The 115,343-nt window shown below is 49.6% G+C and carries 109 protein-coding genes and 6 pseudogenes (1 of these 115 running past the window's edge); 24 read left to right on the plus strand and 91 right to left on the minus strand.

Annotation, left to right across the window (positions count from 1 at the left end):
* Positions 1 to 59 precede the first annotated feature (59 nt).
* Both ACFPQ4_RS00005 and ACFPQ4_RS00010 read right to left on the minus strand, forming a co-directional pair.
* A complete protein-coding gene (locus tag ACFPQ4_RS00005; protein ID WP_378109649.1) occupies positions 60 to 1,484 on the minus strand; it encodes a Spaf_1101 family AAA-like ATPase in 1,425 nt (474 codons plus the stop codon).
* Positions 1,485 to 1,819: 335 nt separating this feature from the next.
* Positions 1,820 to 2,233 carry a DUF3888 domain-containing protein gene (locus ACFPQ4_RS00010; RefSeq protein WP_378109650.1) on the minus strand — a complete coding sequence of 138 codons (414 nt, stop codon included), beginning with the start codon at positions 2,231 to 2,233 and terminating at the stop codon, positions 1,820 to 1,822.
* Between the two features lie 482 nt (positions 2,234 to 2,715).
* Between ACFPQ4_RS00010 and ACFPQ4_RS00015 the strand changes: the two genes are divergently transcribed.
* Positions 2,716 to 2,961: a hypothetical protein gene (locus tag ACFPQ4_RS00015; RefSeq protein WP_378109651.1), complete on the plus strand. Its 246-nt coding sequence runs from the start codon at positions 2,716 to 2,718 to the stop codon at positions 2,959 to 2,961.
* 124 nt (positions 2,962 to 3,085) lie between these two features.
* Here the strand turns inward: ACFPQ4_RS00015 and ACFPQ4_RS00020 are convergent, their stop codons facing one another.
* The 6 genes from ACFPQ4_RS00020 to ACFPQ4_RS00045 all read right to left on the minus strand — a co-directional run bounded on the left by ACFPQ4_RS00020 (position 3,086) and on the right by ACFPQ4_RS00045 (position 7,384).
* Positions 3,086 to 3,427, minus strand: coding sequence for a hypothetical protein (locus ACFPQ4_RS00020; protein WP_378109652.1), 342 nt, complete (start codon positions 3,425 to 3,427; stop codon positions 3,086 to 3,088).
* A 36-nt stretch (positions 3,428 to 3,463) separates the two neighbouring features.
* A complete protein-coding gene (splB, locus tag ACFPQ4_RS00025; RefSeq protein WP_378109653.1) occupies positions 3,464 to 4,531 on the minus strand; it encodes a spore photoproduct lyase in 1,068 nt (355 codons plus the stop codon).
* Positions 4,532 to 4,546: 15 nt separating this feature from the next.
* Positions 4,547 to 4,726, minus strand: a complete 180-nt coding sequence (locus tag ACFPQ4_RS00030) for a hypothetical protein (RefSeq protein ID WP_378109654.1) — start codon at positions 4,724 to 4,726, stop codon at positions 4,547 to 4,549.
* Positions 4,727 to 4,776: 50 nt separating this feature from the next.
* Positions 4,777 to 5,619: an RMD1 family protein gene (locus ACFPQ4_RS00035; RefSeq protein WP_378109655.1), complete on the minus strand. Its 843-nt coding sequence runs from the start codon at positions 5,617 to 5,619 to the stop codon at positions 4,777 to 4,779.
* A 31-nt stretch (positions 5,620 to 5,650) separates the two neighbouring features.
* The gene (locus tag ACFPQ4_RS00040; RefSeq protein ID WP_378109656.1) at positions 5,651 to 6,079 is read right to left on the minus strand and encodes an MBL fold metallo-hydrolase; all 429 of its coding nucleotides are present in this window, start codon (positions 6,077 to 6,079) and stop codon (positions 5,651 to 5,653) included.
* 138 nt (positions 6,080 to 6,217) lie between these two features.
* A complete protein-coding gene (locus tag ACFPQ4_RS00045) occupies positions 6,218 to 7,384 on the minus strand; it encodes a hypothetical protein (protein WP_378109657.1) in 1,167 nt (388 codons plus the stop codon).
* 67 nt (positions 7,385 to 7,451) lie between these two features.
* On the opposite strand from ACFPQ4_RS00045, the gene ACFPQ4_RS00050 reads away from it, so the two are divergent.
* The 5 genes from ACFPQ4_RS00050 to ACFPQ4_RS00070 all read left to right on the plus strand — a co-directional run bounded on the left by ACFPQ4_RS00050 (position 7,452) and on the right by ACFPQ4_RS00070 (position 12,102).
* The gene (locus ACFPQ4_RS00050) at positions 7,452 to 8,375 is read left to right on the plus strand and encodes a VanW family protein (RefSeq protein ID WP_378109658.1); all 924 of its coding nucleotides are present in this window, start codon (positions 7,452 to 7,454) and stop codon (positions 8,373 to 8,375) included.
* Positions 8,376 to 9,065: 690 nt separating this feature from the next.
* Positions 9,066 to 9,731, plus strand: coding sequence for a hypothetical protein (locus ACFPQ4_RS00055; protein WP_378109659.1), 666 nt, complete (start codon positions 9,066 to 9,068; stop codon positions 9,729 to 9,731).
* The gene (locus ACFPQ4_RS00060; protein ID WP_378109660.1) at positions 9,688 to 10,668 is read left to right on the plus strand and encodes a hypothetical protein; all 981 of its coding nucleotides are present in this window, start codon (positions 9,688 to 9,690) and stop codon (positions 10,666 to 10,668) included. Before ACFPQ4_RS00055 ends, ACFPQ4_RS00060 begins: the two co-directional genes overlap by 44 nt.
* 44 nt (positions 10,669 to 10,712) lie before the next feature.
* Positions 10,713 to 11,183 carry a M67 family metallopeptidase gene (locus tag ACFPQ4_RS00065; RefSeq protein ID WP_378109661.1) on the plus strand — a complete coding sequence of 157 codons (471 nt, stop codon included), beginning with the start codon at positions 10,713 to 10,715 and terminating at the stop codon, positions 11,181 to 11,183.
* Positions 11,184 to 11,607: 424 nt separating this feature from the next.
* The gene (locus tag ACFPQ4_RS00070) at positions 11,608 to 12,102 is read left to right on the plus strand and encodes a chitobiase/beta-hexosaminidase C-terminal domain-containing protein (protein WP_378109662.1); all 495 of its coding nucleotides are present in this window, start codon (positions 11,608 to 11,610) and stop codon (positions 12,100 to 12,102) included.
* A 46-nt stretch (positions 12,103 to 12,148) separates the two neighbouring features.
* Here ACFPQ4_RS00070 and ACFPQ4_RS00075 read toward each other — a convergent pair whose 3' ends face one another.
* The 8 genes from ACFPQ4_RS00075 to ACFPQ4_RS00110 form a co-directional block, all read right to left on the minus strand.
* Positions 12,149 to 12,286, minus strand: coding sequence for a hypothetical protein (locus tag ACFPQ4_RS00075; RefSeq protein ID WP_378109663.1), 138 nt, complete (start codon positions 12,284 to 12,286; stop codon positions 12,149 to 12,151).
* Between the two features lie 178 nt (positions 12,287 to 12,464).
* Positions 12,465 to 14,078, minus strand: a complete 1,614-nt coding sequence (locus tag ACFPQ4_RS00080; protein WP_378109664.1) for a glycoside hydrolase family 13 protein — start codon at positions 14,076 to 14,078, stop codon at positions 12,465 to 12,467.
* Positions 14,079 to 14,091: 13 nt separating this feature from the next.
* A complete protein-coding gene (locus ACFPQ4_RS00085; RefSeq protein WP_378109665.1) occupies positions 14,092 to 16,185 on the minus strand; it encodes an amylo-alpha-1,6-glucosidase in 2,094 nt (697 codons plus the stop codon).
* A gap of 31 nt (positions 16,186 to 16,216) precedes the next feature.
* Positions 16,217 to 17,041 carry a carbohydrate ABC transporter permease gene (locus ACFPQ4_RS00090; RefSeq protein WP_378109666.1) on the minus strand — a complete coding sequence of 275 codons (825 nt, stop codon included), beginning with the start codon at positions 17,039 to 17,041 and terminating at the stop codon, positions 16,217 to 16,219.
* 5 nt (positions 17,042 to 17,046) lie between these two features.
* Positions 17,047 to 17,937, minus strand: coding sequence for a carbohydrate ABC transporter permease (locus ACFPQ4_RS00095; protein WP_378109667.1), 891 nt, complete (start codon positions 17,935 to 17,937; stop codon positions 17,047 to 17,049).
* A gap of 94 nt (positions 17,938 to 18,031) precedes the next feature.
* Entirely contained in the window at positions 18,032 to 19,288 is a 1,257-nt protein-coding gene (locus tag ACFPQ4_RS00100) for an ABC transporter substrate-binding protein (RefSeq protein ID WP_378109668.1), read from the minus strand.
* A gap of 172 nt (positions 19,289 to 19,460) precedes the next feature.
* Positions 19,461 to 20,999, minus strand: a complete 1,539-nt coding sequence (locus ACFPQ4_RS00105; RefSeq protein WP_378109670.1) for a response regulator transcription factor — start codon at positions 20,997 to 20,999, stop codon at positions 19,461 to 19,463.
* The gene (locus ACFPQ4_RS00110; RefSeq protein WP_378109671.1) at positions 20,996 to 22,837 is read right to left on the minus strand and encodes a sensor histidine kinase; all 1,842 of its coding nucleotides are present in this window, start codon (positions 22,835 to 22,837) and stop codon (positions 20,996 to 20,998) included. The genes ACFPQ4_RS00105 and ACFPQ4_RS00110 overlap by 4 nt, the downstream gene beginning before the upstream one ends.
* Before the next feature lie 141 nt (positions 22,838 to 22,978).
* Between ACFPQ4_RS00110 and ACFPQ4_RS00115 the strand changes: the two genes are divergently transcribed.
* Positions 22,979 to 23,248 (plus strand): hypothetical protein, encoded by a 270-nt coding sequence (locus ACFPQ4_RS00115; RefSeq protein WP_378109672.1) that lies wholly within the window; start codon positions 22,979 to 22,981, stop codon positions 23,246 to 23,248.
* A gap of 374 nt (positions 23,249 to 23,622) precedes the next feature.
* Here the strand turns inward: ACFPQ4_RS00115 and ACFPQ4_RS00120 are convergent, their stop codons facing one another.
* From ACFPQ4_RS00120 to ACFPQ4_RS00250, 27 genes and pseudogenes are all read right to left on the minus strand, one after another.
* Positions 23,623 to 24,672 (minus strand): NAD(P)-dependent alcohol dehydrogenase, encoded by a 1,050-nt coding sequence (locus ACFPQ4_RS00120; protein WP_378109673.1) that lies wholly within the window; start codon positions 24,670 to 24,672, stop codon positions 23,623 to 23,625.
* A 45-nt stretch (positions 24,673 to 24,717) separates the two neighbouring features.
* Positions 24,718 to 24,930: a hypothetical protein gene (locus ACFPQ4_RS00125; RefSeq protein ID WP_378109674.1), complete on the minus strand. Its 213-nt coding sequence runs from the start codon at positions 24,928 to 24,930 to the stop codon at positions 24,718 to 24,720.
* 213 nt (positions 24,931 to 25,143) lie between these two features.
* Complete coding sequence (locus ACFPQ4_RS00130; protein WP_378109675.1) at positions 25,144 to 26,709, minus strand: amino acid permease; 1,566 nt, start codon at positions 26,707 to 26,709, stop codon at positions 25,144 to 25,146.
* A 64-nt stretch (positions 26,710 to 26,773) separates the two neighbouring features.
* Positions 26,774 to 26,902 (minus strand): hypothetical protein, encoded by a 129-nt coding sequence (locus ACFPQ4_RS00135; protein WP_378109676.1) that lies wholly within the window; start codon positions 26,900 to 26,902, stop codon positions 26,774 to 26,776.
* A gap of 31 nt (positions 26,903 to 26,933) precedes the next feature.
* Positions 26,934 to 27,833: an ethanolamine ammonia-lyase subunit EutC gene (gene eutC, locus ACFPQ4_RS00140; protein WP_378109677.1), complete on the minus strand. Its 900-nt coding sequence runs from the start codon at positions 27,831 to 27,833 to the stop codon at positions 26,934 to 26,936.
* 16 nt (positions 27,834 to 27,849) lie between these two features.
* Positions 27,850 to 29,211: an ethanolamine ammonia-lyase subunit EutB gene (locus ACFPQ4_RS00145; protein ID WP_378109678.1), complete on the minus strand. Its 1,362-nt coding sequence runs from the start codon at positions 29,209 to 29,211 to the stop codon at positions 27,850 to 27,852.
* Entirely contained in the window at positions 29,208 to 30,707 is a 1,500-nt protein-coding gene (locus ACFPQ4_RS00150; protein WP_378109679.1) for an ethanolamine ammonia-lyase reactivating factor EutA, read from the minus strand. The genes ACFPQ4_RS00145 and ACFPQ4_RS00150 overlap by 4 nt, the downstream gene beginning before the upstream one ends.
* Entirely contained in the window at positions 30,704 to 31,303 is a 600-nt protein-coding gene (locus tag ACFPQ4_RS00155) for an ANTAR domain-containing response regulator (protein WP_378109680.1), read from the minus strand. The genes ACFPQ4_RS00150 and ACFPQ4_RS00155 overlap by 4 nt, the downstream gene beginning before the upstream one ends.
* Positions 31,300 to 32,751 carry a sensor histidine kinase gene (locus tag ACFPQ4_RS00160; RefSeq protein ID WP_378109682.1) on the minus strand — a complete coding sequence of 484 codons (1,452 nt, stop codon included), beginning with the start codon at positions 32,749 to 32,751 and terminating at the stop codon, positions 31,300 to 31,302. The genes ACFPQ4_RS00155 and ACFPQ4_RS00160 overlap by 4 nt, the downstream gene beginning before the upstream one ends.
* An 80-nt stretch (positions 32,752 to 32,831) precedes the next feature.
* Positions 32,832 to 33,290, minus strand: coding sequence for a EutP/PduV family microcompartment system protein (locus ACFPQ4_RS00165; RefSeq protein WP_378109683.1), 459 nt, complete (start codon positions 33,288 to 33,290; stop codon positions 32,832 to 32,834).
* A 3-nt stretch (positions 33,291 to 33,293) separates the two neighbouring features.
* Positions 33,294 to 33,635 carry a BMC domain-containing protein gene (locus ACFPQ4_RS00170; RefSeq protein ID WP_378109684.1) on the minus strand — a complete coding sequence of 114 codons (342 nt, stop codon included), beginning with the start codon at positions 33,633 to 33,635 and terminating at the stop codon, positions 33,294 to 33,296.
* A gap of 4 nt (positions 33,636 to 33,639) precedes the next feature.
* Positions 33,640 to 33,924, minus strand: coding sequence for a EutN/CcmL family microcompartment protein (locus ACFPQ4_RS00175; protein WP_378109685.1), 285 nt, complete (start codon positions 33,922 to 33,924; stop codon positions 33,640 to 33,642).
* A gap of 8 nt (positions 33,925 to 33,932) precedes the next feature.
* Positions 33,933 to 34,757 (minus strand): hypothetical protein, encoded by an 825-nt coding sequence (locus ACFPQ4_RS00180; RefSeq protein ID WP_378109686.1) that lies wholly within the window; start codon positions 34,755 to 34,757, stop codon positions 33,933 to 33,935.
* 14 nt (positions 34,758 to 34,771) lie between these two features.
* Positions 34,772 to 35,536: a phosphate propanoyltransferase gene (gene pduL / locus ACFPQ4_RS00185; protein ID WP_378109687.1), complete on the minus strand. Its 765-nt coding sequence runs from the start codon at positions 35,534 to 35,536 to the stop codon at positions 34,772 to 34,774.
* 8 nt (positions 35,537 to 35,544) lie between these two features.
* On the minus strand, positions 35,545 to 35,832 hold the full coding sequence (gene eutM, locus ACFPQ4_RS00190; protein WP_378109688.1) for an ethanolamine utilization microcompartment protein EutM: 288 nt from the start codon (positions 35,830 to 35,832) through the stop codon (positions 35,545 to 35,547).
* Between the two features lie 25 nt (positions 35,833 to 35,857).
* Positions 35,858 to 37,366 (minus strand): acetaldehyde dehydrogenase (acetylating), encoded by a 1,509-nt coding sequence (locus ACFPQ4_RS00195; protein ID WP_378109690.1) that lies wholly within the window; start codon positions 37,364 to 37,366, stop codon positions 35,858 to 35,860.
* Positions 37,363 to 37,899, minus strand: coding sequence for a BMC domain-containing protein (locus ACFPQ4_RS00200; RefSeq protein WP_378109691.1), 537 nt, complete (start codon positions 37,897 to 37,899; stop codon positions 37,363 to 37,365). The genes ACFPQ4_RS00195 and ACFPQ4_RS00200 overlap by 4 nt, the downstream gene beginning before the upstream one ends.
* A 22-nt stretch (positions 37,900 to 37,921) precedes the next feature.
* Positions 37,922 to 38,572: an ethanolamine utilization microcompartment protein EutL gene (gene eutL, locus ACFPQ4_RS00205; RefSeq protein WP_378109692.1), complete on the minus strand. Its 651-nt coding sequence runs from the start codon at positions 38,570 to 38,572 to the stop codon at positions 37,922 to 37,924.
* Between the two features lie 801 nt (positions 38,573 to 39,373).
* The gene (locus ACFPQ4_RS00210; RefSeq protein ID WP_378109693.1) at positions 39,374 to 39,577 is read right to left on the minus strand and encodes a DUF1272 domain-containing protein; all 204 of its coding nucleotides are present in this window, start codon (positions 39,575 to 39,577) and stop codon (positions 39,374 to 39,376) included.
* Between the two features lie 100 nt (positions 39,578 to 39,677).
* Positions 39,678 to 40,391 (minus strand): metal-dependent hydrolase, encoded by a 714-nt coding sequence (locus tag ACFPQ4_RS00215; RefSeq protein ID WP_378109695.1) that lies wholly within the window; start codon positions 40,389 to 40,391, stop codon positions 39,678 to 39,680.
* Positions 40,392 to 40,409: 18 nt separating this feature from the next.
* A complete protein-coding gene (locus ACFPQ4_RS00220; protein ID WP_378109696.1) occupies positions 40,410 to 40,787 on the minus strand; it encodes a carboxymuconolactone decarboxylase family protein in 378 nt (125 codons plus the stop codon).
* A complete protein-coding gene (locus ACFPQ4_RS00225; RefSeq protein ID WP_378109697.1) occupies positions 40,774 to 41,199 on the minus strand; it encodes a MerR family transcriptional regulator in 426 nt (141 codons plus the stop codon). Before ACFPQ4_RS00225 ends, ACFPQ4_RS00220 begins: the two co-directional genes overlap by 14 nt.
* A gap of 176 nt (positions 41,200 to 41,375) precedes the next feature.
* On the minus strand, positions 41,376 to 41,597 hold the full coding sequence (locus ACFPQ4_RS00230; protein WP_378109698.1) for a hypothetical protein: 222 nt from the start codon (positions 41,595 to 41,597) through the stop codon (positions 41,376 to 41,378).
* Positions 41,598 to 41,656: 59 nt separating this feature from the next.
* Positions 41,657 to 41,869: a hypothetical protein gene (locus ACFPQ4_RS00235; RefSeq protein ID WP_378109699.1), complete on the minus strand. Its 213-nt coding sequence runs from the start codon at positions 41,867 to 41,869 to the stop codon at positions 41,657 to 41,659.
* A gap of 95 nt (positions 41,870 to 41,964) precedes the next feature.
* Positions 41,965 to 42,432, minus strand: coding sequence for a VOC family protein (locus tag ACFPQ4_RS00240; protein ID WP_378109700.1), 468 nt, complete (start codon positions 42,430 to 42,432; stop codon positions 41,965 to 41,967).
* 42 nt (positions 42,433 to 42,474) lie between these two features.
* Positions 42,475 to 43,526: pseudogene (locus ACFPQ4_RS00245) on the minus strand (IS1595 family transposase).
* Positions 43,527 to 43,604: 78 nt separating this feature from the next.
* The gene (locus ACFPQ4_RS00250) at positions 43,605 to 44,177 is read right to left on the minus strand and encodes a hypothetical protein (protein ID WP_378109701.1); all 573 of its coding nucleotides are present in this window, start codon (positions 44,175 to 44,177) and stop codon (positions 43,605 to 43,607) included.
* Between the two features lie 565 nt (positions 44,178 to 44,742).
* On the opposite strand from ACFPQ4_RS00250, the pseudogene tnpA (ACFPQ4_RS24770) reads away from it, so the two are divergent.
* Positions 44,743 to 45,021 (plus strand): annotated as a pseudogene (tnpA, locus tag ACFPQ4_RS24770) (IS66 family insertion sequence element accessory protein TnpA); the annotation flags it as partial.
* 44 nt (positions 45,022 to 45,065) lie between these two features.
* Here tnpA (ACFPQ4_RS24770) and ACFPQ4_RS00255 read toward each other — a convergent pair.
* From ACFPQ4_RS00255 to ACFPQ4_RS00270, 4 genes are all read right to left on the minus strand, one after another.
* Positions 45,066 to 48,077, minus strand: coding sequence for an efflux RND transporter permease subunit (locus tag ACFPQ4_RS00255; RefSeq protein ID WP_378109702.1), 3,012 nt, complete (start codon positions 48,075 to 48,077; stop codon positions 45,066 to 45,068).
* A gap of 481 nt (positions 48,078 to 48,558) precedes the next feature.
* Positions 48,559 to 50,514 carry a DUF4077 domain-containing protein gene (locus tag ACFPQ4_RS00260; RefSeq protein WP_378109703.1) on the minus strand — a complete coding sequence of 652 codons (1,956 nt, stop codon included), beginning with the start codon at positions 50,512 to 50,514 and terminating at the stop codon, positions 48,559 to 48,561.
* A gap of 1,234 nt (positions 50,515 to 51,748) precedes the next feature.
* Complete coding sequence (locus ACFPQ4_RS00265) at positions 51,749 to 52,024, minus strand: ATP-binding protein (protein ID WP_378109704.1); 276 nt, start codon at positions 52,022 to 52,024, stop codon at positions 51,749 to 51,751.
* Entirely contained in the window at positions 51,969 to 52,415 is a 447-nt protein-coding gene (locus tag ACFPQ4_RS00270; RefSeq protein ID WP_378109705.1) for an ATP-binding protein, read from the minus strand. Before ACFPQ4_RS00270 ends, ACFPQ4_RS00265 begins: the two co-directional genes overlap by 56 nt.
* Before the next feature lie 372 nt (positions 52,416 to 52,787).
* Between ACFPQ4_RS00270 and ACFPQ4_RS00275 the strand changes: the two genes are divergently transcribed.
* From ACFPQ4_RS00275 to ACFPQ4_RS00285, 3 genes are all read left to right on the plus strand, one after another.
* Positions 52,788 to 52,982 carry a DUF2642 domain-containing protein gene (locus tag ACFPQ4_RS00275; RefSeq protein ID WP_378109762.1) on the plus strand — a complete coding sequence of 65 codons (195 nt, stop codon included), beginning with the start codon at positions 52,788 to 52,790 and terminating at the stop codon, positions 52,980 to 52,982.
* Between the two features lie 225 nt (positions 52,983 to 53,207).
* On the plus strand, positions 53,208 to 53,435 hold the full coding sequence (gene tnpA, locus ACFPQ4_RS00280; protein ID WP_378109706.1) for an IS66 family insertion sequence element accessory protein TnpA: 228 nt from the start codon (positions 53,208 to 53,210) through the stop codon (positions 53,433 to 53,435).
* Positions 53,436 to 53,660: 225 nt separating this feature from the next.
* Entirely contained in the window at positions 53,661 to 54,398 is a 738-nt protein-coding gene (locus ACFPQ4_RS00285; protein WP_378109707.1) for an adenylate/guanylate cyclase domain-containing protein, read from the plus strand.
* A 314-nt stretch (positions 54,399 to 54,712) separates the two neighbouring features.
* On the opposite strand, the gene ACFPQ4_RS00290 is transcribed toward ACFPQ4_RS00285, so the two are convergent.
* Together ACFPQ4_RS00290 and ACFPQ4_RS00295 are read right to left on the minus strand one after the other, a co-directional pair.
* Entirely contained in the window at positions 54,713 to 55,099 is a 387-nt protein-coding gene (locus ACFPQ4_RS00290) for a hypothetical protein (protein WP_378109708.1), read from the minus strand.
* 189 nt (positions 55,100 to 55,288) lie between these two features.
* A complete protein-coding gene (locus ACFPQ4_RS00295; protein ID WP_378109709.1) occupies positions 55,289 to 56,206 on the minus strand; it encodes an efflux RND transporter permease subunit in 918 nt (305 codons plus the stop codon).
* 297 nt (positions 56,207 to 56,503) lie between these two features.
* Here ACFPQ4_RS00295 and mprF point away from each other — a divergent pair, with 297 nt between their 5' ends.
* On the plus strand, positions 56,504 to 59,185 hold the full coding sequence (gene mprF / locus ACFPQ4_RS00300; protein ID WP_378109710.1) for a bifunctional lysylphosphatidylglycerol flippase/synthetase MprF: 2,682 nt from the start codon (positions 56,504 to 56,506) through the stop codon (positions 59,183 to 59,185).
* 18 nt (positions 59,186 to 59,203) lie between these two features.
* On the opposite strand, the pseudogene ACFPQ4_RS00305 reads toward mprF, so the two are convergent.
* From ACFPQ4_RS00305 to ACFPQ4_RS00320, 4 genes and pseudogenes are all read right to left on the minus strand, one after another.
* Positions 59,204 to 59,899 (minus strand): annotated as a pseudogene (locus ACFPQ4_RS00305) (chromate transporter); the annotation flags it as partial.
* A gap of 84 nt (positions 59,900 to 59,983) precedes the next feature.
* Positions 59,984 to 60,346, minus strand: coding sequence for a hypothetical protein (locus ACFPQ4_RS00310; protein ID WP_378109711.1), 363 nt, complete (start codon positions 60,344 to 60,346; stop codon positions 59,984 to 59,986).
* 114 nt (positions 60,347 to 60,460) lie between these two features.
* On the minus strand, positions 60,461 to 60,613 hold the full coding sequence (locus ACFPQ4_RS00315; protein WP_378109763.1) for a His/Gly/Thr/Pro-type tRNA ligase C-terminal domain-containing protein: 153 nt from the start codon (positions 60,611 to 60,613) through the stop codon (positions 60,461 to 60,463).
* Positions 60,614 to 60,728: 115 nt separating this feature from the next.
* A pseudogene (locus ACFPQ4_RS00320) lies at positions 60,729 to 60,845 on the minus strand (prolipoprotein diacylglyceryl transferase family protein); the annotation flags it as partial.
* 139 nt (positions 60,846 to 60,984) lie between these two features.
* On the opposite strand from ACFPQ4_RS00320, the gene ACFPQ4_RS00325 reads away from it, so the two are divergent.
* The 4 genes from ACFPQ4_RS00325 to ACFPQ4_RS00340 all read left to right on the plus strand — a co-directional run bounded on the left by ACFPQ4_RS00325 (position 60,985) and on the right by ACFPQ4_RS00340 (position 63,272).
* A complete protein-coding gene (locus ACFPQ4_RS00325; protein WP_378109712.1) occupies positions 60,985 to 61,416 on the plus strand; it encodes a BlaI/MecI/CopY family transcriptional regulator in 432 nt (143 codons plus the stop codon).
* Positions 61,413 to 62,264 (plus strand): M56 family metallopeptidase, encoded by an 852-nt coding sequence (locus ACFPQ4_RS00330; protein WP_378109713.1) that lies wholly within the window; start codon positions 61,413 to 61,415, stop codon positions 62,262 to 62,264. The genes ACFPQ4_RS00325 and ACFPQ4_RS00330 overlap by 4 nt, the downstream gene beginning before the upstream one ends.
* Positions 62,265 to 62,600: 336 nt before the next feature.
* Positions 62,601 to 62,837, plus strand: coding sequence for a hypothetical protein (locus ACFPQ4_RS00335; protein ID WP_378109714.1), 237 nt, complete (start codon positions 62,601 to 62,603; stop codon positions 62,835 to 62,837).
* 24 nt (positions 62,838 to 62,861) lie between these two features.
* Positions 62,862 to 63,272 carry a DoxX family protein gene (locus ACFPQ4_RS00340; RefSeq protein WP_378109715.1) on the plus strand — a complete coding sequence of 137 codons (411 nt, stop codon included), beginning with the start codon at positions 62,862 to 62,864 and terminating at the stop codon, positions 63,270 to 63,272.
* 837 nt (positions 63,273 to 64,109) lie between these two features.
* Here ACFPQ4_RS00340 and ACFPQ4_RS00345 read toward each other — a convergent pair.
* From ACFPQ4_RS00345 to ACFPQ4_RS00370, 6 genes are all read right to left on the minus strand, one after another.
* Positions 64,110 to 65,627 (minus strand): FAD-dependent oxidoreductase, encoded by a 1,518-nt coding sequence (locus tag ACFPQ4_RS00345; protein WP_378109716.1) that lies wholly within the window; start codon positions 65,625 to 65,627, stop codon positions 64,110 to 64,112.
* A 32-nt stretch (positions 65,628 to 65,659) separates the two neighbouring features.
* Positions 65,660 to 67,594, minus strand: coding sequence for an MMPL family transporter (locus ACFPQ4_RS00350; RefSeq protein WP_378109717.1), 1,935 nt, complete (start codon positions 67,592 to 67,594; stop codon positions 65,660 to 65,662).
* Between the two features lie 82 nt (positions 67,595 to 67,676).
* Positions 67,677 to 68,954 (minus strand): beta-ketoacyl-ACP synthase II, encoded by a 1,278-nt coding sequence (gene fabF / locus ACFPQ4_RS00355; protein WP_378109718.1) that lies wholly within the window; start codon positions 68,952 to 68,954, stop codon positions 67,677 to 67,679.
* 18 nt (positions 68,955 to 68,972) lie between these two features.
* Complete coding sequence (locus ACFPQ4_RS00360; protein WP_378109719.1) at positions 68,973 to 70,112, minus strand: NAD(P)/FAD-dependent oxidoreductase; 1,140 nt, start codon at positions 70,110 to 70,112, stop codon at positions 68,973 to 68,975.
* Entirely contained in the window at positions 70,096 to 70,791 is a 696-nt protein-coding gene (locus ACFPQ4_RS00365) for a methyltransferase domain-containing protein (RefSeq protein WP_378109720.1), read from the minus strand. Before ACFPQ4_RS00365 ends, ACFPQ4_RS00360 begins: the two co-directional genes overlap by 17 nt.
* A 38-nt stretch (positions 70,792 to 70,829) precedes the next feature.
* Positions 70,830 to 72,176, minus strand: coding sequence for a type III polyketide synthase (locus ACFPQ4_RS00370; protein ID WP_378109721.1), 1,347 nt, complete (start codon positions 72,174 to 72,176; stop codon positions 70,830 to 70,832).
* Between the two features lie 136 nt (positions 72,177 to 72,312).
* On the opposite strand from ACFPQ4_RS00370, the gene ACFPQ4_RS00375 reads away from it, so the two are divergent.
* From ACFPQ4_RS00375 to ACFPQ4_RS00385, 3 genes are read left to right on the plus strand one after another with little or no spacing between them, the layout of a single operon-like run.
* Positions 72,313 to 73,734, plus strand: a complete 1,422-nt coding sequence (locus ACFPQ4_RS00375; RefSeq protein WP_378109722.1) for a spore germination protein — start codon at positions 72,313 to 72,315, stop codon at positions 73,732 to 73,734.
* An 8-nt stretch (positions 73,735 to 73,742) separates the two neighbouring features.
* Entirely contained in the window at positions 73,743 to 74,864 is a 1,122-nt protein-coding gene (locus ACFPQ4_RS00380; RefSeq protein ID WP_378109723.1) for a GerAB/ArcD/ProY family transporter, read from the plus strand.
* Positions 74,865 to 74,905: 41 nt separating this feature from the next.
* Entirely contained in the window at positions 74,906 to 75,952 is a 1,047-nt protein-coding gene (locus tag ACFPQ4_RS00385) for a Ger(x)C family spore germination protein (RefSeq protein ID WP_378109764.1), read from the plus strand.
* Between the two features lie 33 nt (positions 75,953 to 75,985).
* Here ACFPQ4_RS00385 and ACFPQ4_RS00390 read toward each other — a convergent pair whose 3' ends face one another.
* The 9 genes from ACFPQ4_RS00390 to ACFPQ4_RS00430 all read right to left on the minus strand — a co-directional run bounded on the left by ACFPQ4_RS00390 (position 75,986) and on the right by ACFPQ4_RS00430 (position 83,037).
* Entirely contained in the window at positions 75,986 to 77,095 is a 1,110-nt protein-coding gene (locus tag ACFPQ4_RS00390; RefSeq protein WP_378109724.1) for a GerAB/ArcD/ProY family transporter, read from the minus strand.
* Positions 77,096 to 77,111: 16 nt separating this feature from the next.
* Positions 77,112 to 77,333: a hypothetical protein gene (locus tag ACFPQ4_RS00395; RefSeq protein ID WP_378109725.1), complete on the minus strand. Its 222-nt coding sequence runs from the start codon at positions 77,331 to 77,333 to the stop codon at positions 77,112 to 77,114.
* Positions 77,330 to 78,532 carry a Ger(x)C family spore germination protein gene (locus ACFPQ4_RS00400; RefSeq protein WP_378109726.1) on the minus strand — a complete coding sequence of 401 codons (1,203 nt, stop codon included), beginning with the start codon at positions 78,530 to 78,532 and terminating at the stop codon, positions 77,330 to 77,332. Before ACFPQ4_RS00400 ends, ACFPQ4_RS00395 begins: the two co-directional genes overlap by 4 nt.
* Positions 78,533 to 78,537: 5 nt before the next feature.
* Entirely contained in the window at positions 78,538 to 80,148 is a 1,611-nt protein-coding gene (locus ACFPQ4_RS00405; protein WP_378109727.1) for a spore germination protein, read from the minus strand.
* A 140-nt stretch (positions 80,149 to 80,288) separates the two neighbouring features.
* Complete coding sequence (locus tag ACFPQ4_RS00410) at positions 80,289 to 80,645, minus strand: hypothetical protein (RefSeq protein WP_378109728.1); 357 nt, start codon at positions 80,643 to 80,645, stop codon at positions 80,289 to 80,291.
* Between the two features lie 34 nt (positions 80,646 to 80,679).
* On the minus strand, positions 80,680 to 81,063 hold the full coding sequence (locus ACFPQ4_RS00415; protein ID WP_378109729.1) for a hypothetical protein: 384 nt from the start codon (positions 81,061 to 81,063) through the stop codon (positions 80,680 to 80,682).
* Between the two features lie 4 nt (positions 81,064 to 81,067).
* Complete coding sequence (locus ACFPQ4_RS00420) at positions 81,068 to 81,409, minus strand: hypothetical protein (protein WP_378109730.1); 342 nt, start codon at positions 81,407 to 81,409, stop codon at positions 81,068 to 81,070.
* Between the two features lie 145 nt (positions 81,410 to 81,554).
* Positions 81,555 to 82,088 carry a dihydrofolate reductase family protein gene (locus ACFPQ4_RS00425; RefSeq protein WP_378109731.1) on the minus strand — a complete coding sequence of 178 codons (534 nt, stop codon included), beginning with the start codon at positions 82,086 to 82,088 and terminating at the stop codon, positions 81,555 to 81,557.
* A 430-nt stretch (positions 82,089 to 82,518) separates the two neighbouring features.
* Positions 82,519 to 83,037, minus strand: coding sequence for a hypothetical protein (locus ACFPQ4_RS00430; protein ID WP_378109732.1), 519 nt, complete (start codon positions 83,035 to 83,037; stop codon positions 82,519 to 82,521).
* 24 nt (positions 83,038 to 83,061) lie between these two features.
* On the opposite strand from ACFPQ4_RS00430, the gene ACFPQ4_RS00435 reads away from it, so the two are divergent.
* The gene (locus tag ACFPQ4_RS00435; RefSeq protein ID WP_378109733.1) at positions 83,062 to 83,199 is read left to right on the plus strand and encodes a DUF2642 domain-containing protein; all 138 of its coding nucleotides are present in this window, start codon (positions 83,062 to 83,064) and stop codon (positions 83,197 to 83,199) included.
* Between the two features lie 460 nt (positions 83,200 to 83,659).
* On the opposite strand, the gene ACFPQ4_RS00440 is transcribed toward ACFPQ4_RS00435, so the two are convergent.
* The 16 genes and pseudogenes from ACFPQ4_RS00440 to ACFPQ4_RS00515 form a co-directional block, all read right to left on the minus strand.
* Positions 83,660 to 84,157 (minus strand): hypothetical protein, encoded by a 498-nt coding sequence (locus ACFPQ4_RS00440; RefSeq protein ID WP_378109734.1) that lies wholly within the window; start codon positions 84,155 to 84,157, stop codon positions 83,660 to 83,662.
* Between the two features lie 117 nt (positions 84,158 to 84,274).
* Positions 84,275 to 84,490, minus strand: a complete 216-nt coding sequence (locus ACFPQ4_RS00445) for a hypothetical protein (RefSeq protein WP_378109735.1) — start codon at positions 84,488 to 84,490, stop codon at positions 84,275 to 84,277.
* Positions 84,491 to 84,646: 156 nt separating this feature from the next.
* A complete protein-coding gene (locus ACFPQ4_RS00450; protein ID WP_378109736.1) occupies positions 84,647 to 87,115 on the minus strand; it encodes an alpha-L-fucosidase in 2,469 nt (822 codons plus the stop codon).
* 223 nt (positions 87,116 to 87,338) lie between these two features.
* Positions 87,339 to 87,629 (minus strand): DUF1048 domain-containing protein, encoded by a 291-nt coding sequence (locus ACFPQ4_RS00455; protein WP_378109737.1) that lies wholly within the window; start codon positions 87,627 to 87,629, stop codon positions 87,339 to 87,341.
* Positions 87,626 to 87,841 (minus strand): annotated as a pseudogene (locus ACFPQ4_RS00460) (PadR family transcriptional regulator); the annotation flags it as partial. The pseudogene ACFPQ4_RS00460 and the gene ACFPQ4_RS00455, both read right to left, overlap by 4 nt.
* 72 nt (positions 87,842 to 87,913) lie before the next feature.
* Positions 87,914 to 88,357, minus strand: a complete 444-nt coding sequence (locus tag ACFPQ4_RS00465; protein ID WP_378109738.1) for a cell wall hydrolase — start codon at positions 88,355 to 88,357, stop codon at positions 87,914 to 87,916.
* A gap of 53 nt (positions 88,358 to 88,410) precedes the next feature.
* Positions 88,411 to 88,809 (minus strand): VanZ family protein, encoded by a 399-nt coding sequence (locus ACFPQ4_RS00470; RefSeq protein WP_378109739.1) that lies wholly within the window; start codon positions 88,807 to 88,809, stop codon positions 88,411 to 88,413.
* A 39-nt stretch (positions 88,810 to 88,848) separates the two neighbouring features.
* On the minus strand, positions 88,849 to 89,766 hold the full coding sequence (locus tag ACFPQ4_RS00475; protein WP_378109740.1) for a M15 family metallopeptidase: 918 nt from the start codon (positions 89,764 to 89,766) through the stop codon (positions 88,849 to 88,851).
* Between the two features lie 221 nt (positions 89,767 to 89,987).
* Positions 89,988 to 98,783, minus strand: a complete 8,796-nt coding sequence (locus tag ACFPQ4_RS00480) for a fibronectin type III domain-containing protein (protein WP_378109741.1) — start codon at positions 98,781 to 98,783, stop codon at positions 89,988 to 89,990.
* A 170-nt stretch (positions 98,784 to 98,953) separates the two neighbouring features.
* Entirely contained in the window at positions 98,954 to 99,529 is a 576-nt protein-coding gene (locus ACFPQ4_RS00485; protein WP_378109742.1) for a response regulator, read from the minus strand.
* Positions 99,530 to 99,541: 12 nt separating this feature from the next.
* A complete protein-coding gene (locus ACFPQ4_RS00490; RefSeq protein WP_378109743.1) occupies positions 99,542 to 101,005 on the minus strand; it encodes an ATP-binding protein in 1,464 nt (487 codons plus the stop codon).
* A 597-nt stretch (positions 101,006 to 101,602) separates the two neighbouring features.
* Positions 101,603 to 101,908: pseudogene (locus tag ACFPQ4_RS00495) on the minus strand (glycosyl hydrolase family 18 protein); the annotation flags it as partial.
* 415 nt (positions 101,909 to 102,323) lie between these two features.
* Complete coding sequence (locus tag ACFPQ4_RS00500; protein WP_378109744.1) at positions 102,324 to 103,142, minus strand: alpha/beta fold hydrolase; 819 nt, start codon at positions 103,140 to 103,142, stop codon at positions 102,324 to 102,326.
* Positions 103,143 to 103,227: 85 nt separating this feature from the next.
* Positions 103,228 to 104,418 carry an oxalate decarboxylase family bicupin gene (locus ACFPQ4_RS00505; protein ID WP_378109745.1) on the minus strand — a complete coding sequence of 397 codons (1,191 nt, stop codon included), beginning with the start codon at positions 104,416 to 104,418 and terminating at the stop codon, positions 103,228 to 103,230.
* 224 nt (positions 104,419 to 104,642) lie between these two features.
* Complete coding sequence (locus ACFPQ4_RS00510) at positions 104,643 to 105,455, minus strand: hypothetical protein (protein ID WP_378109746.1); 813 nt, start codon at positions 105,453 to 105,455, stop codon at positions 104,643 to 104,645.
* A 306-nt stretch (positions 105,456 to 105,761) separates the two neighbouring features.
* A complete protein-coding gene (locus ACFPQ4_RS00515; RefSeq protein ID WP_378109747.1) occupies positions 105,762 to 106,664 on the minus strand; it encodes a TetR/AcrR family transcriptional regulator in 903 nt (300 codons plus the stop codon).
* A gap of 138 nt (positions 106,665 to 106,802) precedes the next feature.
* Here ACFPQ4_RS00515 and ACFPQ4_RS00520 point away from each other — a divergent pair, with 138 nt between their 5' ends.
* Positions 106,803 to 108,302 (plus strand): DHA2 family efflux MFS transporter permease subunit, encoded by a 1,500-nt coding sequence (locus tag ACFPQ4_RS00520; protein ID WP_378109748.1) that lies wholly within the window; start codon positions 106,803 to 106,805, stop codon positions 108,300 to 108,302.
* Between the two features lie 139 nt (positions 108,303 to 108,441).
* Positions 108,442 to 109,167 carry a polysaccharide deacetylase family protein gene (locus ACFPQ4_RS00525; protein WP_378109749.1) on the plus strand — a complete coding sequence of 242 codons (726 nt, stop codon included), beginning with the start codon at positions 108,442 to 108,444 and terminating at the stop codon, positions 109,165 to 109,167.
* A gap of 71 nt (positions 109,168 to 109,238) precedes the next feature.
* Here the strand turns inward: ACFPQ4_RS00525 and ACFPQ4_RS00530 are convergent, their stop codons facing one another.
* The 5 genes from ACFPQ4_RS00530 to ACFPQ4_RS00550 form a co-directional block, all read right to left on the minus strand.
* A complete protein-coding gene (locus ACFPQ4_RS00530) occupies positions 109,239 to 109,832 on the minus strand; it encodes a YdeI/OmpD-associated family protein (RefSeq protein ID WP_378109750.1) in 594 nt (197 codons plus the stop codon).
* A 28-nt stretch (positions 109,833 to 109,860) separates the two neighbouring features.
* Complete coding sequence (locus tag ACFPQ4_RS00535) at positions 109,861 to 110,232, minus strand: iron chaperone (RefSeq protein ID WP_378109751.1); 372 nt, start codon at positions 110,230 to 110,232, stop codon at positions 109,861 to 109,863.
* A 20-nt stretch (positions 110,233 to 110,252) separates the two neighbouring features.
* Positions 110,253 to 112,508 (minus strand): ATP-binding cassette domain-containing protein, encoded by a 2,256-nt coding sequence (locus ACFPQ4_RS00540; RefSeq protein ID WP_378109752.1) that lies wholly within the window; start codon positions 112,506 to 112,508, stop codon positions 110,253 to 110,255.
* 117 nt (positions 112,509 to 112,625) lie between these two features.
* Complete coding sequence (locus ACFPQ4_RS00545; protein WP_378109753.1) at positions 112,626 to 113,024, minus strand: SRPBCC family protein; 399 nt, start codon at positions 113,022 to 113,024, stop codon at positions 112,626 to 112,628.
* Entirely contained in the window at positions 113,021 to 113,350 is a 330-nt protein-coding gene (locus tag ACFPQ4_RS00550) for an ArsR/SmtB family transcription factor (RefSeq protein WP_378109754.1), read from the minus strand. The genes ACFPQ4_RS00545 and ACFPQ4_RS00550 overlap by 4 nt, the downstream gene beginning before the upstream one ends.
* A gap of 421 nt (positions 113,351 to 113,771) precedes the next feature.
* On the opposite strand from ACFPQ4_RS00550, the gene ACFPQ4_RS00555 reads away from it, so the two are divergent.
* Together ACFPQ4_RS00555 and ACFPQ4_RS00560 are read left to right on the plus strand one after the other, a co-directional pair.
* On the plus strand, positions 113,772 to 114,050 hold the full coding sequence (locus ACFPQ4_RS00555; RefSeq protein WP_378109755.1) for a hypothetical protein: 279 nt from the start codon (positions 113,772 to 113,774) through the stop codon (positions 114,048 to 114,050).
* Between the two features lie 137 nt (positions 114,051 to 114,187).
* On the plus strand, positions 114,188 to 114,730 hold the full coding sequence (locus ACFPQ4_RS00560; protein ID WP_378109756.1) for a class F sortase: 543 nt from the start codon (positions 114,188 to 114,190) through the stop codon (positions 114,728 to 114,730).
* A 118-nt stretch (positions 114,731 to 114,848) separates the two neighbouring features.
* Here ACFPQ4_RS00560 and ACFPQ4_RS00565 read toward each other — a convergent pair whose 3' ends face one another.
* Together ACFPQ4_RS00565 and katG are read right to left on the minus strand one after the other, a co-directional pair.
* Positions 114,849 to 115,262: a Fur family transcriptional regulator gene (locus ACFPQ4_RS00565; protein ID WP_378109757.1), complete on the minus strand. Its 414-nt coding sequence runs from the start codon at positions 115,260 to 115,262 to the stop codon at positions 114,849 to 114,851.
* Between the two features lie 32 nt (positions 115,263 to 115,294).
* On the minus strand, positions 115,295 to 115,343 hold the 3' portion of the coding sequence (katG, locus tag ACFPQ4_RS00570) for a catalase/peroxidase HPI (RefSeq protein ID WP_378109758.1). The gene runs 2,135 nt beyond the window's last position; 49 of the gene's 2,184 nt are visible here — the last part of the coding sequence; the start codon falls outside the window, past its right edge; the stop codon is at positions 115,295 to 115,297.

The raw sequence follows: 115,343 nt of genomic DNA on the forward strand, positions 1-115,343 counted from the left end.
TTTTCCCGTCAATTCGTGGACAACTAACACCGTCTAGTGCTGGACGAATTACGCTAGCTCTAACAATTATTCGTTATTGTTATAAAATCAATATTATTTGAACCTGACTTTTGTACTTTGTACAATTCAACCCAGTGGTCTTGCAAAACAATTTTCCCTTGACTTGGTTTGTATTCAATGAACGCTTTTGGTGAAAAGAATGACCTTCCTGTTGAATATGAATTCTCTTCGACTTGGGGGATAAATCTCAAGAGATATTCATTTCCATTGAAAACAAAAAGCACAATGATATATTTGTTTTTAGATATAAATCGTAATTTGTCTTCTGAGTCTGTTTCCAAAGTGAAGAGCAGTTCAAGAATGTTTAAGAGAGTGCTCTTTCCGGTGCCCCGCCCTCCTATGATGCAATTAAGGTCACGTGAAAAATTCACATTAAAATTGTTATCATTACTATCGTGTTGCTTTCTCAAATAACCGTAAGTTCCTGGATCAATTAATATTCCTTTTATGTACTTGTTAGTCTTTTTTGGTTTCTCTAAGTATACGCAGAATTTATGATTAACAAATGCTCTTTTTAGAGCAAAAAAACCTGGATTACTGATCTTTATCCAAGTATTGTTTACTCCTATTTGAGATAATTCGTGAGCATCACCTTCATTTATGAAACAAAATTTATTTTCAGGATCGTTCACACCATATACGATTAATTTATTTTTTTCCCGTTCAATTACGTCGCTAGTAGTTAGTCCTAATATATATAAGTTTTTATCATTGAAAAGTGTAGATTTATAAAGCCCTGTCGTCTTAAGCGAGAGTGAATTGATGTGTGCTATATACCCGATACCACCCATAGCACTTATTTTATTCAGGATCGAATATGAGGTTTCATATGTCCCTTCATGAGAAGGTATATAATAATTAATAAGTTCGCGGACACTATTAATCATACTTGTATCAAACATGCCAACCAGATGAACCTGTTCTGAACAAGAAATTTCTATCCCAAGAATTAAAGAGATCTTCCCTGGAGCCCCTTCTTTGCCTTTATAACGCTCGATATAATACTCAATTAATGCATATTTTAATTTATCGTAACCGTCGATTGTATTGTGATCAGTAACAACGACAAGTTGAATATTTTCTTGGAATAATCTATGGGCGATTAGTTTATAGGACATATATTCTTTTAACGATGAGAAGGGTTTTCCATCGGATTCAAGATTTAATTTGTATTCTTTGCTCGCGTATAAACCTTGACGTATTTCATCTAAAAAATGATCTTTTTGAATTGTATTTATATAGCCATTATTGAACGCAATATTAATAACTTCCTCGTCTGATAAGTCCACATATTTCATGTCCTTTTCTAACCTATAATCATGTGAAGCTGGTGTGTGTAGATGAAATTCGCATTTAATAATTTCTCCATACTTATTTCTTGCTTTATTTATATCGTTGTATTTTTTTAACAGAGGATTAGACACGCTAACACCCCTTCTTTGTCGCATTTTAGTTATATTTTTACATATTAGAACCATCCTGTCGACACAATATTACCTTTAAGTAATCAACGGTTTCACACTTTATGACTATGCAAGTTCTTCTCCTTACAAAAAAAAAAAGAACTTGCAGCCATAAAACAAAAACTCCGCACTACACGTCGGAGTTTAAGCTTTGTATGTTCTCTTTCTTGTTCTTCAGGTCAATGTTCTTGACATCACCAAATGACAAGAACTTGATCTGATAAATACAAAAGTCCGCATTTTTCGCGGACTTTAATCGGTCTATGTTCTTGTCAGCCGACCAGTCTCACTATCGTTTAGCCTACACCTTTCCCTTTCTTAATAATGTGTTCCCAATTTGGGGGTAGCTCAAAATCTTTAAGATGTTCAAACCTTATGACTTCTACCCCTCCCAAGTTGTCAATCTTGAAGGAAATAAAATCAGATCCAACATCAAGATGAGGACCGATATAAGGTGTTACCGTCACATTAACGACGATATAGGAATCATGATACTCAATCAATACGTTTAATGGATTAAGGAATGGAGCAAAAGTAGGCAATTCTTTCAGTTTATCCTTGTAATAAAGATCTAATTGTTCTTGTATTTTGGGCCTTAACAAGGTAAGTATAACCCTATTTGGGTCTGCATCCGTTTTAGCGTCAGTAGTCTGTAGTGATGCTAATATACACATTATGATCAGAACATATGCCATTACACCGCGTTGCATGAAGAGTGCTCCTCAGTTTTTGGTTATATTGCCCATTTGACTTCTAAATTATCCAGCACGTTAGCTCATAAGACTTCTCCATCTCCACTTGCCATGGATCCACGTTCGAAGCCTTTCGATAAACAATGCAGGTTCTTGTCTTCAATCGAGATTCGATGTAAGTTCTTGTCCATACCCAAGGACAAGAACTTACATCGATAAAATAAAAAAGCCGCGCTGAGCGCGGATCTGTATGATTGTATGTTTTTGTCCTTGTACAGCAGCCGATTGACTGGTCGACTGCATGTATGTTGCTACGAATGATCAACAGAAGCATAAATAACAGTGAAAAACTCCATACTACCTCCGATTATCATTTCCATTTCGATGCTTTGGAGGAGATCGCTTGAAGTTTTTCATTGTGTTGTCCGTAATATCTTGCCTAGGGCTATCGCCTAGCCACTCCGTATTACCGTATTCGTCCCAGGTTTTCGAAGTTCAAAATGAGATCAATGCATCTCCTTCACCAGAAGAAAATGATACCGTTAAGCCGTATGCATTTCGATCCGGCCGTCGAACATATCGCCCTCCCCAACGCAGGTACACGGGTGAATCGCCGGGAACGAATCGAACCGGCCAGCGACCTGGCGTTAATGAGCCTGTCGGTCGATCTCCTGCTGCAAGACCGAGCCCGTTCGGCGGCTTCTTTGGCGGATTGTTCGCCGGCACCTTGTTCAGCAGCTTACTGAACCCGTTCGGTTACGGAGGCTTCGGCGGGAGTAATCTGATCGGAATATTGTTCTGGGGAGCAATCATATACATGGCTTTCCGTTTCATTCGTCGGGTCATAGGGAAACAGAGATAAACAAAGCTTCAATCGATGTACATCGTATATTCGGCTATGTTCGTTCTCATAATCATGCGGGTATCTAACAATTCCATCAGCGTCAACCCGTCAACTGGGATCACGTAAGCGTTTTGCGACAGCGGCAGCGATTGTCCGTCGTTCAGGACGGTGCCTTCACCATGGAGTCTCAGCGCGCTCTCGTCTGTGTATCCATCAATCGATGCCGTCTCGGGTTTGAAATCGACACCGCTCAAATTAATTCGAACATGGTCGGAATCGTCTTGCTCATGCTTATGAATGAGCAGCGATTGGTCGCGATGATCTTCAAGCCAGTTCATAAGCGTGTGTACGGCAGCGTTCAATGCCATCAAAATCCCGCCTCTCGGTTGAAACAAGTTCTAACCTTAAGTAAAATACTCAATCTTAGCCTCCGGAAAATGCGCTTCTATCTGTTCGTACATAAAGGCCTTGAGCAGGTTTGCCTGGTCGTCAGGATAGACGTATTTGCCTTGCCCCCAACGTCCCCACTTGTATTTACGTTTTTCTTCATCCATCTCCAACTTAGTTTTAGGATAGCGTTGCTGGATAATGTTCTTGGCCGTTTTCGTAAACCGGTGCTGAATCAGCTCGAAAGTGAGATCGGATCTTGCTTCTGCCGGTAGCGCTTCCCGAATACGGCGTATAAGGTCTGCATAACCGTCTTCCCAGCCTTCATGCCAAATAATCGGAGCAATAATAAATCCAAGCGGATACCCGGCATGAGCGACCTTGCCGGCTGCCGTAATTCGTTCGTAAAAGTTCGAAGTAGCCGGCTCGAAGTTTTTGATGACGTACTCGGCATTGACGCTAAAGCGAAAGCGGGTATGTTTATTATGTTCCGCGTCGAGAAGCGGCTCGACATGGTGATATTTTGTAACGAATCGTAACCTTCCCAGCGGCTGTTGTCCCATGAATTCTATATATTCCTTCAGCGAACCCGAAATATGCTCCAGGCCTACTGGATCGGAAGTGCAAGCAGCCTCGAACCGGGTTATTTCCGGTGCTCGTTCTTGGATGTATTGTTCAGCTTGCCGCAGGATATCGTCGGTGTTCACGTAAACGCGGATATAAGGCTTGGCCCCGAGCGTGGTCTGAAGATAACAATAGTGGCAATGCGCCATGCATCCGGTTGCAATCGGAATGGCGTATTCGGCAGAGGGCTTGGATTGGTCGAATTTTAATGTCTTACGAATACCGACTACTAACGTTCTTTTGGCTATCCGGTATTTATCGAGATCGCTCTCTCCGGGTAAATCGGTAATTCGGTTATGAGACGTAGTCGTACGGATCGGGAGTCCTTGCGCCTTCGCCCACTCCTGTATCTTTTGGCCTTTGGGATAGTTCAGCGCGTCCGGCTCGAAATACACGAGCTCCGGCACGAATACTTTGGTATCGCGTGCTGGCGGAGTCAATAATTCCGTTGAATGAAGCATTGCGAAACCTCCATACTATGCGCTTTGGGTCGGTTTTTTGCGAATGGTCGTCAGCTCGAAGGCTTCCTTTGGAATTCCGAGTTCTATGGCTTTCTTCTTTTTAATGACCATTGCTTGCTGCAAGCTGGTCGCTTGAAATTCAATTGTCGTTCCGGACGGATCCTCGAAAGCGTAGTAGCTCTTTTTATTAGCCATTAATTAAGCCCTCTCCATCTTAAGATCATTTAACCAAACTCATTATGTCTTCAATGCGAGGGAATTAACCCTGTAATCTGCAGCACAGTTAATGCCACCTCAATAACGATAAGTATTACAACAATCCACTCCACGAATAATCCTCTAATGGAATGACTGATATCCGAGAAACCTTCCATGATGTGATATAAAATATCGGTTTTGCTCTTCAAGATCTTATAGCGATCATTTAACTCAAAAAAGTTCATCATCTCATCGTAAAATTGGTTTGCTGATTGATGGATCCATGTGACTTCAGGTTTATCCAAAATCATGATATAGGCAAGCGTATTAAACTCGTGACGAACGATTTTGGCGGTTGTTCTGGCCAGTTCCTTATTACTTACCCGAAGCTTACCTTTCTCTATCCTTTCAATCATAAGCTCCAGATGATCTTGTATTTTACTTAATTGTTCTTCTGCTTTCTCGAGTGCAACCGATTTGGCGAGGATTGTTGAGATCAATTCCGGTAGAAAGAATTCATATTCAGCAACGATTACAACTTCGTCCGTCATTTCCATTCGATTACTCTCATCGATTCGAAGATTGTAGTCATCAGTGAAATAATTCGATTGCAAGAGATCAATTTCAGGTTCAAACGTTTGAATAAACTTCAAGAAGAACGTCATTTGTTCAGCGCTAGTGTGATTAACGAAAACGATGCTTCCGAAAGAAAACACCATGACTTGCTGAAACTCGTCTACGGTCGATTGATAGATTGATTTAAGTATATTGTTTCTAATAATTAAAGGTTGTTCCCACGTGTATTTCTTAGGAATACCACAGTGAATCGCAATCTTATTTAAATCAATCTCATTTGTCATAGCTAATGCCTTAAATGTAATATTGGTCACAGATCACTTTCCCCTTTTTCCCCATACCTTATCAGAAACCAATATTAGGATAGGCTTCCCGCAATCGAGGAAATGAATACTCCCAGCAATCAGCCTGTAGAACGGCAATATCACGATTTTCCAGCACTTTCTGAAGACCAATCGTTAACGCTTCTCCTTGGACCGGCTTTCCATGTCCGGTTAACGCTAGAAGGGGACTTAATTTGGCTAATTTAAGTACCGATGCTTTGGCTGCAGGCCAGTCCAACGTGAAATATTTCGGTGGACCGTTAATCTCGAGCTCTTGCATGAACACTTTATAGATCGATTCCTGTTTCACAGTTACGAATGCATCGCCTGCCACAAGAGCACGGGAGCTCTCATGGAATAATGAAACATGCCCGGGGATATGCCCATCGGTTAGCAGCCAATTCCAATCAGTCAGATACGGAATTGACCCGTCACGAGGCAAGATGCGCACCCGTCCGCCGAGCTGAATCGGATCAATTTCTTGTCACCCGACATTTATATGGGTGTCACTATTAGGGCTTTAATAAAAAAGCCCGCGAAAACGCGGACTTGATTCGGCCAACATGACTTATTCCCAGTGCTACTTATGCTATCGAGCGCGCACGTTTTCAGGTTCAAACAAGATATCGATCGATTGCCACGGAGAGAAAAACGATGTTCGGATGTACCGCATGTTCCACGTTGCGTTTCGTCTTTCTCCTTCGGAAGGATACAATTCGACGCTCCACGTGAGTGGGATCACAAGGGCATCCACCGCATCGACCGCATCCTGCCGCCTCGGTGCTGCAGATCGAACCGCTGCGAGCGCGCCCATTTTCCGCAAAACCTCATCCTGCTTGATGAGCTCCACGCCTTCCGTCAGCAGCCTCACCCATTCCGGATCCCGCTCGTTCATCGCGTGAACCAAGCTTTCCGCCAGCCGCTCCGGCGCCGCGGTGCTAGTAAAGGCCCGGGATTGTCCTGCGGCTTTGTACACCATCATCTGATGAGCCACGTCTGGCACCGTGGACTTGTGCGTCGTACTTTCCAAGAAATGAATACAAAAATGGCCCGAGAAATCGTTGTCCGGAATTCCATCCCCACCATGCGGCTTCCCGTTCATGGAAGCAGCGACTCGCTCTTCTCCCAACCGTACGACGATCGCTCTACGTTTCCAGCTCCACTGCCCGCCGTAAATGAGATTCATCACCTTCGTATCCTCGCGTGTCAACGGCTGGACATCCGCATGATCGCGTCCCGCCCGCCGCTGTACTTGGAAGGATAGTCCCGTCTCTAAGTCCTGTACGGTAAAGACGCAATTCCGATAAAAAATTCGATCGGCTTCCTGCCAACGAAGCAGACGTCCGTAATGACGCTCCCTCAGCACTTCTCCTTCTTGAAGCAGACGCGCCGACGCTTTCCAAGGGAGAACAATTTGCTCTCCCGTATTCTCCTCCCATAAACGGCCGGAACGCGTCATTCGGAACGTCCGATTCTCCATCGCAGGGCCGGCCACACGGACGTACAAATCCGTTAGCTCCGGTGCGAATTCGGTCATCTTCCCCCGCTCGGCCCGAAGCACCCAATCGAGATTAAGTCGGGGCATATCGTGCAGGCTTTCGAACGTGGCATCTGCGCTTGAACGAACGATGAGAGTGGCCGTATTCTCCGATTGCTCGCTCGGCGCCGCAAAGGCGGCGTTTGGGCCGAATAGGGCCGCGAGCAGTGTCGTTGACGCTATCCACTTCGCCGTCAGCATGAATAATGGTTTTTGCAATTGGTTTCCTCCGCCCATATTTCGGATGACGTCTGGGAATCGTAACTGCTTGAAGGAAGGTGTACGCATGCGAGGAATATGGGCGCTTGGCCTTTCGATTTGGCTCAGCCAAGCCGCGGCTCCCGATGATATGACGATCGAACATGAAGGACGTACCATAATTCGCGTAAACCGCGCTGATTATACGTTGTCCGTATTTCCGCTCATCCATCCGACTAAGCTGCAAGCACTGTTAGATTCCGTTGCCCGTCAAACCGATCATCCGCCCGTCAATGCTCGCATCGGCGTAGATGGCGCAATCGAAGCCGAGCGCCTCGGCGTAAAGCTCGATCGCCGTAAGTTCGAAGAGCGCTGCTACGAATACTTTTATGGGAACGGCCCCTTTTCGCTCCCGACGCCGCAGACCGTCGTCTATCCGAGAGTCGATGGTGAGCTGCTGTCTTTGATCCGGGAAAAGCCGATTGGCAGCTATGCCACGTATTTCCGCGCCAGCAATAAGAACCGTTCGAACAACATCACGCTTGCAGTCCAAGCAATCAATAACACGGTCATCTTTCCAAATGAAACGTTCTCGTTCAACAAGGTTGTCGGAGTGCGAAACCAGCAAAAAGGCTACCGTCGCGCCAAAGTGATTGTTCGGGGCGAGCTTGCGGAGGACATCGGCGGCGGCATCTGCCAAGTGTCCTCCACGCTGTTCAACGCAGTCGATCGGGCGGGTCTCACTATATTGGAGCGCTATTCGCACAGCCGCCAAGTCCCTTATGTCCTGCCAGGCCGCGATGCGACGGTCAGCTGGAACGGACCAGATTTCGCGTTCCAAAACCAATACGACCAGCCGATTCTCATTCGCGCTTTCGCAGGGAGCGGAAGTTTGTACGTTTCGGTATATTCATCCGAATTTATCAACTTTCATCCCCGTAACGTGCCCGGCATGTCCGAACGGCTCCCCGAGGAAGTGCCGATCGACCGGGGCGTCCACTCCATGAAATAAGCGCCGCCCCCTAAAGTCGGCGCTTATTGCCGTACCAACTTGATTGCGATTACTCGTTTCCAGCGAATTCGTTCCAACGACTTCCCCCGTAAATGACCGTGGACCCCGTCGAACCAGCGACTTGGCGGGCGCGTTCTGGAACATCGGCAATCGGATATTGTTCTTGTCTCCAATCGGCAATCGGATCAAGTTCTTGACATCGCCATGTGACAGGAACTTTATCCGATAAATAAAAAAGCCCGCGATTTACGCGGACTGCAATCGGACTATGTTCTTGTCAGCCGACAGCTAATGTCGAAGGACAAGAACATACATCGTTAAAGGACAAGAACTTACATTGATTGGCTCCTCTTTGCTCTTTCCTGTTCAGAGTTAATTTTCAATTGAGGCCCGTTAAACATGTTTAAATTTTATGGTGACGCCAATATTGTTTTTTGATGGACTTCAATTAATAACTTGCCGGAGGCCAACAATGCATATTGACGAACGAAAGCGGCTTTTTCAAAAGCTAGACCACATTATTGTTGATCTACCCTATTACGTCAAAGAATTCATCGAACAAAATATGCATAAATCTCCACACACGCTCATTAATTAATCGCTTGTATATATAGCTTTCTGGTAACCTCTGCACCAAGTGAAAGCGAGGTTGAATTTTTCCATTCTAACTCTATTCAAACAAATATCTCATTGGAGGATGCTCAAGATTGGCGGCTTGTTAAATCTTGGGTTGAACCAAACAAACGAGCTACATATGCAAATCAGCATTCTTTTGAGGTATCCAAGCAACAAGAGGAGTGGAAACTGTCTCCACTCTACATCCCAGATCGAGAAGCAAAAGAATGGAAAACTACTCACCCTCTTGAACAAATCAGAAAGACCCAGCAAAAAAATGCAGCTACAAACACACACTTTATTAATGTAGTTAAAGTTATCAAGTGGTGGAAGAGATTCAATTACCCTGAAGCTGGACAACCCAAAAGTTATCCGTTAGAGCATCTAATTTGGCATGCTTGTCCTGATGATATAAAAAGTGTTGCCCAAGGTGTAACATTTACATTTGAAACAATCGTGTCTAAATACCCTCCCAAGCCTTATTTGCCTGATCATGGTGTTGTCGAACACAATGTTATGGGACGAGTTGAATGGAAAGAGTATGAAGAGTTTTATCAACAGATTATCAAAGCTGCGAGTTTAGCAAGAATAGCTCTTGATTCGACAGATTTTACTACATGTCATTCTGCATGGACTTCATTATTTGGTGATCAATTCCCTCCTGCTCCTGAACATACTCCTGGAGGTTTCACTCCTCGTGGACAAACTATCACACAGCCGAGCGGTGGACGATTTGCATAAAATATCAGATGAGTTAGCTCTAGGAAGAAGAGCTTTAGAAAGTATCTCGGGCGTCCGACTTATCAAGGACTTATTTTGGTTAGAAGATACGAAAAAATGGGCTTTACATCTTGAAATCAGTATAAAATCTTCTAATAAAGATCTTATACCATCATTGACTGAATGGTATGTGCTTGTTGATGAGTACTACCCACGTGGTCAAATTAAAGTATACCCTTCAGCTATTAATGGCATTGACAATACTTTCCCACATCAAAGTATAAACACATATAAAAAAGGTCAGCTTTTTCGGGATGGATCACTTTGTCTAGATGAAACAACAAAAATCTTTAATAAGGAATTCGGACTGATCGAAACTTTTCAAGCAGTCAGCCGGATGGCATGGCATATAGAAAGAGCGAAAAAATGGTTACAACTGGCATCTGAGGATTCTCTATTCCTTCAAGGGGATCCTTTTGAATTGCCAGAATTTCCGTGTGCCCAAAACACATTAATTGCCTATAGCGAAAGTCCGAACAGTTATTCAAAATGGGAACAATCAGGGAAAACTTTTGGTATTTCTACGATTATTAAAATAAAAAAATCACCTGAAGCGTACTTAATATATGATTTCAAAACGTTGAACGGTGAACCAATCCATGAAAATGAATGGGGACAATTTTCAAAAGTACTTGCGCATTCGAAATTAACCGCGATATGGATACGGACTTCTTCTTTTATCCAAAGACCATGGACAGTACCGATTAAGTGGTCAGATCTGTATCGGTTATTTGATGAACAAGGATATAATTTTGATGAGTTCCTTATTAAAGTTCACAACGCTTTCCCAAAAAGAAAACCTTATGACAGCAACTGCTATTCGATCAATAGAAGGCTTTATGAAGTCTCCTCCTCGAGGAAATACTTTTCTAGTCTGGGAACAGATCGAAAGAAATAACCATCTGTCTTCCGTTAATTTGGTTTCCATGGAGGAACAACCCTATGAACACTGAATTTTATAGTAAGGACAGGAAATTTGGCCTTCTATTGCCTGAAGATTTAGTAAGTAATCTAATGAACAACGCCACTCATTCCTATCCAAATGAAACTGGTGGCATTTTGATTGGTCGATATTCTAATAATTTAACTATCGCAGAAGTTAGCCATATATCAACTGGATCAATTGATTCTAAGAAGTATCCCACCCAGTTTTATCGAGGCACCGCTGGGTTACAAAAACTTTTGTCGGATGCATGGGAAAAGGATCGTTCTTATTATTTAGGAGAATGGCATACTCATCCTAATGGTTTTCCTATTCCAAGTGATCCTGACAAAAGACAAATGACTGAAATCTCAAAAAGCAAAAAATATGTATGCCCGGAACCAGTATTATTGATTCTCGGTGAGATACCAATAAAATGGACTTTCGGTGCGTTTGTTTTTCCGAATGGAAAAATGATACAGATGAAATGATTTTTTTGGTTTTTGCCAATAAGGACCTATTCCAGAAGTCGCAAGCGTTGTTGTTTACAGACGGGAATGGGACAATGTTCTTGTCTCAAAACGGGAATGGGATCAAGTCCTTGACACCGGCTAATGACAAGATCTTGATCCCATAAATCAAAAAAGCCGCGATTTACGCGGCTTGTAATGGGACAATGTTTTTGACTTCCGACAACATTAAGTGATTGTGGAGCGACGGTTTCTTACACGACGAATGGGTCTGAGCCCGGGACCGGAAGCCCGACCGGCAACAGCGTGACGATCACCGGCTCGCCGGGCGATACGGTAACGGTCAAAGCCATAGCCGCCAAAGCGGACATTTTTAAGAGCACGGAGGCCGTCTTCCAGTATCATCGTAGCCTCTCCTTCAGCTTATCCGCTAAGCGGCTCGGTCGTGCCGATCAACTCCACCATTGCCTTGAACACCTCAACGCCGGGCGCGACCATTTACTATACGACGGACGGTTCCATCCCCACCTCGATCAGAGCGCATGGCAGAGGAGTCGTCGTCCATGGCTTCCCCCTTCAGACGCTGATAATCCGGGCGATCGCCGTGGTACCCGGCAAAGGGGCAAGCGCAGTGTCCACCTTCCTGTATACCAAAGGCTTGCCGACCCAAGTGCCTTACCCAACGGCCAATGTGGCGACCGGAGCCCTCGTGAGTAACAAAACCAAAATCACGTTGAAATCCAAATCGCCTAAAGCGGACATCTATTACACGACGGACGGCTCGACGCCGACCGTGAAAAGCACGAAAGGCACCTCCGTCCTGGTGACCGGTTCCCCAGGGTCTGTAGTGACGGTGCAGGCCATCGCCGTGGAATCGGGCATCCCCAGCCCGGTCGCCGCTTTCTCCTACAAAATCCGAAGTACGGTTGTTCAGAAATAAAATCATGCAAAGAGGAGGGCATCTGCCCTCCTCTTTGCATTGCGGATTATATTTTAAATGCAGACACGGCCGTATTCAATTCTTCCGCCAGCTGTGCCAGCGATTGCGAGGAGGCCGCGGTCTCCTCGGAGGCCGCCGCCGATTCCTCGCTTGCGGTCGCGATCGTTCCGATCGATTGCATCACTTCCGCGGTCTGCGCTGCCTGTTCTTCGCATTAGAAGCCAGGACGAGACTGTCTTCGGTAACGCCAAAACGCCGAATCCGCTGAGCAAGACAGTTCAGCGCAGACGCAAAAAAGGCCGCCCGTAAGCAACAAATTTGCTTAAAGGACGGCCTCACGCTTATCGTCCAAATTACACGTGTTATACCCTGTAAACGCGAGCCTCGTACGGCTTGAGCACAAGCTCCTCTGCCTGATCGGCCCGCACCGGATAATTGCGGACGATCGTTTCGCCCAGTCTGGACGTGACCTCTTCCGGCAGCTCCGCTTGTACTTCCTGCTCGGAAATGTTCAGCAGCACGAACCACTGCTTGTCTCCCAGCGTGCGGAAGTAAGCATACAGATGAGGGTGATCTTCCAGAATCGGCTCGTAGCTGCCGTACACCATTACTTCGTTCTCTTTCCGCAGCCGGATGAGGTTTTGATAGTAATAGAAAACAGAATCCCGATCCGCCAGCGCCTGCTCGACGTTGATTTCGCGGTAGTTCGGGTTGACCTTCAGCCACGGTGCGCCTTCGCTGAACCCGGAGTTCTCGGACCCATCCCACTGCATCGGCGTTCTCGAGTTGTCCCGCGCCAGATGGAGCAGGCTGTCGAACACTTCTTGCGGTTCCCTTCCCTTGGCCACTTCTTCCTTATACTTGTTCTTCAGGGCAATATCGTTGTAATCGTCGATCGACGGGAAACGCACGCCGGTCATGCCGATTTCTTCACCTTGGTACACGTACGGCATTCCGGGAAGCGTGTGGGTCAGCGTCGCAAAGCATTTGGCGGATTCCACGCGGTATTCGCGGTCGTTCCCGAAGCGGGTAACGACGCGGGTGTGGTCGTGGTTGTTCATGAACTGTGAGTTCCAGCCTTTGCCCCACATCCCGTCGTACCAACGTTTTTGGATTTCCTTGAATTTCTTGATGTCCCAATGCGCCATGTAATCCAGCACTTCGAAATGGAACAGCGTGTTCAGCTCGCCCCGGTCCTCTCCCACGTACAGCACGCCGTCTTCCGGCGTAACGAAGGGGATCTCTCCAACGGTAAAGACGTCGTAATGCTTCAGGACGCGATCGTGCATCTCTTGCAGGTACTCGTGAATGCCCGGGTTGTTGCCCAAATAGGAGATGTCGTCCGGGTTTTGCGCGTCCGGGAACCCTTCCTGCTTGGCCAGCAGGTTGATGACGTCCATGCGGAAGCCGTCGATTCCTTTATCCAGCCAGAAGCGCATCATGTCGTAGATTTCTTCCCTCACCTGTGGGTTGGCCCAGTTCAAATCGGGCTGCTCGACGGCGAACGAGTGGAAATAATACTCTTCGGTCGCCTCGTCGTACTCCCAAGTAGAAGGCGTGAAGTAGGAGCGCCAGTTGTTCGCTTCCTTCCGCCAAATGTAGTAATCCCGCTTCGGATTTTCCTTGGACGACTGGGATTCGAGGAACCATGGGTGCTTGTCCGATGTATGGTTCACGACCAAGTCCATGATCAGCTTCATGCCGCGGGCATGGACTTCCTTCAGCAGCCGTTCGAACGTGTCCATCGTGCCGGCCTTCGGCATGACGGACCGGTAATCGGAAATGTCGTAGCCGTTATCGACGTCCGGCGAACCGTAGCACGGATTCAGCCAGACGACGTCGGCGCCGAGCTCCTTGATGTAATCCAGCTTGCGGATGACGCCCTCGAGGTCGCCGTATCCGTCACCGTCCGTATCGAGAAAGCTCCGCCAATAAACCTGGTAAACGACGGCTTCTTTCCACCATGTTTTCTTCATCGCGGAGGCTCCTTTACTCTTGGATTTGCAGCTCGCAGCCGGTCGTATTCTCGACGACTTCGATGCGGGCCTTGCCGTAGCCGTCTTGGCCGGGCGTCCGGACCACCTTCACGGTAAGATGCCCTTGCCCGACGGGCAAGCGGCTTACCGTCAGCTCGCCGAATCCTTCCGGCAAGAACGGATTGAGCGCGATCTTCCGCTCCGGCACGTTCGGGTCGATGCCGAGCATTGCCTGCACGAAGGCGAAAGAAGTCGCGGCCGCCCATGCCTGCGGCGAACAGGTCGTCGGATACGGCACCGGGCCGTCCGACTCGGCAGAAGCGTAGCCGCAGAACAGCTCCGGCAGCCGCCGGTATTCGAAATGGGAGGAAGCGTCCAGCATGCCGGTAATGACCCGGCCCGCTTCCTGCTTGAGCCCGAGCTTGCCGAGGCCGAGCAGGATCATGCCGTTGTCATGCGGCCATACGCTTCCGTTGTGGTAGCTCATCGGGTAATAGCCCGTCGCTTGGGTACTCATCGTACGGACGCCGTAACCGTTGAACATGTCCTCGGACACGAGCCGCCGGGCAACGGACTCCGCGCGGGAACGCTCGGGAAGGCCCGACATCAGCAGATGTCCCGGATTCGAAGAGACGGAGCGCACCTGCCGGGCATCCTGGTCGAGCGCGATCGCGTAAAACCGCTCGTCTTCCATCCAGAACGCTTCTTCGAACCGAGCTTGCAGCGCGGCGGCTTCTTGTTCCAGCCGGTCCGCCAGTTCAACGTCCCCAAGCTGCCGGAAGATCGGCGCGAGGGTTTTCTTCGCTTGATATGCATAACCCTGCACCTCGGAAAGCGCGATCGGGGAAGACGCATACTCGCCGGTCTCATGGACGATGGAGTTAGCCGAGTCTTTCCAGCCCTGGTTAGGGAACCCCTTCTCGGCTTCCTGCCGATAGCTCAGAAACCCGCTCTCCGTGCGGCCGGCGTTCTCGTCGATCCAAGCCAACGCACGCAGCACGTTCGGCTTCAGTTCTTTCGCGAGCGCAGCGTCTCCCGTCCAACGGACGTATTCCCCGAGCACGGCAAGGAACAGCGGCGTAGCGTCAACCGTCCCGTAATAAGGGCCGAAAGGAGATTGTCCCGTATGGACCAGCTCGCCGAAGCGAATTTCGTGCATGATCTTGCCCGGCGTCTCATCCCGCCACGGATCGGTCTTCCCGCCTTGGTAAGCGGCAAGCGTCCGAAGCGTTCCCCTCACTTTGCCCGCGTTCAGCGGAAGCATGAACAGCGAAGTGATCAGGCTGTCGCGGCCGAACGGCACCGCGAACCACGGAAGGCCCGCGACGGGTACTTCTCCGTATCCGATGTCGGTCATGAGCATCCGCAAATCCGTGACGCCGCGGCGGTATATTTCGTCGAACGCCGGCACGTCGGAAGCGACGCCTGTCGTTTCCGACCGCCAGCCGTCATACGACTGCTCGAGCAGCGCAAGCCCCTCTTCGAAGGAGCGGGCTTCCGGCACCTTTCCTGCAATGACCGGCGTCACCGTAAAGCAAATCCGCTTCGTCTCCTTCGGCGCCAGCGACAACGCGAAGTGGAAGCAGCCGTCGGGACCGACTTGGGCGGCCTCGGCACAATCCCATGCGACATAAGTCTCCCGCTCGATCTCGTCCTTGCCGCGGTACCGAATGGACATGCCGTTCGGCCCGAAGTCGCGCCCGACGATTTCCCCGACGTCGCCGGTCCGGTATTTGCGGACGATGAACATGTCCTGGAAGTCCGCGTCGAAAGCGGCCGCGAAATCGAACCGGACCTCTCCGGGGAAGAAGTTCGTCAGCGATACGCGTTCATGCAGAACGCCGCCTTGAATGAAGCGCTCGCGCAGCATCTCAATGGCGCCTTCGTCTTTGCTGACCTTCATCGACCGGATGGACGCGAAATAACCCTTCGTCCCTTCCGAGGCGAGAAGAGTCGGCTTCTCCCCATCAATAAGCATCTCCATCCGGCTCAGAAACCGGGTATCCTGCGTATACAAACCATGGCCGGCTTCGTCGTTGCCGGTCACGTCCCCATGCACGTCCGTCAGGAAAAACAAATCCCCTTCTTTAATCACGCGGTAATCCATCCGTTAACGCCTCTTCCCGTGAATGATCTCGTTAGCCTTTGACGCCGGAACCGGATACGCCTTCGATATACTGCCGCTGGAAGATGAAGAAGAACACCAGGATCGGCAGGGTGGCCAGCACGACGCCCGCCATGATGAGCGGCGTGTTCTCGAAGAACATGTCCTTCACGCTGTTCAAACCGACGACCAGCACGTACTTGGTCGGGTCGCTCGTGAACGTACTTGGAATCAGATAGCTGTTCCACGTACCGGAGAACGCGAGGATCGACATCGTGATGAGCGAAGATCTCGCGAGCGGATAGACGATCCGCCAGAACGCCCCCATTTTCGTGAGCCCGTCCAGCCGAGCAGCCTCGATGAACTCGCCCGGAATGCTGATGAAAAACTGGCGAAGCATGAAAATGTACAAGCTCTGGTACAGGAACGGTATCGTGAGCCCGAGAACCGAGTTCAGCCAGCCGAGATGGGCTACGTTCACGTATACCGGGATCAGGATCATTTGGTACGGCACCATCATGGTGGCGACGACGATCCAGTAAATCCACTTCTTGCCCGCGAAATCCAGCTTCGCCAGCGCAAATCCCGCCATCGGGTTGATGATCAGGTTGCCGACGATGACGATCGCCGTCATGGCCACGGTATTCCATAGCCATTGGGGCACGTTGTAGGCATCGTTAGTGAAGAACAATTTATAGTTCGACAGGGTCCATTTCGAAAATCCCGCCAAATGGTTCACGTCCTGCATGGTCACGAGGGACGTATACAGCGTGTACAAGAAGGGAAGGGCGAAAATAACCCCAAGGACGATCAGCAGCACATAATTGCCGGTCAGTGCCAACCCCTTTTTGGTTTTCATACCCCTCACTCCTTTTCGTCCAACAGTTTTTTCTGAAGGAACGTAATGATCATGATGATGATGAAGAACAGGACGACCGCGGCGCTGCCGTAGCCAATGTTCATGTACCGGATCCCGTTCTGGTAGAAGTACGTCACGACCGTGCCGGTCGCGCCTGCCGGGGATCCCAGCGCGCCGTAGCGGGAAATCGCGGCGATCTGGTCGAAAATCTGGAAGCCCAGAATGGTCGCGACGGACACGACAAAAAAGGTGATCGGTTTCATGAACGGAACGGTAATGTAGCGGAATTGCTGGTAGCCGGAGGCTCCGTCGATCTGACCCGCTTCGTAAAGGTCCTTCGGAACTTCCTGCAGGCCGGACAAATAGACGATCATGCTGAAACCGACTTGCTGGAAAATGAACAATATGGCGACGAACAACAGCGCGTAATGCGTGTTCGCAAACCAAGTGACGTTGCCGAAACCGAATAATCCGAAGAAGTTGGTCACGAACGTCCCTTGCTTGAACAGCATCATGAACACCGTCGTTACGGCTATGGTCGAAGTAATGTAGGGAATGAAAAACAAGGTGCGGAACAAGCCTTTGCCCTTGATTTTCCGATTGACGAGGATCGCCATGAGCAAGCCGAGCAGGGTCTGCACGGGCACGGCGATCAGGACGATTTCAAGCGAGTGAAGAATGGCCCGGTAGAAGGCCTGATCGTGAAGGATCTTCGCGTAGTTCTGAAAACCGATGAATTTAGCCGCGCCCAGGTCTGCGAAGTTGGCATCCTGGAAGCTGCGGATGAACGATTGCACGAACGGGTAGAAGAACCACCACGCCCATAGAATCAGGAATGGCAAGCTGAAAAGCCAGCCCACGAAAAAATCGGAATCCCTCGCTTTGCGGAACATCATAACCCTCCTCCTGCTATCGGGCTGAGATCACCTCACCCGGAGATAAGAAACCCGTCCCCGTTTCTTGCGGAAACGAGAACGGGATTCGGATCGCTTACTTGAATTGTGCTTGGATGGCGTCGAGGATCTGCTGAGGCGTCTGCTTCGCGCCGCCGAGCAGCGTATTCTCCAGCTGGGTAACCAGCTCGTCTTTAAACTTCCTCGTTTCGGCCGGATAGGCGAAGTCGGTGGCCGTTTTCAGCGCCGGTTCAACCGGCTTAAATTCCGGGTTCAATTCGAAATACTTCGGCGACAGGGAAGCTACCGCGGAGTTCAGCCCGTTCTCCATGAATTCCGTTTGCGTAGCGTCGTTCGTCATGTAGTAAGCCGCTTGGGCTGCCGCCAGCTTGTCCTTCGCGTCCTTCAGCACGACATAACCGTCGGAGATCATCGTGCTTCCTTCCGTCGTGCCTTTCGGTACCGGCAGCGCAACGTATTTCAGATTCGGAGCCGCGCCCTTCAGGAAGCTCTTGTACCAGTAGCCGCCCGTCGTCATCACAGCCTTGCCGTTGGCGAACACTTCGCCGTCCCAGCCGTAGCCCAGCGATTTCGGAGTCACCGCGACGCCTGCGCTGTACATGTCGAAGATCGTTTGCAGCGCCTTGACGTTCTCCGGCGAATTGATCGACTTGCCGTAGTTCCAGCCGCCGCCGTAGGTCTTGATGTAGTTCGTGATGTGGAAGGGATCGATGTTGATGACGATCCCCTTGACGTCTTTGGTGGTCAGCTTCTGCGCTGCGGCTTTCACTTCATCCCAAGTCGTCGGGTAAGCGCCGAGGCCGGCTTTCTTCCACATGTCTTCGTTGATGAAGAACATGCCCGGCATGACGCTGTTCGGGATGCCGTACTGCTTGCCGTCCACTTTCCATACGTCCAGAGAAGTTTTCGTGAAGCGGCTCATATCCAGCTTGCCTTGCGCAGCCAAATCGTCCAGTTGAGCGAACATGCCCTTCTGGATGTACTCGTACGAGCCTTCGTTCGTCAGCTTGATGAAGTCCGGCGCGACGCCGGCCGCGATCTCGCCGGGCAGCTGGTTCCAGAATTGATCGCTGCTCGGGTACTGCTTGATTTTCAGCGTGATGTTCGGGTAGGTCTTGGAGATGTTGTCCGCTGCGGTCTGATACGTCTTCAAGTCTTGCGCCGTACCCCAGAAGCCCATCGTGATGGTCGCTTTCTGGCCGGTCGCGGCGGATGCGCTGGCGGATGGCTGCGCGGTTCCCGCGTTGTTGTTCTTGCCGCCGCATGCCGTAAGCACGAGTGCCAGGCACAGGGCCAGCAGGAGCGGAGCCGAGTATTTCCACTTTCTTTTCATTTGTCTAATCCCCCTCGATGATGTGTTTCCTCTTGCTTCTTCATCCTATAGGTTTGGGGAGTTCATTCAAATTATTCAAACCGCGTTTCCTTTAATCTGATTAACTTGTTTTCGGCGGCCGCTACGTGCGTTCTGGCAAGCTTTTAACGAAATTGACTTTTCTTTAACCGAATCATCCTAACTCCTTGCGGTAGTCGGTCGGCGACATCCCTTCGTACTTGTTGAACACGATCGCGAAATGGACCTGGCTGTGGAAACCGACCATTTCCGCGACTTCGTAAATTTTGTGCTTGTAGTCCTTGAGCAGCTCCTTTGCCTGGCCGATCCGGACCAGGTTCAGGTAATCGAACAGGCCCCTGCCCGTCTCCTGCTTGAACAGCCGGCTGATGTAATTCGGACTGGCGTGGAACGTGTCCCCAAGCAGCGTCAGCGAAATATCCTCGCGGTAATGGCTGTCGATATACTGGACCACGTTGCGGATGAGCGGGCTGTAGTCCTTGTTTTTCCCGGCGATCCGCGTTTTCAGCATGTCGTTGAACAGCGCGTGGTAAAAAGCCGAGCATTCGGTGAAGTCGTCCAATCCGTCCGCCCTTCCGCGTCCATCCCCGAAGTCGTCTTCGTCGGCCATCATGAAGAGCAGCCCTTCGTACACCTTTTTCACGTCGATTTCGGCCATGCATTCGCAGCTTTGGACATAATCTTCCCATTCCGCCAGCGATGATGCAAATCCTTCGTACTTTTCTTCCTTCAAGCCGTTCTTCATCGCCGCGATCAGCGTCTGGATCTTGGTCTGCGCGGCTTCGTCGTCCAGGTTGCGGTTCCGGTAATAGAATAAGGGATTGTTCGGGTGATAAAACTTCATCTCAAGCGCCTGCAGGGCCTGCTCCACGGCTTGGGGCAGCTGGGAGAACGCATGGCAAGCCTCACTGATGCCGAATACGGTCTCGATGTTCACGTAACGCTTCAGCGAGCTGTGCACCAAATAGACGAGATCGTTGACGTGCGCGAACGACGCTTGTCCGCTCTTGGATTCGCCGTGCGACGTCAGGATGGCGAACAAATTGTCCTGAAGCTGCACGCACTCCGTTTCCTGCTCCTTGGACAGCAGCTCGCCGAGCAGATTGGCTATCGTCCCTTGCAGGAAACCCGCGTTTTCACCCGAGTAACGTTGGAGCGTCTGGCCCAGCTTCTTAACCGAAAACAGCACCGCATACAGGTTGTTTTCTCTGAGGCGGGTTTCCGAGGCAAACTGAGCATTCCCGTACATCATGTCGCGAAGGATCGATTCCCGCGAGGGCGCGCCGGCTCCGGCATTCATCCCTCCCGAAGTCCGGTTCTCATCGATGACGCTTTGCAGCTTTTGCAGCACGCCGACGATCTCCTGCACGTTCATGCTCGGTTTGTGGAAATAGTCCACGGCGCCGAGCTTCATCGCTTTCTTGACGTGAAGGAAGTCGTCGAAGCTGCTTAAAATAATGACTTTCGTGTGCATGCCGCGGTGCCGCATTTCCGTCAGGACGTCGATGCCGTCTTTTTTGGGCATTTTGATATCGAGTATAAGAACATCCGGCCGCAGCTGCTCCATCAGCCTTAGCGTTTCCTCTCCGTCCGCCGCCTCGCCGACGATCTCCATGCCGGCTTCGTTCCAATTGTAAGAGGACTTCAGTCCGATCCTTACGAGGGGTTCGTCGTCCGCGATCAAAATTCTCACAACGGATCACCTGCTTCCTGTTCCGGTTTATCGATCACGGGCACGACGATTTTCGCGGTCGTTCCGTGGTTGAGTTCGCTGTGCAAAGACAAGCCGTAGCCTTGACCGAAATGCAGCTCGATACGCTTATGGATGTTGCCGAGGCCGATGGAGTTTAGCTTTTCCGGGGCTTCGCTGCGATCTGCGGCGATACGCTCCTCCGGTGTCATGCCACGTCCGTTGTCGGTGACCGTCATGACGATGTCGCCGGCTTCCTCCGCAATCCGAATGGCCACTTTGCCTTTATAGGAGATCTCATCGAACCCATGGAAGATGGCGTTCTCCACAAGCGGCTGGAGCATAAATTTAAGGATGCGGTATTCCAGGATATTCGGATCCACGTCGAATTCGATCTCGAACCGGTTCAAATACCGGAAGCTCAGGATCTTCGCATAGTCACGAATGAAGTTGATCTCTTCCTTCACGGTGACGAAATCGCTCTTGGTCGTCGCCGTGAACCGGATCACCGAGGAGAACGCCGTCAGCGCCTCTTCGATGCCGGAGGCTCCCTGGATTTTGGCCATCCATTTCATGGCGTTTAACGTGTTGTACATAAAATGGGGCCGGATTTGCGACTGCAGCGCGAGGATCTCCATTTGGCGCTTCTCCTGCTCCTCGTCGTAGATGGTTCGGATGAGCCGGCGGATTTCCTTCAACATCCGGTCGATCGCCGTACCGATTCTGCCGACTTCGCCCGGCGCCGCGTCTATCGTCACGTCCAGGTTGCCCTCGGTCACGAGTTTCATTTTCCGCTCCAGATTGAGCAGCGGCCTCGTGATGCCGGTCGCGATGAATACCGATGCCGCGATGGACAGCGCCAACAGCACGACGAGGGAAATCGCCACCGTCTCCACGATCGTGTATACGAAGCCGAACAGCTCCCTTTTCGGGATCACCGTTACCGTCGACCAGCCCGTCAGCTGCGAGGCGGAAGTAATGTAATAATGGCCTGCGTCCTTCTGCGGTCCGAGAATATCGTTTGCCGGACGGCCGATTTCCGCGGCGTCCTGACTGTAGATGAGATTGCCTTGCTCGTCCACCAAGTAAAATCTCGTGTTATCGGTGATGTGGATGTCGCTCCAAAGCGACTTCAAATTGGCCACGTGAATATTAAAAAGGATGAAGCCGTAAGGCTCTTTGGTGAACGGATCGACGATCGCGCGGCCGAGCGAAACGACGGGAATGGGCGGGTTGGACAGCAGCTTCTCGTCATGGATGCCGACGGGGACGTATATGCCTTTCTTGGCCATAATGCTCTGCACGAAAGGCTCTTGAGGGAACTGGTTTTCCAGATAGGAGCGGTTCAAGTAATCGAGCGAGCTTCGGCCCAGCACGAGATGGTTCGTCAGTTGGTAGATAACCGTCGAGTCGATCAGGTCCGAGTACAGCATGATGCTGTCGCGGATGATCGTGTTCACTTCGTCGAAGTCCTCCTGTCTCTCAAGCAGAGGATAAGGGACCGCGAAGTAGTCCTTCTTCATCAGGCGGAATAGGGCCGGATTCTGGACCGGAAACATGGATAAGCGGAGGAGCGGACTCATCGAGGTATCGATGTTTCGGACGACTTGCCGATTGTTCTCTTTCGCCGCGTCGAGCAGCATGCTGCGGTTGGACTCCACGTACAGCCACGATAAAGTGCCGCCGACAAGGAGAAGGGGGAGCAAAATGAAACAGGCAAAAGTCAGGATCAACTTTTGCCTGAGGCCCATATGACGGAATAATGGCCGGACATGCCTCATGGTCGGTACCACTCTTTTCGGTTGATCGGCTGCATCGGTCGGCTGGGAATCTTGGAACATTCTGCCCGTTGCGCCAACAAAATATGCTACAGCGATCGGACGGTTTTGTAAATCGGGGCTTATTTTGTGTAAGGAAGGATTCTCAAGCAACTTACAGAAATAAGAATAAATGGACCTGATCGGAAAACGGAGGTCTCCAAAGTGGACGGATGCAGCTTTCAACTCATGGGCGGTTGGAAACTGTCCATTGGCGGCGAGGATTGCACAGGTTCGGTTCCCGGCGGAAGAGCCAGGCTGCTGCTGGCTTATTTGGCGCTGGCTTACGGCGAGCACCCCGGAAGAAGGCAGATCGCGTTCGCCTTCTGGCCGGATTCCTCCGAGAAGCAAGCGTTGTCCAACCTGCGGAAGCACCCGACAACTCTAGCTGTTTCCGGTCCCTGTCCAAATATGAGCTTCCGCCGAATAATTTAGAGGATGTAAAGCCACAGTAATAGACATTTCCGTCCAAATGCATCGGGAAGTCGTCCATCGCTTCAACCGCCGCACCTTTCCCCTCGCTTACAATCGCTGTAGTGGAGCAAGCAAGCAGCGCCTGTAATGAGGTTCTTCGCTCTTCCTCAGACTCTGGCTGCTTCGTCACAGCTGAGTAGCCCGCCACGTGACTGAATACAGTCGAGGACAGTTGACAGCCTCCTATGCTGGCTCATGAACTCGCGACCTCCGTTTTTTGATTCTAGTAAGCATCTTCCTTCTTCCTATGGGATTTTATATTTGTGATTTTTTGCTCTACGTCAATAAAAGAGGCACACCTGTATGCGTGCCCCCAGACTTTAGCTAGGAAAACTTTATTCATTCTCCATCGTGCTGATGTCGATCACAAAGCGATAGCGAACATCCGAAGTTAATACACGCTCCCAAGCTTCATCAATCAGCTTGGCAGAAATGACCTCGATCTCTGGAGCGATGTTGTGTTCAGCGCAAAAATCAAGCATTTCCTGCGTTTCCCGTATGCCGCCGATCATTGATCCGGCAAACGATCGACGCTGAGGGATCAGTGAAAATACTTGAACAGACAATGGTTCAGGTGGCGCACCGACATTGACCAATGTACCATCCAATGCCAGTAAAGAAAGGTAGGCATTAATATCGATTTGCGCGCTTACTGTATTCACGATGAGGTCGAACGAACCAGCCAGTTTCTTAAACGTTTCTGGATCGCTCGTGGCATAATAATGGTCCGCGCCCAGCTTCAACCCGTCTTCTTTCTTCTTCAAAGTTTGGGATAGAACCGTAACCTCCGCCCCCATGGCATGCGCGAGCTTCACGGCCATATGTCCAAGGCCGCCAAGACCAACAACAGCCACCTTCTTGCCCGGTGCTGCCCCCCAATGGCGCAACGGCGAAAACGTTGTGATACCGGCACACAAGAGCGGAGCGGCGACGTCAAGCTCGAGACCGTCAGGAATTCTTACCACAAAGTCTTCCGTGACAACGATATGAGTGGAATAACCGCCTTGCGTATATTGTCCATATCGGTCGATGGCCGCATAGGTACCTACGTTCCCCTCAAGACAATACTGCTCTTCTCCTTTGCGACAGTTCACGCATTCTCCGCAGGAGTCAACCATGCAACCTACTCCTACTCGGTCGTCAACGGCGAACTTTGTAACTTCCGAACCAATATCAGTAACAATTCCGGCGATCTCATGTCCAGGAACAAGCGGATATTGAACCGGCCCCCAATCACCGCGAGCGGTATGAATATCCGAGTGGCAAATGCCTGCGTACTTGATCTCAATGAGAACATCGTGTGGCTTAAGATCCCTGCGTTCTATCGTGGTAAGTTTGAATGACCCTTCCGGACTGAATGTTGCGCGTGCATGAACATTTATCATAGTGCAGCCTCCTTGAATCCGTTGCATCCCATGATTCGAAATAAATTAGTCTTGCTCAGCATGCGCTTGAATGAGCATCTGTTGATTGGGTTCATTGCTTTGATAAGACTGCTCTGCAGTTAATGTATCGCCCGATTGCAGCTGAGCGTAACGGATCAACTCATTACACTCTTGAATAACCTCATTCCAGTTACGATTGGAACAAGCATTATGGATTTCTTGCCAAAGTTGCTGCCATCTATGATCTGTTGCCGTCATGTTGGCCCCCTCTTTTCTTATGACTGTCATATTCACCCATTGAATAGATTGAGCCATACGAGCATGTTTTATTCGGTTAATGCCCAGAAAGTTGTCGGGTTGGGGTCATCATGTAGTTTCTTAATAAAATCTCCCGAAACCGCAAAAACAGCCGCTTCCTCCGGAAACGGCTGTTTCTTCAGCGCATCGTTACGTACTTTCGATTTGCTGCAATTACGCCTGATGAGACTTGCCTCCGGGTCCGGACGCAGCCGGATTTTCCAACGCATTCTCCCTGCGCAATATTTCGTCCATGGAATTGTTCAACGCCGCCTGCGGGCCCTGGAAGTTTCGGCGGTAGTAGGCGAAGTCCATAATGACCAGCAGCACCATCATTCCCGCGAGCGCATAGCCGGCATTCTCATTCGGCGGAATAACCATGATGACCGATATAAACAAGATCCAGAGCAGCGCTAGAATGCCGATGGCGTCGCTGTATTTGCCGAGGTGCCAAGGTCCGAGATGCTTCGCCTGGAACCGGCCTTGCCGCTTGGCGATGATTTTCAACAAAATCGGAATGCCGTAGGCGACGTACAGCCCGACGACGCTAACCGCCGTGAGGAACGCGATCGTCGTGTAGGTCGCATCCGGATTGTTGGATTTGATGATGTAGTCCACCAGCGCTAAGACGAACGATAAGATGACGGCCAGCCAAATCGCTTTGGCAGGCGTGCGGAACTTGCGGGAAATTTGCGCCCATTGCTTGCTGAACGGCATGCCTTTGTCGCGGGAAAACGCGTACATCATCCGAGAGAACGATGTGATCGACGACAGGCCGCAGAACCACATCGCCGCGGTCACAAGCCATAGGATGACGTCGCCGAACGTGCCTCCAAGCGCTTGGCCGATGACGTAGATGAATGCGTTGTCGGCTTCGGTTGCGGCTCCGGCGTCTTTGATCGAAAGCGTGACGAACGCCAGCATGATGAAGCCGAACACGAACGAATAAGCGACGGAGTTGAAAATACCCCAAGACGCGCGAACGCGGGGATTGACCGTTTCCTCGATCGTGTGGGCCGACGCGTCGAAGCCCGTGAACGTCCACTGCGCCTGCAATAGGCCGATCAGAAACGCGAACATATACGGCTTGTCGGAGTACGTATCGCCGACTTGGTACAAGTAGTCGACCGCGTTGAGTCCACCTTTGGTGAAGAAGGCCAGCGAGAAGACGAGCACGAGAACGACGCCGATATGATACCATGCGGAAAAGTCGTTCAGTCTGGACACGATCCGAATGCCGATATGGTTAAAAATGCCGTGACTCAGTAAAATGACGGCGAACGTGATCAGAATCGTCGTCTCGGTAGAGGTGTAACCGAAGACGTCCGCGATCAGCGGATCGGCGAATAGCGCGACGGAGTAGTCGATGCCCGCCACGATGCCGATTTGGCCGATCAGGTTGATCCACGCCGTGTACCAGCCCCAGCGTTTGTTCTTGAGAATCGCCGCCCAGTGGTACAAGGCGCCCGCGGTCGGAATCGCCGAAGCGAGCTCCGCCATCGGAGCCGCGACGATCATGACGAATAAGGCGACGAGCGGCCAGCCGAAGCCCATCATGCCCGGTCCGCCGTACAACAGCCCGTGCCCGTACAAGGACACCGCGCCGGTCAGGATGGAGATGATCGAGAACGAAATCGCGAAGTTGGAAAATCCGCCCATGCTGCGAAGAAGCTCCTGCGCGTAGCCGAACTTGTGCAAGTCCTGTTTGTCTTTGTCGTGAGGTTGGGAGTGAGCGCTCATTTAAAATCCCCTCTCAACTAATATCCAACTTTGACATGCCATCGAGCGGATCTTCGCTGCCGGATCACTTTCCGGTGAAGCTCTCGTGCTTGCTTTCATCGAAATTGCGAACGTTGTTGCCCGCCAATCGAATGATCCAAATCGCGAAAAGGCACGTCACGACGAACAATGCGATTCCGATTCCCAGCTCCATCCTCCCACCTCCTTATCTCCCACAAGGATGTTTAAATCTCCAACCGGATTCCGCTCGCGCGTTGCTGCAGCATTTTATCGATGACGGTGCCGATGTATGCTCCCGCCTCCAAAGGAGGCGTTCCGCGGGGATGAATGTTAGAGATGACGGTGCGGTCGCTTTCGACCGTTCCGGATCTAGGCCGATAGCACATATAAGCGCTCATCGACTTCGAAGAAACCAAGCCGGGCCTCTCTCCGATGAGCAGCACGAGCGCCTCCGGCTGCAGCATCTCCCCGATTTGATCCATGACCGCTACGCGTCCGCCCCTTACGAAGAATGGCGTACCCACGGATAATCCGTACGATTCCAGAGAATCCAAGAGCGCAGGATACACTTCCGGCAAATTCGCGTCAACCGCATTGGCGCTTAAGCCGTCCGATACTACTATTTGCACTTGCGGGGCATGGCGGCAACGCTCGCGCAGCAACGCCAAGCCATCGTCCGCGATGATCCGGCCCATGTCCGGGCGCTTCAAGTAATTGTCCGTGTTGCCGAACCGGGTCGTCACCGAGAATAAACCGAACTCTCGCAAAAGCGCAGGATCGACTTCGCCGTAGATCGAATCGATGGCCGCCGCGTGGTCGCATCGGAATTTGAGCATCTCTTTGGTAAGCGGACGCGTTCCGGCGCGCCAGACACCGATGCGACTGGGAGTGCTGGCGATCAGCTCGTCAAGGCCTTCCGCCCATTTCGGTTTAGGCACTTTGGCGGTGAGAATTGTTTCTTGGGCGGAAGGCTCATCCGCAGGCTCGGGTGCAAAAGGCTGCGTTGACGGCTGGGCGGAGAACACAGCGGTATGGGCGGCTAGCTTCTTCTCCAGCTCCGCCATCACGCGATCGACGAATTCGTCCAAAGGTCCTGCCGTGTTCAAATCGGAAATCAAGCTCATCGCAGGTAGGCCTCCCTCACATGAATATCGTCGGATCGCCCGCTATCGGCGTCAGTCGGCCGTTCTCCATAATGCCCATGCGCGTCAGCCACGCTTCGAAGGCAGGCGCCGGCCGCAAGCGCATCGTTTCGCGCAATGTCGCAATATCGTGAAAGCTCGTCGATTGATAGTTCAGCATGCAATCGTCAGCCATGGCGACGCCGATCAAATAATTGACGCCTGCGGCGCCTAGAAGGACGGCCAAATTGTCCATATCGTTCTGGTCCGCCTTCATATGGTTCGTGTAGCAGACGTCGACGCCCATCGGCAGCTGCTGCAGCTTGCCCATGAAATGGTCCTCTAGCCCGGCGCGGATGACCTGCTTGCTATCGTACAAATACTCCGGTCCGATGAAGCCGACGACCGTATTCACGATGAAAGGCTTGTATTTGCGCGCCAATCCGTAGCACCGCGATTCCAAGGTCACTTGATCGATGCCGTGATGCGCCTCCGCGGACAATTCCGAGCCTTGCCCGGTCTCGAAGTACCATAAGTTCGGCCCCGTTCCCGTACCCTCGCGCCTCACGAGATCGTCGGCTTCGTCCAGCAAAGCGACGTCGATGCCGAAAGCCCGGTTGCCCGCTTCCGTGCCCGCCAAGCTTTGGAACACGAGATCCGCCGGCGCTCCCTGGCGGATCGCCCGCATCTGCGTCTTGATATGCGCGAGGACGCAGTTTTGCGTTGGAATATCCCAACGGGCCATTACTTCCTTGGTCGCGACTAACATGTTTTTGACGCTGTCGGCGGAGTCGATGACCGGGTTAATGCCGATGACCGCATCGCCGATTCCGTAGCTCAGCGCTTCATATAACGCTGCCTTTATCCCTGGGATACTGTCCGTAGGATGGTTCGGCTGGGCTCGCCCGGAGAGCACTCCCTTTTGCCCGATCGTGATGTTGCAGTGGGACGTCACTTCGATTTTCGACGCCGCCTGCACCAGATCGAGATTGCCCATCAGCTTCGTAACCGCTGCGACCATCTCGCTGGTGAGTCCGCGGGACAAACGGCGGATGCGGTCTCCCCCGGTTTCCGGTCGAAGCAAATGCTCCCTTAGCTCCGCGACCGTCCAATTGCGGATTTCCGCGAAGATCGGCTCGCTGACCGACTCCTCGATGACCCGCGACACTTCGTCTTTATCCGGCGGCAGCAGCGGTTCGTTCCGAATGTCGGCTAGCGTCAAATCGGCCAGCACGAGCTTGGCGGCCATCCGCTCTTTGGCGTCTTCGGCGGCGATGCCCGCGAGCTGGTCACCGGATTTCTCCTCGTTCGCCTTGGCGAACACTTCCTTCAAATCCCGGTATCGATAAGTACGGCCAAGAACCGTGGCACTCATCTTCATCCGCTTCCATTCCCCTCCGTTCGGCCAGGCCAGGCGAGCGTCTTCACCACGACCGGTATCATCATGCCGGAGATCGGCTCTCCCAAATCGATATAGTCGCCGTGCTCTACGCGGATTTGATCGATGCACATGACTTTCGGGCGGCCTCCCGTACGTTTGCGCAAAGCCTGGCCCATCGCCTGCGCGACGTCCCCGTCGCAGATGACGACAGCAGCCCCATTTTTCGGAAAAAATCGCGTATACGACGAACAAAATGCATCTGCGAATGACTGCATGGCTGCGTAAGAGATATCCGAGATCCCTGACATGGCAAGCGCGAACGGCGGAGAGGCATCGCTTCCGTATAGACCCGCACCGAGCCGCATCGTTTCCTCCAATGTCTCCGCTAACCGAACGGGCGACTCCAGCATGCCGGCAGTCGCTGCTAGCTTCAACACGGGCAAATTTCGAAGCGGAAGCAGTGAGGATTCCAGCCATACGGTCGCCCCGCTGATTTCCGAGCTTTGCATGCCCGCGCCGATGACCGTTGCCCGTACCGTTTGGACCGCGGGCACGAGCCGAAGGCCCCGTTCGATAAAAACTCGTTTGAGAGAATGAGCCAGCAGCGGTCCGATGTCCCCGTAAGCCGCGGTTTCCGCCATATTCGCGGGATGCTTCATCTCCATCAGGCTACCGATGCCTCCCGAAACCATCCACTCTTCAATGGGGATCGCCTTTTGTAATGGCTTGCCTAGCAAGAGCGCTCGGGTGCGTTCATCGTTTTCAGCGACTCCTATTCCTATCAAATCATCTATCATTGCGCAGGCGAGTGATTTACACAACGCTTCGCACTCCGCGAAAGAAATCGTATCCTCTTGCTTCAGCCGATACCGGGAAGCTTGAAGCCATGGCATCAGCGAGGGAGAAATTGCCGAAATCCTGCCGGTTGGATCGAGCCGAATGAGGCTTCCTCCTACGCGGTAAGTCACCGTACCGACCGGTTTTCCGCGATGGAAAATCGCGACGTTTGCCGTCCCACCGCCGACATCGATATTGGCCACGGCGCCTTTTACCGCTAAGGATCGCTCGTCTGCGCCGGCCCCTTTGCCCGCCAGCATCCCTTCCAAATCCGCCCCGGCCGTCGCCACGACGAAATCGCCGGCTTGCTCCGCGAGCAGGTGAATCATTCGGCTCGCATTCGCTTTCGTTGCCGTTTCTCCGGTAATGATGATCGCTCCGGACTTCAAATCCTGTTTGCGAATGCCCGCTTTGGCGAACTCCTTGGAGAGGATGGACTCGATGCGCGGAACGTCGATCTCGTCCTCGCCTAGCAACGGCGTCGAATAGATCGGGCTCGCATACAGCAGTTCCCTTGCAGCTATGCCGTACCGGGGCAAGCTGAGGGCGCCGGACGTTCTGGCGAGCTTCAAGCGGCTGACGATTAGCTTCGTCGTGCTCGTACCGATGTCGATACCCGCGCTCGTCAGCCACTCCGCCCGCTCCAAGCCCCGGCTCAACCTCCCCGCGCGAATCCGGCCAACCGCTCCGCGCCGCCTTCCGCGATTTGCTCCGCCAGCTTGTTCATGGGCAGCCGGCTCTCCATACTGACATCGCGCAGAGTCCGATAGGCATCCTCTTCGTTCAACTGCAGGGAGGCCATGAGGATGCCTTTCGCTTTCTCGATCGTTTTGCGCTCCTTGGCTGTTTGCTTCAACCGGTCTATCTCTTGCTTAAGCCCGTATAGCCTCGCCTTCTGTCCGAGGGCGATTTCCACCGCCGGCAACAGGTTCCGCTCCGTAATCGGCTTGACCAAAAAAGCGGTGACGCCGGCTTCTCGCGCCTCCTGGACCATATCCTTCTGGCTGTAGGCGGTCAGCAGCAACACGGCCGTATCCTGCAGCCTTTGGATGAGACGCGTCGCCTTAATTCCGTTCATAATCGGCATTTTCATATCCATGATAATCAAATCGGGCTTAAGCCGGGCCGCGAGCTCCACTGCTTCCTCGCCGTTTTTGGCTTCGCCGGCCACTTGATAGCCTTCGGCTTCGAGCATTTCGCGAATGTCCATCCGGATAATCGGATCGTCATCCGCGATGACGACGGTTCCGTTCATTGCGCGCTCACTCCCTCCGATGGAATCAAGCAGGACGGAAAAACGATGCATGCTTCCGTCCCCCGATCGCTCGATTGCAACACGAAAACGCCGTCCAGATGCTCCTCCACAAGCGTACGGATGAGCCTTAGTCCTAGCCTTCCGCCGTTGTTTTCGAGCGTTTCCTCAGCCATTCCGCGGCCGTTGTCCGCCACCTGCAAGCTGAACATGCGTCCGCCATACTGATACGTAATGCCGATTTCCCCATCCGCCATTCCCGCGAAAGCGTGATTGACGCAGTTCTGCACGAGCTCGTTCACGACGAGCGCCAGCGACACCGTCGTTTCCGAGGGAAGGAGCAGCTCCGCCCCCTCTATCCGCGTATGAATCGAGCAACCGGAGTCCGTCATCGACGAGACGACGTTACGCGCGATCCGTTCCGCGACTTCGCGGAACGGCACGGCCTCGATGCCCTCATAGGCGAGCATTTCGTGCACGACGGCAATGCTTTGGATCCGGTTGATGCTGTCGCGGAACACTTGGCCGACTTCATCGTGCTGCGTCCGGCGCATTTGCAGCCGCAGCAGGCTCGTAACGGTTTGCAAATTGTTTTTGACCCGATGATGGATTTCCTTAATGACCGCTGACTGGATATGCAGCTGCTTTTCTTTGTCTTTCAGCTCCGAGATGTCGCGAATGAGCATCAATCCGCCAACGATCCGCAGCCCTCTGTAAATGGATAGGGCCTTCAGCTCGTAAACGATTTTGCCGAACTGAAGCTCCTTCGTAATGACGCCGGTTTGTCCGAATACCGCTCGCCAGGAAATCGATTCATAAAACCACTGTCCGCCGGCGCAGCCTTCCTTCGCATCGGGATGCCCGATAGCCGCGAGCATCGCCTTCGCCCGGGGATTCAAGTACGTCACCCGTTCCTCTTCGTCGAAAAGGACGATCCCCTCGTGCATAAGCGATTGCATGCTGCCCTCGGACAGCGCGACCGAGAGCAACGTCTCGCTGAGCTGTTCGTTCGTTTCCTTGAGACGCTCCACGTCCCGCTCTTGCCGCACTTTCTCGGAAATGTCCTGCTCCTGAATGAGGGCTCCGATGACGCGGTTGTTCGTGCCGCGGATCGGGACGACGTTCTGCTGCATCGCGACTTGCTCTTGCGAAATGCCCCTGGAGCCGGTAACCGGCTGACCGGACAGAAGGCAATACATGACCGCCGGTTCGTTGTGCGCGTATGCTAGCTGGCCGACGACCGATGTTTTATAGAGCGACTGCGCCGTGGAAGGATGCGCCTGAGCGACGACTAATGCGGTACCCGGATCGGCCAGCGGACAGTCGATGAAGACGTCGGACTGCGACAGGTCCGCGATGAGCTGCAAGCCTCGCGCAAGCTCCTCGATCGTTGCGGTATCTTTCTCGTTCAACGCGGCACGACGCCCGCAAAGCTCGCGAATGGACTCCATTGGCACGTCCCCCCTCTATAAAGCCTATTGTGTCATAAAGATTCCAGGCTTTGGGCGGTATTTAACGGACGAAAATTAATTTAATTTTCGGCGGGCGGCGGTGCCTTGGCATGCTTCTTCAATTGCTCTCTAAGTCCCTGGATGCCTATGCCGGCGATCGCGGATACGCGAACGATGGCCCCTTGAGGCAATGCTTGTCGGAGCAGGGATTCCGCCCGATCCGGCTCCGCTCCGGGATGATCCAATTTGGTAATCGCGCCGATGCAGGGTACCGGAAAACCGCCGGCGAACAGTGGCGGGAATGTGCATCGGCCCTGCGTTGCGTCCTGTACGAGCAGGACGGCCGAGGCTTGGTGGGAGGTCGCCATGAGGGAACGGTAGAACAACGGGTTTTCCGTATATTCGCCCGGCGTGTCGATGAGCCAGTCGAGAAAATGCAAGCTTTGCGTTTTGGAGGCGGGAAGCTTATCGTTCAGAAGTGCCAAGATTAATGTCGATTTGCCCGAACCGACCGCGCCGATCACCATGATCCTGCGCATCGGTCAAGACCTCGTGACGGCCGCGATCGAGAATTGAAGCTTTTCTTCGAGAAAAGCATTCACCGCCGACATCGCCATTTCCACCGCGGACACTTCGCCAGTGATGACGAGGGAGCCCGTAAACCGGTCCAAATATCCGATTCCGACATTCGCCGCTTTCGTCGCCACATCCGCCGCGATGATCGCCGTCTCGGTCGGCGTGAGCGTCAGAATGCCTATCGCCTGGCGTTCCTCGATGCCGAGCTTAGAGTAGAGCATGGGGTCCGGATTCGCGATCACATGGCATAGCGTCAACTGCTTGCCGGGAACGTATTCTTGGATGACCCGTTGCTTTGGCGGCTCCATGCGGCTATTCCCCCTCGTCCGGGCTGGCGACTTCGTAGCTGTCGACGATTCCGACGATCATCGCGTCGATGGGCACCTTCAGGCCCTCGAACAACATTCTCGCGGGACTGCCTCTGGACACGATCACTTTGTCGCCCACGCCCGCCCCGATTCGGTCCGCCGCGATAACTGTCGCTCCTGCGTCGCGGTCCTGGAAGTCGGTAGGCTGTACGACCATCAGCTTCAAGTTGTCCATGCCTTCTTCTTTTTGCGTCGCCCATACGCTTCCGATCACTTTGCCCAGGAACATGAGAAGCTTCACCCCTTGCCGGTTATCTCAAGTTCGATTTGGTTTTCTTTCAAAATGTCTCTCGCAAGAGGGGACAACAGCGTTCCATTCGGCACAGTCAATTTCGAGTATGTGTGCGGTTTGCGCAAATGCCCGGTCAGCCAGTCCGCGGAGACGAGCTTGCCTTCGAAGGTTAACATGTTGCCGGTGTTGTCGGGTTGGATCGGCTCCGTAATCACGTGCGGCGAATCGGGCTTGATCCCGCATCTCTCAATCGCCATTTGCGCCAAGCTCCTTTGAGGTCCGAACGCGACGCCGTACATGCGGAGTTCCTGTTTATAGTAATCGAATAAATTACGGTAGGGCTGCGGGAGAGATATCGTTCGGAGCGTCCTGCGGTCCGCTCTTTTAAGACCACTGCTTTCATCTCCGACTAGCACGAATTTGCCGGTGGCCAGCGCCGCGAACGCGATTTCGGATTTGATCGTCCCTTTCATCCCCAGCGCAATCCGCGCCGCGTTGTCGAGGTCGATCTCCGGGATGACGATGCCGTCATATTCGTGCGGGACCTCAAGCGGAGCCGGGGCGAATTCGTCGGAAGCGATGATCCGTCCGGGTCCGCCGCACTCGAGCTTGTGCATGCCAAGCCAAGAGGACGTTTCCCCGTCGAGGAATAGGATGTCATGGCAAATGCCGGCGTTCTTGAGCGTAATGAAATGATCCGTATACGCCTCGTGTGCCGTGCTGTCGCAAAAGATGTACAGTACTTTCCGAGGTTTGGCCGATTCTCGCTTAATCCGCTCCAATAATTCCTTAACGATCGTCTCGATTACCGGTTTCATGTCTGCGTCCAACTTTTCACCCCCTCCTACGCACCCGTAAGCTTACCATTTATGCCGATCAGACGAACGAAGCTGCCGGTGTCGAGCCGAGCCGCGTTCGCTTCATCCAAGTCGATGTGAAAATCGAGCGAAAAGTTTGGCGCGATCCTAGCGACAGCATCTGCAAAAATCATTGGCCGATCGCCTTCCGCCTGCAGCATCAGGCGGTCGCCTGACGAGACGTGAAGCTTGTGCGCCTCCTCAGGCGACAGATGCACGTGATTGCGAGCTAGGATAAGTCCTTCTTGCAGTTGTATCGCGCCTGATGGCCCGATGAGCTCGATTCCCGGAGTCCCCTCAATATCGCCGGACAGGCGAACGGGAGGATGGATGCCGAGCGCGAAACCGTCCGTCCGGGAAATCTCGACTTGCGTTTTGCCGCGCGCGGGACCGAGAACTCTCACGTTCGCCAAGCTCCCTTTCAGACCGATCAGAGCGACTGTTTCCCGCGCGGCGAATTGCCCTTTTTGCGAGAGCTCGCGCATGGAGGTAAGCCGTACGCCCGCGCCGAAGAGTGCTTCGACATGCTGTGGCGACAAATGAACGTGCCGATTGGACACTCCGACGGGGATAAGGGGAAACCGCGGGTCTTCTTTGTCGGCATCTTGATCGATACGCCTTAAAGCGATCCCCCTGTCCTTCAGGAAATCCGCGGCGGCCGGCGTCAGCTTATCCCCTTCCCGAATCAGAAAAGGATCGGGAATTCCCGCGCGGAGCATCGCCCTCAGGCTCGTCTCCGTGATCAGCGCCACGACCGCGCTCAGCCTTCGAGCTTAGGCAAAATATACTCGATATCCGAATGCGGACGCGGAATCACGTGAACGGATACGAGTTCGCCGATTTTGGAGGCGGCCGCCGCACCAGCGTCCGTCGCCGCTTTTACCGCGCCTACGTCTCCCCGGACCATAACCGTCACAAGCCCCCCGCCGACATGCACTTTTCCGATCAGCTTCACGTTCGCCGCCTTAACCATCGCGTCCGCTGCTTCGATCGAACCGACCAAGCCTTTCGTTTCCACCATGCCAAGCGCACTCATTTCTCCTGCCATAGGAACTCCTCCTCAAATTTGGTGTCTACCGGACTTGCATTTCCGCCAGCACGCTTTGAACGATCCTCGCAACCTCTTCACGGTTAATGCCGAGTTTTTCGAGTCCGCCAATGCTTTGAGCCGCTCGCTCCGCAAGGCTTGCGACGTTCGCCGTCGCTTCAGACTTCGGTGTTTCCGAAGGCGGCATTTCCCGGATTCCGAAAGCGACTCGCTTGATATTGAGCAAATGCATCGGACCGATGTTATCGGACGTTATGTTGTTGCCGAACGAGCCGCAGCCGAGCGTCATCGACGGCAAAATGCCCGTCGTCGCGCCGATGCCCCCGAAGGTCGTGCCCGAATTGACGACGATTCGCGAAGCGGGTTTTTCGAGACCGAACGCCTCGATCACGGCCGTGTCCTCGCAATGAATGCCCAGCGTGTGTCCCAAACCGCCAAGTTCCAGCAGCTCGATGCACTTGCGACAACCTTCCCGCCAATCGTTCACCGTGTAAAGCGCAAGCAGTGGACTGAGCTTCTCGATCGACCAGGGGAAGGCGAGACCGACTTCCGATTCCTCCGCGACGAGAACGGCAGCGTCGGCCGGCACCTCGATTCCGGCTAGCGCGGCGATCGCTTGCGGCGACTTGCCGACGATTTGCGGGTTCAGCCCTTTGCCCGTAGCGATAATACCGGCGATGCGTCTCTTCTGATCTTCGTTCAGGAAGAAGGCGCCTTGTTTGGTCAATTCGCGTTGCAATTGCGCTTTCACTTCTTGGTCCACTACTAATGCTTGTTCAGAAGCGCAGATCGTCCCGTAGTCGAATGATTTACTTTGGACGATCCATCGCGCAGCTTGAGCGAGATTCGCGCTTCGGTGAATGTATACCGGCACGTTGCCGGGACCGACTCCGTACGCGGGCTTGCCCGAGCTGTAAGCCGCTTTGACCATACCGGTGCCGCCCGTGGCGAGAATGACGTCGGTCAATTTGTGCCGCATGAGTTCACCCGTCGCTTCCATCGAGGGCGAGGATAAACAACGAATGACTCCTGCCGGAGCGCCAGCCTGTTCGGCCGCTCTGCGCATAACGTCCGCAGCCTGAATGGAACATCTGATCGCGGAAGGATGGGGACTGATGACGATCGCATTGCGTGATTTTAGCGCGATCAAACATTTGAACAGCACCGTTGAAGTCGGATTCGTAGAGGGGATGATCGCGGCGACGACTCCCATCGGCTGCGCGACTTCCCACACTTGCTTTGCCTCGTCCCGACGGATGATGCCGACTGTCTTCATGTCTTTGATCGCTTCGTGGACGTCCCTTGCGACGAACAGGTTTTTGGCCTTTTTGTCGAGCGGCTTGCCGAAACCCGTTTCCTCCGTCGCGAGGGCTCCCAGCCGCGCGGCGTCCGCTTCGGCCGCTTGCGCCATTCGCCGGACAATGTCGTCGATTTGCTGTTGCGGCATCGCCTCGAGCAACTTCTGGGCAGCTTTCGCCTCCACAAGCGCATCGCGAACTTCTTGGATCGCCTGCAAGTCCTCGTCTAGCTTCATGGTGCTCGGCCGCCCCCTTCATCCGCAAGCTTCGCGAGCAGCATCGCTAATTGGGCTTTCGGAGCGCTTCCGATTTGTTCCATAGTAAGCGGGAAGTCGGGTAGCAGCGCCATTGCGCGTTCTCGCAATTGTTTGACTGACAGCTTGCTCCAATCGGCCGGTGCAAGTATACGTGTTGCGTCGGGCGATTCAGCTTGCGACGAAGTGGCAGGTGCAATCTCCGTTGCCGCAGCTTCCTCGCGCGGAAGCCAGCTTTTCATCATCGCGTAAAGAGAGGCGTCCGGTCTCGGAATGACGTGCGAGGCGAGCAGCTTACCCACTCTTTTCGCGGCTTCACTTCCGGCATCCACCGCCGTTTTGACCGAAGCGACGTCGCCGAGCACATAAATCGTGACGATACCCGCATCCGCTTTTTCGTAGGTCGCGATTCTCACGTCCGCGGTTTTGGCCGCCGCATCGGCTGCGGCAATCAATGCGGGAACGCCCCATGTTTCGATCATACCGAGCGCTTGCGTATGCATTGCGCTTTCCATTTTCGTTCACCTCGTTCCCTCTTCATTTCTTAGGCACCGCCGCGACTTCGCTGACTGCCGCGGCGAAAGCTTCGGCTGCCGCGCTGCACGCGGATTGGCTCCCGGTAAGGAGTCCACCCGCGAAGTTCGTCTCCGTCGGCGGTCCGTAAAATTGACACAACCGCACGTCCGCGGCCTTCAGCGCCGCATCCAAACCGACGATCGCCTCGAGCGGCGGGGCGATCAAATAAGCAAGCGGCTCCCCCTCGGGGATGCCAGCCACTTGAGACAAATACGAGCCCGTCCGGGAGATGACCTGAGCGTAATAGGCATGCGTTCCTTCTTCATTGAGCGAATAGAAGCAAGCGCCGCTCTCCATGAGCGCGAGCGCCGCATCAAGTCCGCTTCGGACTTCCGCCGGCGTCTCCCCGCCGATCATCGCGATGAATTCGCCAGACAGCGGACCCGACGCATGGCCGGAGCCGGCGTAGAACGAGCGAGCGTATACGACTTCGACCGCTGCCTTTTTGGTCGCTTCGTCAGCCGCGGTGTACCCGACGTCATCGATCGTTGAAGTGAACAAACCCAAGCTGCGGATGCCCGGTTTCAGCTTCAATTGCTTCGACAACGCTTCGTCCACGTTAGGGATAATCCTCACGGCAAGCGCTTTTGCGCGTACCGGTCGTCGATTCACGGGCTTCACCTCTTTTTCGATGAGATGGAACGCAAACAACGCAAAAAAACGCCAAGGTCCAAAGCACGGATTTCGACGATCCGTTCTTGAACCGCAGGCGCCATTGCCTGATCTATTCTTTTTTTGTGAATATTCAGTTATATTGTAAGGCAAGAATCGGGATTCTGACAAGACGATTTTTTCGCGCTAGAGCTTCCCTAAGTTGCCGCGCAAATCAGCATGTCACGCCGAGGCAAAATTGTATAGACAATGCCTCGATGGAGGGCTACACGAGAAAATAATCGCTCGTCAATGAATTCGAGCATGCGGAAACTGAGGCTTCATCGACGCTGCCCTCTCCGAATACGATAGTCCAATAGTGTTTTGCAGTCGAGACACGGGACATATTAGCCGATTCCTCCTTCACGTAAAGCTTTTCTATTTCCAACACATAGCTCTATTGTATCGCAAGAATACTCCATTTGGATTACGGCAGCTTCGTGTTTTTGTTTATTAAGCCCACTTCCCCATAAATTCGAACTATACTACCTCCACATTCCCGCCTTATTGTTCAGAGATGAAAAAAAGCGATGGATCTCACCCCCCACTCTGTCACAAATGGGACAATGTTCTTGTCTTAAAACGGGAACGGGATCAAGTTCTTGACATCGGCCAATGACAAGAACTTGATCCCATAAAAATAAAAAGCCACGATTTACGCGACATTTATGGGACTATGTTTTGACTTCCGACAGATATTGGTATTGGCACCAGAATTGCAGCAACAATTCTGGCTGAAGTCGGGGAAATCGATCGATTTGATCATTGCGAATTTATCGGACAACTTGACGATTCCCTACTTATAGGCCTCTTCACAAGTTCTCCTCGACAATTAGGACATACATAATTCGTACTTTCCGCACATTCATGACAAAATGTACATTCATGTGTACAAATATAAGCTACCGAATTTTTATGAAGTTCTTTTGTACAGTTTTCACAGTTACCTCTCATTTCTAAAGCCATTAATAATTCCTCCCCTTTACTACTACTTTGTTATTTTGTACATCAGTAACCAGATAACACTCGTCTACAACTTCAATGATGCCAACATCTTCAATTACAATTAATAACAAATGGTATCGCCCGGCATAATATCATGCACAATAAGATCATGTATATCGGATAGTAAACTTAAAAGTTCGCTAGGTCTACCAGTTAAAAAATCTAGCACTCCAAAGTGCGTCGGTATTACTTTCTTTACGTTCAAAAGCCGTACAGCTTTGGCAGCTTCACGAGGAGACATTGTATAAGCATCGCCAATTGGTATTAAAGCGATCTCAGGCTCATAGAGTTCGGCAATTAAAGCCATATCACCAAATACGTTGGTGTCCCCAGCATGATAAATTGTTCTTCCATTCTCGAATTTAATAATATAACCCATTGCTTCTCCGCCATAAAGTAGCTGATCTCCGTCAATGAAGGAAGAAGAATGATCCGCATGTACCGCTGTAACTGTAATATCTCCGAATTTTCTAGTTCCTCCTTTATTTATCGCAACTACATTTTGAACCCCTCGCCTCTGCAGAATAAAGGCCAGTTCCCAACCAGCCAATATTACTGCTCCGGTCTTCTGGGCAAGCCACACCGCATCCTCAGCGTGATCACGGTGCGCATGTGTTAAAAAGATGAAGTCAACTTTTTCAATGTTTCTTACAAATTCAGGGCAAACTGGATTGTTCTTAACCCATGGATCGATTAAAATCTCCCTACCTGTCGACGTTTTTATATAAAATCCACCGAATCCAATCCATGTAAAAGAGATGCTCTGGATTGTCATACTAACCGTCCCCTTAGCTTATAAATTTCTTGCATTAAAAACTTCCCTTGCAGTAGTTAGACCATTGAGTGCTGCCGGGAACCCAGCATAAACTCCCATTTGCATCATTATCTCTACTATTTCTTTTTTAGTACACCCTACATTTAGTGCGCCGTTAATATGAACCTTCAGTTGAGGAGTAGCGTTTCCCAGAGCGGTTAATGCTGCAACAGTTGCGATTTCACGTGACTTTAGATCTAATCCTGGACGGCTATAAATGTCCCCAAACGGAAATTCTACTAACATTTCTTCGAATTCGGGGGCAATCTCCTTCAAAGACTCACGCGTATGACTGCCCAATTCCCCAACTACCTTATTCATAATATCTAAGCCGACTTCATACCTATTCTTGCACATTTTGTTCACTCTCCTCCGCGATTTCATCTTTAGACTCCATGTAATGCTCGTAAAATGAGATTTTTTTATTAACGGAATGAAGCAATAACTCAATTTCACGCTGTTGCTCCACTATGTGGTTCCGATGATTCTTTAAGATGCGAAGTCGGTCTTTTAACGGTGCCTTCGGCATTTCTCCCGACTCTATTCTTTCGAGAATACATCCATCTTTCGTGAAGTCTGCGATATCGTCCAAAGACATACCCGTTTTTTTTAGTACAGTCAAGAACATTAAAAAACTAATGTCAGTGTCTGTAAATTCACGAATTCCGCTTTTGGATCTCTTTATCTTTGGGAATAAGCCACTTTTTTCATAAAATCTAAGGGTATGTGCAGATATCCCGGTTTTCTCCGCTGCTTCTTTGATATTCATAATTATTCGGAGCTCCTTCTATTGTCGACTGGGTACATCTTACACCTTAGATTCAACTTTAAGTCAAGTCCATTTTAAGAAAAATAGCATAAGGAGAAGACGAAATTATTCCGAAGGCCGAACGTTCATAAAATACAAAATCTATAAAAAATTCCAATAATGTTAGAATTTATTAGTCATCTTAGCTTTTCTTCTTTGAAATCCGCTTTCTTGACCATTTTAGCCCCATCAAAATGTCGACCGTAAGTTTTTACTTGAGTAGTGATTTCCTCAGCAGGAGGTAGATACCCCTCAAGCTCCCGCGTTAAAAAATAGGACTGTACTTTTCCACTATAAAAAACCCAGCTAAAAAATCTTCGTGTAATATTGTGGAAGCCTTTAGTCCTGAATTTATTCATACGTTTGCCATCTTTCCAGACTGTCGTCGTTTGACCAATGCCTCCCTGCATTTGACCAGTCAATCAGCATATAGTAGGTCTCCATTTTTGGTCATTGCTTTCATAATGAATTGATTTAACACTCTGTTTATCATCAATCGTGGAATATTGAAAAGTTCTCCTCTTGTTACAGAAATCACGGCACCTGGTGGCAACTCGACATTTCTATCTCCCAAGTTAAATGTGGCTCCGTGCTTATTAGTAGGGTCTTCATGTTTCGTCCATGTTTTCATTAGGTCTCCTTATTTTTTGGCTATGTTTAATTTTAATGTTGATTATGGATGGGTTAAAAAAATGAACCACCTTTTCTAGGAAGGCGGTTCTAATCTCATTTCAAATAACTATCCATAAGTTTTTCCCATTCCTCAAAAGACAACTTATCAGTAATTCTCCTTAAGTCATCTGGAACCTGAACAAAACACATTAATTCCAAACTATTACCATCTGGGTCATTAAAATAAACTGAAGCGTTACCTTGATTCGGACGAATAAATGGTTCAACAGATGTTCTTCTGCCAAACGGTACAGCTACAACTTGAATTGTTTCCAACCATTTTAAAGATTTTTTCAAATCCTCATAAGTTACTCTAAAAGCAATGTGTCGTAATGAAGGATGGTAAGGGGTCTGATATTCATCTCCTTGCCATAAACCTAACCAACTTTTTCCTTCTTCTATCCAAAAGAAAGCAGTGTCATCATTACGCCAAGCAAAACCCAAACCCAATTGTTTATAAAATTCTATCGAAGCTTCTAAATTTCTCACTGGTAAATGTGCCTCATATAATCCTTTTATCATTTCACACACACCTTTGGTATTAATTTTCCTCCTGCTCGTCCCTTAACAAGAATATGCAGACAGCCGAAGCTTTTTATTCGTGTTGTTCACAGTAAACAGGCACGATTTGACCAACATATTCTTCTTATTCGAAGCCGTATTCTCATATTCCTTGCTATCTATATAACGGAACCAAGCCAAATAATGTTGTAGATATTTGGTTGCAACACCATTGAAGCGGTCTATCCATTTCTTCAAGCGGCTGTGGTAGCTGTTTACGGTTTGGATATGGTAAACGCCCTTAACGCGCTGTTTTCCATCGGATTTGAATCGGTAATGAGCCAAACCTTTTCTTTTGAGTTCGCATAAGAGCTGAATGCCCTCCACGAATCCGTGCAAAGCACGTTCGAGTCGGATAGATGTCCACCAATCGCTTCATCCAACTTCGTTGTCTTAATACGCCCACGTCCAAGAACGCCAGAGTAGGTCATCTTCTGACGGTCACGGGCTACGAGAACGCAAACCTGGTCGTTGCTGATGCCACGATATTTGGATTTTCCGCCGCGTTTTCTTGGCTTGCGTTCAGCGATGCTCCGCTTGCCTTTTTCAGAGAACAGGAAATAAGTTTCGTCCATTTCGACGATACCTTGGAACGCTTCAGTTGGAATCTGTTTCAAGGCAGCAAGAATCTTATGCCGCCAATAAAACAATGTGACATGTGTAACTTCACCAAGCAGCTCCTCAGCACATTTCCGCAGTGAATAACCCTCAATCATGAATTCAATGAAACGAACCCACAGATGAGGTCTACGTGTGCGCTGAAGTGGGGTGTTTGTGAGGTCGTTAAACGTCTGTAAACAGGATTTACAACGGTAACGCTGCCGTTTTACCATTTCAGTACGTGTTTGAACAGTATATTTTCCAAACCGTACGACAGCATGGACTGTGCAATGTGGACAAACAAGCCCATCTTTGTGCTTCTGCTCTTGGATTTCATCAATTGCTCGAACTTGAGCCGACATGCCCTTGGTTCGGGACTGCAAGAAGTAGATAAGCTCTCGCTTACTATTATCGTCCAACGTTTCAGCAAGCTTCTTCAATTCCTTTAAATCCATGGGCACACCACCTCCGAACAATGATATAACCCTATTGTAGAACGTTAGTTCCCATTTATCAAATGTCAACATTGAGATTTAACATAGCCTATTTTTTAATGAACTCATTCCCAACCAAACAAAGCCAGCGCCCGTAAAGGCTGCACCGAGCGTAGAGATAAAAGCTTCTGCATCACCTGCTAACCCCCCGCTCGCAAAGACCATTGTTCCCACGATCAAAAGTAAACCACCACCACGCGGAAATGCCTTTAGCCGAAGAAATGAGAGCCCGAAGAGGATCATTCCGAGTACAAATAGCAATGGACCAAAGGTATGTAGGTTCCTGGTTATACTCGTCTCGAAAACCGCGTCTACTTGCTTTCCGGATGCACTTGCAACTTCCACAAAAACAATTACCGTAACAAGAATGGTACCCACAATGCCTGAAATCATGCCTAACACTCCGAGTAACCCGATTTGACTTCCGTACGCCGCGTACAACCAAAAGAATGCAAAGACAAGTAGTAAATGAGCGGATAAAACTAAAGTCTGCCCCAATACTGTCCCTGGACCGCTACTTGCCCCAAGGTTGAGTACATGCGCAAGAAAAAGCAGTACCCCCGATACGACACATGATAATACGCCTAGACGTTCCAACAATGTAGTTTTCATTTTACAGCTCCCGATTGATTTGCCTTTAGTAGCCTAATTTTTTCGATTTAAATTGTAGAGCTTAAAGTGTTCTATCGTAAAGCTTAAATAAGGCTTCCTTGACTCGGTTTTTATTCCTGTAAATCGCCTTTATTGTATTCGAGCGACATGAAGGATGCAGAATGGATCGCTAAACTTCTCCGTTGCGGACTCATCGAAGATAGCTTCTTCAGTTGATTGTTGATGGTGAAGTGATCACTATGAGCTTCCTTGAATCTCAAATGAATGGCTCTTTAAAACACAAGTCACCGAAACTACTTCAATCGCTCTACAGCCGACTTCGTGGACACCATCGTGCGATGATTCGACTTTCCTGGGAACATCTTCACTTCCTGGAAGACGCTATCTCAGGCGTTGAAAAGCAAATTCGAGGGCACTTGTCCGACAAGCAAGAAGCGTTTGAACGTAAGCGTCAAATCTTAGATACCTTCAAGCTCTAGTAGACATGTGAGAAGATGAGGGCAACCGAAAATACAGGAGTTGCCATATGACTAGCAAAGAAAAACGCCGCTAAGAATGGGCTGCGAGAATCGCAGACAACAGAGCCAGTAATCAAACCACGGCTGCATGGTGCAGCGCCAATGGGCTCAGCATCGAGCAACTCAAGTACTGGCTCCGCAGGCTTAAGAACGCTCCCACCTCAGATGCTGTATCCGTCCCTATCCGCTTCACGCCACTCAACAGATCTCTAATCAAGAAACGACCCGAGCGGATGGCACTACGACATCCTTTTCAATGCTGCGACTGCAGTCAGGCCAGTAAGATGAAGTACGAGCCTATATTCGGTAAATTCAATTGTACGTGACATGATTATTAACCTCCTTATGATTGATGACTATCTAGTTATTATTATGCGGCCTGGGTATTATCACGCTGCACATTCTGCTTGCGTTGCTTAGCTGACTTGCGGAAGAAAAATAGCTCATATATCGCAGGGATTACAATTAGAGTTAGAATGGTAGCAGCAGTTAGACCGCCGATAACCACGATAGCCAAACTTTTCGATACGATGTTACCTTGCTCCGAATGCGCGAAAACTAAAGGCAGCATGGCACAGATCGTGGCAATCGCGGTCATGATAATCGGACGCATCCGGGTAGCCGCAGCTTCAATGATGGCTTCACGAATAGACATGCGTTCTTCGTTTTGTCTGATGCGGTCGACAAGTACGATCGCATTCGTTACGACGATACCGATCAACATCAGAGCACCGAACATGGCGGTGAAATCAGGATGAATACCGGAAATAATAAGCCCGAGCACCGCGCCGATTGCAGCTAATGGCAAGGAGAACATGATAGCTAGTGGCGCACGAAGCGTTTTGAAGGTAAGCACCATGATCAAGTACACTAACCCGATGGAGATCAGCGCAGTCAAACCAAGGTCGGCAAAATCATCTCCCTGGCTAGCGGACGCTCCGCCCGCGAATAACTCCACGCCGGTAGGTAGCTTAATTTTATCCGTTTCTTTCTTAATATTTGCACCGATCGTCGAAACCTTCTTCGGATCAACCTCTGCCGTCACGCGCACATACGTTTTTCCTTCTTTATGATAGAGCATGGTCGGTTCGCGGCGAATTTCGAATTTGGCCACGGAAGAGATCGGGAGTGCGCCTTTTGAAGTCATAACCGTCATTCCGGTCAAATCCTGCTCCGATTTCGGCTGCACCAAGGAATCCAACACTACGCTGGCTTTGGCGCCGTCTAATTCCATTTCGCCAATCGGCATAGGGTTAAGCATCATACTTAGCTGTGCGGTAATTTCTTGGGCATTCGCTAAAGTCGGATCCACTTGGAAGGCAAATACCGGCTTGGTGTCATCCATGTTGCTGCTTACCTTTTGAATACCGTCTACCGTTTTCACCTTGGCTGTCACTTCTTCCACAACCGTGCGAAGGGCAGTTACGTCTTCACCAACGATATCGACGTATTCCGTAGCGGAGCTTCCTCCGAAGATACTTGTTTTATTAGCGGTCATCGTGGCGCCCGAATAGTTTTCTTTTTGCGCCAGAACATGATCGATAAACTCTTGGGCATTAACGTCTTTCTTCATTTCAACCGTGTAATCAATCTGCGTCGCGGAAGAAACATTCCCCCACTTCGCGCCGTCTGCGCTGTTACCGGACTGCATGAGCACTCTTGCCGCTTGCGGTTGCTTCATGAGATCTTGTTCAAGCTGTTTTCCTTTATTAAGGACTTCATCAACCGACATATCGTTCGGATATTTCAACTGAACCGCAACATAACCTGCATCGGATGCATCAAGCGCAGCCTTGGGCAGTGAGACATAAGCGACAATCGAGCCGACGAAGATGATTAAAACAACAGGTAGCGTCACCCATTTGCGACTCAAGTTCCAATTCAAGAAACGGGAAAACCGCTTGGAGGGTTCGTGTTCTTTCATCTGCGTGTTACGTAGCAGCCAAGAGCTAAGTACCGGAACGACGGTTAAGGCTACGATAAGCGAAGTGATCAAGGAATAGGTAACCGTAAGCGCGAAAGGAAGCAAGAATGCCTGCAATCCGCCACGCAATAGACCCATCGGCAAGAATACCGCTACGGTACTCACCGTTGAAGACGTAATCGCTCTGGACACTTCTTTGGTCGCACTGATGACCATCTCGCGGGAGAACGGTTCTTTTTGCAGCCTGCGGTATATATTTTCAATGACGACGATACTATCGTCGACCAGTCGTCCGACGGCTACGGCAACACCGCCCAGCGTGACTATGTTTAAGGTGATGCCCGATAATTTCAACAGGTACAAGGTAACTGCTAACGATAACGGAATGGAAATAATCGTAACCAGCGTCGCTCGCAAATTCCGCAGGAATAACAGAATAACGATTGTCGCGAATAACGCACCCAACAATACTTCCCGCATCATGCTGTTGACCGAAGTCACCACCATATCCGATGTGCTGAATACCACGTTGATATCTACATTATTAATCGTTTTATTCAACCGCTCAACGGCATCTTTCACTTCTTTACCGACTTTGACCGCATTGGCATCGGACTCCTTGGTCACGATCGCGAACAAGACGTCCTTCCCGTTGGAACGGCTGATGCTTTCTTGATCTTGCTTCTGCTCCACTGTGGCGACGTCTTGCAAGGTTATGCCTTGCGCCAATGGAAGCTTCTTCAACGTATCGATACTGTCGATCTTCGAGCTAATATTAACGTTACCGATCTGCTTATCGATGGATTGTTCGCCGATCGAAGCCGAAACGTTATGGCCTTGAAGCACGCCCATCAATACCTGAGCTGGAATGCCTTTGGCCGCAAGCTTATCGGGATCCGCTTTTATCATTACCGTCGGTGAAGTTTTGCCGTACAATCCGACATTTGCTACGCCCTTTAGCTTTTGCATTTCCTTGATGATATCTTTTTCCGCGATTTCGATATTTTTCTCGGTAAGTCCGTCTTTGAAAGAGATCGTGACCTCGGATACCGGAATCATCGAAGTATTTAATTGCAGGATGAATGGCTTCATTACCCCCTGCGGGAATTGCAGCTGGTCAATCGCCTTCTGCACCTCTTGCGTGGCTTCCTTCATATTCGTTTTACCATCAAAGTACAACTCCACTTTCATGTACCCATCACCCGAGGTGGAGAACATTTCTTTCTTCCCTTTAACAAGACCTACCGCTTCCTCGATGGGTTTGGTGACACTCGTCTCCATGGCATGAGTATCCTGTCCAGGCCCAAGCGCAGTAACCGTGATCTGCGGTTGATCCGCCGCCGGCATGAATTCCATCGGTAGCGATGTGTAGCTAATCCCTCCGATAACGAGCGCCATGACGATTAGTAATCCAACCGCGGCTTTGTTCGTGAACGACCATTTGGTTAACCAAGTCATTTGTTTTTGTTCCCCTTCTAATCACATTATTGTAAGTTATGATTCAGATTGTATCTAATAAATGGCGTTTAACTATAGTGCGATTAGTCATTAGATCGAGATGACCTTCGTCATTTCCCGCTCTATTTGGGAACTTTCCGCCAAAGAATGCCCATCACAACTGCCCCGAACACCCAAATAAAATAAGGATTTGTAAGGTGAGTGTACTTCAGAATCAGCGAGTAAATAAACCATGTACTCCCTAAGACAATCATCAATATAGCTGCCAAACGTCTAGCCCGGAACATCTCCATACCTCCTCTTCCCCATACTCGTCCTTGTTCTCAATGTCACAATAAAGAATCCATGCCGATCAGCCTAGTGACGAACGTCAATGACTTTCAGTTAAAGTTTTGTAAATACAGAAAAGCGCCATTTGCCTATAATCGGCTAATGACGCAATTGGGAGAGGGATGGGTATTAGATGGGTATTAGATTTCTATTAGATTGCTTTAGATTCCTGTGCTTTTTTCACGGCCTGCATGCGGTTCTCCACACTCAATTTGGTATAGATGACCGAAACATAGTTTTTGACGGTACCTTCCGAATAATGCATCCTTGTAGCGATTTCTTTATATTTCAACCCTTCCGCTAGGTAGCGGAGAATTTCAATTTCCCTATCGCTTAAATTATCAGTCGAAGCATCATAGTGTTTATCGGTTATCTCGCTGGGAACCTCTATCGCCTGCAAGTGAACAGAATCCATAGTCGGTACTGCTGTCTTCCGTTCATTAACAAGCAACTTGGCCGTTTCCATGGAGATTAACGTACCCCCAGCATACACAATCCGCATTGTTTCGGCCAAATGCTTGGGTTGCACGCTTTTGAGCAGATAACCTTCAGCCCCATACGAAATCGCTTCCGCCGCATTTTCAACATCCTGAAAGGTCGTTAGTATGACAATCTTAACCTGCGGCCATCGCTCCTTGATGATTCGCGTCGCTTCCGTTCCTTTCATGATGGGCATATGAATATCCATTAGAATGACATCTGGTAAATCTTCTTCGCACCGTTCAAGCGCTTCCTGACCGTTCTTAGCGATGCCTATCACCTGTAAACCCGGCTCCATATCGAGTAAAATATGAAAGCTTTCCGCAATCAGCTCCTGATCTTCCACCAGTAGGACACGTATGCTCGCTTCGGTTACCAGCGTCTTTAATGGCACCCGGCACATGACCGTTATCCCGCGCTCCAATCCCGGAGAGACATACATTGTCCCGTTCAGCTCCTTAATTCGAGTCTGCATCGCCTGCAGTCCGAACCCATAAACAATCGTATCGGTGCTTTCACCATTATTCTCAATATCTAACAGGACTTCATCTGCTTCATATCGCAGCCGGATTCTTATACGATCTGCCTTTCCATGGCGAAGGGCATTCGTCAGCGTTTCTTGGGTGCAGCGAAGCAGTGTTAGCCGATGCTGCGGCGACAGCTCCTGCGGCTTGCCTTCAATCTGAAACTGCACATCGATACCGGCATTCTCGGCAAACTCGGAAGCCAGCCGTCGAATGGACACTGAAAGCTCTTCATCAGGCTCCGTTTTGGATACGATTCGCACATGATTGCGTACCTCTTCTAGTCCATCTCGGGCCGTATGCAGTAAGGAATCTATTTTGTTGATCCCCTTCTCATCTTGCGGATCCTTGGTATGCTTCATCAGCTCCAGGCCGGCAATCATGGACGTCAATGTGTGGCCCATCGTATCATGCAGCTCCCGAGCCAGTCGGTTGCGTTCTTCCAATACCGCGAAATGCTCAATTTGCTTGGCATATTCCGCAAGCGATTTATTTTTCTCGTGAATGAGCTGTAATTGTTGTTCATTTTCCTGCAGCAGCTGCTTCATTGTCTGGTTATGGTCAATATAATCCTTGAAGCGGACGCCTATCTTGGTGACTCCCCACAAAACGACCGTCATCTGCAGGATCAGAATAATCGGTACATTAATCAAATTCTCATCGATATTGGGAAAAAAGACATTCTGCCAGAATATGAATCCTACTGCGGTAAGGGCGGCTGTCGCAATACCGGTATACATAATCAAATAACCGTTCAAATAAATGAGTGCCAATCCCAAATTAATATACATGATTTGATAGATGACCGGGTAGTCTTGAAAGAGCCAAAGCTCATACATGGAGAAAAGCAACATTCCGCTTATAACGATATATTTATAGGCTTTCTCAGCCGCGGGAATAAAGATGAAAGCGAAGCTGCCGCCAAAAAGAATCAGATAATAGAACAAAAATTGCAGATTGATTGGATCCGTAAAAGGAATATTCATGGTTATGTCCAATTCAGCAAACAAAAAGAGCGGGACAAGCATAAACAAAAGAAGCCGGTTTTTTTGAGATTCCAGCTCCAAATTAGTAAAGCAATGACGAATTAACCATTGAATCATTGTATACGCAACCCCGTTTTTATTCTTATTTTGATTACTGAAAACAATTACTCATTTTCACGATCACTGCCAAATTTAAAGGTTTGCTTCTTTAACGAGTTAGATAGCTGATGAAGACCCATACTTTCAAGTGGCACTCCCTCTAGGACTTTTTTGCTCCAAAGCTGTTCTCCTCACCTTATCGGAACAATCAGATGATCGGTTGGCCCTTCGATAATGACTTCATATGAGCCCTCTTCTACCTTTGGCCGGGAGAAGACGTTGATAGCGGAGGTATACGGGCAGCGGATTGACGAGTTTGTGTCCGGATACCCGCGACATCTTGTTGAAAAGCACTGGAGAGACGTTTGAAGGTACAAGAGATCGGATAAAATGGCTCGAGTCCATTTACACGGCGCCCTCTTCCAACGATCGCACGGCATTCATTTTATGAAGCGCGCTTAGAATTCGAATTTTTTGAATGGCATAATGTGTTTATTTAGGTGCGGAACAGTAGTGAATAGCTTGGTCACAATTCCTTAATGCCTCTGCCGCTTCCCCTTGTTTCAAGAGGTATTCAGCCCGCCTCAAATACAAGTCAGGATCTGTATCAGTAATCTTCTCAACACTTTCGACTCGAACATTATTGAACACGACCATACCCCAGTCTTTCATTTAGTTTCTCGTTCCTAATTTCCCATAGGAGCAGTTCTTAATGCCCAACTTCTAAATTCGACAATAAATAAGTCATTCCTTCAATCTATTTCATCATCTTCTTTAATAGGTTCGATTGCAGCATTTAAAAATGAATTAAGATAAATGGTGTATTGTCCATACACACTCATGATATTTTCATCAAGGGTTCCACACATACGAGCAAGTAGTTTTAATTGTTTGTCTAGAGGTCGCGACATATTGCCTCGCGCGATTACTGGCGCGCGGGGCTAGTGGTAGAAGCAGTATTTTTCGATAATGATGTTATTCTTTGATCGTAAACCATGGACCAGAAGCTTGAATGACATTCCAAAGTTTTTCTGGAAGTTCCAACTCGCTTACTTTTGAAGTCTTAATTGCTGTCACAATAAAAAATGGCCGCGATTTACGCGGACATCAATCGGACTATGTTCTTGTCACCTGACAAGCGACATGAACATGCTTGAGTATCGGACAAGAATTTACTTGATTTGGTTTGCGACATGAAGATAGCTTTCGCCTTCAAAGACCAGCAAGTGTCCATTATGCGCCAGGCGGTCAATCATCGCGGCGGCCATCTGGTCATCAGTAACACGGATCCGCATTTGGAGAATTCCAGATTCGTCGTAATAATCAGACTACGGCTCTCGTAACTGTCGGCAATAACACGAAACAATAATTGCGAGCCTTCTTTATCGACCGGGATGTATCCCCATTCATTCAGAATTAGCAACTGCTTTCGCTGGATCTCGCCAAGCAGTCGCTCGAGTGTGCCAGCTCGTTTAGCTTCGCCCAAACGCATCACGAGCACCGCGACTGTATAGAACTTTACCGTCATGCCAAGCTCGCAAGCGCGGCAAACCGGCGGCAATCGTCAGCTGGGTCTTGCCGGTTCCGACAGGGCCGTAGAGTACCAAATTACGCCGCCCTTCAATAAACGTGCCTTCCGTCAGATCGCTCCATTGCAGGGAGCTTTGGAACTTGACGCCATGACGCTCGTAACCCTCTAGCGTTTTGTATACTGGGAATACGGCACGGCTCAGCAATCTGGCGCGGCGGCTGCGTTCGCGGTTCTCCAACTCCTCGGTTAATACGCGGTGCAAAAACTCCTCTTGCTTCGGCGTCGCTTCGCTTTCGCAAAGCAGTACGGCACGTTGGCTGAGAACCAGCTTCTTGCAGAACGCCGAAATCTCAGCTCGCAGTGCTTCTCGCTCACGGATCACGCTCATGGCCGTGCACCTCCTTTCAGTATCTCCCCATCCTCCGCTGCCCTTGTTCATCTTCTACGAATAGGGTAGCGGAGTTGCTAGATTCAGTCGATTTCCCCCCGATTAAAATGGGGAATTTTGCACGATTTTTTTGAGGAAATCCATTTGATCATACGCCTTCATGGCAGCGAACAGCGGATACAGCTTGCGGAGGATTATCTCATGGCGATAACGGCAGGCGAAGGTGGGGAGAGGTTGACGCTTATATTACAACCGCCCACTCCATTACTTAGGCATCAGCATATGTTGAGTGCAGACTTTATTTGAGGAGTGGATATTTTGTACAATCAAAATGTTAGTCCGAGTCAGTTACACCCCAGTCAAATTCAAACTGTGTCATCGGTTGACCCGTACGTTGTTGAGGCTCTCCGGCGATTATGCGGGCGTTGCGTGTGTTTTGAGACCACCCGTGGGGCTATCGAGGGCACTATTTTAGATGTCAAACCCGACCATGTATTACTGCAGTTATCCCACAATCGACAAGCTTGTGTGAGGATCGCCGAAATTGTTTGGACGATGCCGTTATAGTGGATGTTGCTTGCTCGATACTCCTGACCATCGATCAGGACAGTTGGTAAGATGTCATCGATGATAAGTTGCATATATCCTCCTTGGGCTAGACCCTACCATAGTGTTTATTGCCTCTCGGCGTAAAAGCCTATATTCGTAAGCGTCAAACCCTCACCACCTTCGTTCCCTGCAACAGCCATGAGATAATCCTCTTCAGAGTCTAAAACTGGGGAGGATTTTTTCATGGCCAGAGAAGATATACAAAAGAAGTGGGAAGAGCGAATCGCCGCATTCCGTTCCAGCGGAGAAAAAGCATCAAGATGGTGTAAAGCCAATCAGGTGGATCGTCGCGGGCTCTACACTTGGATGAAAAGATTGAGTGCTTCATCCAATTTTTACACTCCGCGCAAGAGCGGGAATAGCAAGCAAAATATGAAAAATATAGTACTAGACTTGCCGCTAACTTATTGAACTATCGTTTCCGTAAATGTAATGATCCGACTTTCATTTATGATACGGTTCCTCGCACTGTCTGTAACGGCAAGTTTTGAGACCATCCTTGCAGAGATTTCCATTACAAGCTCCGAAGCACCCAGCAAAATGCTGCGTCATCGATCACACATACATAGAAAGTGTTGTATAATCAAGAGGATAAATTGAAGAAGCTTGAAGACCGCAGGGGAAGAGGTTGAAAACATGGATGACTTTAAGAGCGTATACTGCAAAGGATGCTGGCAGCAGATGAGAGTGCCGATCTTTATTCGTAGTCCGCTATCTTTCCCCTTTCGCATGATGGGAATAAAGACCAGCCGGATGCATCCGAATCTGTGCACGATTTGTGAATCTATGTTTACAAAGGTTAAGAAAAACAAACAGATCGACATCCAGGCCACCGTCATGTTCGCCGACTTGAGGGGATATACCGCTCTATCGGAGCATGCCGATCCAGCCGGAATTGCACGGTTGTTGAACAAATTTTATGACGAATGCGCACCAGCAATTTGGAAGAGAGACGGCATCATTAATAAAATGATCGGCGACGCGGTGCTTGCTATATTTAATTTCCCCGTTGAGCAGCACGATCATGTCCATCAGGCTGTCATGGCCGCCTTAGAGATCCAAAGGAAATTCAGTGATATGCAGTCCGAATTTTCAGACATCTCTGGCATGAACGCCCCGGTCAAAGTCGGCATTGGCATCCATACGGGTACAGCTTCTATCGGCGAATTGGGAACAAACTATAAAGATTTTACGATTATTGGATCTGTTGTCAATAAAGCTTCCCGCATTCAAGGCGTAGCCCAAAACGGGGAAATCTTGATAACGGACGATGCATATCACTGTATTAAAGTCGATTATCCGCAATTAGAGCCCCGCGCTTATAACCTGAAGGGTATTGACCAACCTGTTATTGCTTTCGCGGTTCCGTTGTAAAGTGACTTGCCGGTTTCAAGAACAGTTTTCCAGTTCATAACGATCCCCCTTGAATTCTCCATTTTAGATTAACAAATTCTTCATATAATCGAAAAAATTCATCAAAGCTTGTTTCTTCATCATAATTGTTCTTGTCGCAGCGTGCAGAAGAGCAGTAAAAAAGGAGCGAAACCTCGCCCCTTCTGTTCCCTTATGCGCTTTGGTTACCGAATTTGACGGCAAAAGCCCCTTCCTACCAGATTGCGATTTATCCTATGGTGAAATCCTGCGAATACGCGAGCATTCGTGAGAAAACTACTTTGTACCGAGGGAGCTTAATACCGCGGTCTTTCTGTAAAGCCAAAAGCGTTCCAAAGCACTTCCATAATCGATGCTACTGCTGAATTAACGGCTTCTTCATCGCGTCTTTCAAGTAGAATCTCGGGAACCTGTAAAAGGTCATCATCAATCCGTTGTGGCGCCCCGTAGTGAAGCGGACCATGGGGAGAACCCGCCAATCCAACTGCACCTACAAGATTCACAAATAAATAGAATGGGTCTGTCATGCCGAGATGTTCATAATTTCGAATTTGGATGCCTAAAGCTTCCTTTAAATGCCGTTCGAACACAGCTGTTAGTATAAAGTCATTACGCTCCAAAACTTTTCCAGCCATATTACGAAACGCATGGTTCGAAACTTGTTCTATGATGCCATTACTCAAAAATTGAGTCCGCTAATATTGGTTAGAAAAATCGGCGTTAAAGCTTACGGCTCGCTAAATAAACTTCAAGCATAGGTCCCTCCTTCCTTCTGTTCTATGTTCTGAGCTTCGCGGGAAACAATGCGTGTTCTTGTCCTTCCTCGGGAAACAATGTAAGTTCTTGTCTTGGGCCAAGGACAAGAACTACATCTATAAAACAAAAACTCCGCGTAGCGCGCGGAGTCTAATCAATGTATGTTCTTGTCCTTCTACAAATTTCTGTCGATGTTGTCGAAGGACTAACATGTTCAAAGCGGCGATGTCGCGTGGCGTCTTGATCACATTGATCATTACGCTTGCTTGGCCGTTCGTTCTTGAGACGGTTTTCACGTCGGTCAGGGATTGAGAAACCGAAGCAACGGCCGACAAGGGAATGCTGTTGCCGTCTTTGCTCTTAATCGCAAGATCGTTCAACTGCTGCTCCGTGAGATCCCATCCTTCTACTCGGATCGGGAACGAAGCTTTAACATTGGCCATGTTTCCTTGCGGGCTGGGCACGTCTGCCGTGATGGATTTATTGAAATCGTACAGCGTCAAGTTATTCTTCACGAGATCTTTCATGCGCAGAACGACGACATAACCTCGGTTTGCTCCACCTACGGTTTGAATATCCGATACGCCGAGGACGGACTTCAATTGCTTGACGATATCGGTTTGCAATGCGGATTGCAGCGTCAGATCGTCAACTTTGTTGTTATTGGCCGTTAGGCTGTAGCTCAAGACCGGAAACGTGCTCGACGTTAATCGGGTAACGGCAGGTTTATTGACCCCATCGGGCAATGCCGCATCATTCAATGCCTGTTTAAGCGCATCTTCCGCTTTGTTCATATCGTAATCCATGGGGTAGTAGATATTCATCAAGACCCCGCCGTCGTATGAGGTGGTCTCCAGGTTGGCAATTCCGTTGGTCTTGCGGATTGTATCCTCAAGAAGCGCTGTAATATCGGTAATATCTTTCTTAACTTGATCCGCCTGGTAAGATGAAGCACGTAACGACACCATTAATGTGGTGTTATTAATGCCGGGCAGGTAGTCCCTTTGCATTTGTAAAGCCGAGACTGCCCCCATCCCAAAATAAGCACAACGCAAACTAAAATGATTGTCGATCTATGCATCACTGATTCGATCATTCGTTTCATGATTGAAGTCTCCTCTCCTGTCTATACAGGGAAAGACTTCGTTTTGGGCTAGTTTGATCATCGACATAAAAAAATTCTTCAATCGTGTAGTTAAGTCTCCGTACTCCCGATCACAAGCAAACAAAAAAGCGACCAGAAATGGAAAGTTCAAGTTGGATTATGGGGATACTAACTTGAGTTACCTGGCAGACGTATATATTTTTCGTAAAGGAGCACTGTATGATCGATGAAGGATCTCCAAGAAGTTCACCGCACGAAGTTCAGCAAACTCCTCACAGTTCTTCATCGTTACAAGCTTCTGCAGATCTTGATCCCTACTGCTGTGATTGCGTTTATTTACTGGGAGGGTAAAAACGAGTTTCAAAGATTTGATTGGACCGGTACCCTTCACACACTTCACCAAATGAAGCCGGCGACCGTGCTCTTTCTGTTCGGGACTGCACTGATCGCTATCGCTGCGGTTAGCGTATATGACTTTGTGCTCCGTCGTCATTTCAATATCCCGATCAGCCGCTGGGATACGTTCCGTTATTCGTGGGTCGCGAACACGTCGAATAGCGTAATCGGTTTCTCAGGAATCGCGGGCGCGGCCTTCAGGACTTTCTTCTACCGAAAACATAAGATTCCAATGCAGACGATTACGGCTTCTATCTCTTTTCTCTCCACCATTACAATTACCGGCCTCTCGATGCTCTCATGGGCCGGCATTTTCGGATTTTTACCTATACAAGCAGTCGTACACGTCCACCCTTGGACTATATTTGCGGTATGGGCAACCGCTTTGTATTTGCCTGGTTATATTTTTTTGCAACGTACATCGTTCTATGCAAAATGGTTAAATCGAAATCTGCCGCGGATGAATGGAGCTACAATCGCAGCCTCGATCGTAGCGTCATTACTGGAATGGGTGTGCGCAGGAATCTGTTTTTGGCTTATCGGAACCTGTCTGCTTCCCGGTCTCTCACTCGCGGATGCTCTGGGAATCTATACCGTCTCGGCGATTACTGGACTGCTCACGATGGCCCCGGGCGGTATTGGCGGCTTCGACTTGACTGCGTTGCTCGGGCTGCAACAACTGGGTTATCCTGCTGACAAGACGGCTGCCGTCCTCGTTCTCTTTCGTTTGCTCTATTATCTGTTCCCCTGGATGATCGGGCTTGTTATCGCCGCATCCGATGTCGCAATGGATCGTGACAAAACGATTGATCCAGATGACGAGAATTTCGAGAACGGCTTGAACAATTGGCAAAAAATATGGCACTTTCCAAACCAGTTCAAACTGGTCGGAGAACTCGGCGTATGGTCGCTTGGCAAATTAGTCTTCGCAAGCGGATTCGTTCTTCTGCTCTCCGCAGCTCTTCCCGGCTTGTTATATAGATTACATCTTACAGATGAGCTGTTAGCCGCTCCGCTAATGAAATTGTCTCATCAATTAAGCGTCGTCATCGGCCTCTTGCTGATCGTATTATCTTGGGGGATTTCTCATCGGGTAAAACGCGCATATCAATTGACGCTCTTCTTTCTATGCATGGGTGCCATATTTACATTTAGCAAGGCATTTGATATCGAAGAAGCCCTTTTCTTGCTAATCGTGGCCTTGTTACTTTGGATATCCCGTGATCGGTTCTATAGAATATCCGCAAGCTTCAGTAGAGATAAGGCAGCTTTGTGGGGGTTACTAACGTTTGCACTCGCCTATGTATACGACCTCATAGCATCGGGAATCCACCCTGCTCTGTCAAATCCTTCGACTTCGGCGGATGAATTAACGTGGTTAATTAACCCGAAACTGAACGGCCTTGTCGCGATCACCGGAATTATAGTCACATGGTTAATGCTATCGCTTATCCTGCTGCTTCGGCCATATCGCTTAGTGAACAAAGGCGCTTCCCAAGAAGAACAAGAGAAATTGCGTAAGTTCCTGGATCATGAAAATGGGAACTTATTGACGCACGTATTATTTGCCGGTGATAAGAACTTCTTCTGGGCGAGCAACGAACGTGTATTGATTCCTTATTCCATAATAAGAAACAAACTCGTCGTCCTCGGCGATCCCATTGGAAATAGAGAATGGATTAGCGAAGCCATTCAGGAATGTCAGCGTTTTGCGGATCTTTATGATTTATCGGTTGTCTTTTATCAGGTTTCTCCGAGTTATCTTCCGATCTATCATGAAAACGGATACCGATTCTTCAAACTGGGGGAAGAGGCATTGGTTCAATTAGATTCGTTTACCTTAAGCGGAAAACGAATGACCAACTTACGAACGGTTAAAAACAGATTTGACCGCGAAGGTTTTCGCTTTGAAATATCAAAGCCTCCCCACGACAATCAATTACTGGAGAAACTTCTCCCAATTTCGAATAAATGGCTGCATCGAAAAAAAGAAAAGGGCTTTTCGCTCGGTTGGTTCGAGGAATCCTACATGCAGTTGTCCCCTATCGTATTATTGATCAATCCGGAAGATGTGATCATTGCGTTTGCGACGTTGGCGCCAAGCTATGACAACGACTGCAGCATATCTGTTGACCTCATGCGGCATCTTCCGAATACGCCGAACGGAACGATGGATCAATTATTCGTCTGTTTATTGGAATGGGCTAAATCAGAGGGGTATGAGACATTTAATTTGGGCATGGCTCCACTCTCGAGCGTCGGTCAAGCTCAGGCTGCCATTCGGGAAGAAAAGCTTGCGCATTTCGTCTTTAAGCATAGTGGATATTGGTATGGATTTAAAGGTCTTCGGAAATACAAAGAAAAATTCTACCCGGCTTGGGAGCCGCGTTATCTTGCTTATCCGCGATCGGTATCGTTACCGATTCTTTTGTTGGAGTTGGTTAGGCTAATTGCGCGCCGGCCGAAAAGAAACGAGAAAAAAACAACCTCACATGATGAAGTTGTTCATTGAAAAATGATATTCGGGGTATCATAGATAGTTTAATAAAATGCCGCCAACTGCACCCGAAATAACAACACACCATGATGGTATGTTCCAGAATACAAGCATTACAAACAAGATGCATGCTAGCGAAAAGTCTTTTGGAGATAAAATGGAACTTGTCCAAATCGGATCATATAAAGCTGACAATAAAATACCTACCACTGCGGCATTTATACCATTCAGAGCACCTTGTATTTTCGAATTGCGTCTTATAGAAGTCCAAAAGGGCAATGTTCCCATAACCAATAGAAACGCAGGCATAAAAATGGCTATCGTAGCAACGGCTGCTCCAGACCAACCATTCATAACCGCTCCGATATAGGCTCCGAAAGTAAACAAAGGTCCTGGAACTGCCTGAGCAGCACCATAACCGGTCAGGAAGTCTTCGCTTGATATCCATCCGACGGAAACAACTTCTCTTTCCAGAAGAGGAAGAACGACGTGCCCTCCGCCAAACACGAGTGAACCAGATCTATAAAAACTATCAAACATCGCTAGCCAATGAGATGAAGATAATTCTCTCAACAAAGGGAGCAATAATAAAAGGCAAAAAAATAAAAACAAGCATAGTGCTGCAAAAGATCGTTTTATGGGCACATGAATGTCAGGCAACTGATCATTCGATTTAGTATCGTAAACGACAAAGCCAATCGAAGCAGCTACGGCAATGATTATTACTTGAACAGGCTTTTATTATTTCGCCTATCTACCTTATGGGGAGCATATCAACGTTGGGACAGCCCCTCTGACTCCGGCCGTGCCTGCTTACAGCTTCAGAAACGCCAGAGCCTCCGCATAATCGTCCCATTGCGTTTCCGTCGTATGTTCGGATTGCTTGGCCGTGCGGTTCAGCTGCAGGCGGGCAATGGAGCCGGCGGTGACGACCGCCGCACGCTTCATCCCGTATAATTTTATCGCCTTCTGGTGTTCCACCAGCTTCGCCTGTAATTCCGGTTTAAACGCTTTGACCGTACGCATATCGACGAGCACATCGAAGCTGCCGCCGAGTTCCTCGGAAAATCTCTTGATTTCATCGTTAATGCGGTCAAAATCGTCAGGCGTCGCTGCATACGCCCATACGATTTCGACGATCCGGGCTGGCCGGTCGATAATACGGGTGGTTGGCATGGCAGTAACCTCCGGTCTGAAGGAAATGTATTATGTCCGACTTGGGTCTTTGGACATGGTTACATCGTATCACTCGTAGATAGTTTGTACAAGGATAGATTTCCAGATTCACCATCAAGCAAACGGAGCGCCGGCCGCGCTTTGCAACTCGGCAATCAGCTCCTCCACTCCGCAAACCCACTGCTCCGCCTTCTTACGAACGCGAAGCTGGACGCTGTCCGCGGACGCTTCCTTGTCGCTGATGACGGCCACATACCGGATTTTCAGAAGCTCCGCAGGTACCTGCCGCTCGTTCCGATCGTCGGCATAGGACAGGTCGAACTTCTCCGGTATCTGATAGTCAAGCTGAATCGTGCCGCACTGATGGCTGCGCCCGATCGAATCGCGGATTTTGTCTACGAATCAGCAGTAATAAGAACAACCCTACTAAGCTCCACGTGGATTCGTACAAGAATGTTGGATGATAATAAATGCCATTGATGCTCATTTGATTGACGATACGAATTGTAGTGTATGGTCAATACAGATGTCAATTCCCCCGAAAAACTCCCACAAGTACAACGTATTGGCTATCATTGACAATCCCTGCTCCATTCACTACAATGAGTAGTGATTAGGTATTGGAGGTGGAACAAACCGTGGAGATCCCGTACTTTAAATTAAACGAAGAAGGACTAAATCGCTTCTTTGGCCCCCTTGAAGCGAGCATTATGGAAGCGATTTGGTCCGCGACAAACCAAGCGACCATTAAGGAAATCCAAGAAAGAATCAAACATGACCACGATATTTCGTTTAATGCGGTAATGACCGTTATGAACCGTTTGGTGGAAAAGGGACATCTTCTGAAAATCCCCCATCCCACCAACAAAAAGATCACATACTTTATACCCGTTGTTACTAAAGAGGAATTCCTCCGCAAGCATACTGGGACCGTAACGCAACATCTATTCAAAGACTTCGGAGACCACGCTGTAGCTCATATGATTGACGCACTCGATGGCGTTGATATGGAAATGCTTCAAAAATTAGAGCAGAAAATCACTGAACTCAAGCACAGGAGGGAACCATGATCTCCCTCAATCGAGTCACGTATCTGTACGCTTTCATAAGCCTTGGCTTAACATTCATAGTCCTGCAAATGATTTTATTCCTTCTTGGCGAGTGGGACCTTTATTCATACGGGTGGAATCTAATCGAAAGCTGTTTGGCTCCGCTTGAAACAAACCCGTTCCTGGATTTCGCTTGCAAAATCGGTATGAGCTTATTTATAGCCTACACCCTTCTACGGATTGGTTATTATTCAAGTAAGCAATTGTTTTTCCATATGAAGTGGCGCTGGTTCTTTCAGAAAAATGGCCAGCAGAGATGGCAAAAGTATATGGCAGACCGCTATCCGCGGTATGATGTAACGGTTATCGAAGACCAAGCTTTCATTGCCTTAACCAAAGGCATCGTTAAACCGCGAATTTATATTTCTACGGTCGTCTTAGAATCCTTTGGCGAAGAAGAGATCGAGGCGATCTTGCTGCACGAGGTTCACCATTGCAAAAAGTACGACCCCTTCCATTTATTCGTTCTGACAGTGTTGAATTATGGTTTCGGTTATATTCCGCTGGTCCGCAAAACGGCCTATTATTTCTCGACATGGAAGGAAATCCAGGCTGACAGGTATGCGGTGAAGAAAATGGGTTCTTGGCAGCATCTCGGGGCCGTCTTATTGCAGTTATCCAAGGTACACACGAAATTATCGCCGATTGGCGCCGTTGGTTTCACAGATAAAGCCATCAATTATCGTCTTCAGCATCTAATCTATCCCGAATTGAACATTCGAGTTCCTTTGTTTCAACCCTCTTTGGTCGTGAAATCCATGATCATTACGTTCTCTGTACTATTTGTACTACTTGGCGGATGCGTATAACCGCCTTTTCTTTTACATAAAAACACTACAAAACGTAGTGGTTTGGGGTGATCAGGATGGATGATGTGTCACTAACGATTTGGGTTGTTTTGATCGGTGGATTGGCCTCCTTCTTCTTTGGGGATCTCGATTGGATCTATAGGTCCGTTTCTGTCTAAGTATGATTCCATCATTCGGTATGTTGGCGGAGCCTTCATCATCTTCTGGGGTATAGTTATGCTCGGGGTATCTCGACGCACAAGGAAAGATTCGCGGCGTAACGGTCGGTTATCCTGGTCCAAACTCGTTACACAAGAAAATAAGCGAAATGCTTAACTATGCGGAGGAGGAATTCAAATGAAAAACAATGGTTTCTTAGCTGGTCTTGGGGTAATCGGGCTTTGCGCGTTGTGCTGTGCGATTCCTTTGTTTGCGAGCGGAGCAGCGGTAATCGGTCTCTCTTCGATCTTCTTAGATCCGATTTGGATTGCAGTGATTTCTGTTGTGGTCATCGGCGTCGGTGTTCTCTTTTTTAGGAGAAAGAGCAAGGCTTGCACAACATGCCATACTTCAGGGAAATGCGGTTGTAAATAAAATTTATATTTAGGAGACGAACAAATGCGCAACGTGAAAACGAACCACTATACCTACTGGATCATTACGATCATTAGCGCGGGACTCTTGTTCATGGGAGGTTTGCTCTTCCTCGCCCATGGAGAAGGTCAGGTAGAGGAATTTAAAGAGCTCGGGTTTCCAACTTACTTTTTAACGTTACTGGGCATCGGTCGGATCTTGGGTGCAATCGTTATTGTAATACCCCGTTTCCCGCGACTGAAAGAATGGGCTTACGCTGGCTTTGTCATCGACCTCATTAGTGCATCTTCATCGCACATGTATGCTGGGCATGAAATGTTTGAAATCGTATTCCCGCTAATCGGATTGGTAATGGTTTTAGCTTCATGGGTGCTGCGGCCGCCGAGCCGTAAGCTTAAAAGTGAATCCGAATCGAGATTTACCTTGCCTTATTGAGTCTAACAGCCGCTCTCTCGAGAACGGCTGTTGCGATTTTACAATGTTAGCTCAAGTTCTTGAAGTAAGAACCCTTTGATTTCCGCAGGTCCGGTCAGTTGTAGTCGAACGTAATCAGATAGATCTTGCAATAAATCTGATTCCATTCTTAATATAAACTCGTATCCGTTCTCGAGTTCTTCGATCGTCACGAGCGAGCTAAAAATTTGCTGAGCAGCGGTGGAGCATAGTACATTTGTTTCAATCCCTTCGCAGCAATAATAATTAGCCTATGCACTATGCTAAGGGAAGGTACTTATATTCAAGGTGACGACTTCATAAAGGTTTAATTGTTATCGCTTAACAACTCGTCTATCGTTATTCTGTCTACGATCTCATACCCTTTGCCTTGTCCTTTCGGTTTCACAACTACCGTGCCTAAGTAAGGGATCTCCCCCAGTACCCTCGCCAAAAGCCATTTGTGCGGTTTCCCTTGTTCGGCAAAAAGGACTGGCAACAACCGGAGTTTGGATAGGAATTTGCAAATCTTTAAGGATCTTCCCGAATTTTGAGGACTGTCTTTTGCTATTCTCGGAGAGGTTTTTTTGCGTCGAACAATCTCCGAAAACGAGATTCGGTTGGTCCTCTCCTACTGTCGCATCTGCGTGCCTAACGTATAGAATATACCCGCCTTGACGAAGCGAGTTCAATAATGCGGGATTAACTGACCTGGTTTGTGCGCTGCTTCCTGCCGCTGTAATCATTGGCGTCGCTATCATAAAGAATAAGGCTAGCATACAACCTAATTTTTTCATCGTCGCACCTTTCCTCCTGTTTTATCAAGATGTATCATCGCTTCTAGGTCTCCAATCTGTTCAATGGCTCCTTCGCCGGTCCTTCGATGACCTCTCCCTTATATGAAAATCTGGAACCGTGACATGGGCAATCCCATGTCTGATCACCGTCATTCCAATTCGTCTCGCATCCCATATGCGTGCAGGTAGTATCGACTACGTGAAGGATTCCATCGGAATCCCGGTAAGCCCCCGCGCGTTTGCCGTTTACACGAACTACAGCACCTTCGTTCACGTCCAGTGACTCTGGACTTCTGTATACCATCTCAAATTTTCCGGTGATCAGTTGTTTAGCGACATTCATGTTTTCCGAGACCAAGGTTTTGATGTCCGGATCGGCATGGAATCTGGAAGGATCAAACAGCTGCATGTATGGATCGTTAATTCCTAATACGATGTTCTTAAGCACATGCGCCGCTGCGGTACTGTTCGTCATTCCCCATTTACGATATCCGGTGGCTACCAGTATATTAGCTGTCCCCGCTGTAATCCTTCCTACGTAAGGAACCTTGTCCAACGTAACCAAGTCCTGTGTGGACCACCGATAGGCTATTTCCTTTACGTCGAACGTAGTCTCCGCGAAAGCTTGCAAAGCCTCGTAATGCTTGATCGTACATGCGCTTTGACCTGCTTTGTGTCCTTCTCCTCCGACCAATATCAAGGGCTCGTCCTCATCTTGAGCCAGCCGAATCGAGCGCTTAGGTTCATCGGCACTTAGATACATTCCGCCTGAATATTTCTCGCCGATTCGCACGCCAAGAATGTACGATCTTTCGGCATGTAATCGCGCAAAGTAGAAGCCTTTCCAATCCAGGAAAGGAAAATGGGAAGCGGATATTACGTGCCGGCAAGTGATACGCTGCCCCTCTTCTGTTACAACGACCGGAGTCTCCCCTTCTTCCACTCTCATGGCGGTGGTATGCTCAAATATTTGAGATCCTGCATGCAAGATCCGATCAATTAATGCAGTTAAATAAGGGATCGGATGAAAACGTGCCTGCTCAGTCATCACCAAAGCGGATATTATGTCCAACGGCAGATCAATATGGTCACGCAATTCGCCTGGAACACCAAGCTTCTCGTACGCCTTGCGTTCCTTATCTAGTTTGGCAGCCGATTGTTCCGTCAGTGCATAAATATAAGCGTCCTCGTCCACAAGTTCGCAGTTTATTTTTTCGGTCTGCACCGTTTTTTTGATGAATTGCAAGGCGTCCCGATTCGCCTCATAATACATACGGGCTTTATCCTCGCCGAAATGGTGAATCAATTCATCATAAATAATATCGTGCTGAGCTGTAATTTTGGCTGTCGTATGGCCTGTGGTGCCATGAAGCACGCGACCTGCCTCCAACAACAACACGTTTATCCCTTCTTTGGAGAGTAGGTAACCTGCGGTGATTCCCGTGATTCCTGCACCTACAATTACGACGTCGACCGACATGTCGGTTGTCAGTTTTGGAAACGCTGGTATGTCGGCCGAAGCGGTCCAATACGACTCCGGAAATTGCGGTAGTTGTGGCATGAGAGTGGCTCCTCTGCTGCATGGTTATGAGGTTAGCTTCTCACAAATGGAAACCACCAATTCCACTTTCCTAATAATTTCATGAGGGAGGGCACCAAGATTAAGCGTATAATCGTCGCATCGATTAATAGTGCGGCCGCAATACCGATGCCTAGCTGCTTCACTCCCGTAACGCCGGCGAACGCAAACGGTGCGGTTACGGCAATCATAATCGCAGCTGCAGAGGTGATGATTTTACCTGAATTAGCTAACCCTTCCCGAACAGCCATGTCATTGTCACGAGTATGCCTGTAGCTTTCGTAAATTCTAGAAAGCAAGAAGATACCGTAATCCATGCTGATTCCGAACGTTAGACCAAATATAAAGATAGGAATCATGATGGCAATTGGGGTAGGCTCCATTCCCCATAACCCCTGTTGGAAAATCCAAGCGATAATTCCGAGCGAGGCTCCAATGCTGAGAAGATTCATTGCGATCGCCTTAATAGGGATCAAGAGGGAACGGAACGCCCACGCCAACACTATATAATTGGATAGGGCGACATAGCTAAGTACATATTTAATACGATTAAATATTTCATCGTGCACTTCCTGATGATATTTCGGTTCTCCACCTATAAGGACGCTCATCGTACCATACCGTTTGTCACGTTCACGGATCCATTGCATAACTTCCGTTGATGACTCTTTACCTTTTAGCCAGACGGTAAGTAAATATTGCCCCTTATTTACACGCGAATGTGCTGAATCGATTCGCAACACTCTACTGTCTTGCTCTAAGTCACCTCGGATTCGATCTACGCTTAGCTCATTAACGATCATATACGCTTGCGAGATCATGCGAGGTTTAAATCGATCCGCGATCGTTGTTGCCGATATACGTGATTCTGCATCTTTGGGCAGCGATTCAGGACCGGGAATTTCCATCTGCATGGATTGCATGGGTAACAAACAAATGATGAGGACAATTATGGCTATTAGCGCCGATATGCCGGGTCGATTCATCACCGTCGAAATAAAAGCATGCCAACCGCCGCGTGCATCGGGAGGCCATTTTTGTTTGCGTTCGGTCGCTATACGATCGCCAAGCTTGAACAGGATCGCAGGGACAAAAGTCAGATTGATCAACGCAGCAATTGCGAGCACAACAATTGCCCCCAAAGCAACGCTATTGAAAATAGGCATTCGTATCATAAACGTTCCCATTAAAGCCAAGACGACGCAGACAACCGAAATCGTCACTGTCCTCCCTGACGACTTCATGGTTCTAATGACAGCTTCACGTACGGATTGAAACGCCGTTTCCTCCCTGTAGCGGCTAACCATTAACAAGGCAAAGTCAATGCTAACTGCCATTCCTACCATTGGGATGACGTTATAGACAAATACGGATAACGAGGAATCCCCGAACGCCCCAATCACATACATGATTCCCATGGCGATGACGACAGTCATGCCGCCTGCAAGGATCGGAATCAAGGCAGGCAAAATCCCTCCGAAAGTGATCATGAGCAAAATAAAGGCAAGGGGTACGCCAATCGTCTCCGCTGTCTCCAAGTCGTGTTTACTGAATCGGTTTACGTCTTCCTGTACGACAGGTTTTCCGGTCATGCTTACTTTAAAATTCGGATAGTTCGGTATCTCATTGCGGATTTGTTCCATCGCGATTTTCTTATCTTTCGTGGAACCTTGTATGGAGATCAGGGCATAAGCATAATTGCCTTTCGACATCTTCAAGTCCGTTAATGGAGAAGCCGCAACATCGACTCCCGGTATTCTTTCAACATAGGCTAGGCTGTGCACGACATAAGACTGGAAGGTTTGTTTATTCCTATTCTGTTCGTTCTCGAATAAAAGAACGATAGGCTCGTCCACGATATCATAATCACTGGACAAAATTTGTTGCACCTGCGCATACTGGCCTTTCGTCTCTAATCCGTGATCGCCTAGCACCTTGGGCAACTGCATCGCGAACCATACGGATAACCCCGATAAGACGAGCCAGAAAACTATGATCCTCCGGGAATGCCGAATCGAGATAGCTGCGAGTTTATGGTATAGCATCGTAATCGACTATACGGGAGTTAGAATTCGGAATTTGACCGAATACCAATACAGCGTTGTGACCCCCGAATGCAAAGGTATTGGACATGACTGCCTTTAGAGACCTGCGTCGAGCAACATTAGGCGTGTAGTCTAGATCCAACTCTTCTTCTTGCTCTCTATAGTTGATCGTTGGCGGAATGATTTGATCTCTCAATGCCAAAATAGATAAAATGGCTTCGACTGCACCCGATGCCCCTAGCAAATGGCCCGTCATTGATTTGGTGGAGCTGATGCCGATATCATACGCCAGACTGCCGAACACCTTCCGAATAGCTCTCGTCTCCGTAAGATCATTCAGAATCGTGCTTGTACCGTGCGCATTAATGTATTGAATGCGATCCGGCGACAGTTCCGCATCATTCAAAGCCATAGTCATAGCTCTGGACCAATCGCTTCCATCCGATCGCGGGGCTGCAATGTGAAAGCCGTCCCCGCAAGCTCCGTACCCAAGGACCTCGGCATAGGGTATAGCTCCGCGAGCGTGGGCATGATTCCAAGACTCCAAGACGAGGATTCCAGCGCCTTCTCCCATCACGAATCCGTCACGTCTTTTGTCGAACGGACGACTTCCTTCTTCGGGATCGGTCTGGTTGGACAGAGCCCTCATGGCTGCAAAAGACGCCAATCCGACTTTACACACGGGCGCTTCTGTCCCTCCCGCAATCATGATATCCGCATCTCCGCGCTCAATCTTTCTAAAGGCTTCGCCGATCGAGTTAGAGCCGGATGCGCATGCTGTCACCGAGCATTCCAGTATTCCTCTCGCTCCCACCCGAATCGCCACCTGGCTGGCAGCCATATTGGGAAGAAACATAGGCATCGCAAAAGGAGAAATCCTTCCATATCCTCGTTCGAGCACTTCACGCATGCCTAGTTCGAATGTTGTAATTCCGCCTACACCGCTTCCGATCCACACACCTGTCCGTAACGGGTCAGCGTTAACGCCGATCACGAGCCCGCTGTCACGAATAGCTTCATCGGCCGCAGCAATCGCAAATTGCATGAAGCGGTCCATTCTTCTGGCCTCTTTCCCATCCATGACTTTTAAAGGATCAAAGTCAAGGATTTCAGCGGCTAGCTTTACCGGCAATTGTTCCGTGCGATGATCCGAAATTCGGCGAATGCCGGATAGGCCATTAATCGCATTTTGCCAGGTAGTCTCCTTATCCATCCCGATCGGAGTGACGCATCCCATTCCCGTGACCACAACCCGGTTGTTCATCCCTCTCGCCCCTTGGAATCAATTCTTAAGCCTCGTTGCTCGAACCAATCTTTGAGCCGTCCCTGGTGCAAATGAGCCTAAGCGAAGTAGCCATGACGAAAGAACGGAATGGCTGAGCACCCGTTCCAGAAGGTTACCCCAGCGCAGAGCGCTGGAAAAATGTCGTTTGATAAGCCGCGTATATTCGGTTTTCCACTCCTCACGTGCGCATTGCCCTCTTAGATAACAATCCGCTAACGGAACGCATAGCTCAACGGATCGAAGCGCCATCGACATGCCATCCCCGCAGAATGGAGGAATTACCGCGATCGCATCTCCAATGCACGGAATTTCGTTCCACGCGCTTGGCACGCGTCGAACCGTCACTGGAAAGGTTGCCGCTTGGGTTCCGGGAATGGGAGCAACCCCTGCCAATCTTTGTTTCAATATCGGACTATTTCGGCAAGCTTGTTCCAAGATCCGTTCTATAACTGAAGATCCTCCGAGACTTTGAAAAGCGGAGTTTAATAGAAGCGCGGCAATGTTTAATCGTCCCCCCTCAACCGGGGAAATGCCGATATACCCGCCTTGGAAAAAATAGAGATCAACGACCGGCGAACGATCCTCCCTTGTATAGTGGGATTTAATCCCGACAAAGGTACGGTTATTCGGCGACGGCTTTGGCTCACGAAGTCCATTCAACGTTCTCCGCCCACCGGCACCAATGACGGCACGGGTATTAAAACTGAAATTATCGGAGCTCCGGCAACTCTCGACGCGGTATCCTTCTCCATTTGCGGTTATGTTATTGACTGTACAGGAAGTATACAAGCTTGCTCCCATCTCAATAGCCGACGACTGTAACCGGGAATCTAAGGCATAACGACTTAATCCCCATGCCTGCCCGGGCAAAGGGATTTCGAGGGAATAGCCGCCTTCCGTATGTATACGTACTTTCGTTATGATTGCCGGCTCCAGGGAACGAAGGATGTGCTCCAAACCGAATTTTTGCAACGCAAATTGCGATTCTGGAGATAAAAATTCGCCGCACGCTTTATGGCGGGGATACTTCTCTTTGTCAAGGAGGACGACGTTCCAGCCTTTTTTCGCCAATGCATATGCCATGCTGCTGCCCGCGACGCCAGCTCCGATCACCACGGCATCAGCTTCCTTGTACATCCGTTGCCCCCTCCTGTTGTTTAGGTATGATGACGGCATAACGAAACAAGGGTCTCCAACTGATCTTCATCGTTGAAATTCCGAGCTGTCCGGCAAGTTTCCGAAAATCTATGCGACGAAAGCCTTTGGCAACGGATAACGGTCCGTCATGACGGATATATCGATTGTTAGAGATCAACCGCGTGAAGACCCATACTGCCGTCCAAGGCAACCAATGCCGATGAATGTCATTGATTACGATACCGTACCGCGAAATCTCCAACATACGTTTAGTCAGCTGGGGGAGTTTTTCCGAAGGAAAATGATGAGCGAACTGAGATGCTGTTACAATATCCGCATGGCAAGCAGGCAGGTCAAATACATTGCATTTCACGAACGTCACACGCGAATCATTACGGAAAAGCCGTTCTGATTCGATCCGTGCCTCCTCCGTGACATCGGCCAAGATTACCTTCATCTTAACTCCCAGCTTATGCGCCCATTGTAATATGCTCTGATTGATGTCGCCGGAGCCTGAACCGACATCCAGCAACGTTAAGTGATTCGGACGCCCAGCGTCATCCCAAAGTTGCTTAACCCCATAAAGCGCTGGACCGGATGCTCCGAATATCCGATTCAATCTTCGTAGATGGATTAACGCTTCTTGAAGCTCGGCACCGTTTTGCGAGAAATCATCCATCCATTCGGGCTTCGTGGAACGTTGCGCTAAAGTTTCTCTCATGCTTGATAGGTAAACCGCATAAATTCGGCAGTGACACCGGGACCGAATGCCAATGCGATTCCAGTTGCAGCATCGTTTTTCGTTCGAACTTGTTGCTTTCTTAACTCCTCTAGTACGAACAAAATCGTGGCGGAAGACATATTGCCGTAATCCCGCAATACGGACCTGCTGGCTTCCGTCTGCAAGCCGGTAAGAGAAAATGCGGTTTCCAAAGTGTCGATAATGGCTCTGCCACCTGGGTGAATCGCCCACAATTCCGGCGAAGCATCTTTACCCCAAAAAGATTTGAAAGCAGATGGAACAAATTCGGCGATCAACTGAGGGATTTGTGGGGAAAGTTGCAGACGGAATCCATAATTCCCAATCGTCCATTTCATTTTATCTGCGGATCCCGGAAATAGAATGGCTTCCGATTCAACCATCGTAAACCCGCCTTTTTGGGGGGAATCCGTCATTCCAACTACGCAAGAAGATGCTCCGTCTCCGAAGAATGCCGCTGTAAATAAATGCTCTTTTTCAAAAGAGGGTTGGATGTGAATGCTGCATAGTTCTATAGTGACAACGAGCACTCTTGCGCTAGGATCACTTAGAACGATTCGTCTAGCCTCGCGAAGAGCGGACAATCCTGCAGCACACCCCATGAAGGTAAGCGGAATTCGGATAACGTCTGCCGGTAGATCCAGCTCCCACACAAGCTCGGCGTCAATGCCGGGAAGGAACATGCCAGTACAACTTACTGTAAGCAGATGGGTTATCTCGTCTGGCCTAACGTTACTGTCAGCCAGCGCCTTCTTTGCAGCTTCCTTAGCCAGAGGCACGGACTCTATTCGATAGATCATCATTCGATCTTCCGTAGTGGGCAACATGGTATTAGGTGAAGCGGGAACATACCGGCATTGACCAGCAGGTTCCAACAAATTCGGTTCACAAGTAAATCGCGTATTTACGCCGCAATGAGCGAAAATTCGATTCGCCCATCTTGAAAGCGCAGGATCGTCATTCAAAGCTTCCTTAAGCCGTAATAATGCATCTTGCTGGTGCAGCCGATTACTCGGAACGGTCGTACCAATGCCCATAATGACCAAATGCACCGCGGTAGTCCCCCTCTCTTGGACAAGAAGTGATATTCCTAATGTATGAATCTCGATTGCAGGACATTCCGGGGTCTCTTGGAATCTTCTTTCATTGAATAGGAAAAAAAAGTTATTTGTCTTCCGAGCATGCTCTAAACGATAATCCACATGATCGATGGCGATTACCCTTTTTGCGCCTTTGAGCCATGCAAATTTCTGGGCCAGTAGACCGACCGGCCCGCAACCGAGAATAATTGCTGAGTTTGGCATCCTCCTACCTGTTGCCTGAGTGAATTACATTCTTTCGATTCGAAGATTTCAGAAGATTACCAATCGTTAGTTTAAATCGCGATACAGAATAGCATAATAAAGGAATCTCAGCGCGCGCTGATTCAGGGGGTGTACGATGACAGCAATTTCTTTAGAAGCTTTAAAGCAGCGCCTCGCCCTAATTGAGGACGCGGAGATAATTGATCGAGAGACTACCGACGGACTTCGCTTGACATTTATTTATATTGGAACCTTAATCGATCAGGAGCGTCTTAACGAATCGATTCTTGAGCCTCTCGTTCGATCATTCCAAATTTCGGTGGAAAAAAGCCTGACCACCGCTAAAATTACGCGCTTATCCAATTTGGAGCAAGCCCTCCAGTATCTCATGAAGGGTTCAGTGCTAGTTCACGAATCATCCAGCGGGCGATGGCACGCTATTAAGCTCCCCAACTCGCTCAGCCGTTCCATCGAAACCTCAGAGACGGAAACAATAATGTTCGGCCCAAAAGACAGTTTCAGCGAGCAGCTGGAGCAAAACATCTTGCTGATTAGAAGAAGGATTCCTTTAACAGCGCTCAAAACAGAGAGATACTCCGTCGGCTCCTTAACCCAAACAACCGTAGTCCTTATGTACATCGACGGGCTAACCAATCCAGAATTTGTAGCGGTCGCGAAAAATAAGCTTTCCAGCATCGACTTCGATATATTTTTGGACTCTTCACATGTTGCAGCGTTTATGGAAGACCATTATCACAGCATCTTTCCTCAATATCTCCAGACTGATCGACCGGATTCCTGCGCGTATTCACTAGGCATCGGAAAATTGATCATTCTCGTCGATAACACTCCTTTCGCCTTAGTGGCTCCGATTACGCTGTTTCACTTGTTTCAGTCGCCGGAGGATTATATAAACCGCTGGTTGGTAGCTAGCTTTTTGAGGCCGTTACGCTATCTCAGTTTCCTTCTTTCCATTACTCTAATTCCACTTTACGTCGCATTAACGACTCATCATTATCAAATGCTTCCCCTGCAAATTTTATATGTAATCATCGAGTCTCGTAGCAAACTGCCGCTATCCCCCTTCTGGGAAGCGTTTATTATTCTTATTACGCTAGAAATTATCAAGGAAGCCAGCCTAAGAATGCCGACCAAAACGAGCCAAACCTTAGGGGTAATTGGCGGAATCGTTATAGGACAAGCTGCGGTAGAAGCCGGATTCGCAAGCAAAGTGCTAATCGTATTGGCAGGCATTTCGGCGATTACCACTTTTCTCGTTCCAAACTATCTGGTCACCAAATCCAGTTTACTGCTTCAATTCATATTCTTGATTCTTGCGTCCTATTTGGGCGTTCCCGGTATCTTGCTTGGACTCGTCGGCATGTTTGCCCATCTGAACGGGCTTACGTCCTTGAACCAGCCCTACTTGGCGCCGGTATCTCCGTTTTATTGGAGAGATTGGGTCGATCTCTTCGTCCGAGGGCCGTTACACGCGATGCGCAGTCGTCCTGAAGCATTGCGTCCTTTGAACAAGTATCGTATTAAACCGAAGGAGTAAATGAACCCATGCAAACTATATCGCTGTTTCAAAAAACCTCACATCAAGAAAGCGGTTTTTACGCGCTCTTCCTCACCAATAGGATTCAAATGCTTTATTACATGATTGTCATGCCCTCAGCCCTCGTTCAACCGTATATGTTATTGGCGATTGTAGCAATGGGCATAGCCTCCCAATTTTGCCTATATATGCTATCCAAGTGGTTCGCAACCTCCTACTCTGCCCAAGGGTACCAGGGTTTTGAAAGACTATTCGGAAAAACAGGCATCAAAATTTTAGCTTTGGCAAGCTTGCCGCTCCTTTTGCTCAAGATCTCTTTCATTTCAGTCAGTTATGCAGATATCATGCAGAAATTTGTTTTTCCTTCTATGGGCCGAGAATGGCACATTGTGTTTCCTTTTATCCTTAGCTGCTATTTGGCGCTGTTTGGAATGGAAAACATGGTACGGTTCGTAACGGTCGTGTTCATTGGAACGATTTGGATCTTCTTATTGTATATTCCGTTTTTTTTGGTGAAATCCAATTCGATTCACGATCTATACCCTCTCATTCCGATTGGCCCAGAGCCGTTTGCATGGAAATCACTTCTGCTCGTTTTTTCGTCGTTATCCGGACCTGAATTTTTAATCGCTATTTCATACTGGCTGAATCCGCAACGGAAAATGCTAAAATATTTGACGATCGCTAACGCCATCTCGGTCGGTGAGTATCTCTTTATTTCCATTGCGACCTTGCTCTTCTATGGCTCCAAATACTTGCCAACCATCAAATACCCGAACGTGGAGATAGGGCGATACCTGCAATCTCCTGTATTCGAAAGGGTCGATATTATCCTGATCTCGGCATATATGTTCAGCTTCCTTTACTCGATCGCCTTGTTAGTGTTAATGATATATGGCGCTTCTCGTTTGCTAGGCAAGACGAGGACAAGCACTACGCGTATTGGGCTAATCGTTAGCGGCTGTGCGGCGATGGCCGTCACTCTTCCGATCAGTAAATGGTTTTGGGAGCCCGGGCTCGATCAGGCCTTTTGGCTCGACCTGCAGATGTGGACAGGATCTGCCTCTTACTTGCTAGTGCCTCTCCTCGTCTGGATCGCGATCAAGCGCAAAGCCAGGACAACGTCATGAATCGCTTCGTACGAGCAACGCTTGTGCTGTTATCGTTTTCTATGTTGACATTCGCATGCGGTTGCGTCCCCTTACCAGAAAACAATAAGATCGAAGAAATCACGCCGATCATTTTCTGGTCCGTACAGGGTGGAGGAGAAGAAGACGGAAAGATAACAATCAGCACGCTCGTCCCTCCTCTAATCAAGGAGAAGAAGCGAGTCCTTACCCTTAAGGTCTCTCTATTGAATGAAGGCAATAAGGGGTTTAATTTGACCTATTATAATGAACTGAAAGCCGGTCAAATCCGCTTGCTGTTCGTGGACGAAGCTTATGCGAAACGGGGACTGACCCGTCTTATCAATACCGTACTGACCGATCCGAACATTTCGCAACGGCTGTACTTAGTCATCACGAAAGGCAACTTTAATGAATTCCTCGCCAAACACTTGGATGAAACAGATAATATCGATTATTACCTTTATCGCATGTTCAAACATTACGAGAAGAAAAAACAAGGTGAAATTACTGTCGTAAATTTGCACCAGTTTATGAAAATGCTGTATTCACATGTTTCCGATCCCCAGCTACCCGTATTTCGCGCGGAAGGCGAACAGTTCCTGTACGAAGGCACCGCATTTTTCGACCGGGACAGAATGGTTGCGGAGATACGAGGAAAGAACGATCAAATCAGCCAATTGTTGTATAGGGATCGATACGTACGATACTTAGTCCTTCCTGACCTCGCGGTTACGCTAGGCCATATTCGCGCGCATACCCGCAAGAAACTAGCCCCGGATTTATCCTCCCTGTCCATCGAAATCGACGTGAAGGGAAGAATTGATGAATTGGATTCGCTCGCAAGAATCGAGGATAACTTCCAATATGCCGCTCTCACACAAAAAATCGAACGGTACTTGGAGGAGAATGTCATCCGCTTGCTATCCCAAATGCAAAAATTGCAGATTGACCCCCTTCAAATCGGGGCGTTGACTGCTAAACCGTTCTCCAAACCAATAACCAGAGATACATGGGATCGACATTGGTCTACAATGAAGATTAATGTAAAAGTGCGGCTACATTTAGAGCCTCTGACGAAGGTGAAATAGGTAGTTGGAATCTTGTTCAAAGAGCTCGGCCTGTCACTGAATCTGGGAAGGTCTGCCTCTGCTTCTCCCATTTCTGGAGCGCAGCCAGTCTATGAGAAAGTAAAGCGTCGGTAGCGAAGCCTTCAGAATAAGAATGGCGGATTCACTGTGATTCGTGATCCTCTCGATATCGGCCATCGAATCAAAGAGCAGGATGGAGAGGAAAATCATGGCGCCGGCCATGCCGAAGGAAAAGGGCTTATGGTCTTTCAGGCCGAATACGTGGGCGATCAGCATGGTGCCTATTAGCAGGAACAGTCCGATCTTCAGCAGCATGCTGAACAGCCAGAAGACGATCAGCATCGGATCGAGATTTTCCAGAAAAGAGCCTACTCTCATGTACCGAATCAATTCAAGCGTTGAATACGTCAAGCCGGCCGTAAGATCGGAACCGAACAAGAGAAGTACGGCAATCATATTCGCAATCGTGACGATTGCGGCAGTCAAGCCGGCCCACATGAGCGTTCGAAACGTATTTTCCTTGTGTTTAAAGTAAGGCATCAAATAGATGATAAACGTCATTTCGCCGAAGAGTGCGCCCGACAGAATCGCACCTTCCCATATCCCATGCGGCTGGAAATCTGTCAGTAATGCCGCGAGTTTGTTGGTGTCGATTTGGGTGACGGAGAACAGCGGGAACGAAAAGACGGCAATGACACTGAAGAGGAATAGTCCCTGCGCACCACGAAAGAAGCTGACAGGGCCCGAACGCGTGCCGCGAGCGATGCAGATGCCGAATAATGAAGCGACCGCCCAGCCTGGCGTCCCTGGCAAATAAATTTGCACGATGAAATCGGTCAGTTCGCGAAGAATTAACGCGGCCATATACAGATTAATCAGGATGGCGATGCCGACGATGAGATAATGAGGCCATTTGCCAACGATCTCTTTGCCGTATATGCCGAGAAACTCATCGGGTCTCTTCAGAAGAAGCCGATACGTGAAGAACCCTAATAGCAAACCGATCCCGCAGCCGATGATGACGCTGATCCATGACATGAAACCGGCCATCCGGACGATCGGACCGATGAAGAACCCGATCGCCGTCGAGAAGAGAAACTGCGTGAACAGCGTATACACTTGGAACTGCGTAATGGTCTTCATTGTCCAGTCTCCTTCATCAAGTTATGAATAGCAGCCGCTGCAACGGCTCGAACAGGCTTGCGATCGCCGGACCCAGCAAGAAACGGCTCCGCGCCATGGCGACTGCAAACACGAGCAGCCACAGTAGCGAGAGCATACCGAGGACAATGCGAATCGTGCGCTTGCTCCGATGATGCTGACGGAGGTACCGACATTCGAAAAACGCGATGCAACCAAAGACGACGATAACGGCGATCATCCGCTCACCTCTTTGTCGGATAGATCGATATTCCAGATCGGTTTCTGCGCGCCGCCGAACCATTTGATGTGGATCGCGACATCGGCATCGACGGCGACTTGTTTCTGATAGATGTCCCGCCAGTTGCCTTTAATCCGATTCCAAGTTTTCGGCTGCCGCCACCGAATCAGCTGTCCAAATCCGAAAGCATCCGATCGCTCAGATTGCGTCTGCGATACGGTACGGAGAATACGCTCCTTCAATGACTGATTGACCCGCTGCTCAAGCGTCGCGAGGTTCTTCCGGTCGGTGACATCCAATGCAGATTCGCTGGCAATGATTTTCGCCGAACCTTTGCAGGAGATAACGAACCGTATCTGGTTTCCTTTCAAAACCGGTTTGATACGCGATTCATTGCTAAACAGCTGAAAGCTGATTATCTTGCCGTCCGATGGAGATTTGACCCGCATGACGACAATCCCAATTTCATCCATGATCCACAAGGCCGCCCTCGTTTCTTGGGAATTGAGCTGCGCCACGAGCTTCCCCTGCCGGAACACGGCAGCCCCATCCGTTCCCATCCAATGCTGTCCCCCGCGCTCCGACTCAGCGCCAAACCCGCCGAATACGAGCATAGGAAGCACGAAATCCCCTCCTGTCGTCGTGGTCATTAATACGTCTTTAACGGTTGTCCTCAACGTAGTTTGCTGTTTCACATACGCGGTCAAAATATCGGTAAGAAACCGCTCGAAGGTGAGCGGAATACGGCCTATTTGCTTCGCGGGACCGTCGGTCACATACAAGTTGGCGTTAATGTGAATGCTCGTATTGCGCATCAGGAAATCGACGATCGGATATATCCCGCTTTGCGCGAATGCTTTGCTGATCAGAATGTTCCGCAGCTGGCCAAAGGTGATCTGACGCGACAAATCGGCCTGAATGAGCCGGTAAGCTTCTCCGAGGTCGCGGCCAATCTTCGTAACGAGCGCGAACGGCGGCTCAGTCGATGCTGAAGATCCGTTTGTAATGCCTCCGCTTATGCGGTTAGGCAGCGGGAAGCCGAGAGTAAGTTCAATGCCGTCCTTGGATTTGTCCAATATCATGACGCGAGCAAACGCCCGTTCGTTGAGTTCGACGCTTGACCAGCAGCCGCACAACGCTGCGGCCATGGCGATAACGAGAACACCGGTACTGAGTATGCGAATCGTCGATGTCTTCATCGCACTCATTCCTCCTCTTCATTGTCCGTAGCCCAGTTCCGGCCGCCGGAGCGCTGCCCGTTCTTGTTCGCGCCCGAGTATGACGGATTTGACTTCATGGCCCACCATGGCGCGCGGACGAACACGTCTTTCAGGTCGCCCTTATTGCGCGGCGTGAGCGGTTCCAGATAAGGAAGGCCGAACGACCGCAGCTCGATGAGGTGGAAGTACAGCAGGATCATGCCGCAGGCGATGCCGAACAAGCCGAATAACCCGGCAAGCAACATAATCGGGAAACGTATCAGCCGAAAAGCGAGCCCTAGATCGTAGTGCGGGATAATGAATGAAGCGATGCCGGTCATGGAGACGATGATGACCATGCTGGCGGAGACGATGCCGGCTTGCACCGCAGCGGTTCCGATGATCAGCGCGCCGATGATCGAGACGGCTTGACCGATTACCTTCGGTATGCGTAATGACGCTTCCCGCAAGGCTTCGAAGGACAATTCCATGATGAACGCCTCCAATAAGGCGGGGAAAGGCACGCTTTCCCTTGCGGCGGCGACGGTGACCAAGAGACGCTCCGGAATAATGTCCGGGTGAAATGTCGTGATCGCTATGTAAAAGGATGGTAGCAAAATCGAAATCAGCAGGAAAAAATAGCGGAGCAACCGAATCCAAGATGCAGCGATATAACGCTGATAGTAATCTTCGGCGGACTGCATCAGCATGAATACCGTTACAGGCGCCAGAATAATAATCGGCGTGCCGTCGACGATTAGCGCGAAGCGCCCTTCCAGTAGCGCGGCGCAAGTGACGTCCGGGCGTTCGGTATATTGCATTTGCGGGAAAGGCGAATACGGATTGTCCTCGATGTATTCTTCAAGATAACTGGAACCGAGCACACCGTCGATTTCTATGGAGGACAGCCTTTTCTTCGCTTCGTCGACAAGTTCCTGCTTGCATACGCCGGATAGATAGACGAGCGCGACAGCCGTGTGTGTTTCCTTGCCGAAATGCATCGTTTCGACCGTAAATCGATGCGTCTTCAGCCGCTTTCGGATCAGGGTAATGTTCGTCTCAAGGTCCTCGATGAAAGCTTCGCGCGGCCCTCGAATGACCGATTCATTCGGCGGCTCGTCGATGGAACGCTGCTTGGTCGAGCTTATGGAGAGGCTGAGCATTCTCGGCTCGCCGTCTGCCATCAGCACAGGGTTCCCGTCCAGAATGCTCCTCTCCGCATCGGTCATCGAATCACAAATCGTCTGCTTCGCTATCGGCAATTGCTTACTGGCGAATAGCATGGCGTACAGCTCTTCGTCCTTCATCCCGGGATCGATGTCAGCCAACGATTTAAGCACGGATTGTTCCACCGTTAATTGATCGATCATGCCTTTAATATAAATAAGTGCGCAGGACAGGCCGGACGGCGTTATTAACGTATGGTAGACAACATCCGAGCTCTCCGAGAATCTGCGCCGCAAATAGGCAATCCGGGAACCGATGTCAGAGCCGATTTCAACCTGTGCTTTGCTCTGTTCGTCGCTCAGTTCGTTGCTCTGTTGCGTTCTGACGAGCGTTTTGTTATGCGGTATAGGAAATTTCATCGATTTGCGGAGCCACTTGAATCTGGACACTTGCGGTCCTCCCAACCTTCTTTCTGCTTAGTGTGCCGTCTCTGCATAGGAGTATGTATAACACTGGAAAAAAGGCAAACAAAAAAGACAACTCCTCTTGGATGAAGGAGTCATCTCTGTATTTCACGTATACTACTCGGCTACAGCTTTAAATGGGCCAAACGCTCTTCCAATATCTTGCGCAGCTCATCGGGAATCCGATCAAACACGACCCCTTTCCCCAAAAACAAAAGCCAATCCGCATAATAAGCCAGCACCTCGCCATCGGTCACGTCCAACTGAACGTTGAAAATACCGCTAGACTGAAACATCCCTGTAAATGATAAACTAATCCCCGGCGGGTGCATGCGCTTGAAGCGCTGGATTCCAGTCGCATCAAGCTTCACAACGAGATTGGCCTCCCGTGCGCGTTGCCGTTTTTTGCTTAAAATCTCTTGCTCGGTCCACTTCATCTCCTGCTCGGAAAAAGCTGAATCCCGCAGCATTACTACAGGCAAATAACGAAACTCATCCGTATTAAAGTCATAAACCTCAACCAGCCAGTAGTGGAGTATTGAGCATTTCCTTGAGTTCATCCAGTGTCCGTTGACCGCTTTTGTCGTCGCTCCCAGTTCGTTTCTTTGCCGAGATCGTCATGCCTGTATTGCCCATTCGGAGATAGGTGTACAGCGCATGGGATACGTCAGGATGGACCGATATCAGCAACTCGAGAAGTTCCTCAGCTGTATAGCTTTGGAGCTTTGTTAGATTTATGTTGTGGGCTTGCTGGTACTTCTTCGGCAGCCAATTAAAGAAGTTCCAATGGTTTGCGTTCTTCGCAACCGTGATGCGGCCCGTACCCATCATTTGTTGCTTGATGGATTCTGGAAGGACAGACATGGCCAGTCTATATAGTTGACGCTGATACCATTTCAAGATTTCACCGCCTTTCTATCTCACATCGCAGGATGTTTAATATTGTTATGGCATCTTCACCGTGGACGCTATAGCCATCTAAAAATTGAACATAAGCTTCTTTTCTTTGTCCGTGGCCACAACAAGCGTTCATAACTCCTCTTAGTGTTCCAAGACATCCATCATGACCTTCTTTGGTTTGCTCCTTCTCACAGTGACCGCACGGCCTGTTATTGTAATTGGGTGCTGTTGGTTCTTTAGTATCGCAATATACCCATTCACCATTTATAAGTTTAATCTCGTGACCTCGTAAGAATGATTTAGCTGCCGTGTCGTTAAAGAGATCTGCATCCTTCGCCTCGTCCATTTACATCACTCCGATCGAAGATATACAAAAAGCGCCAACCAATTAGGTCAGCGCTCATTCTTATCCATCTAAACTATAATATTATTAAATTGCGGTATTACTACGGATTTTTTTACTAATTTTGACCTACGCCTGCTTATTCAACTCATTTTGCGGGTTGATAGGATAAAATGGCCACACCCGTTGACGTTGTCTTAACGCCTACCAGCTTCAAGTCTCTTTGATCCTGTTCCGTAAAGAGTCGTTTGCCCTTGCCTAATACTACCGGATGGACCATAAAGTGAAACTCGTCGATCAGATTGTGCTCCATCAAGGTGCGAATCAATCGACCGCTGCCATAGATCAGAAATTGATGATCCGTTCCCTGCTTTAGCTTGATCACTTCTTCTACAATGTTGTTCTTGATGAAACTGGCGTTCCATTGGGGTTCTTCCAGCGTGGTGGTAACCACATATTTGCGCATGGCATTCATTTCGTCGGCACCCTCCCCCTTCATCTTGGGCCACGCTGCGGCGAAACCTTCGTAAGTAACACGCCCCAGAAGAAGCGCGTCGCTCGGGTAGAACACTTCGCTTTGGAAATTGGCCATTTCATCATCCCAATAAGGCATGTGCCAAACCCCCGGCTCTTCCATGATTCCGTCCAGAGATAGATAGATCGACGCCCTGATTTTTCCCATTTTTCATTCCTTCTTTCAAATTAAAGTTTTTTACAATTTGAATATACCATTTATACTTGTAAATGGAATATTTGGATTTGGAACTAGGAAGAAATTTTCTGCATCATATTACGATCTTTTTATCACTACACTACCTATCATAGGTGTCATGACGTGCTTGTTGCTCGGCGGCCGGCGTATTCTCATCTGTTGCATTATGCTGTACCCAAACACCCGGTTATCTTTACAGCCTCCAGGAGTACCTTTACCCATCGCCTGCGGTTTACCTTTCGAGTTCTTAACGAAGGTTTTCATCTCCATTAATAGATTGGCATCATTGATCTTCCAGATGTTTTCCGGTATGCCTTCGCGTAAAGTGTCAACCAAGATCGGACGCGTATTTAGGTTCGTTGGCCACCCGGGCTTTGTCTCGTTATGTCCAGCTTCAGCATTATAATTGTCGTGGTAGTAGAGATTCGGGTAAAACGTAACATTGAGCAACGTATTGACTACGCTGTGACCGGCAATACTCCAAATCCGGATCTGGATCATTAAATATCTCCAACTCTCCTCGCTCGTCCTCGACCAGTTCGACTTTCGTCCATTCGTTTGCTTCTCCCTCAACAGGTGACGGAATGATCTCATACCGCTTTCCGGCTCTGGTGTGATGTGTCATCGCGTCAAGCTTGTCTTGATTGAAAACGGTCCGGCCGGTGACGAGGAATGCTTCTTCTGGCGTGGAGGGATACTCTTGACGGAAATGCTTTTCATCTCCGTCGAAGTCGTTCCGGATCGTGTATCGACGCCACCGCAACTGCTCGTCATCAAGATTAAACTTTTCCTTTAGTTCGAGCTCATCTTTCGTTAATTTGAAGTCGTCCGGAACCGGCATGCGGTAATCAGGCATATCGAACCACGGGAAGAATAAAGCATCATAGTCGCTCTTGCCGGCAACTGCAGAATCCCACATTTCCTTATAGATCTCGATACCGTCGTGTGTTTTGAGACCACTTGTGGGGCTATCGAGGGCACTATTTTAGATGTCAAACCCGACCATGTATTACTGCAGTTATCCCACAATCGACAAACTTGTGTGAGGATCGCCGAAATTGTTTGGACGATGCCGTTATAGCGGATGTTGCTTGCTCGATACTCCCGACCATCGATCAGGACAGTTGGTAAGATGTCATCGATGATAAGTTGCATATCCTCCTTGGGCTAGACCCTACCATAGTGTTTATTGCCTCCCGGCATAAAAGCCTATATTCGCGCCCAACTTATTAGGGCAAGCTTCATGGTTTTGTTAGTGTGAATAGGTTGGTATCATCAAAATTAAGGAGGAGTCAACCAATGGCACTTGGTCCCCCTGATGTCCCACATCACCATTTTCATCAAGCGCCACATCATGTAATTCATGTACACCACTTCCATCACCACATGCATCATCACTCACCAGGTTGGCAAGGAAGCGGCTGGCAGGGGCAAAGATTGGATGGCATGTACGTTAATCAGAATTTGCAAAGTTACAACGGCCATAAAATAGAAAATTTGAATCGTCAAAGGTGATTCAGTAAGGAGAAAGAATGAAAATTCTATCTCCTTCTTTTATTTCCCGTTAAAATAGTGTCAATTGCCTCTGACAAGACGACATCCGACATCAGCTTTGCAAATACGGCAACCTCACGATCATCCATACCATCGATTAAGCGAATCTCGCCTGCCTTCAATGATCTTCCAGCCGCAACAGACAGCAATTCTAAGATGGGGTAAATGCGCTCCATACGTTGCTTTTGCGCTTCTTCCGCCGACTGGATCGAACACTTACCACAAACGCGGTAGGCATTTGAGAGGACTCCGCGCCCATCTCTTCCGCCGCGTCCCTTGACGTGGTGTGTTGTAGTGCAGGAAACCTTCTTGCAATACTGGCAAATACCGCCTGAACGCTCGATAGCAGCCGCGACAACGCTTCTCGGAAACTCTGCGCGGTCAGCTCTCGATTGATTGGAAAGATGGTGCGAAAGAATGCCCCTCTTCCATTCCGGTTGCTGAATTTTGGGTGCCTGTGGTTCAAAAATAATGTATTCAAACAAACGGCGGCCGTATTTACTCGGGTGCCGTTTTGCTAATTACCACTCCGCAAACAAACCGTCGATAAATAAAAAAGCCCGCGATTCACGCGGACTTGAACCGGACTATATTTTCCGCTACTAGCCTTTCTTGCCCCGCCACTTCGGAAGCTCGATCGAACTGATTTCGTCGCGAACGGCGTTTACGATATCGCGGATCTGATCGCTAAACACGTCAGATCCGGCGCCGTGCTCGACGGTGTCTTCAGTCGTCGGATCGATCGTTCCTATTTTTCCAATCACGACGTTTCCATGATTGACCACGATAATCACTTTTCCGATCCTATTGCATCCCATGTCGATCACTCCTTTGTTCACACTCATTCATATGCGGACAAATAGAGGCCTGTCTCGGTTTCCGCCCGTATGGCGACAATAAACTCCACTACACAGTAACGAGCCGTTCATTCCCGGACTGGGATAATGAACGGCTCGTCTGCTATGCCGCTAGTATTATTTGATCAAGAATGCATCAACAAGCATATAGGTTCCGCTAGTCTTAACCAACTTGATCGTATGCAGACCCGCTGGCAGATTGCTGACGCTGTATACCGTTTGCTGAGCGAGTCTGGAAGCATTGTTAGCCGAAACAGTCTGCTTAAATACGCCATCCAAATAAACATCTACGTTTCCTTGGTCACTGTTCTTCTCGGTAATATAGCTGATACCCGTTCCATAGAAGCTGAAGGTAACGTCATTGCCGTTTGTGGTACTATATTGAACATCGTCCATATAGTCACCATAACCACGATTGCCGCTTCCACTCCACGCTCCTTGATAAAAGATAGTTGCATCTGAATTGTTGACCTTCGTTTCGATACTCACCGCATCGATAAGCATATAATTGCCGTCTTTTTTCACCAGCTTGATCTTATGCTGGCCTTGACTCAAACCCGTTTTGTTATAAACCGTCTGTTGGGCAAGGCGGCTAGGATTGCTAGTATTGACGGTTTGTTGGAAGACATTGTCCACATATACATCGACATTCCCTTGATCGCTGTTCTTTTCCGTAATGTAACTGACGCCTGTCCCGGTAAACGTATACTCGACCGAGTCGCCGTTCGTTGTTGTTGAATGAACGTCATTTTGATAATCGCCGTATCCTCGATTAGCCCCAGTCGTCCAAGATCCGAAATAGCTCAATAAAGAATCGTTCACGAACGTATTCGGTGGACTGTAGGTCCGTACAGGCTGACCGTTAACTTCAATAACGACGACGGAATCGTTCGGGTCGGTCGCCCCGGCAGGCAAATTAATCGTCATTTGACCCGCGCTCACGCTGTAAGTCAAGTTGGATGCTGAATTCGTCATCATATACACCTTATTTACCGTGTTATCTACGGCAGGCACGGTAATCTTATTGTTGGCTGGCCAATTGATAATGTGCAAGTAAACTTTACCTGATTTCGTCGTGCTGTAGCCATTGTCTATCGTGCCGATGACGGATGCCGTGGTTCCATAGATGCTGGCTCCGTTGACATTCAACCACTGTCCGATCGTATTCATTCGATCAATGGCTAGCTGTGGATACTGACCCAAGTCCGTAGGACCCACGTTCAGCAGCAGATTTCCGCCATTGGATGCATTTTGCGCTAAGTTCGAGATCATGGTCTTAGCGGTTTTGTAATTACTTTCATAATCGACGTATCCCCAATGATCGTTCATCGTGATACAGCTTTCAAATATACGGCTAAGGGTTCCGGAGGGAATGGATTGCTCGGGTGTTGCGTAATCCCCGTCGGTACCGCCTCTCTTACCGACTCGGTCATTAATGATAATATCGTACTTCAACGTACGCAAATATTTGTAGAGCGTCTGACCATCCTGCGCAGTCCACCAGTCGTTCCATTCCCCATCGAACCATAACAGATCTGGAGAATAATTTTGAATGATTTCGCGAAGCTGTTCTTTCATCTCGGATAAATATAACGTTTTTTGAGCACTCGTCGGCGTATCTGTTTTTACATTCACGTTATGCCAGTCCCAGATCGAATAATATACGCCGAACTTAATGCCTTGGCTCTTGGCCTGCTGTGACAGAGCAAGCAGCGGATCCTGAGCATAAGCACTCGCATGCACAATGTCATACCCCGTAAAGTCCTTCACATTGGTGTTAAACATACTGAAGCCATCATGATGCTTCGAAGTGACGACGAGATATTTGGCTCCACCATTCTTAATGGTAGAAATCCATGTCGCCGCATTAAAATTAATAGGGTTAAAAGGTTGTACGGCATTGGCCAAGTAATCACTGTCGGAAATATTGCATTGTTTCTTGATCCATTCCGCATCTAGACATGATGCCCAATGTCCCTTAAGCTTCGAATAGGCCCCCCAGTGAAGGAATTGTCCAAATCGCGCATCCGTAAACCACTGCATCCGTTGCTGTTTTTGAGCGGGAGTCTCTTGAGTTGGATCTTTACCGAAAACAAACCAGTTAATATTTGCTGGCGCTGCTTGAGGAAACACAAGATAAACGCTATGAATACCAGTGACGCTGCTGATTGGCGCATATTCTTCTTTAAAATCACTAAAACTGCCTGTACCTGCAACCGTGAGCGTGCCAATAAGCGTTCCAGTGGCGGTATCCAAACGGATTTGTATCGGCTTTCCTGCCGATGCATTAGGTACAGCGACGGTTGCCATGAATGTATTAAATGTACCGTCACCGAAGTCCACATTGTCATAACGAGTCCAGCTTCCCGCTGTAATTCCGCCGATGGAGTTCCCATCGGGCGCTAGACCGGTTTCAACGTTTACCGTTCCGCTCTTGGCGGACCAGTTATGCGCTTGGACGACATTGTTGGCCGATGCGGCATGAGCGTCGTTGCATGCTGCAATGAAGCCGATGCATGCGAATACAAATAAGGCCGCACTCAATTTCAAACTGTTATCCATCACTCTTTTCATTAAATTTATCATATTGATATCAGCTCTCCTTTTCCATCTTTTGGACAGCGGCCGCAATCCTATTTGAGCGTAACTCGCAAATTTTTTTAGAATAATAGATTAAATTATGGAGTTTAATAGAAAAAATTACTTTCAGAAGTATTTATTTTCTTATATTTCATATACCACTAAATTAAAACAAAAGATGACACCTTGAGGTGGTTTATGTACCAATCAATCTTCGGCATATCCCCCATTACTTTGTTTTATCCGTAACCTTTTTCAAGGCCTTGGTAACTTCTTGGTCAACAGACTCTTGATAGATGTCAGCGTAAGTTTTTGAATCGTTGATCAGATCGTCGCAGAAAGCCGCAACGTCCAGAATTGGCATAAGGTTGCGACCGGTGAAATCGGAGTGCGGCCACAGATAGGCATTGATTTGTGCCCATGCCGCTTGATAATCAGCCGGAAGCTTTTTGACGCGCGATTCAAAACTTTTCATCTCTTTCGTCATGTCGCTGCCCGTAATTTTTTCCCAAATATTCATTGTATCTTCTCCTTTAATTCATTCATTTTTGATGATATGAACTCCCATCTTTCCCAGAACCTCCGCAGCTCCTCACGCCCAGCGTCGTTGATCGCAAAAAACTTTCGTGGAGGTCCCATGTCGGAGGGTTTCTTGGTAATCTCCACTAACTTGTTTTTTTCAAGCCGGATAAGGATTGTGTACACCGTCCCCTCCACGACATCCGTGAAGCCTGCTATTCCATAACAACAAAAAAAAGCTTGATTTCTCAAGCTTCTGTGAGTTCAGTGATATCGTGTACAAAGTCATAACGTATTATAGATTCCTTCGCATTCTTCCGCGGTCGGTTCATAAAAACAGTGCTTCTTCCATCGTCCTACGAACGGCTGGTTATACCAAGTTGGCGGACAGGGTCCGGGATTATCGAACGATCCCGGACGGAAATACCATAGGGAGAATTTGCCTGGCCAATTCCGCTCGCCATTTACAGCCCTTTGCGCCAGACGGCGTTCTCTATCTCTTGCACTTTGATAGTACATACCATGTTGCAACGCTTCGAAAGCATGCGGTTGCTCAATCATTTGGGGAATTGTCCGGATATTTTTAAAATCGGAGCAATTACCTCGTATACGGTTAATGCCAACATTTCCAACAAGGAGCATACCCATTTCGCCTTCGGTCTCGGCTTCTGCTCGAAGCAACCTGGCCAACATATCAATATCCTGTTGCCTTGCTTTTACGACAGCCATTGGCTCACCTCTTTAGATTTCTAGGCTATCATATTGTAGGTGAGGCCGATGTGTTACTCTGGCAAATTAGAGAGCGATAAAAAATGGGCGTTGACTAAAGTCGTGATACGGATAAGGATGCAGCCAAGCCAGCCGCCGAAGGCATTCAATAGGAGATCGTCGACGTCGAAATTGCCGATGGAGAGCACCGCTTGCGTTCCTTCCAGAAGCAGGCTTAAGGCGAACGCATACAATACCGTTAGAGTCAGAGCCAAGCGGTTGTTTTTGAAAACGAAAGGAAGCAGCATGCCCAGCGGCACGAACGCGGCAATATTGCCGACAAAGTTAAGCATGCGATGATCCGTGCGATTTTTCAGCGCGGCGGAAATTTCATGAAAGGGGATGAGATTGCCCCGTTCGATATTTTGCGCGATTAAGCGCGGATTTTCCAGGCTTATCTTTAGTCTTTGCAAAAGTCCAGACGGCAACAGCTTTTATCGAAACGGGTTGCTTCATGGACGATCCTCCCCTTCGGGGCCGGTATCGACGGTGACGATGACGCCGTCCTCGTTGTTGCCGGAAATCTCGTAGCTGCCGGAGACCGGTACCCGGATATTCTCATTCTCGGAGATCGGAAAATAAAAGATTTCGTACGTTTGGCCTCCGAACTTCGTCAGGATCGAATGTTTTTTCAAATCCGCCAAATATTGCTCCAACGTCAAATTTTTCTCCTGCATGACGGCACTGTGCGGCAATCCGACATAGCGAAAATGCCAAGGCTCGTACATGATTCCGGTAACGGCTGTCTTGTCTTTCGGATAACGCAGAACAAAACCGAATTTCCAGGCGTTGTCGGCCAACCACTTGCCTTCGGGCGCTTGATTCATTTCGGTCAACGACGATCCGATATCAAGGGACAAGCCAAGGTTATGCTCGCTGTGTCCAGCCGGCATTGCGCGTTCGGCGCCCATTTGCTCGTATAGCTCGTTTTGTTCGTCTTCATCCCGGTAGCCGCTGCTGATCAGAAAATGGTCGACCCCGTCTTTAGCCGCGGCACTCACCATCTCCGTGAACTTTTGTGTCATGTCCGGCGACAATCGCACGGAGTCGTCGAGCAAGCCGAAACCCTTCGTCAGTTCTTTGTGCTCGAACAGATTCACGGCCGGCTCTCCACCTTGTTCCGGAGGAACGGCGTGGACCCGGTTGACGAGCAGCAAGTTTCCTTCGTGGATTTGCTCCTTCTTTACGTGAATCGAAAAGCCGACTTCAACCGGTGTCTGAGCCGGTGTCTGAACTGGTGTCTGAGCCGGAGCTTCCACCTTGTCTTGTTCGCCGGTTACTATCGGATCATTTTGTTCGTTATCGAGTCCTTGGATCCTGCAACCTGTTAATATCAAAAGCGTCGCCAACGCGAACAACCGTTTCTTCATCGTTGTCTTCCTCCCAACTCTAACTGAGCTTAAGATTAAAGAAAACAACTTAAAAAGAAACGCGAAAAACTTAAAATTTTTCTTAAGTTTATGAAGGTCTCTCCCCGATTCGTCGAAAATCCGGGGAGAAAGCCGATACTACGACACGACACGCAGCCAAGCGCACAAAAAAACCGGGAAGTGCCCATGCGGCTCTTCCCGGTCTTACGAACTTTACCGGATTAATACTTGAACGACTTACATCCTGTTAACTTGGCCGTACCTTCTATTCCGTTCTTCAAATTCCATCCGTTTTCTTTGTAATCTTGATTGGACTTACCAATAAGGTCTGCGGCCGTTTCACTCATATCGCCTGGCATCCCGGACATTTTTGAGCCTTGAGGAGAGAATAGATCGACCTCAAACGGCCCCAAGCCTACCGCCCCTTTCCACGATCCTTGAAGGCACGGCGTCCCTTTTTCCCGCTTCCACTCATGGCCTACCGAGATGCTTGCAGCCCCGAGCTTGACTTTGACGCTGATCTCCGCAGAAGTATAGGTGCCGGGAACGGTCTCGACCGGGGACATATCAATCCCTCCGCCAAGCCCAAGTCCGGTTTCACCGCAAACGCCCCAGCCGTCCTTATCGAAGCAAACCTTCCCGCCGCCGCCGATGCCGGAATAGAGCGATCCGCCTACGCAAAGCTCGCCGCAAGGGTCATTCGACATGACCGGGTTGTTGTTCACATACGCATACAGATTCGCCTGACCGCTTTCGAGGAAGATCGGATCTCGAGCTGTCCAGCGGCCGCTAGCCGGATCATAATCGCGGGCGCCGAACCGCAACAGCCCTGTATCTTCATCCGTAATGCCGCCTGCGAATCCGATCGCGAGTTGGAAGTCCGGATTCGAATCCTCAAGGAGAACGCCGTAGCTGTCGTAGTTCCAGGTTTTCACCGTATCTCCCGACTCGTTCAGAAGCGCTAACGGCGTTCCGACTTGATCCGCAATCACATAATAACGCTGACCGTTACGCTCCAGACCGAGCAAAGTCCCGTTGACATCGTAGCTGTAGAACGTTACTGTACCGTCCGGTGAGACCTCGGCGCTGACCGATTTCGGGAAGTACCGGTTGCCGTATAGATACTGGGTTTTCCCTTGACCGTCTTCACGGGCGACAAGTCTTCCCATCCCATCGTACGTGTAATGGATGTCATCTCCGTTAGCATGCGCCACGAGCAGCTCGCCTCTTGGACCGTAATGGAACGTATCGTTCCCGCGCTGCGTTAAAAATCCGTCGGCATCGAAGGAGTAGGCGACATCTCCCACATGCTGAAGCACACTGGAATCGCCGTACTGATTGCTCGACGAAGCTGAGCCGTCCACCTCGCGCAGCGTCCGGTTTTTGTTCGCATCGTACTCGTAGTGCTCGGAATCGCCCGCGACCCCATTGACGGTGCGAGCAACGTCGGTCAGCTGGCCGTCTTTATCGTACGAGTACACGAATTGCTCTGTGCTGCCAGCCTTCACGACTGTCCTCGTAGTAACGTAATTCCGTTTATCATACGCGTAAGAGACTCGGAACACTTGGCTGCCACCTACCAAGTACGTGAGGCTTTCGATCCGCCCCCTATTGTCATACGCGTAAGCCACATGCATATTGCCGTCGTCCAAGTTGTCCAGACGTCCGTTCGGGCCGTTATACCCGTACGTGAACGATCCAAGCTTTGTCACGCCGAAATCGTCATCGTAGGCGATCTGTTCCGATTTGGTGAATGTTCCTTTACTCGAATTGACCGTTGATTCGACACCCGTGAGGAAGCCATATTCATTATTCGTATACGAAAATGATCCTTGCGCATCCCCATCGAACGTCATCGCAATGATGTTCATTCCGTCGTATTCGAAGGTAATATTTTGCTCATCGGCATATTCGTTCGTCGTCACACTGTTCACGCTCGTGAACCTGCCCAGCTTCTCGTCCGGTGCAAACGTCATCGTGCGGAGAAGATCGGTGTCGTTGATTTCCGTAAGGTTGCTGCCTTCGAACGTGTAATCAACCGTTCTCCCGCTCCACAGGGTGGATACGTCTTTGTTCGATGCCAACGTGCGGTTGATGACGAGACCGGTGCTTTCATCACCCACCTTAATGCCCTCCAAATCACCGTCGGCGTTGAAGCTTTGCCGATACACTTCCCCATTCGGTAGTGTCATGGACGTCTGGTTACCGTTCTTGTCATAACCGAATTGATACGTCTTCTGACCCGCCGTCGTAACCCGAATGAGGCGATTGGCTGCATCGTACGCGTAGGTTTTCACATCTTCGGCTGAATTCGTGACCGTATCGACCAATCCAAGCTCATTGTACGTGTACGCCACGAAAATATCGCCCTGCTCGATTTTTAAGAGTCTACCCTGCTCGTCGTACGAGTACAGCACCGGTGCAATTCCCGTTCCCGGCTCCTCCTGGCGAATCGTGCGGTCCCATTCGTCCATGACAATCTGCACTCGATGTCCCTCAGCCGATGTTAGCGTTACGGTACGCGTTGCTGCATCGTATTGTTGCTTCTGAACGGCGCCATCCAGATCGGTTGTCGTCGTGATGTTCGTGATGCTGAACGGATCATTCGCATCCGCAAACTTCACGTCGCGCGTAACCGTCTGACTGATCTGTTCACCATCCGGCATAAATGTCCGCGTCTTGGATGCGTACAGCTGACCGAACTGCGGATCGACCGCGTACTCGATGTACGCTGTAGTACCGTCCGGATACGACTTTTCCGTTAACAACGGATAATCGTTAACTGTCATTACGGCTCCGTCGGCATTGGTGACACGCATGGTCGTCATTCCGGATTGATTCAAATACGTGTATACGGTCGTGTTGCCGTCTGGATCTGTTACGGAAACCTCATGCCCGCCAACTAGCGGCTTGCGATCGAGCGTCTTCACGCCTTGCCGCGGCGTTTCGGCACGGGTCAACAAACCTTTGGCGTCGTACTCGTATTTCTTCGTGTTGCTTTCAGGGTCCGTGAAGGTGCGCATCAGTCCGCTCGCGTCATATTCCATCTTGTAGCTGTCCCCAGCCGGATTCGTGACCTGCTTCAGCTGTCCGTCCTCTACTGTCAGCAAAGTTACTTGCCCGTAGGGGTTAACAATGGCGGAAGGCGTTCCGTCAGCATCGCGTTGAATCGTAATCGTATGATCGTTGAAGTCTCGAATCGCGACGAGCCGTCCCGCGGTGTCATAGTTATACGTAAAATGCGTTTGTCCTGTCAGTGTACTTACCGTCCGCAGCAGCCTTCCATTTTCCAGATCGAAAACGCCCGCATACATGCCGCTGTTGTCCGGAATCGTATACGTTCCGCCAGAAGCGCCCTTTCTAGTGCCCGTGTACATAACCATAGACAGGTTGCCTCTCGTCTGCGCAAAGAAGTAAACACGGTCATCCGGACCTGCCTGCAACAACTGAAGATTGACGTATTCCGGATTTTTTTCATCTGCAACGGAGACAAGATGTTTCATTTTATCCAATCCGAACGAGTCAAAATTACGAATATAACCGGCTTTATCGATTTGGTAGAAAGTCTGGTTCATGTGACTTCCGTTATATTCGGCGAAGGTGATATTGCCTTCCTCGTCTCGTTCGAACCCTAGCGTATAGAAGTAGGCATCCGTTGCCTTCACGCCGTCTGACAAATTGTAAGCCGTATTCTGATTCTCGCTTTCGAAATTCGGGGCGAACGGCGCGCCGGCGATCGTGCGGATTTCTCCTGAAGGAGAAATAGCCTTGATCCGAGAGACGACAATGGCTTTGCTTCCACAGCCTATCTTACACGGCGCAATAGAATGCGCCTGCAGCACATACAGCGTGCCGTCCTTCCCGATCTCTACTGCGTACACCTTACCGATGTTCTCCTTAGAAGATAAGCCTTCGCCGACACCTTGACCGAGATAGTTATCGTCCCGGGACGTCTGGTCTGCGATCTCATAGTTGAACATGATGCCGTTAGCATCCACGCGGTAAAGAACCCCGTTGTCGATGAAATAAAGCTTGCCTTCCGGTCCGACCTCGTAGTCCTGGAACTGAATGCTCCAGTTGATCGACTTGGCGTCCGTGCCGTCCGGATAGTACGCATTTGTTCCTAAAGGCCGAGGCGTTCCGTTTCCTGCAAATAGTACCCAAGTCGAATCCCACGCATATTTACGGTACACGTTTTGCGTCGTCGAATCTTTGGCATACATCGTGCCATCCGCACCGTAAGCGATCAGCTGGTCCGTATCGGCTCTGAGCGTACCGACCTGCTCGGCGCCGTTTCCATCCGGCCGGATGCGGTACAGGTCAATACCCTTCTTCACGTAGTAGCTTCCGTCCGGACCGACGACGTTCCCTGGGTTCGCAGGAATCGTAATGTCTTGCTCTCGCCCGTTCATTTCGGCCACGGCCGAACCTTGATCCAAGTCGAGCAGCAGGTCTTGACTGCTTAGCTTCCAGCCTGCGATGCCCGTTTCTTCGTAAGGATTTTGCGGACTCGTCAAATAGCCTTCGTATTCTCTGTTCAGTGTCCCCGAATCGCGCCCTTGCCGGAAATAACCCGCAGCGCCTATCGTAATCGTATTACCAAAGCTTTTTCCAGATCCCGACGATCCAGAACCTGACCCTGAGCCGCCGCCTGATGCGAACGGTGGAAGTCCAATATACATCTGAGTCGGATAATGGTACATGACGATCGCTTTATACGGATGCTCCCCGACGAGCTTGCGTCCATAACGATCTTTGCCGTCCCAGACGAATTTGGCCTTCAGGTCTTTCGTCATGGAAGAAACCGCATACGTTTGCTCCATCGTAACGCCCGCAACCGTAACCCTTACGGTTGCCATCAGCAGTTTGTCTGACAACGGTCTTCCATCGGTAACAGGCACCTCGATTTCTCCCCGGGTCGTGTAGCCCGGAGTCAAGTCGCTTTTGTAATCCAACGTAAGCGGCGTGCCTGTAATCGGAATCGATTGGCCGAGCGTCTGATGGTAGCAGCCGATGATCGAGCCTTTCTGATTGCATGGATCCGGCTTCCCGTCGCCCGTACCTTTTCCCGGTTCTGAAATCGGATCGGATGGCGGCATTAGACGCGGATCTGGCCTAGCGAGGCCGTTCTGATTGTAATCGTAAGGTGAAAAATGGTTCGCAGGAACACGCCACAATGTTTTTCCCGTTTCGTAGCGTGCTGCGAGAGCGGTCCGTTCTTCGCTTGTGAAGCCATAATCGGCAAGCCGCTCCTCGGACTCGGCGCTGCCGTCTCCGCTAAGATCGATGTCGGCAAGCCCGCCCGACACGCCGATGATTTGCATGACGATGCCGTCTGTCTCCGCTTCCCAAGCCCCTTGCTGCAAATTGTAATATCCGCTCGGGATAATGCTTCCGGTTTGGAAGTTCAAGAAGTTATCGACGTACACGTAGACCGGTTGGTTAAACGTCAGTTTGCTCGCTCCGGCCGCGACCGCTTCATCCGCTGACAGCTCAACCGCATACGTGTAGGCAACGCTTGCAGGGATTTCACCGGGCATCGCTTGCTCGCCCTTCTCGCCTACCGTATATTCGGTTGCCCGCACATGAAGCTGATTCAACTGCTGAGTTGTGCCATTCGGCAGGGTCATCGTTGCCGTCGTGCCCGGAAGGAATGCAAGCGTTGCTTGACGGGAGCCGTCTTGATCGGTAACGACGCTGCTCTCGGCCATTTGCACGCCACTTGCCCTCGTAAGATCGATTTCCGACACTTTCGAATCGAACGGGGTCATTATGACTTCCGGCAAATTCAGAAACTCGTTCCAATCGGCTGGCGCTTTGCGCTGAACGGTCATATAACCGTCCTTCTCAAATTGAAGCGTAACGCCGTTGCCCCCGTTAATCGCGATATCGAAAACGCCGTCCGCACGGGTCGCCGTAATGCCGATATCGCTATGGTTAAGCACCGTAATTTTCACCCCGGAAATCGGCATGCCGGCGGTGTCGGACACATGGCCCGTTATCACACTGACTTGCTCCGGCCGTAATGCTCCGGGTAATACCCCGAACTGAACCGGGTTCGAGCCTTCGTAGAGGAAGCTCACGCTATCTTTGAACGTAACGTTGTTCGTATTCGGTAGCGACGGCGCTACGGATGACGGATCGGGCGGCGCAAGGACTGCGCTCGGCTTCGCCGTCACAGGCAGCGAACGGTTCGATTCCGCTCCGTCGGCACGGACGGCCGTAACGGCGAACATGTACGATTGGTCATTTTCCAAACCTTGCGCGGTGTAATGAGTCGTTGTTCCCGCGTTATTGCCCGTGTTCCAAGTTAGACCGCCATCCCGCGACATATAGACTCGATACGCCTTCAAATCGGTCGCGTTGATCGGGTCCCAGCCCAGCTTCACCTCGCCGTCACCCGGACTTGCGATGAGGCCTTGCGGTACGGTGTACGCGCTCGGCATTCCGTTAACCGGTAACGATTTGCCCGATTCGTTATCACTCGTGTCTACGGTCGTTACCGCAAAAGTATACCGCTTGCCGTTCGTTAATCCGCTTGCCAAAAATGCAGCCGTCCGCGCGATCTGAGGTGCGCCCCAAGTCGTACCGTTATCCGTGGACAAGTATACGTTGTAGTGATCTTTATCCATATCGGGCGACTCCGTCCACGCGAGGGACAGCATCCCGTTTCTCACGTCTGTAATCCGTAGTCCGGAAGGTACTGCCGGAGGGATGACGTCTGCGCCTGCAGGCGTAATGTTTACGCCCAATGAGCGCGAAGATTCATTGCCGCTGCTATCGGCTGCCGAGACTTGAATGGCATATACGACCCCGTTCGTGAGATTCGAGACTTGATACGAGGTGGACTTCCCGGCATCCAATCGCATGAAGCCGTGGGTCGTCTGATTCGTTACGTAAACGTAATAGTTTTGCAGATCTTCATCCGTAACAGCGTCCCATGTAACGAAAGCGGATTTGTTTCCAGCGATCGCGGTTACTCCCTTAGGAACGATTGGCGGCGTGCGGTCCGGACCGGCAATCGGAGTCGCCGTAAGGGTCCCGGACTTCGCCGATTCGTTGCCGCTCTGGTCCACCGAGGCGATGGCGAAAGTATAAGGGACTCCGCCCTTCAAACCCGTGTAAAAATACATTGGCGCCATTCCGACTGCATAGCCAGAATCCCAAGTCGAACCGCCGTCGAGCGATTTGTAGATTTTATATCCTGCAAGATCAGGCTCCGGAGATTGGGACCACATGAGAACGACGCCATTTGCTTGCGGAAGTCCCATGTTAATAACCGGAACGCTCGGAGGTGTACGATCCGCGTCGGACACAACGGGCTTTGCCGTTACCGCCGCGGACTTGCCGGATTCATTGCCCCGGGCACTGATTGCGGATACCGCGAACGTATAGAGAGTGCCGTCGTCGGCGAGGCCGGTTACGGCGTATTCGGCAACGAGACCGGCATACACGGGCGCGAGCCAGTGGATCCCGCCGTCCGTCGATACATAGACGTTATAGCCTTGAACGTCGGTCCCTGCGGAAGCGACATTCCAACGGAGGGTAACTTTCCCGAGGCCAGCTTCTGCCGAGAGTCCCTCAGGGATCGCAGGCGTCGTCATATCCTTCGGCGTTGCCGAAGCGGTATCGGATTTCAAGGATTCATTGTTCGAGGTATCCATTGCCGTGATGGCGAATGTGTAGGTTTTATCGTTTTCCAGCTGATTGCGGGTAAAAGAAGTTTCCGTCCCGATCAGCACTCCGGCATCCCACGAAGCGCCGCCGTCCGTCGACGTAAATAATCGATAGCCGGCCAGATCCGTCTCAGCGTTCGACGTCCAGGACAACGCGACCGAAGCGTCGCCGGCCGTTGCCGTAAGTCCTTCGGGTACAGCTGGAGGCGTCCGGTCCACCGGGGACCCGGATGCCAACGCCGATTGGGCCGATACATTACCAGCGTAGTCGACAGCCGATACGGCAAAGCGGTACGGTGTTCCGTTCATCAGCCCCGCGACCGTATACGTATCCGACAGACCCACCACATACTCGGCGCTCCAGCCGTTGTCATCGCTTGTTACGTAGATTTTATAGCCTGCCGCATCGGCTTCCGTCGCCTTCGCCCAGTGAAGCTTTATGATGCCATCGCCAGCTTCCGCGGTTATTCCAGTAGGAGCCGCAGGAGCGACAGTATCGCCGGGAACATTATACTTATGGGAGACTTCAAACGAGCCAGCCGTCGCATTCCATTCGTAGCGCTCACCTCCGCCAGGCTTTGATACGCCGACGTGGACCGAATAAGTTCCGGTTTTCGCTTTCTCCGGCACGGTCCAGGCAAACGGGAACGAATACTTCTGATTCGCCTGCAGCACCTGATTGTCAATAAAGCTGCTTAGTACTTTAGCTCCATGCGAATCGTACACCTCGAGATCGACCCGAACGGCCGTATTCTCCGAACTCTCGACCTGCGCCATGAGGGTCATGTTGCTGTTCGTTTTTACGGCTACGGTAGCGGGAACAGGATAGGCAGCCGTTTTGTAAATGGCCGAACTTCTGGATTCAGGCATATCGATCGGCGGTTTTACTTGCAGGACGGCCGCCTTCGGATCCGATGCGTACGTGACTGTTCGGTCTTTACTTGTCACTTCCACATTTACGTCATAGTCGCCGAACCTAAGACTGCCCGGAACGTTCCAAGCGAACGGATACGTGCGCTGCAAGCCGGCCGTGAATGCTTCCTTCGGATACTGAAGCTGCGCCACGACCTCGCCTACCTGGCTCTTCACCTGAACTCGGACTGCAGCTTCTTTAGACACCGCCGGCGACACTTTTAACGTAAGCTCCGCCCGTTGCCCGGCTTTAACGGGATTCGGCTCCGCGGATGCTTCAATGACGAATGCCTGGCCTTCCGGCGATACGCCGTTTCCGTTCGCCGCTTGTGCTGCCAAGCCAGGAACAAACGCGTTCAGCAACGTAACGCAAACCAACCATAACGATAACGTATAAAACCATTTGTGCTTCCTTTTACGCGACTGCATGATTCACTTGCCCTCCTTTAATCTCATTTCCAATACGGATTATAGGATGCGGTGGAATAATAAGGGAGGATGAACATTTCTCACCCTCCCTTCGAGAGCGGCAATAAAAAAAAGCCCGGAGGCAAACCTCCAGGCTTCAACTCGTTCAGCTCATCCGTTTTTGAACAACGTTATTTCAGCAGTTTGTTCCTGATGCTTCTCACTTGCGTTTTGATCGTGTTCAAAGATTTGTACAGCATTTCGGAGATTTGCGTCTTGTTGTACCCTTTTTCCTTGAGGTCGTGAATTTGCCGCTCGGACGGGGTGAGGAGCATAAGCCGGATTTCCTCCCGCATCGCATCGGCGGCGTCCGGATGAATCGAGGACTGCTCGGCGACCGCGGCCCGAATCGCGCCGACGATATCCTCGAAGCTCGATTTGTTAATATAATTGACAGCCCCGTTCTGAAACGCCTTGATGATCACTTCTTTATCTGTCAACGAAGTCAGCATGATGATTTTGATGCGAAAATCGGTTAATAGCATTAATTCTTTCGTGATCTCCAAGCCGTCGAGCTGATTTTCCGTTAAGTTGATGTCCATTAACGCGACATCGATTCGTGTCATTGCGGCCGCATGCAGCGCCTCTTGCTTGGTGGCCGCGGACGCAACGACGCGTATGTCCGCTTCTTTATCGAGATCTGTCGCAATAGTCTCCCGCCAGAACGGGTCATCCTCTACAAGCATTACGTTGATCGCTTTTTCCATTCGGACTCACCCTCAATTCCTGCCGATTGCAAAGGCTGCCTGTCTTTTCGCCGCTGATCTATCCACGAATCGTACGCGTTTTGCCGGAAACCGAATCTCCATCCACGTGCCTTTGCCTCGCTCCGTCTCGACAAGACGTATGGAGCCACCATGCTTGAGCATGACGCCAAAACAGTAATTCAGTCCAAGTCCGTAATTATTGCTGCCTTTCTTGGTAGTGAAGAACGGATCGAAGATTCGTGCCGCGTTCTCCGCCGAGATTCCCGCCCCGTTGTCTTTAACCCCGATAATTATATCCCTCTTCGCTTCCGTCAATGAGATGATAAGCTTCCCTTCCCCCCGTTCAACCGCATCGACTGCGTTCTTCAGGAGATTGTTCAGGACTTCCCTGACGTGGGCGGCATCGCATAACACCAAGGGGTCCGCCGTGAATTCACATTCGACCGCCACATTCTTCAAAGTCAGAACCGGCGCAAGCGTATCCAGGCAGTAGGCAAGCACTTCTTCCATGCGGTGCTCTTGCTCATCAAGAACGATATCGTCCGTTTTTTCTTTGATCCGGTTCATCATTTCGAGGATATGCTCTGCTACTTGATCCAGGCTGGCCAGATTGCGCATCGTGTCATCCATGTTATTATTAGCGACCGCGCTTTTCATCCGGCTGCTCAAATAGTTGATTTTTTGTACTTCGTTCTTCAAGGTATGGTTGAGGATGAGCGCGCCTTGCGTCAAGTTTTTCATCGAATAATCGATCTTCTGCTGCTCTATCTTCAGCTTAATCCCCATAAATCCGTATCTCATCCCGTAGTAGACGAATAACAGCACGAAGAGGATCACGAGCACGAAGTTAAACCGCCATAAGTCATTGCTCACGATCTCTAGGCCGCCCCGGCCAATGAGGAAATAATCGATGCCGTAATAATCCGTTGTATAGAGAAAACAAATGCATAATGTCACGACTACGGACGTTCGGAAGCTGTTTTTCTTATAATCGGGATTTTTCTCGGTGACATAGCGCAGCCAGTAAATGACCAGGCTGATCAGGAAATAAGCGCCGGATAGGATCCGAAAATAGGGATGGCCCAATCGAGCCTCAGGATACATAGACGGGACGGTAATCAGATAGATCGCGATTGGAGCGACAGATAGGAGACTGAAGAGCAAGATCGACCTTCTGGAATAGAGCCGGGTGAATACAAGAGAACACATCAAGAAGAGAAATGGCAATAAGTGATACTCCGTCCCCCATGTAATGATCGTGAATATCCTTAAGGCCTCGACGATGCGGGAGTCTTGAAGCGACTCCCGCATCCACGGGAGAACCTCCATATTGATCACGACGGAAAAACTCGCAAAGCCGGCTATGATGAGGAGGATACCAAACCAGCGCGTATACGCATTTCTCCGATTGTTCACGAGCATGACCGTTCCGATCGTCCACAGGGACAAAAACATGCCGCAGTACAAAATGATCATGGCGATATGCCTCCAAAAGGGGTGATAAATGTTCATCCTTACCGATGACGCCGACTCCTAATATAATTCGAAATGTAGCAAGGGAACGAACCCTTAGCTGAAATAATCGAGGAGCGTGTGCCGCCAAACCTGAAGCCAAACCAGAGGCGAGTAAAGTGGTAAGTAAAGTCAAAAACGAGGCAGCAAAACCGGAGTGTACACCTGAAAGGACGATTGGTTCAAGCGGACTTAGTATAAGATGCACCTAGACGATCCGGACCGCCCTGAAGCTAAACCCGAGTAGACGTTAAAAAAGGACATTTATCTAAGTATAATACGACGGTTATTTCTTACAGATGTGTGATTAGACCTATGACGAGTCATCATAACAATCAAAAACAAGACCGAGGCGTCGTTGGTTCGGTCATGTTTTTGATACTGCTCTATCTGAGGTATTCGTGAAGGGATTGAAATATCCTTCCATTTAGCTCAACCAAGCCATGATAAGCCTGTCGGTATTTGGTTGTTTTGATATCCTTGGCCCTAATAAAAACCACGATCATTTTATTGATGACCGTTGATCGGCGTATCCCACGCGTCACCCGGGTACGAGTATTACGTATCGATCCACGGATCGCCCAATACGACCGTTCCGTTCGGAGCGTTGATTTGGCCGACATTGTCCTGACAAGTCCATGTTTGCGGATTCGGACCTGTCGGGTCCGGATTTCCATGTATGCCATTCCAGCAAATGTCCGCGAACGCGTAATTGATATGCGTCACTTTGCTTACGTCCATGTCCGTTACTTTGTAGGCACGTCCATATGCGGCCCAAGCAGGGTAATACCCGACGATTTTGTAGTTGCCCGCTGCATGCGTGGCGGGTATCGACAGCGCGAAAAATGCGAACATTGCCCACACCATTCCGACGACCAGCGAGATGATGCTTGACTTGTACACGATCCTTTGTTGCATCGCTTCAATCCACCTCTTTCATTCGATTTTTGAAAACGCTTTCAATGAAACCGAATAAAACGCATCACCTCCCTTCATGCTTAAAGCGTGAACGTCGGAACCGAATGGCGCGATCTAGAACGAATAGGCTTTGAATCGAATGACGAAAACAATTAGAATGTGTTAGCTAGAATAGAGTGGGAAATTTAGTAGAGGAAATGGAAGAAATGGGGAGTGATCTCGCTTCAATCTTATGTAATTATTCAGACGAATTAAAGGACAAAAATCCATAATTTGGGGTCATATTTCGATTAGAAATCTCTGTTACGGACAAATTTCCTCACCAATTAAAAAAAAGCCGCGAAATTCGCGGCTTTGGTGTAGATCAATCTCTACTCGCATCATAAATCTTCTTTGCCAAATACGCCGGTCTTGTGCGAGTATCCGTAAAGTGGTCCCCATCGCCAACGATTAGGCGGAAGAGACCAAGTCTCATTGACATGTGGGGATTCCAACCGTAGCCCTCCCCTTGCGGCATTACATTATCTTGGTAGAAATAAACATAGCTTTTGGGGGTTGTTAGCGCGTAGAACGCTTTAAGATCCAGTTTCTCGAAAAGCGGTTTAGCCGGCTCCGGAGCAACGCTTGTATAAAAAAGTCTAGCATCCTCGGTGGTGGCCGTATTTACGAATAAAGCTCGAAACAAATCAAATGGAAGCATGATTGTGTCGTCATTTGACATGGCTCTAAGTTGTTCAAAACCTTTTCTCGTTTGAGGCGGCAACTCGTCAACAACCGATTGTCCGTCTTTTAAAACGAACGCATCCCAGAAGACCAAACGTTTAATGCGATCGGGTATCTGTTCAGCGACTTTTTGAATGACTGATCCACCGAAGCTGTGCCCAACGAGAATAAAATCGTGCAAGTTCAGGTGTTTTATAAAATCAACGACTGATTTCGTAATCATTGCATGCGTGACATTTTTATTTGGATCCGTTCCGTGGCCTGCGTATTCTGGCGTGTAGACGATGTTCCCTTGACTACGCAGTGCTGCAGCTACGCCGTCCCAAAAGTGAGCATCAGCCCAGGAACCATGCACAAGTACGAAGGTAAGTCGTTGATATTGTCGAAAGTGCGGTACGAATCGGTAATAAGGATTTGGAATTTGATTTTCCCCCGGATGATAAGGAAACACGAACAACATCCTCTCATTGACGACATAACTGAGCTTATGCCTATGTCTTTGAGTTGATTCACGCTCTCTCCCCTACTAACGCCTTCTTGTAGTCTTATATATCCGTTCTTAAGTAATGGGAATAGCCAGGATTTTTTACTATAAATAATTTTTCCTTATGCAATGCGTTTATTAATTCCGGCCCTACTTTTAGGTTACTCTGTACGATTTGATGAGGCGTAAGCGCCATCCACTGATTAAGAGAAACATCTTCAAAGCTGTCGCTCTTAAAGATCTCCATAACCCAAAGACTTTTATCGCCGGTGTTCTGAATGTAGTGACCGAATGCAAACGGTACATATCCGACATCCCCAGCTCGATAATCGAAAGTGCGGGCAGTGCCATTGGGGGCGAAAACCGTCATTCGTGCCGTACCCGAGATATAATACTGCCATTCATCATTATTCGGATGCCAATGCATTTCCCTCATCGCACCCGGTTTGATTTCCAACAACGATGCAGCTATTTGCGTGGAAATAGGAAAGTTAGAAGAATCCACTATGCGCACAGTCCCGCCCGGAGTTACAATCGGCTTTTGCGCGAGTAGTAGATGTGTAAAGGATAATGGAATCGTACCTTGCGGATCAGCAACTTGCTGACTTTCTATTGGACCGGGAACGGTTCCTTGATAAATGTATAGCTGATGGTTCGGGATATGGGCAAAAGCGCTTGTGGGTATGCCGAAATTCGCCGATAGTTCGTCCTTTGGCGTATGTGCGAACCAATCGGAGAAAGATAAAGTGTTGAGGTCAGAGAAATTACCGTCAGGGAAAACGAGCAAAAACTCGCTACCCTCTTCCAACCCTTGAATAGAATGCGGAATTCCGGGAGGGAAGTACCACAAGTCGCCTACGCCTACGTCGGCAATGAAGTTCCTCCCGTTCTGGTCAACTGACGTAATGCGCGCACGGCCGACAAGCATAATTGCCCATTCCGCAGACTGATGCCAATGTAATTCACGCACGCCCCCTGGCGTCAGGGCCATATTCACTCCGGCAATCGTGGTTGCAATCGGCAGCTCTCTAACCGTCACTTCCCGCGACCAGCCGCCATGATTTAACTGCATATGAGTGTCGGAGAAAGAGAACTTCATATTGGGCAACGAACCAGCATCGGTGGAAGGCGATACTAGCATGTCAGGGTTCTCAAGGTCTCTCATAACGTCCCGTGGTCCTAAATCCCACCAACCGGCACCATCATCCCTTATCGGCTGCGGTATATTTCCGTTCCGTGTTTCGTTTTCCATAATAAAATTACACTCCTCGTTCGACATACTTCGTAATCGTCCCTGGGTAAGTGCCTATTGTATGTTATGAATAGAATCATGATTTGGAAATATGTCCTCCTTTGTAGCCGGAGCCGGAGTGATGGAGATGCCAACCTATTAAAGAAGGGGTATCCCTCGGCCATTAAGATGACCAAGGGATACCCCAATCGGAATCAAGAAGTGAAAACAAATTGGAAAGAGATCTAATACTGCCCGGTTAACGAAAGACTATAGGCGGCAACTTTCGGACTATGGATTTGGGCGGTGTAGTTGTCGTACGGCTGTCCGGTTGCGAGCGTATAAGTCCCCGTCAACGATTGTCCGGCGTTCAGCGTTACGATCGTTTCGCTCACCCACGTGCCGTTGCGATATAACTCAATATAGATCGACTGGCTGTACAGCGAATCCGAGTTGCGCAAAAACGCGTTCAGCTTCACTTGGCCATATGCGGTACCACTAACCGATCCTGTATACTGCGGCGTGCTGACCCATACCGTCGAACTCGCCGTCTGTCCCGTGCTGTTTTTGGCGATGATCGTAATTTTCTCCGCCAAGCTCGGATTCGTAGTAATCGTTGTCGAGGTGCCGGTCACGGTATTGACATGATTGTCGTTTCTAAGGATTTCGTAGCTCACTGCGTTGCTGGCCGTCCAACTGAGATTGATTTGCGACCAAGTCGCCGAGTACGTGATGACCGGTGCGGTCGGGCAACCTGCAGTCGTTACCGTTTTCGACAGGCTGCCGAACGTGCCGGAGCCAATGACATCGAACGTATAGCTCGTGCAAGTGCTAAGTCCCGTAGCCACATACGTACTGCCGGCGATAGTCGCTTGATATACGCCGTTCTTGTTAATTTGTACCGTTGTCTCCCCCGACTGTAGCGTCCAATTCAGCGTCACCGAGCTGTTCGTGATGTTGTTCGCCGTCAAATTCGTCGCTGCTTGCGCTGAAATAACCGGAACGAGCATAACCGCAACCATCAAAGCCAGCATTAATTTGAACATCCGTGAGCGCATACCATCCACATCCTTTTCATCGATTGACATTCGTCGCACAACCTCTTGCTCATTGACGTAATTCGATTCGTCTTGCAGACTTACGATCTTTAACTCCCTCCTCTAATGACTGTAGTCGGCTGTGCAGACTTATTTTAACTTTCGTCGAACACCAAAAATACGCTGCATTCTTATCTTTCCTAGTGCGATTTTATCCATAAAATGTTATTTTTTTCAGAGCGCCGCATGACAGAACTTAATCCGAGAAAAAGAAAAAGCCCGCGGTTTCCGCGGACTTCATTCAGACAATGTTCTTGTCAACCGATATTAAGTTTTGCATTTTCCCCTCTGGGATTCGATTGTTTTCTCTAGATAGCCGGCAATGCCCGATAGTTCATGCTGCGTCTGCAGCAAGCCAATCAACGCCCTGATCAGCACGCCTCTCGGCTGATCCTCTCCGACTTCCTTTTGGATCAATATAGCCGCTTCGGTCAGTTCCGTTTTTCGTGCGGTCGGCACATGCAGCTCGTGAATCGAGGCAAGCAACCGGGATACTACTTCCTCCAAAATCTCGTGCGCGGGGATCGAGGCGCCTTCCATGCCGCAGGAGACGAATTTATCCATGATCGCCGGACCGAAGATCGGTTCGGGCTTCGAGCGAAGGATTCCCGCAGCCATATCGTCCATCCGGTCGACGATGAAAGCCGCGATCGTTCCGTTATCGGCAGTGCGTCCGACTACGGTCATAATGCTCATATATCCCTTCATTATCCCAACGTACAAAGTGACCAAATCCCACTTGTTCCGTTCGACGTCTTGCCCATACGCGCGTTCGAGGCAGTCCCCATAATAAGAGAGCATATAAGCACGCATATGCTGCAAAAATTTCGAAAAACCGCCTTCCTCGTTCATCGACAGTTCATAAAACTCCTGTATGTTGGAAAAGAATTCCGTGAAAAAGGCAAACTGGTTATGCGTTTCTTGAATGAACCGCTCTTTCGGCGACAATTCGGCATCCGATTTGATTCGCTCGACTTGTTCGAACATCGCGTGCAGCCGATTGCGGTACACTTCGATCAGCAATTCCTCTTTTGAAGAGAAAAACTTGTACAAGGAGCCTTTCGCGATGCCGCAATCGTTAGCGATGTCTTGGATCGAGGTGGACGAATAACCTTTATCCGCGAACATCCGTATGGCGGACGCGATAATTTTTTCTTTTTGCAGGCTCATTAGGCTCATCTCTTTCAGAAAAGGATTGACAATTCACGGTCCATTGATAACAATATTGTAGTGCATGACTTGTCGGTTTTCAAGAGAAACGATTGGTCATGAAAATAAATACGCTCAACATGGAGAGAAGGTTTCAATATGTCAACACAAGCAGCACCGGCTTCATCAACCGAGTTTTCGATCAAAACCATTATCGCACCGCTAATGGCCGTTATCGTCGGTATGATCATGGTCATTCTGGACAGCACCGTCGTCAACGTCGCTTTGGCGAAATTCCAGTCGGAGTTCCACGCTACTCTCAATACGGTACAATGGACATTCACGGGTTATACGCTAGCGCTGTCCGCCGTTATCCCGCTTGCCGGATGGATGACCGATAGATTCGGATCCAAACGCGTATTCCTGACGACGATCGCCTTGTTCACGCTCGGCTCCGTCCTATGCGGCGCGGCTCAAACGGTCGATCAACTTATTATCTTCCGCGTCATTCAAGGTCTCGGCGGCGGTATGGTCATGCCGATCGGTATGGCGATCATTTTCCGTCTCGCTCCTCCCGAACGCCGCGGCGCTGTTATGGGCATGCTCGGCATTCCGATGCTGATGGCCCCTGCTCTCGGTCCGATCTTGTCGGGTTGGCTGATCGAGTCCGTCTCGTGGCACTGGATCTTCCTGATCAATTTGCCTATCGGCATCGTCGGAATGATCGTCGGTATCAAATATTTGCCTAACTTCGCTACGAGCAAACCGCCTCGCCTGGACATCCTCGGGATGATCCTTGCGCCGATCGCGTTCGCAACTTTGGCTTACGGGGTAAGCGAAGGCGGCCGCGTTAACAAAAGCGGCAGTACTAGCTGGGGCTCCGACAACGTATTGATCGCCCTTATCGTTGGCGGAATCGCGCTTCTCTTGTTCATTATCGTAGAGCTAAGACATAAGCAGCCGCTTCTCGAGCTCCGCGTATTCCGTTCCTCCGATTTCACGCGCGGTACGTTACTTGTATGGATCGTTCAAATCGCCTTGTTCGGCGCTATGATCCTAATGCCTGTATTCTTGCAGGACATCCGCCATTATTCGCCGCTTGAAACGGGTCTTATCATGCTGCCTCAAGCGATAGGTTCGATGTTCTTCATGCCGATCGGCGGTAAGTTATTCGATAAAATCGGCGCGCGTCCGCTCGCTATCGTCGGTCTGTCGCTCGTTGCAGGAGCGTTGTTCCTGCTTCACAACATCACGGTCGATACGAAGCTCTTCATGATCATGATTCCGTTGTTCATGATCGGTTCCGGCATGGGACTTTCGATGATGTCGCTTAATACGCACGTCTTGAACTCGGCTCCCCGCCATCTCGTTACCCGCGTGACCCCGCTTACGACGGCGGCTCAACAAGTCGTAACGTCGTTCGCGGTCGCCGGTTTGACCGGCTTCATGACGACCCGTTTGAACGATCACTTGGCAAGCGGCGGCGCGAACGTGGATAAAGTCGCTGCAGCCGTCAGCGCCTACAGCGATACGTTTTATCTTGGCTTCGGCTTGACGCTGTTCGGCATCCTGTTCAGTCTCATCCTTCGCAAACCGAAACCGCAGCCTGAACCCGAAGGCACGGACAAGGTCGATCCAGCGATGATGATGGGTCACTAAAATAAAATTCATAAAAAGGTTGGGCGGATCGAATCCGCTCAACCTTTTTTGATGTCCTCTTCCCCATTTTTATACCGAGTTAATTTAAAGGATCGGTGCATCCTATTCCTGATTAATGAACTAAATTCAGGAGGCATCAATGAGACAGTTCCTAATGTTATGTATTTGTTTTTTGATCTTTCAGACGGTTGGTTACGCCGCTCCCCCGAAAGACCGGTTTTATTATGAAAAGCGCGGAGAAGTCGTCTGGGAAGTATCCACCGATGAGAAAGTGATCGCCTTAACCTTCGATGACGGTCCTCATCCGCGATACACGCCGCAGATTTTGGACTTGCTCAAGCAGTATCATGCTAACGCCACTTTCTTCGTCGTCGGAAAGAAAATAAAACTTTACCCTGACGTGCTCAAGCGAGAATTAAACGAAGGACATGAGATAGCCAATCATACATATAGCCATGCTTTTCTTACTAAAGGGACGAACATGAAATATGAAATCAATAAAACGGAGCAAACCATTTTCTCCGTCGCCGGCATCCGAAGTCAATTATTTCGTCCGCCTGGGGGTTTCTACAACGAAGATTTAGTCCGTTTGGTCAAGCAAGAAGGATATAAAATGATCATGTGGTCGTGGCATTTGGATACGAGGGATTGGAGTTTGCCGGGAGTCGCTAGAATCGTAAATAAAGTGTTGAAAAACGCGAGCAGCGGCGATATCGTTCTGTTCCACGATTACGTGGAAGGCGGCACCCAGACCGTCGAAGCCCTAAAGAGAATCTTGCCGGAATTGGAGAAGCAAGGGTATCGGTTTGTCACCGTCTCTGAATTGTTAACGTATCGGAAGTCGGTCCCTGCTAAGCATCCATGAACGATTAAGAGACATTAACCCCCTAGCCTGATCGCTAGGGGGTTGCCATTATGTGCGGCTATTCGAAAGGACTAATCGTCCATTCCCTTTCCATCGAGAATGTGCGGAATATACTTTTCAATTCGTGAATCTCGGGTTTTCGATTGCTTGGCCGCGGAAAAGTAAAGCATGTACCCTCGTTGACGTCCCGGTGTCAATGCTTCGAACGCGGTTTTCAACTCCGGGATTTCAACGAATTTAATTTGCAATTCTTCGGGGACTTCGTATTCCGTATTCTTTTTATATTCGACTTGCAAGCCGGCTTTTTCGACTTCGATGGCTTCATCGATATACGTTTTGATGATCAGCTGCATCTCTTCGATCTGTTGAAGGCTGGTGAACCGAATCTGACGTGCCGACTGTACGTTCTCCGTCTGTTGGACGAGGATGCCGTGGGGATCTTTTAACAAGGCGCCTTTGTGGAACAGCAGCGCGCAATAGTGTTTAAATCCGTGGATTAAGACGATGTTTTTGTCCTCGTACATGTAACAAGGATGCATCCACTTAATATCCTCGCTCAGATCGCAGTCGAGCACGATGCTTCTCAGCAGCTCGAATTCTTCCTTCCATTGCTTGGCTTTGCGCATGAATCCGTCAACCTTAGGGCTCGTTTTGCTTGTCGTCATCGAGGTGCACCTCTCATGAGTATAATGGCTATTTCCGCCAAAAAGTCGAACAATCCGCCTTATCGTGTAGATTAAACGAGATCATTTTCTCCAGTAGCGAGAACTCGACCGGACGATTCCACGGCATTCGCACCAGCTCTTTGGTGTGATCGTAGCCGGCTTGCGCGATGTCCGCGGCACAGTGAATCATCCCTGCCTTTTCGGGGGCTACGGCCAAATGCTGTTTGGATACGCTGAATCCGATGATAAATGTGCCGTGATCGGTAAACATGGGCTGTTTCCAGGCGATTATCGGCACTAAATTCGGAAACTTCTCGGCTACCCAAGTTAAAACTTCTTCGGTTCGGGCTTTATGTTCCGGGTTATCGATTCGAGACAAAAAATCTACGAAAACATCCATGTTATTCCCTCCCATTATCCCTACTTCAAGTATCTTCCCGTGATCGATTGCTCCGCATGGATGATCTGCGAAGGCGTACCCTCGAACACAACGTGTCCGCCCCTGCTGCCTCCGTCCGGTCCCATATCGATGATCCAATCCGCTTGGCTGATTACTTCGAGGTTGTGCTCGATGACGATGACCGTATTGCCGGCATCGACGAGGCGGTTCATGATCGCAAGCAAATGACCGATATCCGACATATGAAGCCCGGTCGTCGGCTCGTCCAACACGTAGATGCTTCCCTTCTTATGCAGCTCGCTTGCCAGCTTGATACGCTGACATTCACCGCCCGAGAGCGTGCTGAGCGGCTGACCGAGCGTAATGTAGTTCAGCCCGACGTCGCTCATCGCTTGCAGCTTGCGTACGACTTCTTTGAGATCGAAGAAGTCCAATGCTTGTTCGACGGTCATCTCCAGCACGTCTGCTATCGATTTGCCGTTCAGTTTGTACTCGAGCACCTCTTCCTTGAACCGTCTGCCCCCGCATACTTCGCACGGTAGATCCACGCTGTCCAGGAACGAAAGGTTGATAGTGATGACGCCCTGTCCTTGGCAATTGTCGCAAGCGCCTTTGGAGTTGAAGCTGAATAGGCCTTGATTGACTTTGTTCGCGGTAGCGAACGCTTTGCGCACATCGTCCATTATGCCCGTGTAAGTCGCAGGATTCGAACGCGTGGACACGCCTACCGCCGATTGGTCGATGACAATCGCATCCGGATGATTGCCGAGGAATACATCGTTTATCAAGGTGCTTTTGCCGGAACCGGCTACACCCGTAACGACAGTCAGCACGCCAGTTGGAATATCTACGCTCACGTTCCGTACGTTGTGCAGCGTCGCATCCTTGATGGACAGCTTGCCGGATGGCTTTCTGCAATCCTGCTTCAGCCTCAACGGCCGTTTCATATGGGTGCCTGTGAGGGTACCTGACTCTAGCAGGCCTTGGTAGCTTCCTTCGTAGATGATATTACCACCGCGACTGCCGGCGTGAGGCCCGACGTCGACGATATGATCCGCTACCTTAATTACATCGGGATCATGCTCGACGACAATAACGGTATTACCCTTGTCGCGCAGCTTCTGCAGCAATTCGTTTAACCGATGGACATCGCGAGGGTGCAAGCCGACGCTAGGCTCATCGAAAATATAGGTGACATCCACGAGGCTGCCGCTCAGGTGCTTCACCATCTTGACGCGCTGCGATTCGCCGCCGGATAACGTATCCGTCTCGCGGTCCAGCGTTAAGTAGTCGAGTCCGATATCGACCAGGTGCTGCAACCGCTCCGTCAGCGACTTAACGACCGGTGCCGCGACGGGATCATCGATCTCGCGAACAACTCGGATGAGATGACCGACTTCCATAGCCGACAGATCCGCAATGTTGTACCCGTTGATCCTGCAGCCGAGCGCGGCCTGACTGAGTCTCGCCCCGTGGCAGCTAGAGCAAGTCCCTTCGATTAGGAACGGAGCAACGGCTTGCTGCGTGCGCTCGGACTTCGCCTTTAGATCTTGCTTGATGTATTTGTTGGTGAACTTCTCGATAACGCCTTCGACGGTAATATTGATGGACTTACCGCCGAACTGCATCGCTACTTTCCTCGCCTTGCTATATAGCAGTTCCTCTAGTTCCTCATTAGAAAAGTCGCTTAGTTTTTTGTCGAGATCGAAGGCTCCAGTTTCAACGATCATGTTCCAGTCCATGCTGTTCACTTTATAGTCCGGCAGCAGGAGGGCTCCTTCGTTCAACGACTTGGACATGTCCAGCGCCTTGCTCATGTCAACGACAAGGCTGCGCCCCATCCCGTTGCACTCCGGACACATGCCTTGCGGATCGTTGAACGAGAACATATGCGACTGTCCGACAAAAGGCTTGCCCGCCCGGGAGAACAGCAGACGGACAATCGGAGAAATGTCGGTAATCGTGCCCATCGTGGAATGGGAACCGCCGCCTAGCCTCTTCTGATCCACGATGACCGCCATGCTCAAGTTCTCGATCGCGTCCGCGTCCGGCTGAGGAACTTTGGGCAGGAACGTGCGCACGAACATGCTGAAGTTCTCGTTCAGCAAGCGCGTCGATTCCGCTGCGATCGTATCGAATACGATCGAGGACTTGCCGGATCCGGATACCCCGGTGAAAATCGAGATTTTCCGCTTCGGAATGCTTAACGATACGTTCTTAAGATTGTTTTCCCTCGCGCCCGAGATTACGATGTATTCCTGATTGGGTTCGTTCAAGGTTAACATCCTTCCGCCCATGTAAAATCGTACCTATTCCTGCATTGTACCATCAGTCCGAACGAACATAAAACGGCTGCAAAGTGCATGCAGCCGTTTTATATTTCCTATTTCCGATTACTGCGCCAACAGCTTATTCAGCTCGCCGCACATATTAGTCCAGCCGTACTTCGCGCCGCCCAATGCCTGGTTATTGGAGATTCCGGATTGTTCGAGGTTAAGGTTAACCTTGCCGTCCCCTAAGTCCTTCAGCGTCCAGACGACCGTGTGCTTCTCCCCGCCGCTTCCCCATGTGTAGGACAGCCGGTTCGGTGCGTCCATGGTAAGCACTTCGCCTACGACGATCCCGTCCCAATATTCGGTCGGCGTCTGTCGAAACGTAAAGCTGTGGCCTACGACGGGCTTAAAATCGTTCGGCATGACCCATTTGGCAAGCTTGTCGGACTCGGTTAAAGCCGACCATAGCTTCTCGATCGTCGTCGTATACTGAAAGTCCAAGTTCAAGGTTAAACTCATAGTTCTTCCTCCTCCAATAGTCGGTTTAAGCGCAACATATTCGTACTCCAGAAATTGCTATAGTAAGCTACCCAATCTTGTACTTCTTTAAGCGGCGCGGCGTTTAGCCTAAAACGCGTTTCTCTGCCGACTTTTCGGTCCAGTACGAGACCGGCTTCTTTAAGTATGGTCAGATGCTTGGAAACCGCCGTTCGGCCCATTTGAAAATGCGGCGTTAATTCATGAAGCGGAAGCTCCCCCGCCTCGGCCAACAGACGAATGAGTTGGCGCCTTGTCGGATCCGCGATCGCGCCGAACGCATCCCGCGAATAGTCGTTCTCGTTCACAACACCCTCTCCTAAATGGGTTTATAAAAAGAACAAGCTTATTTGGTGCCAACCTTTCCGAGCGATTAGCCGGCTATTGGACACCGATTGGTGACGATTTGATTATATGTCACCATTCGGTGTCGTGTCAACACGATATCGAGTAGGCCCATGCGCAATTACATGGGCCTCTCACAGATCCGTACGTTGCGGGTCATCGCATACGGCTCCTCCAGTATTTATCCCCTTTGGGGATGAAGCTCATTGTAAAGGTCGGTTAAAGAACATAGACCCATTTCCCTTAAAACCACTTTATTATGGTTCGGATCCATTTCATTTATGCGGCAAGAGTGGAACAATTTCTCGGACATTGTCGGTTACGAAGGGAGACATGTTATTGTGGGGTGGAAAAATCCCGAACACCATTAGAGGAGGAATAAAAATGAAAAAAACAGCAATTGCAATCGTGTCGGCTTGCATGATTTTCACGGCAAGTTCCGCAGCATATGCAGCGGTGCCAGCTGCTGAGAAGAAACACGAACACAAACTGCATGCGAAGAGCATGCATCATAAGATGCATGCCAAATCCAAGACGCATGCCAAGAGCCTTCATGCCAAGAGCCTTCATGCTAAGAGCCTTCATGCTAAAAGCCTGAGAGCTAAAGATGTCAGTGAACTGCCGAAAACAGGTTTCGGCGGCGCTAGCGAACAAACGGAATAGGAGTATGGAGGGGTATGTAACAATACCCCTCTTTTCTTAACATGAAAAATATGCGGATATTAATTGTCGTAGTGGCCATAGTCGCAGTTATTTCCGGTTGTACTCATGCTAAGGAACGCAAAAATAACGAGATCCAAATGAAACAAAAAACACAAGTTGCCCAGCAGGTTGAACCTAGCCACAGTGATAGGAAACCTATACCTGTTCGATCTGCCAAGAATAAACCCTATCCGAATGGAATAACCCCAGCTCGAATATATATTCCTGCGATTGATCTTCATTCACAGGTAGAATTTGTTGATGTTATGGATAACGGGCAGATGGGAGTACCTAATCGTTCAGACACAGTGGGATATCTCTCGAATGGAATATTGCCTGGAGCGGTCGGGAATGCGGTTATGGACGGTCATTATGACAGCCGTACTGGACCTGCGGTTTTTTTTCGATTAAAGCAGTTAAAACCAGGAGATATCGTTATCGTTAAAAATGAACGAGGAGAATATATTGAATTCGCCGTACAGTCCGTTAAAACGTATGGTAAATCCGTTGCCCCGATCGCCATGATATTCGGTCCAACCCAGGAATCTAATCTTAACTTAATTACATGTGCGGGTAAGTATAGTAGAAAGTTAAAGGAACATCAGGAAAGACTTGTTGTATTCACCAAGAGGTTAAGCTAAGAAGTGGGACAGCTTGCCTGAGGATCAGTCGATGCGCTGCCAAGCGCACAGAAAGCTCCCGATCGCTCGGGAGCTGCCTCTCTTCCGACATGTATCAGGCCTAAGGCCGCTCGCAGTATTAAGCCTTGCACTTCGCGCATACGCCATAAAACTCGACCTGAAAGCTTTCGACCAGGAACGTACCGTTATGCGTACCGACGGCCATCAGCGCTTCGGTCTCTTCGGGCTCCAGATCGTAGATTTCGCCGCAAGCTTTACAATGAAAATGCCAATGATCCGTCTCGGTCAATTCAAAGTTGCTGGACTTGTCGCCGTTCGTAAGCTCTTTGACGAAGCCGATTTCCTTCAGCTTCTTAAGCGTGTTATACACCGTCGCTTGGCTTACGTAAGGAAACTTCTGGATCATCATGGAGTAAATCCGCTCCGCCGTCGGATGGGACAATTCGAATAGCAGTTCGACGATATGAACGCGTTGAGGGGTAAGTCGCAGCCCCTCTTCTTTCATATGGTCTAATACTGTATCCTTACTCATGATGATCCCTCCTCTTCCTTATATTTATACGTTTAGTTCAGATCGAAACGATCCGCGTTCATGACTTTCACCCAGGCAGCT

This window comes from Cohnella yongneupensis (assembly GCF_042655785.1).
GTDB classification, from domain to species: domain Bacteria; phylum Bacillota; class Bacilli; order Paenibacillales; family Paenibacillaceae; genus Cohnella; species Cohnella yongneupensis.

Coding starts and splice junctions, on each gene's coding strand:
- ACFPQ4_RS00010 (WP_378109650.1), bottom strand. CDS start 2,233: ATGCAACGCGGTGTAATGGCATATGTTCTGATCATAATGTGTATATTA.
- ACFPQ4_RS00015 (WP_378109651.1), top strand. CDS start 2,716: ATGAGATCAATGCATCTCCTTCACCAGAAGAAAATGATACCGTTAAGC.
- ACFPQ4_RS00020 (WP_378109652.1), bottom strand. CDS start 3,427: ATGGCATTGAACGCTGCCGTACACACGCTTATGAACTGGCTTGAAGAT.
- splB (WP_378109653.1), bottom strand. CDS start 4,531: ATGCTTCATTCAACGGAATTATTGACTCCGCCAGCACGCGATACCAAA.
- ACFPQ4_RS00030 (WP_378109654.1), bottom strand. CDS start 4,726: ATGGCTAATAAAAAGAGCTACTACGCTTTCGAGGATCCGTCCGGAACG.
- ACFPQ4_RS00050 (WP_378109658.1), top strand. CDS start 7,452: ATGCGAGGAATATGGGCGCTTGGCCTTTCGATTTGGCTCAGCCAAGCC.
- ACFPQ4_RS00065 (WP_378109661.1), top strand. CDS start 10,713: ATGAACACTGAATTTTATAGTAAGGACAGGAAATTTGGCCTTCTATTG.
- ACFPQ4_RS00080 (WP_378109664.1), bottom strand. CDS start 14,078: ATGAAGAAAACATGGTGGAAAGAAGCCGTCGTTTACCAGGTTTATTGG.
- ACFPQ4_RS00085 (WP_378109665.1), bottom strand. CDS start 16,185: ATGGATTACCGCGTGATTAAAGAAGGGGATTTGTTTTTCCTGACGGAC.
- ACFPQ4_RS00090 (WP_378109666.1), bottom strand. CDS start 17,041: ATGAAAACCAAAAAGGGGTTGGCACTGACCGGCAATTATGTGCTGCTG.
- ACFPQ4_RS00095 (WP_378109667.1), bottom strand. CDS start 17,937: ATGATGTTCCGCAAAGCGAGGGATTCCGATTTTTTCGTGGGCTGGCTT.
- ACFPQ4_RS00100 (WP_378109668.1), bottom strand. CDS start 19,288: ATGAAAAGAAAGTGGAAATACTCGGCTCCGCTCCTGCTGGCCCTGTGC.
- ACFPQ4_RS00110 (WP_378109671.1), bottom strand. CDS start 22,837: ATGTTCCAAGATTCCCAGCCGACCGATGCAGCCGATCAACCGAAAAGA.
- ACFPQ4_RS00120 (WP_378109673.1), bottom strand. CDS start 24,672: ATGATAAATGTTCATGCACGCGCAACATTCAGTCCGGAAGGGTCATTC.
- ACFPQ4_RS00125 (WP_378109674.1), bottom strand. CDS start 24,930: ATGACGGCAACAGATCATAGATGGCAGCAACTTTGGCAAGAAATCCAT.
- ACFPQ4_RS00130 (WP_378109675.1), bottom strand. CDS start 26,709: ATGAGCGCTCACTCCCAACCTCACGACAAAGACAAACAGGACTTGCAC.
- ACFPQ4_RS00135 (WP_378109676.1), bottom strand. CDS start 26,902: ATGGAGCTGGGAATCGGAATCGCATTGTTCGTCGTGACGTGCCTTTTC.
- eutC (WP_378109677.1), bottom strand. CDS start 27,833: ATGAGCTTGATTTCCGATTTGAACACGGCAGGACCTTTGGACGAATTC.
- ACFPQ4_RS00145 (WP_378109678.1), bottom strand. CDS start 29,211: ATGAAGATGAGTGCCACGGTTCTTGGCCGTACTTATCGATACCGGGAT.
- ACFPQ4_RS00155 (WP_378109680.1), bottom strand. CDS start 31,303: ATGAACGGAACCGTCGTCATCGCGGATGACGATCCGATTATCCGGATG.
- ACFPQ4_RS00160 (WP_378109682.1), bottom strand. CDS start 32,751: ATGGAGTCCATTCGCGAGCTTTGCGGGCGTCGTGCCGCGTTGAACGAG.
- ACFPQ4_RS00165 (WP_378109683.1), bottom strand. CDS start 33,290: ATGCGCAGGATCATGGTGATCGGCGCGGTCGGTTCGGGCAAATCGACA.
- ACFPQ4_RS00170 (WP_378109684.1), bottom strand. CDS start 33,635: ATGGAGCCGCCAAAGCAACGGGTCATCCAAGAATACGTTCCCGGCAAG.
- ACFPQ4_RS00175 (WP_378109685.1), bottom strand. CDS start 33,924: ATGTTCCTGGGCAAAGTGATCGGAAGCGTATGGGCGACGCAAAAAGAA.
- eutM (WP_378109688.1), bottom strand. CDS start 35,832: ATGGCAGGAGAAATGAGTGCGCTTGGCATGGTGGAAACGAAAGGCTTG.
- ACFPQ4_RS00195 (WP_378109690.1), bottom strand. CDS start 37,366: ATGAAGCTAGACGAGGACTTGCAGGCGATCCAAGAAGTTCGCGATGCG.
- ACFPQ4_RS00200 (WP_378109691.1), bottom strand. CDS start 37,899: ATGGAAAGCGCAATGCATACGCAAGCGCTCGGTATGATCGAAACATGG.
- ACFPQ4_RS00210 (WP_378109693.1), bottom strand. CDS start 39,577: ATGGCTTTAGAAATGAGAGGTAACTGTGAAAACTGTACAAAAGAACTT.
- ACFPQ4_RS00215 (WP_378109695.1), bottom strand. CDS start 40,391: ATGACAATCCAGAGCATCTCTTTTACATGGATTGGATTCGGTGGATTT.
- ACFPQ4_RS00220 (WP_378109696.1), bottom strand. CDS start 40,787: ATGTGCAAGAATAGGTATGAAGTCGGCTTAGATATTATGAATAAGGTA.
- ACFPQ4_RS00225 (WP_378109697.1), bottom strand. CDS start 41,199: ATGAATATCAAAGAAGCAGCGGAGAAAACCGGGATATCTGCACATACC.
- ACFPQ4_RS00230 (WP_378109698.1), bottom strand. CDS start 41,597: ATGAATAAATTCAGGACTAAAGGCTTCCACAATATTACACGAAGATTT.
- ACFPQ4_RS00235 (WP_378109699.1), bottom strand. CDS start 41,869: ATGAAAACATGGACGAAACATGAAGACCCTACTAATAAGCACGGAGCC.
- ACFPQ4_RS00240 (WP_378109700.1), bottom strand. CDS start 42,432: ATGATAAAAGGATTATATGAGGCACATTTACCAGTGAGAAATTTAGAA.
- ACFPQ4_RS00250 (WP_378109701.1), bottom strand. CDS start 44,177: ATGAAAACTACATTGTTGGAACGTCTAGGCGTATTATCATGTGTCGTA.
- ACFPQ4_RS00255 (WP_378109702.1), bottom strand. CDS start 48,077: ATGACTTGGTTAACCAAATGGTCGTTCACGAACAAAGCCGCGGTTGGA.
- ACFPQ4_RS00260 (WP_378109703.1), bottom strand. CDS start 50,514: ATGATTCAATGGTTAATTCGTCATTGCTTTACTAATTTGGAGCTGGAA.
- ACFPQ4_RS00265 (WP_378109704.1), bottom strand. CDS start 52,024: ATGACGGTAAAGTTCTATACAGTCGCGGTGCTCGTGATGCGTTTGGGC.
- ACFPQ4_RS00270 (WP_378109705.1), bottom strand. CDS start 52,415: ATGAGCGTGATCCGTGAGCGAGAAGCACTGCGAGCTGAGATTTCGGCG.
- tnpA (WP_378109706.1), top strand. CDS start 53,208: ATGGCCAGAGAAGATATACAAAAGAAGTGGGAAGAGCGAATCGCCGCA.
- ACFPQ4_RS00285 (WP_378109707.1), top strand. CDS start 53,661: ATGGATGACTTTAAGAGCGTATACTGCAAAGGATGCTGGCAGCAGATG.
- ACFPQ4_RS00295 (WP_378109709.1), bottom strand. CDS start 56,206: ATGGGGGCAGTCTCGGCTTTACAAATGCAAAGGGACTACCTGCCCGGC.
- mprF (WP_378109710.1), top strand. CDS start 56,504: ATGAAGGATCTCCAAGAAGTTCACCGCACGAAGTTCAGCAAACTCCTC.
- ACFPQ4_RS00310 (WP_378109711.1), bottom strand. CDS start 60,346: ATGCCAACCACCCGTATTATCGACCGGCCAGCCCGGATCGTCGAAATC.
- ACFPQ4_RS00330 (WP_378109713.1), top strand. CDS start 61,413: ATGATCTCCCTCAATCGAGTCACGTATCTGTACGCTTTCATAAGCCTT.
- ACFPQ4_RS00335 (WP_378109714.1), top strand. CDS start 62,601: ATGAAAAACAATGGTTTCTTAGCTGGTCTTGGGGTAATCGGGCTTTGC.
- ACFPQ4_RS00340 (WP_378109715.1), top strand. CDS start 62,862: ATGCGCAACGTGAAAACGAACCACTATACCTACTGGATCATTACGATC.
- ACFPQ4_RS00345 (WP_378109716.1), bottom strand. CDS start 65,627: ATGCCACAACTACCGCAATTTCCGGAGTCGTATTGGACCGCTTCGGCC.
- ACFPQ4_RS00350 (WP_378109717.1), bottom strand. CDS start 67,594: ATGCAGTTGCCCAAGGTGCTAGGCGATCACGGATTAGAGACGAAAGGC.
- fabF (WP_378109718.1), bottom strand. CDS start 68,954: ATGAACAACCGGGTTGTGGTCACGGGAATGGGATGCGTCACTCCGATC.
- ACFPQ4_RS00360 (WP_378109719.1), bottom strand. CDS start 70,112: ATGTACAAGGAAGCTGATGCCGTGGTGATCGGAGCTGGCGTCGCGGGC.
- ACFPQ4_RS00365 (WP_378109720.1), bottom strand. CDS start 70,791: ATGGATGATTTCTCGCAAAACGGTGCCGAGCTTCAAGAAGCGTTAATC.
- ACFPQ4_RS00370 (WP_378109721.1), bottom strand. CDS start 72,176: ATGCCAAACTCAGCAATTATTCTCGGTTGCGGGCCGGTCGGTCTACTG.
- ACFPQ4_RS00375 (WP_378109722.1), top strand. CDS start 72,313: ATGACAGCAATTTCTTTAGAAGCTTTAAAGCAGCGCCTCGCCCTAATT.
- ACFPQ4_RS00380 (WP_378109723.1), top strand. CDS start 73,743: ATGCAAACTATATCGCTGTTTCAAAAAACCTCACATCAAGAAAGCGGT.
- ACFPQ4_RS00385 (WP_378109764.1), top strand. CDS start 74,906: ATGTTGACATTCGCATGCGGTTGCGTCCCCTTACCAGAAAACAATAAG.
- ACFPQ4_RS00390 (WP_378109724.1), bottom strand. CDS start 77,095: ATGAAGACCATTACGCAGTTCCAAGTGTATACGCTGTTCACGCAGTTT.
- ACFPQ4_RS00395 (WP_378109725.1), bottom strand. CDS start 77,333: ATGATCGCCGTTATCGTCGTCTTTGGTTGCATCGCGTTTTTCGAATGT.
- ACFPQ4_RS00400 (WP_378109726.1), bottom strand. CDS start 78,532: ATGAAGACATCGACGATTCGCATACTCAGTACCGGTGTTCTCGTTATC.
- ACFPQ4_RS00420 (WP_378109730.1), bottom strand. CDS start 81,409: ATGGACGAGGCGAAGGATGCAGATCTCTTTAACGACACGGCAGCTAAA.
- ACFPQ4_RS00425 (WP_378109731.1), bottom strand. CDS start 82,088: ATGGGAAAAATCAGGGCGTCGATCTATCTATCTCTGGACGGAATCATG.
- ACFPQ4_RS00430 (WP_378109732.1), bottom strand. CDS start 83,037: ATGTGGGATTCTGCAGTTGCCGGCAAGAGCGACTATGATGCTTTATTC.
- ACFPQ4_RS00445 (WP_378109735.1), bottom strand. CDS start 84,490: ATGGGATGCAATAGGATCGGAAAAGTGATTATCGTGGTCAATCATGGA.
- ACFPQ4_RS00450 (WP_378109736.1), bottom strand. CDS start 87,115: ATGATAAATTTAATGAAAAGAGTGATGGATAACAGTTTGAAATTGAGT.
- ACFPQ4_RS00455 (WP_378109737.1), bottom strand. CDS start 87,629: ATGAATATTTGGGAAAAAATTACGGGCAGCGACATGACGAAAGAGATG.
- ACFPQ4_RS00465 (WP_378109738.1), bottom strand. CDS start 88,357: ATGGCTGTCGTAAAAGCAAGGCAACAGGATATTGATATGTTGGCCAGG.
- ACFPQ4_RS00475 (WP_378109740.1), bottom strand. CDS start 89,766: ATGAAGAAACGGTTGTTCGCGTTGGCGACGCTTTTGATATTAACAGGT.
- ACFPQ4_RS00480 (WP_378109741.1), bottom strand. CDS start 98,783: ATGCAGTCGCGTAAAAGGAAGCACAAATGGTTTTATACGTTATCGTTA.
- ACFPQ4_RS00485 (WP_378109742.1), bottom strand. CDS start 99,529: ATGGAAAAAGCGATCAACGTAATGCTTGTAGAGGATGACCCGTTCTGG.
- ACFPQ4_RS00490 (WP_378109743.1), bottom strand. CDS start 101,005: ATGATCATTTTGTACTGCGGCATGTTTTTGTCCCTGTGGACGATCGGA.
- ACFPQ4_RS00500 (WP_378109744.1), bottom strand. CDS start 103,142: ATGTTGTTCGTGTTTCCTTATCATCCGGGGGAAAATCAAATTCCAAAT.
- ACFPQ4_RS00505 (WP_378109745.1), bottom strand. CDS start 104,418: ATGGAAAACGAAACACGGAACGGAAATATACCGCAGCCGATAAGGGAT.
- ACFPQ4_RS00510 (WP_378109746.1), bottom strand. CDS start 105,455: ATGCGCTCACGGATGTTCAAATTAATGCTGGCTTTGATGGTTGCGGTT.
- ACFPQ4_RS00515 (WP_378109747.1), bottom strand. CDS start 106,664: ATGAGCCTGCAAAAAGAAAAAATTATCGCGTCCGCCATACGGATGTTC.
- ACFPQ4_RS00520 (WP_378109748.1), top strand. CDS start 106,803: ATGTCAACACAAGCAGCACCGGCTTCATCAACCGAGTTTTCGATCAAA.
- ACFPQ4_RS00525 (WP_378109749.1), top strand. CDS start 108,442: ATGAGACAGTTCCTAATGTTATGTATTTGTTTTTTGATCTTTCAGACG.
- ACFPQ4_RS00530 (WP_378109750.1), bottom strand. CDS start 109,832: ATGACGACAAGCAAAACGAGCCCTAAGGTTGACGGATTCATGCGCAAA.
- ACFPQ4_RS00535 (WP_378109751.1), bottom strand. CDS start 110,232: ATGGATGTTTTCGTAGATTTTTTGTCTCGAATCGATAACCCGGAACAT.
- ACFPQ4_RS00545 (WP_378109753.1), bottom strand. CDS start 113,024: ATGAGTTTAACCTTGAACTTGGACTTTCAGTATACGACGACGATCGAG.
- ACFPQ4_RS00555 (WP_378109755.1), top strand. CDS start 113,772: ATGAAAAAAACAGCAATTGCAATCGTGTCGGCTTGCATGATTTTCACG.
- ACFPQ4_RS00560 (WP_378109756.1), top strand. CDS start 114,188: ATGAAACAAAAAACACAAGTTGCCCAGCAGGTTGAACCTAGCCACAGT.
- ACFPQ4_RS00565 (WP_378109757.1), bottom strand. CDS start 115,262: ATGAGTAAGGATACAGTATTAGACCATATGAAAGAAGAGGGGCTGCGA.